At 59.5% G+C, this 114,592-nt stretch carries 104 protein-coding genes and 1 pseudogene (2 of these 105 running past the window's edge); 52 read left to right on the top strand and 53 right to left on the bottom strand.

Annotated features, from left to right (window positions below; translation table 11 throughout):
* The 3 genes from CAG47_RS04430 to glnK form a co-directional block, all read right to left on the bottom strand.
* Window positions 1-101, bottom strand: partial view of a secondary thiamine-phosphate synthase enzyme YjbQ gene (locus CAG47_RS04430; RefSeq protein WP_008015517.1) — the 5' end (the start) only. The gene continues 325 nt to the left of window position 1, outside the view; only the first 101 of its 426 coding nucleotides appear in the window; its start codon is at window positions 99-101; its stop codon lies off the left edge, out of view.
* A gap of 212 nt (window positions 102-313) precedes the next feature.
* Window positions 314-1,651 (bottom strand): ammonium transporter, encoded by a 1,338-nt coding sequence (locus tag CAG47_RS04425; RefSeq protein ID WP_085723705.1) that lies wholly within the window; start codon window positions 1,649-1,651, stop codon window positions 314-316.
* A 35-nt stretch (window positions 1,652-1,686) separates the two neighbouring features.
* Window positions 1,687-2,025 (bottom strand): P-II family nitrogen regulator, encoded by a 339-nt coding sequence (glnK, locus tag CAG47_RS04420; protein ID WP_002555808.1) that lies wholly within the window; start codon window positions 2,023-2,025, stop codon window positions 1,687-1,689.
* 419 nt (window positions 2,026-2,444) lie between these two features.
* On the opposite strand from glnK, the gene CAG47_RS04415 reads away from it, so the two are divergent.
* The gene (locus CAG47_RS04415; RefSeq protein WP_046038993.1) at window positions 2,445-2,705 is read left to right on the top strand and encodes an accessory factor UbiK family protein; all 261 of its coding nucleotides are present in this window, start codon (window positions 2,445-2,447) and stop codon (window positions 2,703-2,705) included.
* Between the two features lie 412 nt (window positions 2,706-3,117).
* Entirely contained in the window at window positions 3,118-3,642 is a 525-nt protein-coding gene (locus CAG47_RS04410; RefSeq protein ID WP_085723702.1) for a Bro-N domain-containing protein, read from the top strand.
* Between the two features lie 12 nt (window positions 3,643-3,654).
* Here the strand turns inward: CAG47_RS04410 and CAG47_RS04405 are convergent, their stop codons facing one another.
* The gene (locus CAG47_RS04405; RefSeq protein WP_085723701.1) at window positions 3,655-3,918 is read right to left on the bottom strand and encodes a HigA family addiction module antitoxin; all 264 of its coding nucleotides are present in this window, start codon (window positions 3,916-3,918) and stop codon (window positions 3,655-3,657) included.
* 762 nt (window positions 3,919-4,680) lie between these two features.
* Here CAG47_RS04405 and CAG47_RS28635 point away from each other — a divergent pair.
* Both CAG47_RS28635 and CAG47_RS04395 read left to right on the top strand, forming a co-directional pair.
* Complete coding sequence (locus CAG47_RS28635; protein ID WP_177408912.1) at window positions 4,681-4,851, top strand: hypothetical protein; 171 nt, start codon at window positions 4,681-4,683, stop codon at window positions 4,849-4,851.
* A gap of 173 nt (window positions 4,852-5,024) precedes the next feature.
* Window positions 5,025-6,518, top strand: coding sequence for a YifB family Mg chelatase-like AAA ATPase (locus CAG47_RS04395; protein WP_085723697.1), 1,494 nt, complete (start codon window positions 5,025-5,027; stop codon window positions 6,516-6,518).
* Window positions 6,519-6,615: 97 nt separating this feature from the next.
* On the opposite strand, the gene CAG47_RS04390 is transcribed toward CAG47_RS04395, so the two are convergent.
* Complete coding sequence (locus CAG47_RS04390; protein WP_085723695.1) at window positions 6,616-7,536, bottom strand: LysR substrate-binding domain-containing protein; 921 nt, start codon at window positions 7,534-7,536, stop codon at window positions 6,616-6,618.
* 158 nt (window positions 7,537-7,694) lie between these two features.
* Here CAG47_RS04390 and CAG47_RS04385 point away from each other — a divergent pair, with 158 nt between their 5' ends.
* Window positions 7,695-9,092: a NorM family multidrug efflux MATE transporter gene (locus CAG47_RS04385; protein WP_085723962.1), complete on the top strand. Its 1,398-nt coding sequence runs from the start codon at window positions 7,695-7,697 to the stop codon at window positions 9,090-9,092.
* A gap of 123 nt (window positions 9,093-9,215) precedes the next feature.
* Here the strand turns inward: CAG47_RS04385 and CAG47_RS04380 are convergent, their stop codons facing one another.
* A complete protein-coding gene (locus tag CAG47_RS04380; protein ID WP_085723693.1) occupies window positions 9,216-10,889 on the bottom strand; it encodes a bifunctional diguanylate cyclase/phosphodiesterase in 1,674 nt (557 codons plus the stop codon).
* Window positions 10,890-11,153: 264 nt separating this feature from the next.
* On the opposite strand from CAG47_RS04380, the gene rep reads away from it, so the two are divergent.
* Both rep and CAG47_RS04370 read left to right on the top strand, forming a co-directional pair.
* Entirely contained in the window at window positions 11,154-13,163 is a 2,010-nt protein-coding gene (gene rep, locus CAG47_RS04375; protein WP_085723692.1) for a DNA helicase Rep, read from the top strand.
* A 56-nt stretch (window positions 13,164-13,219) separates the two neighbouring features.
* Window positions 13,220-13,792: a xanthine phosphoribosyltransferase gene (locus tag CAG47_RS04370; protein ID WP_085723690.1), complete on the top strand. Its 573-nt coding sequence runs from the start codon at window positions 13,220-13,222 to the stop codon at window positions 13,790-13,792.
* 129 nt (window positions 13,793-13,921) lie between these two features.
* On the opposite strand, the gene CAG47_RS04365 is transcribed toward CAG47_RS04370, so the two are convergent.
* From CAG47_RS04365 to dadA, 6 genes are all read right to left on the bottom strand, one after another.
* Entirely contained in the window at window positions 13,922-15,844 is a 1,923-nt protein-coding gene (locus CAG47_RS04365; protein WP_085723689.1) for an acetyl-CoA hydrolase/transferase C-terminal domain-containing protein, read from the bottom strand.
* A gap of 259 nt (window positions 15,845-16,103) precedes the next feature.
* Window positions 16,104-16,526 carry a cytochrome c5 family protein gene (locus CAG47_RS04360; protein ID WP_085723687.1) on the bottom strand — a complete coding sequence of 141 codons (423 nt, stop codon included), beginning with the start codon at window positions 16,524-16,526 and terminating at the stop codon, window positions 16,104-16,106.
* Between the two features lie 182 nt (window positions 16,527-16,708).
* Window positions 16,709-17,257 (bottom strand): cupin domain-containing protein, encoded by a 549-nt coding sequence (locus CAG47_RS04355; RefSeq protein ID WP_007975150.1) that lies wholly within the window; start codon window positions 17,255-17,257, stop codon window positions 16,709-16,711.
* 142 nt (window positions 17,258-17,399) lie between these two features.
* Complete coding sequence (alr, locus tag CAG47_RS04350; RefSeq protein WP_085723685.1) at window positions 17,400-18,473, bottom strand: alanine racemase; 1,074 nt, start codon at window positions 18,471-18,473, stop codon at window positions 17,400-17,402.
* A gap of 98 nt (window positions 18,474-18,571) precedes the next feature.
* The gene (locus CAG47_RS04345) at window positions 18,572-18,925 is read right to left on the bottom strand and encodes a RidA family protein (protein WP_085723684.1); all 354 of its coding nucleotides are present in this window, start codon (window positions 18,923-18,925) and stop codon (window positions 18,572-18,574) included.
* Window positions 18,897-20,201 carry a D-amino acid dehydrogenase gene (dadA, locus tag CAG47_RS04340; protein WP_085723961.1) on the bottom strand — a complete coding sequence of 435 codons (1,305 nt, stop codon included), beginning with the start codon at window positions 20,199-20,201 and terminating at the stop codon, window positions 18,897-18,899. Before dadA ends, CAG47_RS04345 begins: the two co-directional genes overlap by 29 nt.
* Before the next feature lie 157 nt (window positions 20,202-20,358).
* Between dadA and CAG47_RS04335 the strand changes: the two genes are divergently transcribed.
* Window positions 20,359-20,847: an Lrp/AsnC ligand binding domain-containing protein gene (locus CAG47_RS04335; protein ID WP_007975155.1), complete on the top strand. Its 489-nt coding sequence runs from the start codon at window positions 20,359-20,361 to the stop codon at window positions 20,845-20,847.
* 100 nt (window positions 20,848-20,947) lie between these two features.
* Here the strand turns inward: CAG47_RS04335 and CAG47_RS04330 are convergent, their stop codons facing one another.
* Window positions 20,948-21,301, bottom strand: coding sequence for a YkgJ family cysteine cluster protein (locus CAG47_RS04330; protein ID WP_085723683.1), 354 nt, complete (start codon window positions 21,299-21,301; stop codon window positions 20,948-20,950).
* Window positions 21,302-21,447: 146 nt separating this feature from the next.
* Here CAG47_RS04330 and CAG47_RS04325 point away from each other — a divergent pair, with 146 nt between their 5' ends.
* Window positions 21,448-22,755: an FAD-binding oxidoreductase gene (locus tag CAG47_RS04325; RefSeq protein ID WP_085723681.1), complete on the top strand. Its 1,308-nt coding sequence runs from the start codon at window positions 21,448-21,450 to the stop codon at window positions 22,753-22,755.
* Between the two features lie 127 nt (window positions 22,756-22,882).
* On the opposite strand, the gene CAG47_RS04320 is transcribed toward CAG47_RS04325, so the two are convergent.
* Window positions 22,883-23,128 (bottom strand): DUF1127 domain-containing protein, encoded by a 246-nt coding sequence (locus tag CAG47_RS04320; RefSeq protein WP_085723679.1) that lies wholly within the window; start codon window positions 23,126-23,128, stop codon window positions 22,883-22,885.
* A gap of 179 nt (window positions 23,129-23,307) precedes the next feature.
* On the opposite strand from CAG47_RS04320, the gene CAG47_RS04315 reads away from it, so the two are divergent.
* Complete coding sequence (locus CAG47_RS04315) at window positions 23,308-24,741, top strand: PLP-dependent aminotransferase family protein (protein ID WP_085723677.1); 1,434 nt, start codon at window positions 23,308-23,310, stop codon at window positions 24,739-24,741.
* Between the two features lie 60 nt (window positions 24,742-24,801).
* Window positions 24,802-26,376 carry a phospholipase D family protein gene (locus CAG47_RS04310; protein ID WP_085723675.1) on the top strand — a complete coding sequence of 525 codons (1,575 nt, stop codon included), beginning with the start codon at window positions 24,802-24,804 and terminating at the stop codon, window positions 26,374-26,376.
* Here the strand turns inward: CAG47_RS04310 and CAG47_RS04305 are convergent.
* Both CAG47_RS04305 and CAG47_RS04300 read right to left on the bottom strand, forming a co-directional pair.
* Complete coding sequence (locus CAG47_RS04305; protein WP_085723673.1) at window positions 26,373-27,518, bottom strand: MFS transporter; 1,146 nt, start codon at window positions 27,516-27,518, stop codon at window positions 26,373-26,375. The genes CAG47_RS04310 and CAG47_RS04305 overlap by 4 nt on opposite strands.
* Window positions 27,519-27,778: 260 nt before the next feature.
* Window positions 27,779-29,272: an aldehyde dehydrogenase gene (locus CAG47_RS04300; RefSeq protein WP_085723671.1), complete on the bottom strand. Its 1,494-nt coding sequence runs from the start codon at window positions 29,270-29,272 to the stop codon at window positions 27,779-27,781.
* Between the two features lie 234 nt (window positions 29,273-29,506).
* Between CAG47_RS04300 and CAG47_RS04295 the strand changes: the two genes are divergently transcribed.
* A complete protein-coding gene (locus tag CAG47_RS04295; RefSeq protein ID WP_085723669.1) occupies window positions 29,507-29,869 on the top strand; it encodes a cupin domain-containing protein in 363 nt (120 codons plus the stop codon).
* A 134-nt stretch (window positions 29,870-30,003) separates the two neighbouring features.
* Here the strand turns inward: CAG47_RS04295 and rpmG are convergent, their stop codons facing one another.
* A complete protein-coding gene (rpmG, locus tag CAG47_RS04290; protein ID WP_003177274.1) occupies window positions 30,004-30,159 on the bottom strand; it encodes a 50S ribosomal protein L33 in 156 nt (51 codons plus the stop codon).
* An 11-nt stretch (window positions 30,160-30,170) separates the two neighbouring features.
* On the bottom strand, window positions 30,171-30,404 hold the full coding sequence (gene rpmB / locus CAG47_RS04285; RefSeq protein ID WP_003177273.1) for a 50S ribosomal protein L28: 234 nt from the start codon (window positions 30,402-30,404) through the stop codon (window positions 30,171-30,173).
* A 445-nt stretch (window positions 30,405-30,849) separates the two neighbouring features.
* Here rpmB and CAG47_RS04280 point away from each other — a divergent pair, with 445 nt between their 5' ends.
* Complete coding sequence (locus tag CAG47_RS04280; RefSeq protein ID WP_085723667.1) at window positions 30,850-32,436, top strand: ABC transporter substrate-binding protein; 1,587 nt, start codon at window positions 30,850-30,852, stop codon at window positions 32,434-32,436.
* Between the two features lie 107 nt (window positions 32,437-32,543).
* Here the strand turns inward: CAG47_RS04280 and radC are convergent, their stop codons facing one another.
* The gene (radC, locus tag CAG47_RS04275; RefSeq protein WP_085723665.1) at window positions 32,544-33,218 is read right to left on the bottom strand and encodes a DNA repair protein RadC; all 675 of its coding nucleotides are present in this window, start codon (window positions 33,216-33,218) and stop codon (window positions 32,544-32,546) included.
* 135 nt (window positions 33,219-33,353) lie between these two features.
* Here radC and coaBC point away from each other — a divergent pair, with 135 nt between their 5' ends.
* From coaBC to argB, 4 genes and pseudogenes are all read left to right on the top strand, one after another.
* Entirely contained in the window at window positions 33,354-34,562 is a 1,209-nt protein-coding gene (gene coaBC / locus CAG47_RS04270; RefSeq protein WP_085723663.1) for a bifunctional phosphopantothenoylcysteine decarboxylase/phosphopantothenate--cysteine ligase CoaBC, read from the top strand.
* A 5-nt stretch (window positions 34,563-34,567) separates the two neighbouring features.
* On the top strand, window positions 34,568-35,023 hold the full coding sequence (dut, locus tag CAG47_RS04265; RefSeq protein WP_007975171.1) for a dUTP diphosphatase: 456 nt from the start codon (window positions 34,568-34,570) through the stop codon (window positions 35,021-35,023).
* A gap of 265 nt (window positions 35,024-35,288) precedes the next feature.
* Window positions 35,289-36,665: pseudogene (locus tag CAG47_RS04260) on the top strand (phosphomannomutase/phosphoglucomutase); the annotation flags it as partial.
* A gap of 17 nt (window positions 36,666-36,682) precedes the next feature.
* The gene (gene argB, locus CAG47_RS04255) at window positions 36,683-37,588 is read left to right on the top strand and encodes an acetylglutamate kinase (RefSeq protein ID WP_085723659.1); all 906 of its coding nucleotides are present in this window, start codon (window positions 36,683-36,685) and stop codon (window positions 37,586-37,588) included.
* A 185-nt stretch (window positions 37,589-37,773) separates the two neighbouring features.
* Here argB and pyrE read toward each other — a convergent pair whose 3' ends face one another.
* Window positions 37,774-38,418, bottom strand: coding sequence for an orotate phosphoribosyltransferase (gene pyrE / locus CAG47_RS04250; protein WP_011336558.1), 645 nt, complete (start codon window positions 38,416-38,418; stop codon window positions 37,774-37,776).
* Window positions 38,419-38,498: 80 nt separating this feature from the next.
* Here pyrE and CAG47_RS04245 point away from each other — a divergent pair, with 80 nt between their 5' ends.
* The gene (locus CAG47_RS04245) at window positions 38,499-39,278 is read left to right on the top strand and encodes an exodeoxyribonuclease III (RefSeq protein ID WP_003176915.1); all 780 of its coding nucleotides are present in this window, start codon (window positions 38,499-38,501) and stop codon (window positions 39,276-39,278) included.
* A 120-nt stretch (window positions 39,279-39,398) separates the two neighbouring features.
* Here CAG47_RS04245 and CAG47_RS04240 read toward each other — a convergent pair whose 3' ends face one another.
* Both CAG47_RS04240 and rph read right to left on the bottom strand, forming a co-directional pair.
* Window positions 39,399-39,767 (bottom strand): DUF4870 domain-containing protein, encoded by a 369-nt coding sequence (locus CAG47_RS04240; RefSeq protein WP_085723657.1) that lies wholly within the window; start codon window positions 39,765-39,767, stop codon window positions 39,399-39,401.
* Window positions 39,768-39,795: 28 nt separating this feature from the next.
* Window positions 39,796-40,518 (bottom strand): ribonuclease PH, encoded by a 723-nt coding sequence (gene rph / locus CAG47_RS04235; RefSeq protein WP_085723655.1) that lies wholly within the window; start codon window positions 40,516-40,518, stop codon window positions 39,796-39,798.
* Between the two features lie 269 nt (window positions 40,519-40,787).
* On the opposite strand from rph, the gene CAG47_RS04230 reads away from it, so the two are divergent.
* The 6 genes from CAG47_RS04230 (at window position 40,788) to CAG47_RS04205 (ending at window position 46,090) form a co-directional block, all read left to right on the top strand.
* Window positions 40,788-41,651 carry a YicC/YloC family endoribonuclease gene (locus CAG47_RS04230; RefSeq protein WP_085723653.1) on the top strand — a complete coding sequence of 288 codons (864 nt, stop codon included), beginning with the start codon at window positions 40,788-40,790 and terminating at the stop codon, window positions 41,649-41,651.
* 12 nt (window positions 41,652-41,663) lie between these two features.
* Window positions 41,664-42,284: a guanylate kinase gene (gmk, locus tag CAG47_RS04225; RefSeq protein ID WP_085723651.1), complete on the top strand. Its 621-nt coding sequence runs from the start codon at window positions 41,664-41,666 to the stop codon at window positions 42,282-42,284.
* A gap of 167 nt (window positions 42,285-42,451) precedes the next feature.
* The gene (rpoZ, locus tag CAG47_RS04220) at window positions 42,452-42,715 is read left to right on the top strand and encodes a DNA-directed RNA polymerase subunit omega (RefSeq protein WP_007921129.1); all 264 of its coding nucleotides are present in this window, start codon (window positions 42,452-42,454) and stop codon (window positions 42,713-42,715) included.
* 57 nt (window positions 42,716-42,772) lie between these two features.
* Complete coding sequence (spoT, locus tag CAG47_RS04215; protein WP_085723649.1) at window positions 42,773-44,878, top strand: bifunctional GTP diphosphokinase/guanosine-3',5'-bis pyrophosphate 3'-pyrophosphohydrolase; 2,106 nt, start codon at window positions 42,773-42,775, stop codon at window positions 44,876-44,878.
* Window positions 44,879-44,901: 23 nt separating this feature from the next.
* Entirely contained in the window at window positions 44,902-45,282 is a 381-nt protein-coding gene (locus CAG47_RS04210; RefSeq protein ID WP_003229509.1) for a RidA family protein, read from the top strand.
* 67 nt (window positions 45,283-45,349) lie between these two features.
* Window positions 45,350-46,090, top strand: a complete 741-nt coding sequence (locus CAG47_RS04205; RefSeq protein ID WP_085723648.1) for a hypothetical protein — start codon at window positions 45,350-45,352, stop codon at window positions 46,088-46,090.
* A 127-nt stretch (window positions 46,091-46,217) separates the two neighbouring features.
* Here the strand turns inward: CAG47_RS04205 and CAG47_RS04200 are convergent, their stop codons facing one another.
* The gene (locus CAG47_RS04200; protein WP_085723647.1) at window positions 46,218-47,075 is read right to left on the bottom strand and encodes an SDR family oxidoreductase; all 858 of its coding nucleotides are present in this window, start codon (window positions 47,073-47,075) and stop codon (window positions 46,218-46,220) included.
* 188 nt (window positions 47,076-47,263) lie between these two features.
* Between CAG47_RS04200 and exbB the strand changes: the two genes are divergently transcribed.
* The 6 genes from exbB (at window position 47,264) to CAG47_RS04170 (ending at window position 54,162) form a co-directional block, all read left to right on the top strand.
* Entirely contained in the window at window positions 47,264-48,220 is a 957-nt protein-coding gene (exbB, locus tag CAG47_RS04195; RefSeq protein ID WP_085723646.1) for a tonB-system energizer ExbB, read from the top strand.
* Window positions 48,221-48,226: 6 nt separating this feature from the next.
* A complete protein-coding gene (gene exbD / locus CAG47_RS04190) occupies window positions 48,227-48,655 on the top strand; it encodes a TonB system transport protein ExbD (protein WP_085723645.1) in 429 nt (142 codons plus the stop codon).
* Complete coding sequence (locus CAG47_RS04185) at window positions 48,652-49,401, top strand: energy transducer TonB (RefSeq protein WP_085723644.1); 750 nt, start codon at window positions 48,652-48,654, stop codon at window positions 49,399-49,401. The genes exbD and CAG47_RS04185 overlap by 4 nt, the downstream gene beginning before the upstream one ends.
* A 264-nt stretch (window positions 49,402-49,665) precedes the next feature.
* Window positions 49,666-50,595 carry a hydrogen peroxide-inducible genes activator gene (locus CAG47_RS04180; protein ID WP_085723643.1) on the top strand — a complete coding sequence of 310 codons (930 nt, stop codon included), beginning with the start codon at window positions 49,666-49,668 and terminating at the stop codon, window positions 50,593-50,595.
* 9 nt (window positions 50,596-50,604) lie between these two features.
* Window positions 50,605-52,680, top strand: a complete 2,076-nt coding sequence (recG, locus tag CAG47_RS04175; protein ID WP_085723642.1) for an ATP-dependent DNA helicase RecG — start codon at window positions 50,605-50,607, stop codon at window positions 52,678-52,680.
* A 78-nt stretch (window positions 52,681-52,758) separates the two neighbouring features.
* Window positions 52,759-54,162 (top strand): aminoacyl-tRNA deacylase and HDOD domain-containing protein, encoded by a 1,404-nt coding sequence (locus tag CAG47_RS04170; protein ID WP_085723641.1) that lies wholly within the window; start codon window positions 52,759-52,761, stop codon window positions 54,160-54,162.
* Window positions 54,163-54,260: 98 nt separating this feature from the next.
* Here the strand turns inward: CAG47_RS04170 and CAG47_RS04165 are convergent, their stop codons facing one another.
* The 8 genes from CAG47_RS04165 to CAG47_RS04135 form a co-directional block, all read right to left on the bottom strand.
* Complete coding sequence (locus CAG47_RS04165; RefSeq protein WP_007975192.1) at window positions 54,261-54,644, bottom strand: hypothetical protein; 384 nt, start codon at window positions 54,642-54,644, stop codon at window positions 54,261-54,263.
* Window positions 54,645-54,967: 323 nt separating this feature from the next.
* Window positions 54,968-55,924 carry a hypothetical protein gene (locus tag CAG47_RS04160; RefSeq protein WP_085723640.1) on the bottom strand — a complete coding sequence of 319 codons (957 nt, stop codon included), beginning with the start codon at window positions 55,922-55,924 and terminating at the stop codon, window positions 54,968-54,970.
* A gap of 42 nt (window positions 55,925-55,966) precedes the next feature.
* A complete protein-coding gene (locus CAG47_RS04155; protein ID WP_218190670.1) occupies window positions 55,967-56,851 on the bottom strand; it encodes an amidohydrolase family protein in 885 nt (294 codons plus the stop codon).
* Window positions 56,848-57,150 carry a hypothetical protein gene (locus CAG47_RS28800; RefSeq protein ID WP_218190669.1) on the bottom strand — a complete coding sequence of 101 codons (303 nt, stop codon included), beginning with the start codon at window positions 57,148-57,150 and terminating at the stop codon, window positions 56,848-56,850. Before CAG47_RS28800 ends, CAG47_RS04155 begins: the two co-directional genes overlap by 4 nt.
* A 5-nt stretch (window positions 57,151-57,155) precedes the next feature.
* Window positions 57,156-58,286 carry a TauD/TfdA family dioxygenase gene (locus tag CAG47_RS04150; RefSeq protein WP_143515806.1) on the bottom strand — a complete coding sequence of 377 codons (1,131 nt, stop codon included), beginning with the start codon at window positions 58,284-58,286 and terminating at the stop codon, window positions 57,156-57,158.
* Window positions 58,287-59,147: 861 nt separating this feature from the next.
* Complete coding sequence (locus CAG47_RS04145; protein WP_003213368.1) at window positions 59,148-59,423, bottom strand: HU family DNA-binding protein; 276 nt, start codon at window positions 59,421-59,423, stop codon at window positions 59,148-59,150.
* 194 nt (window positions 59,424-59,617) lie between these two features.
* Entirely contained in the window at window positions 59,618-60,766 is a 1,149-nt protein-coding gene (locus CAG47_RS04140) for an NAD(P)/FAD-dependent oxidoreductase (RefSeq protein ID WP_085723638.1), read from the bottom strand.
* 18 nt (window positions 60,767-60,784) lie between these two features.
* Window positions 60,785-60,955 (bottom strand): rubredoxin, encoded by a 171-nt coding sequence (locus CAG47_RS04135; RefSeq protein ID WP_007975200.1) that lies wholly within the window; start codon window positions 60,953-60,955, stop codon window positions 60,785-60,787.
* A gap of 200 nt (window positions 60,956-61,155) precedes the next feature.
* Here CAG47_RS04135 and CAG47_RS04130 point away from each other — a divergent pair, with 200 nt between their 5' ends.
* Both CAG47_RS04130 and ubiA read left to right on the top strand, forming a co-directional pair.
* The gene (locus tag CAG47_RS04130; protein WP_085723637.1) at window positions 61,156-61,719 is read left to right on the top strand and encodes a chorismate lyase; all 564 of its coding nucleotides are present in this window, start codon (window positions 61,156-61,158) and stop codon (window positions 61,717-61,719) included.
* The gene (gene ubiA / locus CAG47_RS04125; RefSeq protein ID WP_085723636.1) at window positions 61,719-62,609 is read left to right on the top strand and encodes a 4-hydroxybenzoate octaprenyltransferase; all 891 of its coding nucleotides are present in this window, start codon (window positions 61,719-61,721) and stop codon (window positions 62,607-62,609) included. Before CAG47_RS04130 ends, ubiA begins: the two co-directional genes overlap by 1 nt.
* 78 nt (window positions 62,610-62,687) lie before the next feature.
* On the opposite strand, the gene CAG47_RS04120 is transcribed toward ubiA, so the two are convergent.
* On the bottom strand, window positions 62,688-63,071 hold the full coding sequence (locus CAG47_RS04120; protein ID WP_085723635.1) for a hypothetical protein: 384 nt from the start codon (window positions 63,069-63,071) through the stop codon (window positions 62,688-62,690).
* Between the two features lie 153 nt (window positions 63,072-63,224).
* On the opposite strand from CAG47_RS04120, the gene phoB reads away from it, so the two are divergent.
* The 3 genes from phoB (at window position 63,225) to CAG47_RS04105 (ending at window position 66,813) form a co-directional block, all read left to right on the top strand.
* Window positions 63,225-63,914 (top strand): phosphate regulon transcriptional regulator PhoB, encoded by a 690-nt coding sequence (phoB, locus tag CAG47_RS04115; RefSeq protein ID WP_085579082.1) that lies wholly within the window; start codon window positions 63,225-63,227, stop codon window positions 63,912-63,914.
* 148 nt (window positions 63,915-64,062) lie between these two features.
* Window positions 64,063-65,349, top strand: a complete 1,287-nt coding sequence (phoR, locus tag CAG47_RS04110) for a phosphate regulon sensor histidine kinase PhoR (RefSeq protein WP_256577372.1) — start codon at window positions 64,063-64,065, stop codon at window positions 65,347-65,349.
* A 123-nt stretch (window positions 65,350-65,472) separates the two neighbouring features.
* Window positions 65,473-66,813: a hemolysin family protein gene (locus CAG47_RS04105; RefSeq protein WP_085723633.1), complete on the top strand. Its 1,341-nt coding sequence runs from the start codon at window positions 65,473-65,475 to the stop codon at window positions 66,811-66,813.
* A 114-nt stretch (window positions 66,814-66,927) separates the two neighbouring features.
* Here the strand turns inward: CAG47_RS04105 and CAG47_RS04100 are convergent, their stop codons facing one another.
* From CAG47_RS04100 to CAG47_RS04070, 7 genes are all read right to left on the bottom strand, one after another.
* Window positions 66,928-67,824: a M23 family metallopeptidase gene (locus CAG47_RS04100; RefSeq protein WP_085723632.1), complete on the bottom strand. Its 897-nt coding sequence runs from the start codon at window positions 67,822-67,824 to the stop codon at window positions 66,928-66,930.
* Between the two features lie 221 nt (window positions 67,825-68,045).
* The gene (locus tag CAG47_RS04095) at window positions 68,046-68,948 is read right to left on the bottom strand and encodes a response regulator (protein WP_085723631.1); all 903 of its coding nucleotides are present in this window, start codon (window positions 68,946-68,948) and stop codon (window positions 68,046-68,048) included.
* 167 nt (window positions 68,949-69,115) lie between these two features.
* Window positions 69,116-69,877 (bottom strand): phosphate signaling complex protein PhoU, encoded by a 762-nt coding sequence (phoU, locus tag CAG47_RS04090; protein WP_085723630.1) that lies wholly within the window; start codon window positions 69,875-69,877, stop codon window positions 69,116-69,118.
* 121 nt (window positions 69,878-69,998) lie between these two features.
* Entirely contained in the window at window positions 69,999-70,832 is an 834-nt protein-coding gene (gene pstB / locus CAG47_RS04085; RefSeq protein WP_085723629.1) for a phosphate ABC transporter ATP-binding protein PstB, read from the bottom strand.
* A gap of 161 nt (window positions 70,833-70,993) precedes the next feature.
* Window positions 70,994-72,664, bottom strand: a complete 1,671-nt coding sequence (gene pstA, locus CAG47_RS04080) for a phosphate ABC transporter permease PstA (protein WP_085723628.1) — start codon at window positions 72,662-72,664, stop codon at window positions 70,994-70,996.
* 15 nt (window positions 72,665-72,679) lie between these two features.
* Window positions 72,680-74,962, bottom strand: a complete 2,283-nt coding sequence (locus tag CAG47_RS04075; protein ID WP_085723627.1) for an ABC transporter permease subunit — start codon at window positions 74,960-74,962, stop codon at window positions 72,680-72,682.
* A gap of 163 nt (window positions 74,963-75,125) precedes the next feature.
* Window positions 75,126-76,127 (bottom strand): phosphate ABC transporter substrate-binding protein PstS, encoded by a 1,002-nt coding sequence (locus CAG47_RS04070; protein ID WP_085723626.1) that lies wholly within the window; start codon window positions 76,125-76,127, stop codon window positions 75,126-75,128.
* A gap of 188 nt (window positions 76,128-76,315) precedes the next feature.
* Between CAG47_RS04070 and CAG47_RS04065 the strand changes: the two genes are divergently transcribed.
* The gene (locus tag CAG47_RS04065; RefSeq protein ID WP_085723625.1) at window positions 76,316-77,374 is read left to right on the top strand and encodes a helix-turn-helix domain-containing protein; all 1,059 of its coding nucleotides are present in this window, start codon (window positions 76,316-76,318) and stop codon (window positions 77,372-77,374) included.
* Window positions 77,371-77,736 carry a hypothetical protein gene (locus tag CAG47_RS04060; RefSeq protein ID WP_256577368.1) on the top strand — a complete coding sequence of 122 codons (366 nt, stop codon included), beginning with the start codon at window positions 77,371-77,373 and terminating at the stop codon, window positions 77,734-77,736. Before CAG47_RS04065 ends, CAG47_RS04060 begins: the two co-directional genes overlap by 4 nt.
* Window positions 77,737-77,868: 132 nt before the next feature.
* Here the strand turns inward: CAG47_RS04060 and CAG47_RS04055 are convergent, their stop codons facing one another.
* Window positions 77,869-79,167, bottom strand: a complete 1,299-nt coding sequence (locus CAG47_RS04055) for an MFS transporter (RefSeq protein WP_085723624.1) — start codon at window positions 79,165-79,167, stop codon at window positions 77,869-77,871.
* A gap of 365 nt (window positions 79,168-79,532) precedes the next feature.
* Here CAG47_RS04055 and CAG47_RS04050 point away from each other — a divergent pair, with 365 nt between their 5' ends.
* Together CAG47_RS04050 and CAG47_RS04045 are read left to right on the top strand one after the other, a co-directional pair.
* Window positions 79,533-79,937, top strand: coding sequence for an acyl-CoA thioesterase (locus CAG47_RS04050; protein ID WP_007942704.1), 405 nt, complete (start codon window positions 79,533-79,535; stop codon window positions 79,935-79,937).
* A 68-nt stretch (window positions 79,938-80,005) separates the two neighbouring features.
* Window positions 80,006-80,905: a D-hexose-6-phosphate mutarotase gene (locus tag CAG47_RS04045; protein WP_085723623.1), complete on the top strand. Its 900-nt coding sequence runs from the start codon at window positions 80,006-80,008 to the stop codon at window positions 80,903-80,905.
* Window positions 80,906-80,977: 72 nt separating this feature from the next.
* Here the strand turns inward: CAG47_RS04045 and CAG47_RS04040 are convergent, their stop codons facing one another.
* The 5 genes from CAG47_RS04040 to CAG47_RS04020 all read right to left on the bottom strand — a co-directional run bounded on the left by CAG47_RS04040 (window position 80,978) and on the right by CAG47_RS04020 (window position 84,709).
* Entirely contained in the window at window positions 80,978-81,514 is a 537-nt protein-coding gene (locus CAG47_RS04040; RefSeq protein ID WP_085723622.1) for a DUF3299 domain-containing protein, read from the bottom strand.
* 86 nt (window positions 81,515-81,600) lie between these two features.
* On the bottom strand, window positions 81,601-81,846 hold the full coding sequence (locus CAG47_RS04035) for a GlsB/YeaQ/YmgE family stress response membrane protein (protein WP_085723621.1): 246 nt from the start codon (window positions 81,844-81,846) through the stop codon (window positions 81,601-81,603).
* Between the two features lie 106 nt (window positions 81,847-81,952).
* Window positions 81,953-83,035 (bottom strand): 5-(carboxyamino)imidazole ribonucleotide synthase, encoded by a 1,083-nt coding sequence (locus CAG47_RS04030; RefSeq protein WP_085723620.1) that lies wholly within the window; start codon window positions 83,033-83,035, stop codon window positions 81,953-81,955.
* Window positions 83,036-83,046: 11 nt separating this feature from the next.
* Window positions 83,047-83,538: a 5-(carboxyamino)imidazole ribonucleotide mutase gene (purE, locus tag CAG47_RS04025; protein WP_046038893.1), complete on the bottom strand. Its 492-nt coding sequence runs from the start codon at window positions 83,536-83,538 to the stop codon at window positions 83,047-83,049.
* Window positions 83,539-83,791: 253 nt separating this feature from the next.
* Window positions 83,792-84,709, bottom strand: a complete 918-nt coding sequence (locus CAG47_RS04020) for a LysR substrate-binding domain-containing protein (RefSeq protein ID WP_085723619.1) — start codon at window positions 84,707-84,709, stop codon at window positions 83,792-83,794.
* A gap of 180 nt (window positions 84,710-84,889) precedes the next feature.
* Here CAG47_RS04020 and aspA point away from each other — a divergent pair, with 180 nt between their 5' ends.
* The 7 genes from aspA to CAG47_RS03985 all read left to right on the top strand — a co-directional run bounded on the left by aspA (window position 84,890) and on the right by CAG47_RS03985 (window position 97,512).
* A complete protein-coding gene (gene aspA, locus CAG47_RS04015; protein WP_085723618.1) occupies window positions 84,890-86,314 on the top strand; it encodes an aspartate ammonia-lyase in 1,425 nt (474 codons plus the stop codon).
* A 472-nt stretch (window positions 86,315-86,786) separates the two neighbouring features.
* Entirely contained in the window at window positions 86,787-88,235 is a 1,449-nt protein-coding gene (locus tag CAG47_RS04010) for a sodium:alanine symporter family protein (protein ID WP_085723617.1), read from the top strand.
* A 69-nt stretch (window positions 88,236-88,304) separates the two neighbouring features.
* Window positions 88,305-89,309 carry an asparaginase gene (locus CAG47_RS04005; protein ID WP_085723616.1) on the top strand — a complete coding sequence of 335 codons (1,005 nt, stop codon included), beginning with the start codon at window positions 88,305-88,307 and terminating at the stop codon, window positions 89,307-89,309.
* Window positions 89,310-89,470: 161 nt separating this feature from the next.
* Window positions 89,471-90,463, top strand: coding sequence for an AraC family transcriptional regulator (locus CAG47_RS04000; RefSeq protein ID WP_085723615.1), 993 nt, complete (start codon window positions 89,471-89,473; stop codon window positions 90,461-90,463).
* Between the two features lie 154 nt (window positions 90,464-90,617).
* The gene (locus CAG47_RS03995; RefSeq protein WP_085723614.1) at window positions 90,618-91,646 is read left to right on the top strand and encodes a histone deacetylase family protein; all 1,029 of its coding nucleotides are present in this window, start codon (window positions 90,618-90,620) and stop codon (window positions 91,644-91,646) included.
* Window positions 91,647-91,661: 15 nt separating this feature from the next.
* Window positions 91,662-92,762 (top strand): polyamine ABC transporter substrate-binding protein, encoded by a 1,101-nt coding sequence (locus tag CAG47_RS03990; RefSeq protein WP_085723613.1) that lies wholly within the window; start codon window positions 91,662-91,664, stop codon window positions 92,760-92,762.
* A 163-nt stretch (window positions 92,763-92,925) separates the two neighbouring features.
* Entirely contained in the window at window positions 92,926-97,512 is a 4,587-nt protein-coding gene (locus tag CAG47_RS03985) for a dermonecrotic toxin domain-containing protein (RefSeq protein WP_085723612.1), read from the top strand.
* Window positions 97,513-97,569: 57 nt separating this feature from the next.
* Here the strand turns inward: CAG47_RS03985 and CAG47_RS03980 are convergent, their stop codons facing one another.
* Entirely contained in the window at window positions 97,570-99,123 is a 1,554-nt protein-coding gene (locus CAG47_RS03980; RefSeq protein ID WP_085723611.1) for a PLP-dependent aminotransferase family protein, read from the bottom strand.
* A 92-nt stretch (window positions 99,124-99,215) separates the two neighbouring features.
* Between CAG47_RS03980 and CAG47_RS03975 the strand changes: the two genes are divergently transcribed.
* Genes CAG47_RS03975 through CAG47_RS03965 form a run of 3 tightly spaced genes read left to right on the top strand, consistent with a single transcriptional unit; the run spans window position 99,216 to window position 100,985 of the window.
* Window positions 99,216-99,839: an FMN-binding negative transcriptional regulator gene (locus CAG47_RS03975; protein ID WP_085723610.1), complete on the top strand. Its 624-nt coding sequence runs from the start codon at window positions 99,216-99,218 to the stop codon at window positions 99,837-99,839.
* 10 nt (window positions 99,840-99,849) lie between these two features.
* Window positions 99,850-100,296 (top strand): GNAT family N-acetyltransferase, encoded by a 447-nt coding sequence (locus tag CAG47_RS03970; RefSeq protein ID WP_085723609.1) that lies wholly within the window; start codon window positions 99,850-99,852, stop codon window positions 100,294-100,296.
* 17 nt (window positions 100,297-100,313) lie between these two features.
* The gene (locus CAG47_RS03965) at window positions 100,314-100,985 is read left to right on the top strand and encodes a GNAT family N-acetyltransferase (protein WP_085723608.1); all 672 of its coding nucleotides are present in this window, start codon (window positions 100,314-100,316) and stop codon (window positions 100,983-100,985) included.
* Between the two features lie 107 nt (window positions 100,986-101,092).
* Here CAG47_RS03965 and CAG47_RS03960 read toward each other — a convergent pair whose 3' ends face one another.
* The 4 genes from CAG47_RS03960 to CAG47_RS03945 all read right to left on the bottom strand — a co-directional run bounded on the left by CAG47_RS03960 (window position 101,093) and on the right by CAG47_RS03945 (window position 106,230).
* On the bottom strand, window positions 101,093-101,371 hold the full coding sequence (locus CAG47_RS03960) for a helix-turn-helix domain-containing protein (RefSeq protein WP_085723607.1): 279 nt from the start codon (window positions 101,369-101,371) through the stop codon (window positions 101,093-101,095).
* A complete protein-coding gene (locus tag CAG47_RS03955) occupies window positions 101,368-102,720 on the bottom strand; it encodes a HipA domain-containing protein (protein ID WP_085723960.1) in 1,353 nt (450 codons plus the stop codon). Before CAG47_RS03955 ends, CAG47_RS03960 begins: the two co-directional genes overlap by 4 nt.
* Window positions 102,721-102,994: 274 nt before the next feature.
* Window positions 102,995-104,803, bottom strand: a complete 1,809-nt coding sequence (oadA, locus tag CAG47_RS03950; RefSeq protein ID WP_085723606.1) for a sodium-extruding oxaloacetate decarboxylase subunit alpha — start codon at window positions 104,801-104,803, stop codon at window positions 102,995-102,997.
* 11 nt (window positions 104,804-104,814) lie between these two features.
* On the bottom strand, window positions 104,815-106,230 hold the full coding sequence (locus CAG47_RS03945) for an acetyl-CoA carboxylase biotin carboxylase subunit (RefSeq protein WP_085723605.1): 1,416 nt from the start codon (window positions 106,228-106,230) through the stop codon (window positions 104,815-104,817).
* Window positions 106,231-106,420: 190 nt separating this feature from the next.
* Between CAG47_RS03945 and CAG47_RS03940 the strand changes: the two genes are divergently transcribed.
* A complete protein-coding gene (locus CAG47_RS03940) occupies window positions 106,421-107,383 on the top strand; it encodes a LysR family transcriptional regulator (protein WP_085723604.1) in 963 nt (320 codons plus the stop codon).
* Here CAG47_RS03940 and CAG47_RS03935 read toward each other — a convergent pair.
* A complete protein-coding gene (locus CAG47_RS03935) occupies window positions 107,325-107,534 on the bottom strand; it encodes a PA3496 family putative envelope integrity protein (protein WP_085723603.1) in 210 nt (69 codons plus the stop codon). The genes CAG47_RS03940 and CAG47_RS03935 overlap by 59 nt on opposite strands.
* A gap of 202 nt (window positions 107,535-107,736) precedes the next feature.
* Complete coding sequence (hexR, locus tag CAG47_RS03930; RefSeq protein WP_085723602.1) at window positions 107,737-108,603, bottom strand: transcriptional regulator HexR; 867 nt, start codon at window positions 108,601-108,603, stop codon at window positions 107,737-107,739.
* Between the two features lie 345 nt (window positions 108,604-108,948).
* On the opposite strand from hexR, the gene CAG47_RS03925 reads away from it, so the two are divergent.
* Window positions 108,949-109,260: a hypothetical protein gene (locus CAG47_RS03925; protein ID WP_085723601.1), complete on the top strand. Its 312-nt coding sequence runs from the start codon at window positions 108,949-108,951 to the stop codon at window positions 109,258-109,260.
* 80 nt (window positions 109,261-109,340) lie between these two features.
* Here CAG47_RS03925 and CAG47_RS03920 read toward each other — a convergent pair whose 3' ends face one another.
* Window positions 109,341-112,211, bottom strand: a complete 2,871-nt coding sequence (locus CAG47_RS03920; protein WP_085723600.1) for a GGDEF domain-containing phosphodiesterase — start codon at window positions 112,209-112,211, stop codon at window positions 109,341-109,343.
* A 256-nt stretch (window positions 112,212-112,467) separates the two neighbouring features.
* Between CAG47_RS03920 and uvrD the strand changes: the two genes are divergently transcribed.
* On the top strand, window positions 112,468-114,592 hold the 5' portion of the coding sequence (gene uvrD, locus CAG47_RS03915) for a DNA helicase II (RefSeq protein ID WP_085723599.1). The gene runs 59 nt beyond the window's last position; 2,125 of the gene's 2,184 nt are visible here — the first part of the coding sequence; it begins with the start codon at window positions 112,468-112,470; its stop codon lies off the right edge, out of view.

Here is a 114,592-nt window from a genome sequence, read left to right as displayed (position 1 = left end):
CGACACGCCTTGAGTTCAGGCAGGCCGGCGAGTAACTCGTCCGTTACCAGATGAAAGCCCCGGGGTCTCGCCCGCAAGGTAATCAGAGTCTGTTGCCACATACAGTTCTCCGCACGTTCGGGGCGCATTCTAGCGCGCTCTGGGAAAAAACAAAGGCCCTAATATTCCTCGAGTCCTGTAAGCCTCCGACCGCACAAAAGCACCCGACGCAAACATCGTAAAACCTGTAGGAAAAAACCTTTCAGCTCAGCCCTCGATGACAAATTTCAGACAAAAAAATGCCCGGCAAGCCGGGCAATTTTTATGTGCTTGCTTACAAGTTGTAGCCGCGTTCGTTGTGAAGCGCCAGATCGATGCCTACCGCCTCTTCTTCCTCGTTGATACGCAGCCCCATGACCAGATCCAGCACCTTGAGGATGATGTAGGTGGCGATCGCGGTGTAGATCACCGTGAAGCCCACGCCTTTGCACTGAATCCATACTTGTGCGGCGATGTCGGTCACAGTGCCGAAGCCACCCAGGGACGGTGCGGCGAACACACCCGTCAGGATCGCGCCGAGGATACCGCCGACACCGTGCACGCCGAAGGCGTCCAGGGAGTCGTCATAGCCCATTTTGCGTTTCAGGGTGGTGGCGCAGAAGAAGCACACCACGCCTGCGGACAGTCCAATCACCAGTGCGCCCATCGGGCCAACGGTGCCGGCAGCCGGAGTGATGGCGACCAGACCGGCCACCACACCCGAAGCAATACCCAGTGCGCTTGGTTTGCCGTGGGTAATCCATTCGGCGAACATCCAGCCCAGTGCGGCAGCAGCGGTTGCGATCTGGGTCACCAGCATCGCCATGCCGGCAGTGCCGTTGGCTGCTGCAGCGGAGCCGGCGTTGAAGCCGAACCAACCGATCCACAGCATCGCGGCGCCCATCAAGGTGTAACCAAGGTTGTGCGGAGCCATCGGAGTGGTTGGGAAACCTTTGCGCTTGCCCAGTACCAGGCAAGCCACCAGACCGGCGATACCGGCGTTGATGTGCACTACGGTACCGCCGGCGAAATCCAGAACGCCCCAATCCCACATCAGGCCGCCGTTACCGGACCAGACCATGTGCGCAATCGGTGCGTAAACCAGGGTGAACCAGATGCCCATGAAGACCAGCATCGCGGAGAATTTCATCCGCTCGGCGAAGGCACCGACGATCAGCGCCGGAGTGATGATGGCGAAGGTCATCTGGAAGGTGATGAACACCGCTTCAGGGAACAGCGCCGCAGGGCCGGTCACGCTGGCTGGAGTGACACCGGCGAGAAAGGCCTTGCCCATGCCGCCGATGAAGGAATTGAAATTGACGACGCCCTGCTCCATGCCGGTGGTGTCGAACGCGATGCTGTAGCCATAAATGACCCACAGGACGCTGATCAAGCCGGTAATGGCAAAGCACTGCATCATCACGGAAAGAATGTTTTTCGACCGAACCATGCCGCCGTAGAACAGCGCAAGGCCGGGAATGGTCATGAACAGCACGAGGGCTGTCGAGGTCAGCATCCAGGCGGTATCGCCGGAATTGAGGACTGGGGCTGCCACTTCGTCTGCCGCCATGGCCAGGCCGGGCATTACGATAGACAGCAGGGCTCCTAGCCCTGCGAATTTACGCAGAGTCATATTGTTTTCTCCTGGGGCGTTGGGTTTGTGGCGGCTTAGATTGCGTCGGTATCGGTTTCGCCGGTACGGATGCGAATCGCCTGTTCCAGATTGACCACGAAGATCTTGCCGTCACCGATCTTGCCGGTGTTGGCAGCCTTGGTGATGGCCTCGATTACCCGATCCAGATCCTTGTCGTCGATCGCGACGTCGATCTTCACCTTGGGCAGGAAATCGACCACGTATTCCGCGCCGCGATACAGCTCGGTGTGACCCTTCTGCCGGCCAAAGCCTTTGACTTCAGTAACGGTAATGCCCTGCACGCCGATCTCGGACAGCGACTCGCGTACATCGTCCAGTTTGAACGGCTTGATGATGGCAGTGACTAGCTTCATGAAAACTCTCTCCCGAATTGGTGGACTTGCCCCAGGAAAACAAACCCGTCTCAAGTCTAAGCGCAGTGCCTGGCTTTGTAACGCATCGTCGGCCCTACCTGCCCGTCCGACGCCAGCTAACCGCTCCTGGCGAAACACTCCCCGCGTTTCGCCTGGCGCACTGCATTCGTCACAGCGACTGCATCAGTGCATGGGTTACCAGCGTCTAAGCAGAAAGCTTGCCATTTTCACAAAACTGACTATTTTCAAGCCTTTAACGGCGAATGGAGGATACTTCGCGACAACACCCGGCACGTTACGCACAACAACGGTGCGACACGGTCCGTCCCGATGCGCGAAAACCGTGCACCCCTTGCTCGCGCAAATGACTATAGACACTGCGTGATACACTGCCCGCCATTGCTTCCAGGACATTGCCCATGCTCGCGCCAAAAGACTTCCTCGACGCCTTGACCGGCACCGCCTCTCGCCTCTTCAGCGGCGATACGCCTCTGCCGAAAGCCGAAATCGAAAGCCAGTTCAAAATGTTGCTTCAAAGCGGCTTCAGCAAACTGGATCTGGTCAGTCGGGAAGAGTTCGACAGCCAGATGGTTGTATTGGCACGCACCCGGGCGCGACTGGAGAGCCTTGAGGCGAAGGTGGCTGAGCTTGAAGCGAAGCTGAATCCGCCGACCGAGTAACACCACGCCCCCTGTGGGAGCGGGCTTGCCCGCGATTGAAGGTCGGCACGACCTTCAGCTTCACCAGTAGGAACTGCCGCAAGCTGCGATCTTCTGATCTCAAGCCCCGCAAAAATCCCGGTAACGTCCTACAAACATCACACCGCCGTCCGATTGCGTCGCGAAGCATCCGGTCTCTAAGCTCATCCCCCTGCTGAATGTTCAGCACCGGGTTTGGCGACTCTGGAAGCTTAAGGCGTACGACGACTATCCTCAGGCGGGATTTCCGCCGCATCGAGTCATGGCGGTTGTGCGTGGGAGGCCTTTGGGTCTGCCGGGTTCCTTTTGCTCCGGTTCGCCAACCCGCGTAGAACTGCCACCCAATTGTTTGGCGACAATTGCCGGCAGCCCTTAAGCAAAAGGAGCTGTATCAATGAATCGAGATGACTCTTACCTAACCCCTCATGTTTTCACCCGCCACAAACTCCACCTCCACGCCCTTCTAATAGAAAACCAACCCTGGTTCAGCGCCCGCGACCTGGGCCGCCTCCTTCGCCTCTTTATCGACGAACGCACCATCCGAAAACTCGATCCAGACCAACACCAGATCGCCCAGGCATTCATCCACGGCCGCATCGAAAACACCCTGCTAATCAGCGAATCCGGCGTCTACGCTCTGTTGATTTATCACTATTGCCCCGAATACCGAAGCCTGCGCGAGTGGTTGACCCACGAAGTCGTCCCCGCCCTCAGAGACGCCAAGCTACCAATCTCAATCGAACGCCCGACCCTGAGCCAACTGAACTGGCCAGAAATGTCGTTGAGCTTGTTGCACTGGAACAACCAGCCATGGATTCGGTTGCAAGATGTGCCGCAGATGATGACAGAGCTGGAGCAGGCAAGACGCCCGGTAAAACCGTGGTGGAAGCGGGCTTCGCGTGTCTTGCAGTCGCTTTGAATATTTTAACGTTCAACCACACTCTATTTGAGCTGAGCGCAACTCGTAGGTCGATTGCAGATTCAGCCAGAAATCGGGTGTGGTGTTCAGGTGGATGGATAGCTTTTGCGCCAGACCAACACTGACACCGCTCCGCTGATTCACCACATCGCTTACTTCCGCCTCTGGCTCGTTCAGCGAGCGAGCCAGAGCATTGGTTGTAACGCTCAGTGGCCTCAAAAACTCCTCGCTGAGAATTTCGCCAGGATGAATCGGGTGCATCCCATTCCTGTTCATTCACGCCTCCCAAGGCTGCATTCAGCGAGATCATAAGCAGCAACCTTCATCCGGCAAGACCATCCACGCTCTTTCACCGACGTCCTTCATCTTTCTCGGCAGGGTCCTACAAAAAGCGGCGCTCCGGCCTGATTTATCAGTCCTCACCCTTTTCTTTACGCTTTTCGCCTTGTTACTCGATAGACGCTAGCAATGAGAAGAAAAGGAAAAGGCACCGAACTTCGAAATCAGACTTACAAATCAGATGCACGAAAGCTCGCATATAAAATGTTCGTCGATGACTGTAAATCTCGGGCTAGGGAACTCAACACCGAGGAGGTTAGGTTCGACCCAATAACTCCAGCTGCGATAACTGCCTGCCTTCCGTGGTTGGAAGCTGCACTCTTCCCATGGGAAAGCGTGTCGAACTGGAAGTGCAAAGATGCCAAGGGACTGGATTTGGCCATCTGGTACGAACAGAAACTATGTGGTCTGTGTTATGCCACTCCGCGTAAAAGCGCTATTTGCATAAAGATCATTCTTTTGCAGGGTCACCCAGACAGGTCTCATCCTCTTCGCGGCTTGATCGCCCCAATGGCACTGCTGGCTTCAGATACCTATGCTCGAATGCTGGGGTGCAAAGAAATAGAGATTCAGGATCCTGGTCCAAATGTCGTCCCCTACTACCAGAACCTCGGATTCAGCTTCGACCAGAACAATCGACTTGTCATTTACCTGGACGATTAATAGTATCGATCTCACTCCTAGGCACAGGAGGTGCCCATGATTCAAAGAAAGCGAAAAGCCAAGCTTTTACTCATCATTCAGTATCATGCTGAAGCACTTCGGCTGGGCGGCAAGATTTCAGCCAATCAACAACGATTTCTTGATGTCGCTGCAACTCACGGCAAAGACCTTGAACCTCCTGGCTTACTTGCCGGTAAAAGAGCCTGAAACTGTCTACCAAAGAACCGCCTGAATGGCGGTTTTTTTCTGCCCGCGCGTCCGGCGATGGCTCGCAACATCCTGCGAAAACTCACCTTCCCTGACACCACGCGAAATGCTCATCTCCTGACTACCCTTGAAAAACCGCAGGAAGCGGCTCCCCGTAATTTCAAGGAACGACCATGTCCCTCTCCATCGTCCACAGCCGTGCCCAGATTGGCGTGGATGCACCCGCCGTCACCGTAGAAGTTCATCTGGCCAACGGCCTGCCGTCCCTGACCATGGTCGGTCTGCCCGAAGCGGCAGTGAAGGAAAGCAAGGACCGGGTGCGCAGTGCGATCATCAATTCGGGCCTGCAATTTCCGGCGCGACGGATCACGCTGAATCTGGCGCCAGCGGATTTGCCCAAGGATGGCGGGCGGTTCGATCTGGCGATTGCCCTTGGGATTCTATCGGCCAGTGTGCAGGTGCCGACGTTGACGCTGGACGATGTGGAATGCCTGGGGGAACTGGCCCTGTCTGGCGCAGTACGCGCGGTGAAGGGTGTGTTGCCGGCCGCATTGGCCGCGCGCAAGGCCGGGCGCTCGCTCATGGTCCCGCGGGCAAATGCCGAGGAAGCATGCCTGGCGTCGGGGCTGACGGTGATTGCGGTGGATCATCTGCTGCAAGCCGTGGCGCATTTCAATGGCCATACGCCGGTCGAGCCCTATGTCTCCGATGGATTGATGCACGCCAGCAAGCCTTATCCCGATCTAAGCGAAGTACAGGGACAGCAAGCAGCCAAAAGGGCACTGCTGATTGCAGCGGCGGGTTCGCATAACCTGCTGTTCAGCGGCCCTCCTGGAACAGGGAAAACGCTATTGGCGAGTCGATTGCCAGGGCTGTTGCCGCCGCTGGCCGAGAGCGAAGCGCTGGAGGTGGCGGCCATTCAATCCGTCACCAGTTGTGTACCGCTGAGCCACTGGCCGCAGCGGCCGTTTCGCCAGCCACATCACTCCGCATCGGGTCCTGCACTGGTCGGTGGTGGCTCGAAACCGCAACCCGGCGAAATCACCCTTGCCCATCATGGCGTGCTGTTCCTCGATGAGCTGCCGGAGTTCGACCGCAAAGTGCTGGAGGTTCTAAGGGAGCCAATGGAGTCCGGGCATATCGTCATTTCCCGGGCGAAGGATCGCGTGCGCTTTCCGGCGCGATTTCAATTGGTGGCGGCAATGAATCCGTGTCCCTGTGGATATCTTGGCGAACCCACTGGCCGCTGCTCCTGCACGCCGGACATGGTGCAGCGTTACCGCAACAAACTCTCGGGGCCGTTGCTCGACCGCATCGACCTGCATCTGACCGTCTCTCGGGAAGCCACGGCATTGAATCCCACGCTCAAGCCTGGAGAGGACAGTGCCAGTGCCGCGGCGCTTGTCGCCGAGGCGCGAGATCGCCAGCAGAAGCGTCAGGGTTGCGCCAATGCCTTTCTCGATCTGCCTGGCCTGCGTCGGTACTGCAAGTTATCCACAGCCGATGAGCACTGGCTGGAATCCGCCTGTGAACGGCTGACCCTTTCACTGCGCTCGGCGCACCGTTTGCTCAAGGTGGCACGGACTCTGGCGGATCTGGAACAGATTGATGCGATCAGCCGCGAGCATCTGGCGGAGGCGCTGCAGTATCGGCCGGCAACGCAGTGAGTACCGACAGGAAGCGGTGATGAATATTCACCATGCAGCCTATCGAGATCCAATGGGGGAGATAGCCTGAAGCCGCCTTTGCCGCGCCTTCATCGTTTCAGTTCAAGTGCACGACATCCGGCAATTTCATGGACCGGACTTCGTTTTGCAGAAAGTCGCTGAGCCGGCGCATGCGCTCGCCGCCGGGCCGGGTTTTCGGCCAAACCAGGTAATAACACTCGCCACTGGCGACGGCGGTCGGCCACGGCAAACTCAAGCGTCCCTGGGCCACATCCTCCGCCACCATCAGCAGATCGCCCATGGACACGCCATAGCCTCGCGCAGCGGCGATCATGCCCAGCTCCAGGGTATCGAACACCTGACCGCCCTTGAGCGACACCTGATCGGCCAGCCCCATGCGCTCCAGCCAGTTACGCCAGTCACGCCTGTCTGGCGTCGGGTGCAACAACTCGGTATTGGTCAGCCGCTCGACATCCCAAGGCTGGTCGCCCCGCAGGTTCGGCGCACCGACCGGGATCAACTCCTCGGGGAACAGGTAACTCGCCTCCCAGTCCGGGGGGAAATGTCCATTGCTCAGCAACACCGCACAATCGAACGGTTCGTCGTTGAAATCCACCGAATCGACGTCCATCCACGCACTGGTCAATTGCACTTCATTGCCCGGCTGCAGGTGACGGAAGCGACTGAGGCGCGCCAGCAACCAGCGCATGGTCAGGGTCGACGGGGCTTTCATGCGCAGGATGTCGTCTTCGGCGCGCAGGGTATTGCAGGCGCGCTCCAGGGCGCTGAAGCCCTCGCGAATGCCCGGCAGCAGCAAGCGTGCCGACTCGGTCAGTTGCAGGTGGCGGCCACTGCGATGAAACAAGCGGCAGGCAAAATGCTCTTCGAGGGTACGAATATGCCGGCTCACCGCACTTTGGGTAATCGACAGCTCTTCGGCAGCGCGGGTAAAGGAGCTGTGCCTTGCTGCCGCTTCGAATGCGCGCAGGGCATACAAGGGAGGAAGACGACGGGACATTGGGAAAGCTCCTACTGCGGGGTTCGCCCACCCTAGCAGAAACTCTCCAGCATGAGTTTGAATCATGCTATCCATCCTTTTTATCCCTTTGTGCAAAGCGCGCAGAGCACCGAGAATCGGTGCTCTCCTGTTTCCCTTGATAATCGAGCGTGATGACCATGCAGCATCCAGCACGTACTGAACTCTGGGCCATCCTGCGGCTGGCGGGGCCGTTGATTGCCTCGCAGTTGGCGCACATGCTGATGGTCCTCACCGACACCCTGATGATGGCGCGCCTGAGTCCCGAGGCGCTGGCCGGTGGCGGGCTCGGCGCGGCGACTTATTCGTTCGTGTCGATTTTCTGCATCGGAGTGATCGCGGCGGTCGGCACCCTGGTGGCGATCCGTCATGGCGCCGGCGATATTGTCGGGGCTACCCGCCTGACCCAGGCCGGGTTGTGGCTGGCGTGGCTGATGGCACTGATCGCCGGTTTGCTGCTGTGGAACCTCAAACCGGTGCTGCTGCTGTTCGGCCAGACCGAAAGCAACGTCCAGATGGCCGGGCAGTTTCTGATCTTCCTGCCGTTCGCCCTGCCCGGCTACCTGAGCTTCATGGCCCTGCGCGGATTCACCAGCGCCATTGGCCGGGCGACGCCGGTGATGGTCATCAGCCTGGGCGGAACCGTGGCTAACTTCCTGCTCAACTATGCGCTGATTACCGGGATGTTCGGCCTGCCGAAACTGGGGCTGATGGGCATCGGGCTGGTCACGGCGATTGTCGCCAACCTCATGGCGCTTGCACTGGCGTGGCACATTCGGCGGCATCCGGCTTATGAGGCCTATCCGCTGCGTCAGGGCCTGTCGCGGCTGAACCGCCAGTACCTCAAGGAGCTGTGGCGCCTGGGCCTGCCGATCGGCGGCACCTATGCGGTGGAAGTCGGGCTGTTTGCCTTCGCCGCGCTGTGTATGGGCACGATGGGCAGCACGCAACTGGGCGCGCACCAGATCGCCCTGCAAATCGTTTCCGTGGCGTTCATGGTCCCGGCGGGTATTTCCTATGCCATCACCATGCGCATCGGTCAGCATTACGGCGCCGGGCAACTGCTGGATGCGCGGCTTGCCGGGCGGGTTGGCATTGCGTTCGGAGCGGCGGCGATGCTCTGTTTCGCCATGGTCTTCTGGCTGTTGCCAAACCAGTTGGTCGGCCTGTTTCTCGACCACAACGACCCGGCGTTTCGCGATGTCATCAATCTTGCCGTGAGCCTGCTGGCGGTGGCGGCATGGTTCGAGCTGTTCGACGGCACGCAAACCATCGCCATGGGCTGCATTCGCGGGCTCAAGGATGCCAAGACCACGTTCCTCGTTGGCCTGGGTTGCTATTGGCTGATTGGCGCACCGGCCGCGTGGTGGATGGCGTTCCACCTGGACTGGGGACCGACGGGCGTCTGGTGGGGTCTGGCACTGGGGCTGGCGTGCGCGGCGGTGAGCCTGACGCTGGGGTTTGAGTGGAAGATGAAGCGGATGATCAAGCGCGAAGCGACGCCAGAGCAGCGCTTCGAAATCGCTCAGCCTGACTGAAATCCCCTGTAGGAGCGAGCAAGCTCGCGATGAACCTGAGAGCGACGCGGGGTATCTGCCAACCAGCGTTAACGTTGACGACCATCGCGAGCATGCTCGCTCCTACAGGGCTCCGTGGCCAACTCAGCTCACGATTTCCAGTGCTGGCCGCTGATTGCAGCCGAACATCAGATACTCCACCAGCTCGGCCAACGGCAATGGCTTGCTGATCAAGTAACCCTGCACCTGATCGCATTCAAACCCTCGCAACAGATCCAGTTGCTCCGGCGTTTCCACGCCTTCGGCGACCACCTCGAGGTTGAGGTTGTGCGCCAGGTTGATCATCGCGTGGACCAGTTTGCGGTTTTCCTCCCGTTGCTCCATGCCGCCGACAAAGCTCTTGTCGATCTTCAGCAAGGTGATCGGCAGGCTGTTGAGGTGCACGAAAGACGAGAAGCCGGTACCGAAGTCGTCGAGGGAGAAGCGCACACCGAGACGACCGAGGGCGTCCATGGTCTGCTTGACCAGATCGCTGCGGCGCATCACGGCGGTTTCAGTCAGCTCGAACTCCAGCCACTGCGCCTCGACGCCGCGCTCGGCAATCAGGCGACTCAAGGTCGACAGCAACTGACTGTCCTGGAACTGCCGGAACGACAGGTTGATCGCCATGTGCAACGGCGGCAAACCCAGCTCAAGCAGCGCCTGCATGTCGCGCAAGGCCCGGGAAATCACCCAGTAGCCCAGCGGCACGATCAGACCGCTTTGCTCGGCGAGCGGCACGAATTCGCTCGGCGGCAACAAGCCACGCTCGGCATGCCGCCAGCGCACCAAAGCTTCGAGGCCAACGATCTGCCCGTCTTCGAGGTTCAGCCGTGGCTGGTAGTGCAACTCCAGCTCATCGCGGCGCAATGCCCGGCGCAGTTCGGTTTCGAGGTCGGCAATGCTGCGGGCATTGCGGTTGATGCGTTCGTTGAAAATGTGAAAGGTGCAGCCCTGGGTGCTTTTGGCCTGCTGCATGGCGATATGCGCGTGCCACATCAGCGGGTCCGCACCGGCCTGGGCCCGGGCGTGGGCGATGCCCAGGCTAGAGCCGATCAGCAGGCTTTCACCATCGACCCAATAAGGTTCGGCCAGCACTTCGCCGATACGTTCGGCCATCCATTCGGCACGCTGGGGAGCGCGGCGGGTGTCGATCAGCAGGGCGAATTCATCGCTGCCCAGGCGTGCCAGTTGATCGCCAGCCTCGAGTTGGCTCTTGAGCCGCGCCACCACTTGCAGGATCAGGCGGTCACCGGCCTGATGACCGAGGGCGTCGTTGGCGTAACGGAAATTGTCGAGGTCGAGATGACCGAGGGCCAGGCCACGACCGTCGTTTTCCGCCAGTCGCGCTGTCAAAAGCGTCTGGAAGCCCTGGCGATTGGCGATGCCGGTCAGAGGGTCTTGCTCGGCCAGGCGTTGCAGAGTGTTTTCCAGGATGCCTCGTTCGCGCACATGGCGCAGGCAACGGCGCAACATCCCGGGATCGAGCAGATCGCGCACCAGCCAGTCACTCACACCATCGGGCGGGATCAGCGGCTCATGGTCGAGCAGCAACACCGTCGGCAGGCTGCAACGGCCCGGCGCCGGTTGAAGTTGCGGGATGGTCAACAACACCGCACTGCGGTTGTCATCGAACAGGCTGCTGACCGACTCCCAACTCGGCGCGCTGATGAGCACGGCCGAGCTCCCCATAGGAGCCAGACACTCGCGCAACAACGCTGCCCACGCCGGCTCTTCGGCCAGTAGCAGCAAACGCAAGGGTTCGACAGGCGTAGACAAGCTAGCTCCCTAGACTCTGCAAAGATGTAGGCGACGGGCATTATGCCGTCCCGATAACTAATGACAATCACATCAGTTATCAAAACGAGCCCTTTGTATCTGGAATTACGAACCTTAGCCGCAAATTCGTTGCGCATCCTGCGTGAAAGTAACAAAACCGGCAATTACAGATAGCGTGGTACGTCACAAGTCGGACAGAGCAGCACAATTCGCTGAGCCTGTTAAAATGCCGGCCCATTTCGTGACTGACTCCTGAATTTACCTATGTCCCGACTCAATCCCCGGCAGCAAGAAGCCGTGAGCTACGTCGGCGGCCCTCTTTTGGTGCTCGCCGGTGCAGGCTCCGGCAAGACCAGCGTGATCACGCGCAAAATCGCGCACCTGATCCAGAGTTGCGGCATTCGCGCCCAGTACATCGTGGCCATGACCTTTACCAACAAGGCTGCCCGCGAGATGAAGGAACGGGTCGGCACCCTGCTGCGTGCCGGCGAAGGACGTGGCCTGACTGTGTGCACCTTCCACAACCTGGGCCTGAACATCATCCGCAAGGAACACGTGCGGCTGGGCTACAAACCGGGCTTCTCGATCTTCGACGAGACCGACGTCAAGGCCCTGATGACCGATATCATGCAGAAGGAATACTCGGGCGACGACGGTGTCGACGAGATCAAGAACATGATCGGCGCCTGGAAAAACGACCTGATCCTGCCGGCCCAGGCCCTGGAAAACGCGCGCAACCCCAAGGAACAGACCGCCGCCATCGTCTATACCCACTACCAACGCACACTCAAGGCGTTCAACGCGGTGGACTTCGATGACCTGATCCTGCTGCCGGTGAAGCTGTTCGAAGAGCACGCCGACATCCTGGAAAAGTGGCAGAACAAGGTGCGTTACCTGCTGGTCGACGAATACCAGGACACCAACGCCAGCCAATACCTGCTGGTGAAAATGCTCATCGGTAAACGCAACCAGTTCACCGTGGTGGGCGACGATGACCAATCGATCTACGCCTGGCGTGGCGCGCGCCCGGAAAACCTGATGCTGCTCAAGGAGGACTACCCGTCCTTGAAAGTGGTGATGCTGGAGCAGAACTACCGCTCCACCAGCCGCATCCTGCGCTGCGCCAACGTGCTGATCTCGAACAACCCCCACGAATTCGAAAAGCAGCTGTGGAGTGAAATGGGCCACGGCGACGAGATCCGCGTGATCCGTTGCCGCAACGAAGACGCCGAAGCCGAGCGCGTGGCCATGGAAATCCTCAGCCTGCACCTGCGTACCGACCGCCCGTACAGCGATTTCGCAATCCTCTATCGCGGTAACTACCAGGCCAAGCTGATCGAGCTGAAGTTGCAGCATCACCAGGTGCCGTATCGCCTGTCCGGCGGCAACAGCTTTTTCGGCCGCCAGGAAGTGAAAGACCTGATGGCCTACTTCCGTCTGATCGTGAACCCGGACGACGACAACGCCTTCCTGCGGGTAATCAACGTACCGCGCCGCGAGATCGGCTCGACCACGCTGGAGAAGCTCGGCAACTATGCGACCGAGCGCAAGATCTCGATGTACGCCGCCACCGACGAAATCGGCCTGGGCGAGCATCTGGACAGCCGCTTCACCGATCGTCTGTCGCGCTTCAAGCGTTTCATGGACAAGGTGCGCGAGCAGTGCGCCGGCGAAGACCCGATCTCGGCCCTGCGCAGCATGGTCATGGACATCGACTACGAGAACTGGCTGCGCACCAACAGCTCCAGCGACAAGGCTGCCGACTACCGCATGAGTAACGTCTGGTTCCTGATCGAGGCGCTGAAGAACACCCTGGAGAAAGATGAAGACGGCGAAATGACCGTCGAGGACGCCATCGGCAAACTCGTCCTGCGCGACATGCTCGAGCGTCAGCAGGAAGAGGAAGATGGCGCCGAAGGCGTGCAGATGATGACCCTGCATGCGTCCAAGGGCCTGGAATTCCCCTATGTGTTCATCATGGGCATGGAAGAGGAAATCCTCCCGCACCGCTCCAGCATCGAAGCCGACACCATCGAAGAAGAACGTCGCCTGGCCTACGTGGGCATTACCCGCGCACGCCAGACCCTGGCCTTCACCTTCGCCGCCAAGCGCAAGCAGTACGGCGAAATCATCGATTGCGCCCCGAGCCGCTTCCTCGATGAGCTGCCGCCGGACGATCTGGCCTGGGAAGGCAACGACGACACACCGACCGAAGTCAAAGCCGTGCGAGGCAACAACGCATTGGCGGATATACGCGCGATGTTAAAGCGCTAGAATTGACCACTTTTACTAGACCTTCGGCGCCAAAGGCGCCAATTGAGGACAGCTTCATGGAAGCCCTGCACAAGAAAATTCGCGAAGAAGGCATCGTGCTTTCCGATCAGGTACTGAAGGTCGACGCCTTTCTGAACCACCAGATCGATCCGGCCCTGATGAAGCTGATCGGCGACGAATTCGCCAAGCTGTTCAAGGACTCGGGCATCACCAAGATCGTCACCATCGAAGCCTCGGGCATTGCGCCAGCGATCATGACTGGCCTGAACCTCGGCGTGCCGGTGATATTCGCCCGCAAGCACCAGTCCCTGACCCTGACCGAAAACCTGCTGTCGGCGACCGTGTACTCGTTCACCAAGCAGACCGAAAGCACCGTGGCCATTTCCCCGCGCCACCTGACCAGCAGCGACCGTGTGCTGATCATCGATGACTTCCTGGCCAACGGTAAGGCGTCCCAGGCACTGATCTCGATCATCAAGCAGGCCGGCGCCACCGTGGCAGGCCTGGGCATCGTGATCGAGAAGTCGTTCCAGGGTGGCCGTGCAGAACTGGATTCGCAAGGTTATCGCGTAGAGTCCCTGGCTCGCGTGAAGTCGCTGGCCGATGGCGTCGTGACCTTCATCGAGTAAGCCGCGACACCGCAATACCCCTGTAGGAGCGAGCCTGCTCGCGATGGCGGCCTGACAGACAACTATGATGTTGAATGTGACGGCCTCATCGCGAACAGGCTCGCTCCTACAGTTGTTTTTGGTGGCTGGTCATTGCTCGGTGGCCTTCAGCCCCGTGAGCAACAAGCGCTGATACAAGTCCTCCTTCAGTCCCTCCGGGTTGGCCAGCTGCATCCGCTCCAGATGCTCGGAAAACAGCGCAGGCTCCGGCGCATCCAGCGCAGCCTTGCCCAGCTCCAGCACCTCGCTCAGCTTGAACTTGCTCTTGAGCCAGTTCAGCGCCCGCAACACATCCCGCTCGACCCCGGTGAAATCACAACCCAGCGGATACTCCGCAAACAGCTGCGGATGCCGCGCCTGAATCCCCTGCAACCGCTGCGGGCTGTTCTCGGTAAAGCGCGGATCAAGACGGAAATCCTTCGGCAATTTGCCGACCTTCTGCGCCTGCTCGATCAGCCCCTGTTGAAAGCGCGAGTCGCTGATATTGAGCAAGGCTTCAATCACCGCCGCATCGGTTTTACCGCGAAGATCGGCAATGCCGTATTCGGTGACCACGATGTCCCGCAGGTGTCGGGGGATTGTGCAGTGCCCGTACTCCCAGACGATGTTCGAACTGACGTCGCCTGCGGACTCGCGCCAGCTGCGCAGCAGCAACACCGAGCGCGCGCCTTGCAGCGCATGCCCCTGAACCACGAAGTTGTACTGCCCGCCGACACCGCTGAGCACACGCCCGTCTTCGAGCTGATCCGCCACGGCGGCACCGAGCAAGGTCACGGTGAACGCGGTGTTGATGAACCGCGCGTCAAGACGCTGCAAGCGCTTGAGTTCTTCCTGTCCATAAAGCTCGTTGATGTAGCTGATGCGGGTCATGTTGAATTCACACCGTTTGCGTTGCGGCAGCTCGCGCAGACGCTCATAGAAGCTGCGTGGCCCGAGAAAGAAACCACCATGCACCGAGATGCCGTCGGTTTGTGCGGCTTCGTCGAGGGTGCCTGCATTGGCCTGATGTTGGCTCGTCACGTCCGGGTAAACCTTGCGCCGCACGATTCCGGCATCCGCCAGTACCAGCAAGCCGTTGACGAACATTTCGCTGCAGCCATACAGGCCTTTGGCGAAAGGCTCGATGCCACCTTCGCGCTCGATCAGTTGTGCCCAGTGACTGAGGTTTACGTCTGCCAGCAAAGCCCTGTACCCGTCGCTGTCGGCCTGTCGCGCCAGCAGCGCCGCCGTCAGCGCATCGCCCATGGAACCGATGCCGATCTGCAACGTGCCGCCGTCACGCACCAGGGTGCTGGCATGCAGGCCGATGAAGTGGTCCTGACAACCCACCGGCATGTTCGGCGTGGAGAACAGCGTGGTGCTGTCCTTCTGGTCGATCAGCAGGTCGAAGGTGTCGATGCCCAGCTCCGCATCGCCGGGCATGTACGGCAAATCGTTGTGTACCTGGCCGACCATCAGGATGGTTTCTCCGGCCGCGCGGCGCTTGGCGATCATCGGCAATAGATCGAGGGTGATGTCCGGGTTGCAACTGAGGCTCAAGCGATCGGGATGTTCAACGTGACTGGCCACCAGTTGCGCCACCAGATTCAATCCGGCAGCGTTGATGTCCCGCGCCGCATGGCTGTAGTTGCTGCTGACGTAATCCTGTTGCGCCGTGGCACTGTTGAGCAGGCTGCCAGGCTGCATGAAGAACTGCTGGATGTGGATGTTGCCCGGCAGGTCATCGCGACGCAGGTCGGCGAGGAAATCCAGTTCTGGATAATCACCGAAAACCCGTTCGATGAAGGGTTCGAGGAAGCGCTTTTGCAACCCGTCACCCAAGGGCGGGCGCCCCAGGCACAGCGCGGTATAGATTGTCAGCTGGCGCTCGGGTAACTGTGCGATGCGCCGGTACAGCGCGTTGACGAAGTGGTTGGGTTTACCCAACCCCAGAGGCAGGCCCATGTGGATATGTGCCGGCAATTTCGCCAACACGTCATCGACCGCTTGCTCGATAGAACACTGCTGCACCATCAGGTCCTCCCTTACATTCCATGACGCGGGGTTGGACCGAGCTTGCCGGGGATTCGCTGCAATGAACAGCCTGTCGATGCCAATCGGCCGCCACAAAACCTGTAGGAGCGAGCATGCTCGCGATGAGGCCAGCACATCCAACATGGGTGCTGACTGACACGACGCCATCGCGAGCGTGCTCGCTCCTACAGGGGGCAGCGCGGAATTACAGGCACAAAAAAACCGTCCTTGGACGGTTTTTTGCGAACGATGCAGCGCCTTATTTCAGACCGGACATCTTCTGGATGGCGCCTTTGAGCTCGGCATCGGAGCAGTCGGCGCAGGTGCCTTTAGGTGGCATCGAATTGATACCGGTAATGGCTTTGGCCAGGATGCCGTCGAGGCCGCCCTGGTGATCGGCACGTTCTTTCCAGGCGGCGGCATCACCGATTTTCGGTGCGCCCAACAGGCCTGAACCATGGCAAGCGTTGCAGTGTTTTGCAATCACTTCATCCGGGGTTTTCGCACCACCACCGCCGCCAGCGGCAGAGGCCACTTCCATGCCCTTGCACTCTTTACCCTGAACACAAACCTGGCCGACTGGCTCAAGGCGTTTGGCGATATCGTCGTTGGTCGCAGCCTGAGCGCTGACACTGACAGCCCATAGGGCCAATACGGTTGCTGGTGCAGCCAGCATTTTCATAATTAGGTTCACGCGTTCACCCTCAATGGTGGCTAGTCACGCCTACGGCCACGGTTCGCAGGCGGGCGCAAGTATAGCGGTAAGCCCGTCGCACTGAAACAACCCCAAAGTCGCAAGGGTCTTGGGCGGCGGCGGAAAAACGACCCGGGCGCCTCTGCGATGCTGGCAGGACGCCTCTTTTCTTAGAAATTCGCCGGCGTGGCTGCGCTGATTAGTCGCGCAGGCGCATCGAACGGATTTCGGAAACGGTGTGGCTTGGTACTTTCAAAGTAGTAGCTATCGCCAGCTTCGAGGACAAAAGTTTCGAGACCGACCACCAATTCCAGTTTTCCTTCGACCAGGATGCCGGTTTCCTCGCCCTCATGGGTGAGCATCTCGTCACCGGTATCGGCACCTGGCGGATAGATTTCGTTGAGGAATGCGATAGCCCGGCTCGGATGCGCCCGACCGACCAGCTTCATGGTCACGGCGCCATCGGAAATATCGATCAGCTCGTTGGCCTTGTAGACGATCTGGGTCGGTTTTTCCTGCAGGATTTCTTCGGAAAAGAACTCGACCATGGACATGGGAATCCCGCCCAACACCTTGCGCAACGAACTGATCGAAGGGCTCACGCTGTTCTTTTCGATCATCGAAATGGTGCTGTTGGTGACACCCGCCCGTTTGGCGAGCTCACGCTGGGAAAGGCCTTTGAGCCTACGGATGGATTGCAGTCGTTCACCGACGTCCAAAGCTTGCGCCTCCAGGATTCAGGATTCAGGATTCAGGATTGTTGAAATAGTGAGCGTTATCATGGCGACAGCGTTCAGTATTTACAACACCTTGACCTGAATCCTGCTCAGCGAGGCGACTTCCGGTCTGGACCCGTGCGCACTAAGCCCCGGAATAGAGCATTGGCACCCGGCGCAGGTTGCAGAAAATCTGATAAGGAATCGTGCCAGCGGCTATGGCTACGTCACTGGCGAGGATGTTTTTGCCCCACAACTCGACGGTCGAACCGAGACCGGCCTGCGGTACATCGGTCAGGTCGATGCAGAGCATATCCATCGAGACCCGGCCGATCAGTTGGCTGCGCTGCCCGGCGACCAATACTGGCGTGCCGGTCGGCGCCAAACGCGGGTAGCCGTCGGCATAACCCATGGCCACCACGCCAATGCGCATCGGTTTAGGGGTGATGAATTTGGCGCCGTAACCGACGGGCTCGCCAGCCGGCAACTCGCGCACACTGATCACTTTCGATTCCAGAGTCATGACCGGTTGCAGGCGCGCGGCGACTTCATTGGCTTCTTCGAAGGGCGTGGCACCATAGAGCATGATGCCCGGACGCACCCAGTCACTCGGAATCTGCGGCCAACCGAGCACCGCTGGCGAGTTGCGCAGGCTGACCTCGGCGGACAAGCCCTTGCGCGCCGCTTCAAATACCGCCACCTGTTCGTTGCTTGCCTGTTCGTGCAGCTCATCGGCACGCGCAAAGTGGCTCATCAGCACCACTTTCGCGACCTTGCCGCTGGCCAGCAGCCGTTGATAGGCCGCCTGGTAATCCGCCGGATGCAGCCCCACGCGGTGCATGCCCGAATCGAGTTTCAGCCACACAGTGATGGGTTTGCTCAAGGAGGCTTTCTCGATGGCTTCGAGTTGCCACAGCGAATGCACTACGCACCAGAAATCATGCTCGACGATCAGCGCCAACTCGTCGGCTTCAAAAAAGCCTTCCAACAGCAGGATCGGCGCGCGGATGCCTGCCGCTCGCAGCTCCAGCGCCTCTTCGATACAGGCCACGGCAAACCCGTCCGCCTCGGCTTCCAGCGCCTGGGCGCAACGCACCGCGCCATGGCCATAGGCATCGGCCTTGATCACCGCAAGGGCTTTGGCCCCCGTGAGCTCACGGGCGACTCGATAGTTGTTGCGCAGGGCTTGAAGGTCGATAAGGGCACGGGCTGGACGCATGGCGGCAGACTTCTGGTCGGGTTATCGGGAAGAAAAACCGGCGCTGGCTGACGGCGTCAACCACCAACAGCGCCGGGAGAGGGATCTTTCTGACAGGCTTATGGCAGAGCGGCTACAACCGACAGCTCAACCAGGATTTCCGGTTCGCACAATTTCGATTCAACCGTGGCGCGGGCCGGGGCGACGCCTTTTGGCAGCCACTTGTCCCACACCGCGTTCATGCCTTCGAAATCCGCGTCGATGTCTTTCAGGTAAATCGTCACCGACAGCAGATGGTGCTTGTCGGTGCCCGCCAGATCGAGCAAACGCTCGATGTTGGCGAGAGATTCACGGGTCTGCTGTTCAATCCCGGCGTTCATGTCATCGCCCACCTGTCCGGCCAGGTAAACCGTGCCGTTATGGGTGACGATCTGACTCATGCGCTCATTGGTGAGCTGGCGCTGGACTGACATGCTTTGCAGACTCCTGGGATTTGTTGCCATAACGGGAAATATCGAGGCCTTCGGCGCTGATCTGCGGCTTTTTCTTCGCCATCAGGTCAGCCAGCAAGCGACCGGAGCCGCAGGCCATGGTCCAGCCGAGCGTGCCGTGACCGGTATTCAGGAACAGATTCTTGAACGGGGTGGCACCGACAATCGGGGTGCCGTCCGGGGTGGTCGGGCGCAGGCCGGTCCAGAAGCTGGCCTGGGCCAGATCGCCGCCCTGAGGATAAAGATCGTTGACGATCATCTCCAGGGTTTCGCGACGGCGCGGGTTCAACGACAGGTCAAAACCGGCGATTTCAGCCATGCCGCCAACGCGGATGCGGTTGTCGAAACGGGTGATCGCGACCTTGTAGGTCTCGTCGAGAATGGTCGAAGTCGGGGCCATCGCCGAGTTTGTGATCGGCACGGTCAGGGAGTAACCCTTGAGCGGATACACCGGAGCCTTGATGCCCAGCGGCTTGAGCAGTTGCGGCGAGTAGCTGCCCAGTGCCAGCACGTAGCGGTCGGCGGTTTCCAGCTTGCCGTCGATCCAGACGCCGTTGATGCGGTCACCTGCGAAATCGAGGCGCTGAATGTCCTCGCCGAAACGGAATTGCACGCCCAGTTTTGCTGCCATTTCTGCAAGCTTGGTGGTGAACATCTGGCAGTCGCCAGTCTGGTCGTTCGGCAGGCGCAGGGCACCGGCGAGGATGTCCGTGACGCTGGCCAGCGCCGGTTCAACGCGGGCAATGCCTTCGCGGTCGAGCAGTTCGAACGGCACACCGGACTCTTTCAGCACGGCGATGTCTTTCGCCGCGCCGTCCAGTTGCGCCTGGGTACGGAACAGTTGGGTGGTACCGAGGCTGCGGCCCTCATAGGCAATGCCGGTTTCGGCACGCAGTTCATCGAGGCAGTCGCGGCTGTACTCGGACAGACGGACCATGCGCTCCTTGTTGACCGCATAACGGCTGGCGGTGCAATTGCGCAGCATCTGTGCCATCCACAGGTACTGGTCGATGTCGGCAGTGGCCTTGATCGCCAGCGGTGCATGACGCTGCAACAGCCACTTGATGGCCTTGAGCGGCACACCCGGCGCGGCCCACGGAGAGGCATAACCCGGCGAGACTTGCCCGGCGTTGGCGAAACTGGTCTCCATGGCAGCAGCCGGCTGCCGGTCCACTACCACCACTTCAAACCCGGCACGGGCCAGATAATAAGCACTGGTGGTACCGATGACGCCGCTACCCAAGACCATGACGCGCATTTTCATATCCCTCATCGCGGCTAACCGCTGACGTTTGTTGTTCAGAGCTTCAGATGCGCGCAGTGTAAAAAAGATTTGCCAGTGCTTTTCACTATATAAACGCCTATATTTGGCGACAATTCTCGGCAAAAACCCTTTTCACGGAGGCGCATCCCCTATGCGTACCAACACTCAGACCAAACGCGAGCTGGACAAGATCGACCGCAACATCTTGCGGATCCTGCAGGCGGACGGGCGGATTTCCTTTACGGAGCTTGGAGAAAAGGTCGGGCTCTCGACCACGCCCTGCACTGAGCGGGTCCGGCGTCTGGAGCGCGAAGGGATCATCATGGGCTACAACGCCCGGCTCAATCCGCAGCATTTGAAGGGTAGTCTGCTGGTGTTCGTCGAGATCAGCCTGGACTACAAGTCCGGTGATACTTTCGAAGAGTTCCGACGTGCGGTGCTCAAATTGCCCCATGTGCTGGAATGCCACCTGGTGTCAGGGGATTTCGACTACCTGGTGAAGGCGCGGATTTCCGAGATGGCTTCGTACCGCAAATTGCTGGGCGACATCCTGCTCAAGCTGCCGCATGTGCGCGAGTCCAAGAGCTACATCGTGATGGAAGAGGTGAAAGAGAGCCTGACGTTGCCGATTCCGGATTGAAGATGGCGGCGCGCCTTTCGCGAGCAGGCTCGCTCCCACAGGTACGGCGGCGTCCTTGTGGGAGCGAGCCTGCTCGCGAATACAGGCGACTAGGTCTCTCTTAAACCAATACCTGGCGGTTCGAGGCCATATACTCGAACACCTGCTGCTCCACCCGCGGGTGAATCAGCTCCATCGGCCTACGCCCATTGGGGCATGGCAAGGTCTTGGTGGTACCGAACAATCGGCAGATCAGCGGCCGCTCGTCATACACCGTGCAACCATTGGGCCCCAGGTGCACACAGTTGAGTTCTTCCATGGCGGCATCCTGCTCGGCGCGGGTCTTGCGCGGCAAGCGCGACATTTCTTCCGGCGAGGTGGTCACCGGCCCGCAGCAGTCGTGGCAGCCGGGAACACACTCGAACGAAGGAATCTGCTGTCGCAATGTGCGGATTGTCTGGCTATTGCAGCTCATTGCAGCGGTGACCGATAGCGAAATGAAACGGGATTCTGACGCAAAAGCCCCGATCCAGACAGCGCCAGCCGACCAATGTTGCCCGTCCGGGAAGGTCCGGCTTATGCTCCGTCAAATTTTCTAAACATCAGACCAGGACCACGCACATGATTGCCCGTGCTCAACAGCCTGCTGCGGACCACACCGCTTCCTACTACGCCGCCAGCAGCCTGCCGCAGCCCGGACACCCCGCACTCAAGGGCGAAGTGCTGGCCGATGTCTGTGTGGTGGGTGGCGGTTTCTCGGGGTTGAACACGGCGCTTGAGCTGGCCGAACGCGGCCTGCGCGTGGTGTTGCTTGAAGCCCGTAAAATCGGCTGGGGAGCCAGTGGACGCAATGGCGGGCAGTTGATTCGCGGCGTTGGCCACGGTCTCGATCAATTTGCCGACGTCATCGGCGTCGAAGGCGTGCGACAGATGAAACTCATGGGCCTGGAAGCCGTGGAAATCGTCCGGCAACGGGTCGAGCGCTTCCAGATCCCCTGCGACCTGACATGGGGTTACTGCGACCTCGCCAACAAGCCCCGCGACCTTGAAGGTTTCGCCGAAGACGCCGATGAGCTGCGCAGTCTCGGTTATCGCTACGAGACCCGTTTGCTGCAAGCCAACGAGATGCACACCGTGGTCGGCTCCACGCGTTACGTCGGCGGCCTGATCGACATGGGCTCGGGGCACCTGCATCCACTGAACCTGGCCTTGGGCGAAGCAGCCGCCGCACAACGGCTGGGGGTCCAGTTGTTCGAGCAATCGGCCGTGACCCGCATCGACTATGGTCCCGAGGTCAAGGTCCATACCGCCGGGGGTTCGGTGCGCGCCAAAACCCTGGTACTGGGTTGCAATGCCTACCTCAATAACCTCAACCCGGAACTCAGCGGCAAAGTCCTGCCCGCCAGCAGTTACATCATCGCCACCGAGCCACTGAGCGAAGAACAGGCCCACGCCTTGTTGCCGCAGAACATGGCGGTCTGCGACCAGCGAGTGGCGCTGGACTACTACCGGCTCTCGGCGGACCGGCGCCTGCTGTTTGGCGGTGCCTGCCATTACTCGGGCCGCGACCCGAAAGACATCGCCGCGTACATGCGTCCGAAAATGCTGGAAGTCTTCCCGCAACTGTCCGGGGCGAAGATCGACTATCAATGGGGCGGCATGATCGGCATTGGCGCCAACCGCCTGCCACAGATCGGACGACTCAAGGACCAGCCGAACGTGTACTACGCCCAGGCCTACTCCGGTCATGGCGTGAATGCCACGCACCTGGCGGGCAAGCTGCTGGCCGAAGCCATCAGCGGCCAGCACAGCGGCGGATTTGATTTGTTCGCCAAGGTGCCGCACATCACATTCCCCGGCGGCAAGCATTTGCGTTCGCCGTTGCTGGCGCTGGGGATGTTGTGGCACCGGCTAAAAGAGTTGGTCTGAAGGTTTGGTTTGGTCTGTACCGGCTTCATCGCGAGCAGGCTCGCTCCCACAGTGGTTATGCGTTGTTCACAAATCCCCTGTGGGAGCGAGCCTGCTCGCGATGAGGCCCTGAAGAACACTGCAAAACTCAGATCCGCCAGAACGGCTTCAGCCCCTCCTCCAGCGCCTGCTCCCGTGTCAGCCCGATATCCTTGAGCTGATCGGCCGTCAGCGCCAGCAACGCCTTGCGCGTATGCAGCCGACACCAGAACAGATCCCAGCGACCCAGAGCGGATGACGCATTGCCCACAGGCGCGTTGCGTGCACTGTCCTTTTGCCCTGCCGCCAGTTCCTGACTGTGTAATGTCAGCCGCACATCGCTCAAACCGTTCATCTTGGATGCTCCTGTTTACTTGGGTAGCCAGAGGTTCCATGATGCGCGGGGACGCAAAAGCATTACAGATTCAAAGCATCTGTATTAAATCCATACAGATTTGCCGATTCCGCCACTGAATCCCGATTTTTTGCCCGATCTGTACTGGTTAACCGAATCATCCCTATCGAGGCTGCACCATGACCCTTTACGTCAACCTCGCCGAGCTGCTCGGCACACGTATCGAACAGGGCTTCTATCGCCCCGGTGACCGGCTGCCCTCGGTACGAGCTCTGAGTGTCGAGCACGGTGTCAGCCTGAGCACGGTGCAGCAGGCCTATCGGATGCTGGAAGACAGCGGGCTGGCCATGCCACGGCCCAAGTCGGGGTACTTTGTTCCCGCCAGTCGCGAATTGCCGGATTTACCAGCGGTCGGTCGCCCGGCGCAGCGACCGGTGGACATCTCTCAATGGGATCAGGTGCTGGAACTGATTCGCGCCGTACCGCGCAAAGATGTGGTGCAACTGGGCCGCGGCATGCCGGACATCACCAGCCCGACCATGAAGCCGCTGTTGCGTGACCTGGCGCGAATCAGCCGGCGTCAGGACATGCCCGGTCTGTATTACGACAACATCCACGGCAACCTCGAACTGCGCGAACAAATCGCTCGCCTGATGCTCGATTCCGGCTGCCAGTTGAGTGCCAGCGATCTGGTGGTCACCACCGGGTGCCATGAAGCGCTGTCCACCAGCGTGCGCGCGATTTGCGAGCCGGGGGACATTGTGGCGGTGGACTCGCCGAGCTTCCACGGCGCCATGCAGACTCTCAAGGGCCTGGGCATGAAAGCCCTGGAAATCCCCACCGATCCGCTGACCGGTATCAGCCTCGAAGCGCTGGAACTGGCCCTGGAGCAGTGGCCGATCAAGGTCATACAGTTGACCCCAAACTGCAACAACCCGCTGGGCTACATCATGCCGGAGTCGCGCAAGCGCGCTCTGTTGACGCTTGCACAGCGGTTTGACGTGGCGATCATCGAGGACGATGTGTATGGCGAGCTGGCCTATACCTATCCGCGCCCACGCACGATCAAGTCCTTCGACGAGGACGGTCGCGTCCTGTTGTGCAGTTCGTTTTCCAAGACCCTGGCGCCGGGTCTGCGCATCGGCTGGGTCGCGCCCGGCCGTTATCTGGAACGGGTGCTGCACATGAAATACATCAGCACCGGCTCCACCGCGCCACAACCGCAGATCGCCATCGCCGAGTTCCTCAAGGGCGGGCACTTCGAACCGCATTTGCGCCGAATGCGCACGCAATACCAGCGCAATCGCGACATCATGATCGATTGGGTAACCCGCTGGTTCCCGGCCGGCACCCGCGCCAGCCGTCCGCAAGGCAGCTTCATGCTGTGGGTCGAGCTGCCGGAAGGCTTCGATACCCTGAAACTAAATCGTGCCTTGCACGACCAGGGCGTACAGATTGCTGTCGGCAGCATCTTTTCCGCCTCAGGCAAATACCGCAATTGCCTGCGCATGAACTACGCTGCCAAGCCAACACCGCAAATCGAAGAAGCGGTGCGCAAGGTCGGCGCGGCAGCGATCAAGCTGCTGGCGGAGACCGATCAGCTCAGCGACTGACTTTTACTCGGGAATCAGCGTCCATATGCCTAACTGCGCCGCCAAACGGAACGATCCCACGTGAGAGTCAAACAGCCCCTGCTTGCTCTTCTGCTACTCACGACGCTCCTGGGCGGATGCTCCAGCTTCGACGTTCGGCGTGAACCGAGCCAGGCGCTGCCGGCCTCGGACTCCGCATTCGGCCGTTCGGTCCAGGCGCAAGCCGCACCTTACAACGGACAATCGGGCTTTCGCCTGCTATCGGACAGCACCGAGGCCTTCACCGCCCGCGCCGAACTGATCCGCAATGCCCAAAGCAGCCTCGACTTGCAGTACTACATCGTGCACGACGGCATCAGCACGCGCATGTTGATCGAAGAATTGCTCAAGGCCGCCGATCGGGGCGTAAGGGTGCGGGTTCTGCTCGACGATACCACCAGCGATGGCCTGGACCGGGTCATTGCCACCCTCGCCGCGCACCCGCACATCCAGATTCGCGTGTTCAACCCGCTGAATCTTGGCCGCAGCACCGGCGTGACGCGCACCATGGGCCGGCTGTTCAATCTGTCGCAGCAACATCGACGCATGCACAACAAGTTGTGGCTGGCGGACAACAGCATGGCCATCGTCGGCGGGCGCAATCTGGGGGACGAGTATTACGACGCCAAGCCCAACATGAACTTCACTGACATCGACCTGCTCGGTGTCGGTCCGGTTGCCGAGCAACTCGGGCATAGCTTCGATCAGTACTGGAACAGTGCCCTGAGCAAGCCGATCGACGAGTTCCTGTCGAGCAAACCCACGCCCCAGGACCTGGAAAAAACTCGAGCCCGACTGGAAGAGTCCCTGGCGCAAACGCGCAAACAGAATCACGCGCTCTACAAGCGCCTGATGACCTTCACCACGCACCCACGCCTGGACATCTGGCGCCGCGAGCTGATCTGGGCCTGGAACCAGGCATTGTGGGATGCGCCGAGCAAGGTACTGTCCAAGGGCGAACCCGATCCGCAGTTGCTGCTGACCACCCAACTCGCACCTGAACTCAAAAACGTCAGCAAAGAGCTGATCATGATCTCGGCCTACTTCGTGCCTGGCCAACCGGGGCTGGTGTACCTGACCGGGCGTGCCGATGCCGGCGTTTCCGTGAGCTTGCTGACCAACTCACTGGAAGCCACGGACGTTCCTGCCGTACACGGTGGTTACGCGCCCTATCGCAGGGCGCTGCTGGAGCACGGCGTTAAGCTCTACGAATTGCGTCGTCAGCCGGGTGAAGGTGGCGGCAGTGGTAGCGGACCGCATCTGTTTTCCAGCAGCACCTATAACGACTCTGATTCCAGCCTGCACAGCAAGGCGATGATTTTCGATCAGCAGAAATCCTTCATCGGCTCATTCAACTTCGATCCGCGCTCGGTACTGTGGAACACCGAAGTCGGCGTGCTGGTGGACAGCCCTGAATTGGCCGCACGAGTCCGCGAACTGGCCCTGCAGGGTATGGCCCCGGCCCTGAGCTATCAGGTAGAGCTGGAAAACGGCCAGATCGTCTGGACCACCGAAGACGACAAAAAAATGCACACCCTGACCAAGGAGCCAGGGAGTTGGTGGCGGCGCTTCAACGCCTGGCTGAGCAATTCGGTCGGGCTGGAGAAAATGCTCTAGGCCGGCTCGGCAAGCGCGCCGAACGCCCCTTGCCGCGACACCACGATCAACACGCCCAAGGCCCCCATGGCCATCAGCAACGGCAACGCATGGCCGCTGATCCACTGACTGCCGGCGCCCGCCAGCAACGGCCCGACCAGACAACCAATCCCCCACAGCTGTGCAATATGCGCGTTGGCGCGCACCAGTGCGTCGTCGCGATAACGCTCACCAATGAGGATCAGTGACAAGGTGAACAACCCGCCAGCGCTGGCGCCGAACAACACCCACAGCGGCCAGATCAGAAGCGTGTCGATCAGCATTGGAATCGCCAGGCTCGACAGCAGCAAGACAACTGCGCAGCCGGTAAACAACGCTCGGCGTGACAAGCGATCGGCCAACGCACCTATCGGCAATTGCAACACTGCGTCACCGACCACCACCGTACTGACCATCGCCAGGGCGATTTCCGTGGTGAAGCCCTGGCGCAGGCAATAGACCGGCAACAGCGTCAGAATCATGGCCTCGAACGCGGCGAACAGCGACACCGCCCAGGCAATCGCGGGCAGGCCACGACAGAACTCAAGCAAATCACGCAGGGTCACACTGCTGGCCTCGCTGCTCGGCGCCCCACTGCGCCCCAGCAACAAGAACGGAGCAGCCATCAGCAAGCCGACGCCAACCCAAAAGCCATAGTCGTGCTCGGTGCCAAGGAAACCCAGCAATACCGGCCCGGCCAGTTGGCTCAATGCGTAGCTGCTGCCATACAGCGCCACCAGCCGCCCACGCCACTCCTCGACCACCAGTTGATTGATCCAGCTTTCACCGATAATGAATACAAGGGTGAGGATCACCCCGATCATCAGCCGCAAGACCAACCAGATCGGATAGCTCGGCAACAGCGCCAGCAAACCGATCGAAACCGCCCCGCCCCACAGGCACAGGCGCATCAGATTGGCCGTGCCGAGTCGCGCCGCCAGGTGGCTGGAAATTTTCGCCCCCAACAGGACGCCGATGGCCGGCATCGCGGCCATCACACCAATGGCAAACGAGCCGTAGCCCCAGCTCTCCAGGCGAAACGACACCAGCGGCATACTGACACCCAGGGCCAGGCCGACACTCAAGACAGATGCCAAAACGGCAAAATAAGTCGCCCAACGCATGTTCCACGCTCCTGTGGATATTTTTATGTACGACACAAATCATTGTGGGAGCGAGCCTTTGTGGCGAGGGGGCTTGCCCCCGTTGGGTCGCGGAGCGGCCCCAAAACCTGCAATTGCGGCGTATCAATTACTCCGCATGCAATGGTTTTGCGCCTGCTCCGCAGCCGAACGGGGGCAAGCCCCCTCACCACAGGGCTCGCTCCCACAGGAGATCTGCGTCGTTCGGGAGGCCTGCTGCAAAGCAGGCCTCCCTTAACGACTTACAACTTGATCCAGGTCGCCTTCAGCTCGGTGTATTTGTCGAACGCATGCAGCGACTTGTCGCGGCCGTTGCCGGACTGCTTGAAGCCACCGAATGGAGCGGTCATGTCGCCGCCATCGTACTGGTTGACCCACACGCTACCGGCACGCAGTGCGCGGGCGGTGAGATGAGCCTTGGAGATGTCGGCAGTCCACACAGCCGCAGCCAGGCCATACGGCGTGTCGTTGGCGATCGCGATGGCTTCTTCGGCGCTGTCGAATGCGATGACCGACAGTACCGGACCGAAGATTTCTTCCTGGGCGATTTTCATCGCGTTACTCACACCGTCGAAAATCGTCGGCTCAACATAAGTGCCGCCAGTTTCCTGGAGCGTACGCTTGCCACCGGCCACCAGCCTGGCGCCGTCGGCATGACCGGACTCGATGTAGGACAGCACGGTGTTCATCTGCTGTGTATCGACCAGCGCGCCGACGTTGGTCGCCGGGTCCAGCGGGTTGCCCGGCTTCCAGGTTTTCAGTGCCTCGATCACCAGCGGCAGGAACTTGTCCTTGATCGAACGCTCCACCAGCAGGCGCGAACCGGCGGTGCAGACTTCGCCCTGGTTGAAGGCAATGGCCCCGGCAGCCGCTTCGGCAGCGTCCTGCAGGTTCGGCGCATCGGCGAACACGATGTTCGGGCTCTTGCCACCGGCTTCGAGCCAGACGCGCTTCATATTCGACTCGCCGGAGTAGATCAGCAGTTGCTTGGCGATCTTGGTCGAACCGGTGAACACCAGGGTGTCGACATCGTTGTGCAGGGCCAAGGCCTTGCCGACGGTGTGACCGTAACCCGGCAGTACGTTCAGCACACCTTTCGGAATGCCGGCCTGGACAGCCAGTTCGGCGATGCGGATGGCGGTCAGCGGGGATTTTTCGGACGGCTTGAGGATCACCGAGTTACCGGTGGACAGCGCCGGCCCCAGCTTCCAGCACGCCATCATCAGCGGGAAGTTCCATGGCACGATGGCGCCGACCACGCCCACCGGCTCACGAGTCACCAGGCCCAGTTGATCGTGCGGGGTTGCAGCGACTTCGTCGTAGATCTTGTCGATGGCCTCGCCGCTCCAGCTCAGGGCTTGCGCCGCGCCGGGGACGTCGATGTACAGGGAATCGCTGATCGGCTTGCCCATGTCCAGGGTTTCAAGCAGGGCCAGCTCTTCAGCATGCTGCTTGAGCAGGCCGGCGAAACGGATCATGGTGGATTTGCGCTTGGTCGGAGCCAGGCGCGACCAGACACCGGAATTGAAGGTGGCGCGAGCGTTTTCCACAGCGCGCTGGGCATCGGCGGCGTCACAGCTGGCAATCTTGCCCAGCAGACGGCCATCGACCGGGCTGATGCACTCGAAGGTCTCGCCGGAGACGGCGTCGGTGTATTCGCCATTGATATAGGCGCGACCTTCGATTTTCAGGTCGCGGGCACGTTGTTCCCAGTCGGCACGGGTCAGGGTGGTCATGCGAGTGTCCTCCTCTTATTGAATACGACACCCGCGTTCTTCGCGGGCGCTGTCAGGAATTCTGCCCGGCCAGCCTGCTTTTCGGCCCAAGGCAACCGTCACCCTAAACCAGCCGCCCCTAATGTTTCAATATATTTGACATAACGCCGGCAAACGGCCTTGCGATGTTCATTTTAATAAACATAGACTTTGGACTTTTCCACCACTGCGCCGTAATCACGAGAGATAACAACAATGAACATCCAGAACGTCGTCGACTTCAGCCAGGCCACCACCGCCGCCGAACGCTACCGTCCGGACCCGGCCAAAGTGCTCAAGGGCGACCCGGAGCAAGTCGTCTACAACCACTACAACAGCCCGTGCGGCCAGTTGAACGCTGGGGTGTGGGAAGGTGCAGTCGGTCAGTGGACAGTGAATTTCACCGAGCACGAATATTGCGAGATCCAGCAAGGGGTTTCCGTGCTGCGCGATCTGGATGGCAATGCCAAGACGCTGCGAGTGGGTGATCGCTTTGTGATCCCGGCAGGTTTCCGGGGTACCTGGGAAGTGCTGGAGCCTTGCCGCAAGATTTATGTGGCGTTTGAGCAGAAGGCCTGAAGCTTTGTGCTGAATCGGCCGGCCTCATCGCGGGCAAGCCCGCGATGAGGCCCTCAAAAGCAACACAAAATCCAGGCAACAAAAAAGGCCCGTATCTCGCGATACGGGCCTTTTTCGTAAGAGGGAAAAATCAATTACTTGATTTTGCCTTCTTTGTAGATCACGTGCTTGCGAACAACCGGATCATATTTCTTGATCTCGATTTTGTCCGGAGTAGTACGCTTGTTCTTGTCGGTAGTGTAGAAGTGACCAGTACCGGCGCTCGAAATCAAACGAATCAATTCACGCATGATTAGCTCCCTTAAACCTTGCCATCGCGACGAAGTTCGGCCAGCACGACACTGATGCCACGCTTGTCGATGATGCGCATGCCTTTGGCAGATACGCGCAGACGCACAAAACGTTTCTCTTCTTCAACCCAGAAGCGGTGATGCTGCAGGTTCGGCAGGAAACGACGACGGGTTTTGTTGTTTGCGTGGGAAATGTTGTTCCCAGTCACCGGACCCTTACCGGTAACTTGACATACTCTAGACATGCCTCAGCCCTCTAAAACCACATGCCCAACCCGGCATGGGTTGGCCGCTTAATCTCTAGTCATTGTGGCGCCAGGCGCCGCGATTCTTTAGAGGTCTTACCGGCTACACCTACAGTGAAGGAACCGGGCCCCTAGAAAAGAGCGCTGCTTTATACCAGAAAGACTGGAGAGCAACAACATTCGGTGTGCGTTGAATTCACAAAAAGCCCGTTTTCCGGGCTCCGAGCGCCTTGGACAAAGGCTATCGCCGATGCCGACCGCTCGTCGCAGAGAATCGATCGTCGAGCCAACCCGGAGTTTTGCCCGACCGCTGCACAGCAAAATCGCTCGCCAATGGTCCCCTCAAAATGAAAAAGGGGATAGTCATTTGCAAAAGAGCCCACTAGGGTAAGCCTTTTCCAGACTGCACTCGCAGATGGGCCTTCGATCTGTAAAGGAACCGACCATGCGCCTCGCTGCCCTACCGCTGTTGCTCGCCCCGCTTCTGCTGAGCCCACAGGCCTTTGCCGCCGCCCTGAGCGTCTGCACCGAGGCCAGCCCTGAAGGGTTCGACGTGGTGCAATACAACTCGCTGACCACCACCAACGCTTCGGCCGATGTGCTGATGAACCGCCTGGTGGACTTCGACACGGCCAGTGGCAAGGTGGTCGCCAGCCTCGCCGACAGCTGGGAAATCAGCCCCGACGGCCTGACCTACGTTTTCAGGCTGCACCCGGAGGTGAAATTCCATCGCACCGAGTACTTCACCCCAACGCGAGACCTGAATGCCGAAGACGTGATTTTCAGCTTCGACCGCATGCTCGATCCGGCCAATGCGTGGCACAGAGTCGCCCAGAGCGGCTTCCCGCATGCGCAATCGATGCAGTTGCCTGCGCTGATCAAGAAAATCGACGCTCTCGACCCGCTGACCGTGCGCTTCACCCTCGACCACCCGGATTCAACCTTCCTGGCGACCCTGAGCATGGGCTTCGCCTCGATCTATTCGGCCGAGTACGCCGATAAGCTGATGAAGGCCGGCACACCCGAGAAACTCAACAGCCAGCCGATCGGCACAGGGCCGTTCGTGTTCACCCGCTTCCAGAAGGACGCCTCGGTTCGCTACAAAGCCAACCCTGACTACTTCGGTGGCAAACCCTCCGTAGATCCGCTGATCTTCGCCATCACGCCGGACGCCAACGTACGCTTGCAGAAGTTGCGTCGCAATGAATGCCAGATCGCCCTGTCGCCCAAGCCCCTGGACGTACAGGAAGCGCTGAAGGAGCCGGCCCTGAAAGTCGAAAAGACTGACGCGTTCATGACCGCATTCGTCGGCATCAACAGCCAGCATCCGCCGCTGGACAAGCCAGAAGTGCGTCAGGCCATCAATCTCGCCTTCGACAAGGCCAATTACGTCAAAGCGGTGTTCGAAGACACCGCTGAAGCGGCCAACGGTCCGTATCCGCCGAACACCTGGAGCTATGCGAAGAACCTTCCGGGTTATCCCCATGACATCGCGAAGGCCAAGGCGTTGATGGCCAAGGCCGGGCTCAAGGACGGCTTCCAGACCACCATCTGGACCCGCCCATCCGGCAGCCTGCTCAACCCCAACCCGAGCCTCGGCGCTCAACTGCTGCAGTCCGATCTCGCGGAAATCGGTATTCAGGCCGAAATCCGCGTGATCGAATGGGGCGAGCTGATCCGCCGCGCCAAGGCTGGTGAACACGACTTGCTGTTCATGGGCTGGGCCGGCGACAACGGTGACCCGGACAACTTCCTCACGCCGCAATTTTCCTGCGCCGCGGTCAAGTCCGGGACCAACTTCGCCCGTTACTGCAACCAGGATCTGGACAGGCTGATCAGCGCCGGCAAAACCACCGGCGAGCAAGGTGTGCGCAGCAAACTCTACGAACAGGCCCAGACGCAGATCCAGCAACAGGCACTGTGGCTACCGCTGGCCCACCCGACGGCCTTCGCGTTGACGCGCAAGGATGTCGAGGGGTATTCGGTCAGCCCGTTTGGGCGTCAGGATTATTCGAAGGTCAATCTGAAATAACGACGCGCCCCCTGTAGGAGCGAGCATGCTCGCGATGGACTGAAGAACACCGCTGGGTATCAGGTGCCCAGCGTCATCGTTAACGACCATCGCGAGCATGCTCGCTCCTACATCCACCCATACTCGGCCATCGACAACGGATCGCCGTCGCCGATGATGAAATGGTCAAGCACCCGCACGTCAATCAGCTCCAACGCCTTTTGCAGGCGCTTGGTCAGCACTCGATCGGACTGACTGGGGTCGGTGTTTCCCGACGGGTGGTTGTGACAGAGGATCAATGCCGCTGCGTTATTGGCCAACGCGCGCTTGACCACCTCTCGCGGATGAACACTGGTGTTGTCGATGGAGCCGCGAAAAAGCGTCTCGAATGCCAGTACCTGATGCCTGGAATCGAGAAACAGACAGCCAAACACCTCATGCGGCTCATGGCGCAGCATCGACTTCAGGTACTCGCGAACAGCCTGTGGATTTTCCAGTGCCGACTTCTGGCGCGCCCGCTCAGCCAGATGACGCCTGCTCATTTCTTGAGCAGCCTGCAACTGCGCAAATTTCGCCGGCCCGAGCCCCAACTGCTTGCTGAACGTTTCCTGATCAGCCTCAAGCAACAATCGCAAACTGCCGAACTGGCTCAGCAGATGTCTCGCCAGATCGACGGCGCTTTTACCCACCACCCCTGTTCGCAGGAAAATCGCCAGCAACTCGGCATCCGACAGGCTTCCCGAGCCGTGTTCAAGCAACCTCTCCCGTGGCCGCTCCGCCGCCGGCCAATCGCGAATACTCATAGCACCTCCCTGTCTTTTGGCACCGCTGTTCCGTAGCGGTCGCTGTGATATCGTAGCCCATCTTTTTTGCGGGCGAATTCACCCTGGGGAGGGGGTTTCGCCACGTATGTCACCCACGAATTGAAAGGCAGGCCTATGCAGCGGCTGTATCGGAAACGCATTGTTCTGGGCGTCGGCGGCGGTATCGCTGCCTACAAGAGCGCCGACCTGGTTCGCCGCCTGATCGATCAGGGCGCCGAAGTGCGCGTGGTCATGACCCGAGGCGGCGCGGAATTCATCACCCCGCTGACCATGCAGGCTCTGTCCGGGCACCCGGTCCACATGGACCTGCTGGACCCGGCGGCCGAAGCGGCCATGGGCCACATCGAACTGGCCAAATGGGCCGACCTGGTACTGATCGCCCCGGCCACCGCCGACCTGATCGCACGCCTGGCCCAGGGTATCGCCAACGACCTGCTGACGACCCTGGTGCTGGCCACTGACGCCATAGTCGCCGTCGCCCCGGCCATGAACCAGGCCATGTGGCGCGACCCGGCAACCCAAGCCAACCTGCAGCTCCTTGAAAGCCGCGGCTTGAAGACCTTCGGCCCGGCCTCCGGCAGCCAGGCCTGTGGCGATGTCGGCATGGGCCGCATGCTCGAAGCCACCGACCTCGCCCAATGCGCCGCCGACTGCTTCCAGCGTCAGGCACTGACCGGCAAACACGTGCTGATCACCGCCGGCCCGACCCAGGAAAACATCGACCCGGTGCGCTACATCACAAACCATAGTTCCGGGAAAATGGGCTTTGCCCTGGCCGAAGCCGCCGTGGAAGCCGGTGCCCGCGTGACCCTGATCACCGGCCCCGTGCACCTGCCGACCCCGGATCGCGTCACCCGCATCGACGTGGTCAGCGCCCGAGACATGCTGGCCGCCTGCGAAGCAGCGATTCCTTGTGACCTGTTCATCGCCTCGGCAGCCGTCGCGGACTACCGCCCGGAGGTCGTTGCCCCACAGAAACTCAAGAAAGATCCTACGAATGGTGACGGCTTGTTACTGCAAATGGTGCGAAACCCGGACATCCTGGCCACCATCGCCACCCGTCCCGACCGCCCGTTCAGTGTCGGTTTCGCCGCCGAGACCGAGCACCTGCTCGACTACGCTGCACGCAAGTTGAAAGACAAGAACCTCGATTTGATCGTCGCCAACGACGTCGCCAACCCGAGCATTGGCTTCAACAGCGAAGAAAACGCCTGCAGCGTCATCGACCGTGAGCTTCACGCCACACTCTTCGCCCAGACCAGCAAGAGCAAGATTGCTCGCCAACTGATCACTTTTATCGCCGAACGTCTGAACCAGGTTTAATTTACATGCACGCTTTGCAAGCCAAGATCCTCGACCCCCGCATCGGTACCGAATTCCCGCTGCCGCAATACGCCACTCCGGGCTCCGCCGGCCTCGACCTGCGCGCCATGCTGGAACAGGACACCGTGATCAAGCCGGGTGAAACCGTGCTGATCCCCACCGGTCTGTCGGTTTACATCGGCGATCCGAACCTGGCGGCGCTGATACTGCCGCGTTCCGGGATGGGCCATAAGCACGGCATCGTGCTGGGCAATCTGGTGGGCTTGATCGACTCCGACTACCAAGGCCCATTGATGGTCTCCTGCTGGAACCGTGGCCAGACCGAATTCACCATGCCGGTCGGCGAGCGTTTGGCGCAGCTGGTGCTGGTGCCGGTGGTGCAGGCTCACTTCGAGATGGTTGAAGAGTTTGTTGAAACCGAGCGCGGCACTGGCGGTTTCGGCCATACCGGTACTCGTTGATTCGACAGGGATGCATTGTGGTAAGGGAGCTTGCTCCCTCACCACAAAATTCAAATTGTCATCTGCAAGGTTTAGCTCCGAAAATCAAGGCATTGCCCGGTCAAACCCTTGCCATCGGGGGCGTCATGGCCCTTTCACACCACGAACTCTCTGTGGAAAACGCCGTCATACCCTTCAGTTTGAGCCTGTCGCCGAATAAATCGGCGGCTTGTCCAGCCACTTTCGAGATGGAGCATTTCCACAGATGAACACACCGGCCAAAATCGCACCCAAGTTCCCTGACAGCATTTTTCGCGCCTATGACATCCGCGGTACAGTCCCGGAATTCCTGAACGCTGAAACCGCTTACTGGATCGGCCGCGCCGTCGGCTCCCAAAGCCTGGCCCAGGGCGAACCGAACGTATCCGTTGGTCGCGATGGCCGCTTGTCCGGCCCGGAACTGGTCGCGCAGTTGATCAAAGGCATCGCCGACAGCGGCTGCCACGTCAGCGATGTCGGCCTGGTCCCGACACCGGCGCTCTATTACGCCGCCAACGTACTCGCCGGCAAATCCGGCGTGATGCTCACCGGTAGCCACAACCCGTCGAACTACAACGGCTTCAAGATCGTCATCGCTGGCGACACCCTGGCCAATGAACAGATCCAGGCCCTGCACGACCGCCTCAAGACCAACGACCTGAGCAGCGGCCAGGGCAGCATCACCCAGGTCGAGATCCTCGACCGCTACACCACTGAAATCGTCCAGGACATCAAGCTGGCCCGTCGCCTGAAAGTGGTGGTCGACTGCGGCAACGGCGCGGCCGGCGTGATCGCCCCGCAACTGATCGAAGCGCTGAACTGCGAAGTCATCCCGCTGTTCTGCGAAGTGGACGGCAACTTCCCGAACCACCATCCGGACCCGGGCAAGCCTGAAAATCTCGAGGACCTGATCGCCAAGGTCAAGGAAACCAACGCTGACATCGGCCTGGCCTTCGACGGCGATGGCGACCGAGTGGGCGTGGTAACCAACACCGGCAGCATCGTCTACCCGGACCGCCTGCTGATGCTGTTCGCGCGTGACGTGGTAGCACGCAACCCCGGCGCCGAGATCATCTTCGACGTCAAATGCACCCGCCGCCTGATTCCGCTGATCAAGGAGTACGGCGGCCGGTCGTTAATGTGGAAGACCGGTCACTCGTTGATCAAAAAGAAAATGAAACAATCCGGCGCCCTGTTGGCCGGCGAAATGAGCGGGCACATCTTCTTCAAGGAGCGCTGGTTCGGTTTCGACGACGGCATCTACAGCGCCGCGCGGTTGCTGGAAATTCTCAGCAAGGAAAAATCCTCGGCCGAAGAGCTGTTCGCGACCTTCCCGAACGATATTTCTACGCCGGAAATCAATATCCATGTGACCGAAGAGAGCAAATTCAGCATCATTGATGCATTGCACGACGCGCAGTGGGGCGCAGGCGCCGACCTGACCACCATTGACGGCGTGCGAGTCGACTACGCCAAAGGCTGGGGCCTGGTACGCGCATCCAACACCACACCGGTGCTGGTGCTGCGTTTCGAGGCCGATGACGAGGCTGAATTGCAGCGCATCAAGGACGTATTCAAAGTCCAGTTGAAGCGTGTTGCACCTGATCTCCAACTACCGTTCTGATTCACCCGGAGCCCTGAATGACCCTCGAACGCGAAGCCGCCGCCAACACCGCCAAGGTCCTGTCCGAAGCGCTGCCTTACATCCGCCGATATGTCGGCAAGACTCTGGTGATCAAATACGGCGGCAACGCGATGGAAAGCGAGGAGCTGAAAACCGGCTTTGCCCGCGACATCGTGCTGATGAAGGCCGTGGGCATCAACCCGGTGGTGGTTCACGGTGGCGGCCCGCAAATCGGTGACCTGCTCAAGCGCCTGTCGATCGAAAGCCATTTCGTCGACGGCATGCGCGTCACCGACGCCGCGACCATGGACGTGGTGGAAATGGTCCTGGGTGGCCAGGTCAACAAGGACATCGTCAACCTGATCAACCGACATGGCGGCAGCGCCATCGGCCTGACCGGTAAAGACGCCGAGCTGATTCGCGCGAAGAAACTCACCGTTACTCGCCAGACCCCGGATATGACCCAGCCTGAAATCATCGACATCGGTCACGTTGGCGAAGTGGTCGGGATCAACACCGATCTGCTGAACCTGCTGGTCAAAGGTGATTTCATCCCGGTGATCGCGCCGATCGGCGTTGGCGAAAACGGCGAGTCGTACAACATCAACGCTGACCTGGTGGCCGGTAAAGTCGCCGAGGCGCTGAAAGCCGAGAAGCTGATGCTGCTGACCAACATCGCCGGCCTGATGGACAAGTCGGGCAAGGTGCTGACTGGCCTGAGCACTCAGCAAGTTGACGATCTGATTGCCGACGGCACCATCTACGGCGGCATGCTGCCGAAGATCCGTTGCGCACTGGAAGCGGTCCAGGGCGGAGTGGGCAGCTCGCTGATCATCGACGGTCGCGTGCCGAACGCGATCCTGCTGGAAATCTTCACCGATACCGGCGTGGGCACCCTGATCAGCAATCGCAAGCGTCACTAAGCGATAGCGCATACAAAAAGACCCCGCTCAGCCTGGCTGAGCGGGGTCTTTTTCATTCACCGAAACTGTCCCTGTAGGAGCGAGCACGCTCGCGATGGACGTAAACGATGACGCGGGCATCCTGCTAACCCACGGTGCTTATGCGCTCATCGCGAGCGTGCTCTCTCCTACAGGAGAGTGGTGCGTTATACGCCGAACTGGGCGCGGTACGCTTCCACGGCAGGCAGGTGCTGCTTGAGCTGAGGATCGTCAGCCAGGAATTCCAGTACCTGGTTCAGCGAAACGATGCTGATCACCGGAATGCCGAAATCACGCTCCACTTCCTGGATCGCCGACAGCTCACCGTTGCCGCGCTCCTGACGGTTCAGGGCGATCAGCACGCCGGCGGCCTTGGCGCCGTCCTGGGAAGCGATGATTTGCATTACCTCGCGGATCGCGGTACCGGCGGTGATCACATCGTCGATGATCAGGACGTCGCCGGTCAGCGGTGCGCCGACCAGGCTGCCGCCTTCGCCATGGGCCTTGGCTTCCTTGCGGTTGAAGCACCATGGCAGGTCACGGTTGTGATGCTCGGCCAGGGCCACGGCGGTGGTCGCCGCCAACGGAATACCCTTGTAGGCCGGGCCAAACAGCACGTCGAAAGGAATGCCGCTCTCGGCAATGGCGGCGGCGTAGAAACGACCCAGCTGCGCCAGGGCCGAACCCGAGTTGAACAGGCCGGCATTGAAGAAGTAAGGACTGGTGCGCCCGGACTTCAGGGTGAACTCACCGAAGCGCAAAACGCCGCGATCGATGGCAAAACGGATGAAATCGCGCTGATACGCTTGCATGAAAAACCCCAAATACCACGGATTTAGCTAATTAGCTTGACGCCGTGTATCATACACGCACGCGATTTTTGGGGCCATTTATGCGGATCATCAGTGTGAACGTCAATGGTATTCAGGCTGCAGTCGAGCGTGGTTTGCTCAGTTGGCTGCAAGCACAGAATGCCGACGTCATCTGCCTGCAGGACACCCGCGCCTCCGCCTTTGAACTGGACGATCCAGCCTTCCAACTGGATGGATACTTCCTTTATGCCTGCGATGCCGAAGTCCCTGCCCAAGGTGGCGTGGCTTTGTATTCGCGGCTGCAACCGAAGGCGGTCATCAGCGGTCTCGGTTTCGAGACGGCCGACCGCTACGGGCGCTACCTGCAAGCCGATTTCGACAAGGTCAGCATCGCGACCTTGCTGCTCCCTTCGGGGCAGAACGGCGATGAAGACTTGAACCAGAAGTTCAAGCTAATGGACGACTTCGCCCGTTACCTGGATAAACAGCGGCGCAAACGTCGCGAGTACATTTATTGTGGCTCGCTTTACGTGGCGCAACAGAAGCTGGATATCAAGAACTGGCGCGACAGCCAGCAATCTCCAGGCTTCCTGGCACCTGAGCGTGCCTGGATGGACGAGATTGTCGGCAACATGGGTTATGTCGACGCCCTGCGGGAAGTCAGTCGGGAAGGCGACCAGTACAGCTGGTGGCCGGATAACGAACAGGCGGAGATGCTCAACCTCGGTTGGCGCTTCGACTATCAACTGCTGACCCCGGGCCTGCGCCGCTTTGTACGCAGCGCACGCCTGCCACGCCAGCCGCGGTTCTCGCAACACGCGCCGCTGATCGTGGACTACGACTGGACGCTGACCATTTAAGCGTCGATTCGCAGACACAAAAAAGCCGACAGCAATGTCGGCTTTTTTGTTGGCAATTGCTTTCCTGTAGGAGCGGGTGCCCGCTTGCGGCATGCTCCTACAGGGGGGGGCAGATGATCGTTATTTGATCAACCGCCAAGTGAACGGATACCGATAAGGCTGGCCTTCATTGGCCTTCACCCCGGCAATGATCGTCAGCACCAGCGCACCGATCGCGATCAGGCCAAACAGGAAGAATCCGATGATCACCACCATCAGCAGGAAGCTGATGGCGGAAGCGATGGCGACGGTGATCTGAAAATTCAGCGCTTCCTTGCCCTGGGCATCGATGAACGGATCCATCTCGCGCTTCATCTGCCAGAGAATCAGCGGGCCAATGATCGTACCGAACGGAATCCAGATCCCCAGCAAGGCGGACAAGTGGCAGAACATCGCCCACTGACGCACCTCTTGGCTCGGCGTGGGCAGCGGCAGTTGCTCGTCACTCATGGTGTCCTCCTTGCCTGGAGCAGTCCGGTCAGTCGGCCAATGCGGCCTTTTGCAGTTCGAAGATCTCGTTCATGCCTTTCTTCGCCAGCTCCAGCATGGCGTTCAGCTCTTCAGGCTGGAACGGCGCGCCTTCGGCAGTGCCCTGGACCTCGATGAAACCGCCAGCGCTGGTCATCACCACGTTCAGGTCGGTCTCGGCGGCCGAGTCTTCCAGGTAGTCGAGGTCGAGTACAGGCTCACCCTTGTACATGCCCACGGAAACCGCGCCGATCATCTGTTTGACCGGGTCGCCGCCCTTCAGGCCGCCACGCTTCTTGATGACTTTCAAGGCATCGATCAGCGCAACCATGGAGCCGGTAATCGAAGCAGTGCGGGTGCCGCCATCGGCCTGGATCACATCGCAGTCGACGTACAGGGTGACGTCGCCCAGTTTGGACATGTCCAGCGCAGCGCGCAGGGAGCGACCGATCAGACGCTGGATTTCCAGGGTGCGACCGCCTTGCTTGCCACGACTGGCTTCACGCTGGTTACGCTCGCCGGTGGCGCGCGGCAGCATGCCGTACTCGGCGGTCAGCCAACCCTGGCCCTGGCCTTTCAGGAAACGCGGTACGCCCGGTTCAACGCTGACGGTGCAGATGACCTTGGTATCGCCGAACTCGACCAGCACAGAACCCTCGGCGTGTTTGGTGTAGTTGCGGGTGATGCGGATCGAGCGGAGCTGATCGGCAGCGCGACCACTTGGACGTATCATAGGGAGTACCTGTACTGGGGACGGAAAACTGCGGAGCATTATAGAGCCGCCGGCCGCCGCTGGGCACTTCTAAAAAAAATCCGCCGACGACCGAGGGCTCTGCAACACACGCCGGGACAGGCCTGCCGCTCTTTGTCACACCGTGTGTTTGGGCGCATCCGCACCACTGCGCTACAATCCTGCGCCTTTGCTGCCAGTCGGCTTTAATTCATTGATATCGGACTCCCGGAACCTCGGTTCTGCGCCGATCTGCCTTGCGAGGTACCGCCATGGTGCACAGCATGACCGCCTTCGCCCGCGTCGAAAAAGTCGGCGTCCAGGGCACCCTGAGCTGGGAACTGCGGTCGGTCAACAGCCGCTACCTGGAGCCCCACCTGCGCCTGCCGGAGGCCTTTCGCGACCTCGAGGGCGCCGTGCGTGAAGCCCTGCGCCAGGGCGTATCGCGGGGCAAACTCGAATGCACCCTGCGCTTCACCGAAGAAAACACCGGCAAAGCACTGCAAGTCGATCGGGAGCGCGCCGCGCAATTGGTCGCAGCAGCCGAGACCATCGCCAGCCTGATCAAAAACCCGGCAGCGCTGAACCCTCTGGAAGTCCTGGCCTGGCCCGGCGTACTGGTAGGCGACGCCACCGACCCGCAAGCCCTGAACGCCGAAGCGCTGGCACTGTTCAATCAGGGCCTCAAGGAACTGAAGGCCGGCCGCGAGCGCGAAGGCGCTGAGCTGGCGCGGCTGATCAACGAGCGCCTGAGCTCCATCGAAGAAGACGTGGTGATCCTGCGCGAACTGGTCCCGCAAATGCTCGCCACCCAGCGCCAGAAAGTCCTCGACCGCTTCGCCGACATGAAGGCCGAGATGGATCCGCAGCGCCTGGAGCAGGAAATGGTCATGCTCGCGCAAAAAAGCGACGTCGCCGAAGAACTGGATCGCCTGAGCACCCACATCATCGAAGTTCGCCGGGTACTCAAGTCCGGTGGCGCTGCCGGCAGACGCCTGGACTTCCTGATGCAGGAACTCAACCGCGAAGCCAACACACTGGGCTCCAAAGCCTTCGACCCGCGCAGCACCCAGGCTGCGGTCAACCTCAAGGTGTTGATCGAGCAGATGCGCGAACAAGTGCAGAACATAGAGTAAGGCAACCCCGACATGACCCACAGCACTGGCACCCTGTACATCATTTCCGCCCCTTCGGGCGCGGGCAAGAGCAGCCTGGTCAAGGCGTTGACTGACGCCAACCCGGAAATTCGCGTTTCGGTTTCCCACACCACCCGCGCCATGCGCCCGGGTGAAGTGGACGGCGTGAACTATCACTTCGTCTCGCGAGAAGCCTTTGTGAAGATGGGCGAACACGGAGACTTCCTGGAGCGCGCCGAAGTGTTCGGCAACCTCTACGGCACCTCGCAAAGCCACCTGCAGCAGACCCTGGATGCCGGCCATGACCTGATCCTGGAGATCGACTGGCAGGGCGCCGAGCAAGTGCGCAAGCTGATGCCTCAGGCCCGCTCGGTCTTCATTCTGCCGCCGTCATTGCAGGCCCTGCACCAGCGCCTGACCAATCGCGGCCAGGACAGCGACGAGATCATCGACGGTCGCATGCGCGAAGCCGTCAGCGAGATGAGCCACTACGTCGACTACGACTACCTGATCATCAACGACGATTTCGCCCACGCGCTGCACGATCTGAAGGCGATTTTCCGCGCCAATCAGCTGATCCAGAAGCGTCAGCAGCAACGTCACGGCAAATTGCTTGCTGAATTGCTCGGCTAATCAGCTCTTCCCAAAACCGCTGCAAGGGCTTTACATTGGCACTTGCAGCGCGTTGAAGGGCTTGGTCAAAAAATCAGCGCTTCCCTAATCGCTGGTGATTTTTTAAACTGTTGAGTCCGCTCGCCCATCCGGGCAGCGCGCATATTGCATTTGCTACGAGGAAGACCATGGCCCGCGTAACCGTTGAAGACTGCCTAGAACACGTGGATAACCGCTTTGAGCTGGTCATGCTCTCTACCAAGCGTGCCCGTCAACTGGCCACTGGCGGCAAAGAGCCGAAAGTAGCATGGGAAAACGACAAGCCTACCGTTGTCGCCCTGCGCGAAATCGCTGAAGGCCTGATCGACTACGCAGCTATCGCCGAAGCCGAAATCGTTGAAGATGAACCGCTTTTTGCTGCATTCGAGGACGAGTCCAACGAGGCCGTCTAAGCCTATGCCTGGTCGACGTAGCACGGCGCGGGATAATAGCTTGCGGCAGGAGATATCATGCCGAGCATAGACGCCCTCGCCGATCGCTTATCGGCCTACCTCGGCAAGGACCAGGTCAACCTGGTCCGCCGAGCGTATTTCTACGCCGAACAAGCCCACGACGGCCAACGTCGCCGTAGCGGCGAGGCGTATGTCACGCACCCACTTGCGGTGGCGAACATTCTTGCCGACATGCACATGGACCATCAGAGCCTGATGGCCGCGATGCTGCATGACGTGATCGAAGACACCGGGATTGCCAAAGAAGCGCTGCAAGCGCAGTTCGGCGAGACCGTGGCCGAACTGGTCGACGGGGTCAGCAAACTGACCCAGATGAATTTCGAGACCAAGGCCGAAGCCCAGGCTGAAAACTTCCAGAAAATGGCCATGGCCATGGCACGCGATATTCGTGTGATCCTGGTCAAGCTGGCCGACCGCCTGCACAACATGCGCACCCTGGAAGTGCTGTCCGGCGAAAAACGCCGCCGCATCGCCAAGGAAACCCTGGAGATCTATGCCCCCATCGCCAACCGATTGGGTATGCACGCCATCCGCATAGAATTCGAAGACCTCGGCTTCAAGGCCATGCACCCGATGCGTTCCGCGCGGATCTACCAGGCCGTCAAGCGCGCCCGGGGCAATCGCAAGGAAATCGTCAACAAGATCGAAGAATCCTTGAGCCACTGCCTGGCCATCGACGGCATCCAGGGCGAGGTCAGCGGCCGCCAGAAACACCTCTACGGCATCTACAAGAAAATGCGCGGCAAGCGTCGGGCCTTCAACGAGATCATGGACGTCTATGCGTTCCGGATCATCGTCGACAAGGTCGATACCTGCTACCGCGTGCTGGGCGCTGTACATAATTTGTACAAACCATTGCCGGGACGCTTCAAGGATTACATCGCGATCCCCAAGGCCAACGGCTATCAATCGCTGCACACCACGCTGTTCGGCATGCACGGTGTACCGATCGAGATCCAGATCCGTACCCGCGAAATGGAAGAAATGGCCAACAACGGCATCGCCGCCCATTGGCTCTACAAATCCAGCGGTGACGAACAGCCCAAAGGCACCCATGCCCGCGCCCGCCAGTGGGTCAAGGGCGTGCTCGAGATGCAGCAACGCGCCGGCAACTCGCTGGAATTCATCGAAAGCGTGAAGATCGACCTGTTCCCGGACGAGGTCTACGTGTTCACGCCAAAAGGCCGGATCATGGAGCTGCCCAAGGGCTCCACGGCGGTCGATTTCGCTTACGCGGTGCACACCGACGTGGGCAACAGCTGCATTGCCTGCCGGATCAATCGTCGACTCGCGCCGCTGTCCGAGCCACTGCAAAGCGGCTCCACGGTCGAGATCGTCAGCGCCCCCGGCGCGCGGCCGAACCCGGCCTGGCTCAACTTCGTGGTCACCGGCAAGGCGCGCACGCACATTCGCCATGCACTGAAACTGCAGCGCCGCTCCGAATCCATCAGCCTCGGCGAGCGCCTGCTGAACAAGGTCCTCAACGGTTTCGACAGCGCGCTGGAGAAAATTCCGGCCGAGCGCGTCAAGGCCATGCTCGTCGAGTACCGCCTGGAATTGATCGAAGACCTGCTGGAAGACATCGGCCTGGGCAATCGCATGGCCTATGTGGTGGCCCGCCGGTTGCTGGGCGAAGGCGAACAGCTGCCAAGCCCTGAAGGCCCCCTGGCGATTCGCGGCACCGAAGGCCTGGTGCTCAGCTACGCCAAGTGTTGCACGCCGATCCCGGGCGACCCGATTGTCGGCCACCTGTCCGCTGGCAAAGGCATGGTCGTGCACCTGGACAACTGCCGCAATATCAGCGAAATCCGCCACAACCCGGAAAAATGCATCCAGCTCTCGTGGGCCAAGGATGTCACCGGCGAATTCAATGTCGAGCTACGCGTCGAGCTGGAACACCAGCGTGGCTTGATCGCCCTGCTGGCCAGCAGCGTCAACGCCGCCGACGGCAACATCGAGAAAATCAGCATGGACGAACGCGATGGTCGCATCAGCGTGGTCCAGTTGGTGGTCAGCGTGCACGACCGCGTGCACCTGGCCCGCGTGATCAAGAAACTGCGCGCCTTGACCGGGGTGATTCGCATCACCCGCATGCGCGCCTAAGTCCTCATTACAAGGAGCCCTACATGACCAAGACTGTTATCACCAGCGACAAGGCCCCGGCCGCCATCGGTACTTACTCCCAGGCGATCAAGGCTGGCAACACCGTTTACATGTCGGGCCAGATTCCCCTGGACCCGAAAACCATGGAACTGGTTGAAGGCTTCGAAGCCCAGACCGTCCAGGTGTTCGAGAACCTCAAGGCCGTGGCAGAAGCCGCCGGCGGTTCGTTCAAGGACATCGTCAAGCTGAACATCTTCCTCACCGATCTGAGCCACTTCGCCAAGGTCAACGAGATCATGGGCAAGTACTTCGACCAGCCTTACCCTGCCCGCGCCGCCATCGGCGTAGCAGCCCTGCCAAAGGGTTCGCAGGTCGAAATGGATGCCATCCTGGTCATCGAGTAATGCGTGCGGCGCAGCCCCGGGCTGCGCCGACTGCTCTGCTGTAAAGAAAGCTTGAAAGGATTCCACCATGCGCAACGCGCTTGCTCTCTCGCTGCTCGCCCTGCTCCTGGGCGGATGTGCCAGCAACCCTGCCGACCGTGATATCAGCGGCACCTGGATCAACCAGGTGGCGATCGATGCGGCCGCCAAAGGCGTCCCCCTGCGCGAAGCGCTCCAGGCCTATGGCCCGAACCTGGAATGGGACATCAACACCAAGGCCGGTCAGGCCCGCTACACCAACGGTTTTGAAAATGTCGAAGGCAAGCTGCTGGGCGAAGAATCCGGCAACTGGAAAGTCGACTTTTATGGCAGCTCCGCCAGTGAGCTGAAGCGCGACGGCAAGCAACTGAGCCAGTCCGCCAGCGACAACGAGCCCGAACAGGTCTTCGACCGCGCTCAGATCCCGGTCCCGGAGGGCGCTCCGATCGGCGCCAGTTTCGAGCGTGCACTGTATTCAGCCTACCTGGGCGGCGGCTGGACAATCGTCAGCGGCTCCGGCGAAGGCAGCACGGTTCAATTCCAGGCCGACGGCCAGGTGACCGGCCTGCCGGGCAGCGATCGCTATGCGCTGTGCCTGGCGGGCGATTGCGCATCCATGAGCGGCGGCAACGACAACATGTGGCTGCAACTCAACGGCCAGGGCAACGCCTGGATCTTTGCGCGCAAGGGCAAGGAGCTGGAGATTTTCCAGGCCGTGAACACCGCGCAGGCGGACGAGATGCCTCAGTACACGCCGGGTGAGCGCAAGTGGTTGCTCGAAAAGCAATAAGCAACGCATCCCCCCTGTAGGAGCGAGCCTGCTCGCGATGAGGCCATAACATCCAACATCATCGTTGACTGTTACGCCGCCATCGCGAGCAGGCTCGCTCCTACAGTTATTTCAGAGTGCCTGAACGTCAGCAGCGCCCTTCAATGATCGCCGCATACCCCTCGCGAAAACTCGGGTATTTCGGCGTCCAGCCCAAAGCCTTCACCCGCGCATTGCTGCAGCGCTTGCTGCCAGTGCGACGCACGCTGGCGTCGTCGTCCCATTCGGTTACACCCAGATACCCGCGCAACCAGTCCACCACATCCGCCAGCGCTGCCGGCTCGTCATCGACGCCGATGTAAACGTCATCCAGCGCCACGCCACGTCGATCCGCCTCAAGCAGGCACGCCATCAACCCGGCGGCATCGTCCGCATGAATCCGGTTGGCATACAACGGCGGCTCGACCGCCACGCGATAACCCCGGCGCACCTGCGTCAGCAGCCATTCACGGCCTGGGCCGTAGATGCCGGTCAAACGCACAACACTGGCCGGGATACTGCTCTTGAGTGCGAGCTGCTCGGCTTCGAGCATCACACGTCCGGAATAACCCGCCGCAATCGTCGGCGAAGCTTCGTCGACCCACTCGCCTTCCTGCTGCCCATAAACACTGCTGCTGGACACGAACAGCAGGCGACTGGGTACCTGCCCATAGTCGTCAAGCCACTCCAGCACGTGCTCCAGGCCCTCGACATAGGCAGCACGATAACCGGCTTCGTCGTGATCGGTGGCCGCCGCGCAATACACCAGGTAGTCCACCGCGCCGATTGGCCAGGTGGCCGGACAGTCTTTGTCGAACAAATCACCGGCAACCCCGATGACGCCCTTCGGCAGGCGAGAAACATCGCGCCGCAGACCATGAACCTCCCATCCCGCCGCCAGCAATTGTGTGGCAAGGCGGCTGCCGACATCACCGCAGCCGGCGATCAAAACAGTAGGCGCAGACATCAGAAAACTCCCATCGCAAAGTCACAGACTAGCGCCAGCAATAGACAGGCTGCTAGCAATGCAAGAAAAAAAGAGACTCTATTACTTCTGTTAACAAGAATTACTTGCAATAATACGCGCCACTTTTGTTCTCGGCCCTTCGAGGCCTGGAAGAACATCACCCGTTTATTCTCTCAGGTCCGGCCAGCATGACACGCAATCAATTTCCCGCTTCGCCAACCAAACGACCTCGCGCCTGGAGCGCAGTGGCCGCCCTGCTCCTCAGCCTGATGCTGGCGCCAGTCGCCGCTTTCGCCGATGCCCAGGCGCCAGCTACTCCGGCCGCCGCCGCGGCACCGGCCCCGACTGTTGCTCCGGCCGCGACCGACCCTGTCCAGGCAGCGCCGACAGAAACCCTGGGTGAAGACGTTCCTGAAGTCCTCGAAGCCGATAACACTCTGGGCATGGCCCATGACCTGTCGCCGTGGGGCATGTACAAGAATGCCGACATCATCGTGAAAATCGTGATGATCGGCCTGGCCATCGCCTCGATCATCACCTGGACCATCTGGATCGCCAAGGGTCTTGAGCTGATGGGCGCCAAGCGTCGTCTGCGTAGTGAAATCGCTCAACTGAAAAAATCCGCCTCCCTCAAGGAAGCCAGCGCCACCGCGGCAAAGGAAGGCACCCTGGCCAATCTGCTGGTACATGACGCCCTTGAAGAGATGCGCCTGTCTGTCAACAGCCGAGAGAAAGAAGGCATCAAGGAACGCGTCAGCTTCCGCCTTGAGCGCCTGGTCGCGGCATGCGGTCGCAACATGAGCAGCGGCACCGGTGTACTGGCGACCATTGGTTCCACCGCGCCGTTCGTTGGTCTGTTCGGCACCGTGTGGGGCATCATGAACAGCTTCATCGGTATCGCCAAAACCCAGACCACCAACCTCGCCGTCGTGGCTCCCGGCATTGCCGAAGCCCTGCTGGCTACCGCCCTGGGCCTGGTTGCAGCGATTCCTGCAGTCGTGATCTACAACGTCTTTGCCCGCTCCATCGCCGGTTACAAGGCCCAGGTGTCTGACGCGTCGGCCCAGGTCCTGCTGCTGGTCAGCCGCGACCTCGACCACCAGCCTGAGCGCAGCTCGCAACCGCACATGGTGAAAGTGGGGTAATCGGCCATGGGCCTGCATTTGAAAGAAGGGGCAGACGACGATCTGTCCGAAAACCACGAAATCAACGTCACGCCGTTCATTGACGTGATGCTGGTGCTGCTGATCATCTTCATGGTGGCGGCCCCTCTGGCCACCGTGGACATCAAGGTCGACCTGCCCGCCTCCACCGCCAAACCGGCGCCGCGGCCAGAGAAACCGGTATTCCTCAGCGTCAAGGCTGATCAACGCCTGTTCCTCGGCGATGACGAAGTGAAGGCCGAAGCACTCGGCGCCACGCTCGACGCCAGGACTCAGGGCAAGAAAGACACGACGATCTTCTTCCAGGCCGACAAGGGCGTGGATTACGGTGACCTGATGAGCGTGATGGATAACCTGCGCTCTGCCGGCTACCTGAAAGTGGGTCTTGTCGGTCTCGAGTCGGCAGTCAAGAAATGATCACGACGCGCCATAAGCTGACGCGTTACAGCGGTAGCCTGGCCGTGGTGCTGGGCGTTCACGCGCTGGCCATCGCGCTGGCGCTGAACTGGTCCGCCCGCCCGCCCATCGAATTGCCTCCCCAGGCAATGCTGGTCGAACTGGCACCGATTCCTGCCCCGCCACCGCCTGCTCCGCCGAAGGTCGTCACCCCGCCGCAGCCACCGACCCCGGTTGAAGAACTGCCGATACCCAAGCTCGCTGAAGCGCCCAAAGCCGAAATTGCCGTACCCAAGCCGGTCAAACCCAAGCCGAAGCCGCAGCCGCCCAAGCCGGTAGAGAAGAAACCTGATCCGCCGAAGGAAAAACCGGCCGAAGAGAAACCTGCCGAAACGCAGCAGACTCAGGCGCCAGCGGAGAAATCCGCCCAGCCTGCACCAGGCCCTTCGCCGGCTCAACTGGCGGCCAAGGCCAGCTGGCAAGGCACACTGCTGGCGCACCTGCAGAAGTACAAGAAGTACCCGGCCAGTGCACAGGCGCGGGGCAAGGAAGGCATGAACCGCTTGCGTTTCGTCGTGGACGCCGAAGGCAATGTGCTGTCGTTCGAGCTGGTAGGCGCCTCGGGCACTGCCGATCTGGACCGGGCCACCCTGGAAATGATCCGCCGTGCTCAACCGCTGCCCAAGCCACCGGCCGACATGCTGACCAATGGCTCCATCGAAATCGTTGCACCGTTTGTTTACTCGCTGGAAAAGCGTCGCCGCTGATAACACCAGCCCCCTGTAGGAGCGAGCATGCTCGCGATGGCGGCATCACCTTCAACACAAGTGTCGACTGTCAGATCGCTATCGCGAGCAGGCTCGCTCCTACAGGTTCGTAACTCCAGCCAAAAAGGCACCGAAAGGTGCCTTTTACATATCTGCCCGCGGCAATCCGGTATTGCCCGGTGTCATACGACACACTCAGTCTGATAACGTGCGTCTATCGATTGCAGGCGGTATGCTTGGCCCGCAACTTCATGGACGCTTGCTATGACTCTCACAGAATTACGCTACATCGTTACCCTCGCCCAAGAGCAGCACTTCGGCCACGCGGCCGAGCGTTGCCACGTCAGTCAGCCGACCCTTTCGGTGGGCGTGAAAAAGCTTGAAGACGAACTCGGTGTACTGATTTTCGAGCGCAGCAAAAGCGCCGTGCGCCTGACCCCGGTCGGCGAAGGCATCGTCGCCCAGGCCCAAAAGGTATTGGAACAAGCCCAGGGCATCCGCGAACTGGCCCAGGCCGGCAAGAACCAGTTGACCGCCCCACTCAAAGTCGGCGCGATCTACACCGTCGGGCCGTACCTGTTCCCGCACCTGATTCCACAACTGCACCGGGTCGCCCCGCAGATGCCGTTGTACATCGAAGAAAACTTCACCCACGTGCTGCGCGACAAACTGCGCAACGGCGAACTCGACGCGATCATCATCGCCCTGCCGTTCAGTGAAGCCGACGTACTGACCCTGCAACTCTATGACGAGCCGTTCTACGTCCTGATGCCGGCCCAGCACCCGTGGACGCAAAAGGAGTCCATCGACGCCAACCTGCTCAACGACAAGAGTCTGCTACTGCTCGGCGAAGGTCATTGCTTCCGCGACCAGGTACTGGAAGCCTGCCCGACCCTGACCAAAGGCAACGACGGCGCCAAGCACACCACGGTGGAATCCAGCTCCCTTGAAACCATTCGCCACATGGTCGCCTCTGGCCTGGGTGTTTCGATCCTGCCATTGTCGGCAGTCGACAGCCATCACTACGCCCCTGGCGTAATTGAAGTGCGCCCACTCTCGGCACCCGCACCTTTCCGCACCGTGGCCATTGCCTGGCGAGCCAGTTTCCCGCGTCCGAAGGCGATTGAAATCCTCGCTGACTCCATTCGCCTGTGCTCGGTGGCCAAGCCCGCGGCACAGGTCGCTGCGGGCTAAGCAACGGGCATGAGCGAGTTGTCGCAAGTGTCGGTGACGGCGCTCAAGGGTGTCGGCGAAGCCATGACCGAGAAACTGGCCAAGGTCGGTCTGGAGAATCTCCAGGACGTGCTGTTTCACCTGCCACTGCGTTACCAGGACCGTACCCGCGTGGTCCCGATTGGCGCACTGCGGCCCGGACAGGACGCGGTCATCGAAGGCACCGTCAGCGGTGCCGATGTGGTCATGGGGCGTCGGCGCAGCCTCGTGGTGCGCTTGCAGGACGGTACCGGCGGACTCAGCTTGCGCTTCTACCATTTCAGCAACGCGCAGAAGGAAGGCCTCAAGCGCGGCACGCGAATTCGCTGCTACGGCGAGGCCCGGCCGGGTGCTTCGGGGCTTGAGATCTACCACCCGGAATACCGCGCCATCACCGGCGACGAACCGCCGCCGGTGGATGCAACCCTGACCCCGGTGTACCCGCTCACCGAAGGCCTGACCCAACAGCGTTTGCGCCAGCTGTGCATGCAGACCCTCACCCTGCTCGGCCCCAGCAGCCTGCCCGACTGGCTGCCGAACGAACTGGCCCGGGACTACCAACTGGCGCCGCTGGCCGATGCGATCCGCTATTTGCACAACCCGCCCGCCGATGCCGACGTCGATGAGCTGGCCCTCGGTCACCACTGGGCGCAGCACCGCCTGGCCTTCGAAGAACTGCTGACCCATCAACTGTCACAACAACGCCTGCGCGAAAGCATGCGCTCTCTGCGCGCACCGGCAATGCCCAAAGCCTCGAAGCTGCCGGCCAAGTACCTGGCCAACCTCGGCTTCAATCCGACCGGCGCTCAACAACGGGTCGGCAACGAAATCGCTTATGACCTCAGCCAGCACGAACCGATGTTGCGACTGATCCAGGGTGACGTCGGCGCCGGCAAAACCGTGGTCGCCGCCCTTGCCGCACTGCAAGCGTTGGAGGCCGGTTATCAAGTCGCCCTGATGGCGCCTACCGAGATCCTCGCCGAGCAGCATTTCATCACCTTCAAGCGCTGGCTCGAACCGCTGGGCATCGAGGTTGCGTGGCTGGCCGGCAAGCTCAAGGGCAAGAACCGAACCGCCGCGCTGGAGCAAATCGCCAGCGGCATACCGATGGTGGTCGGCACCCACGCGCTGTTCCAGGATGAAGTGCAATTCAACAACCTGGCGCTGGTGATCATCGACGAACAGCACCGCTTCGGCGTGCAGCAGCGCCTGGCCTTGCGGCAGAAAGGCGTTGGCGGGCGCATGTGCCCGCATCAGTTGATCATGACCGCCACACCGATTCCGCGAACGCTGGCCATGAGCGCCTACGCCGATCTCGACACTTCGATCCTCGACGAATTGCCCCCCGGCCGAACCCCGGTCAACACCGTGCTGATCACCGACACCCGGCGGGTCGAAGTCATTGAGCGAGTGCGCAGTGCCTGCGCCGAAGGGCGTCAGGCCTATTGGGTGTGCACGCTGATCGAAGAGTCGGAAGAGCTGACCTGCCAGGCCGCCGAAACCACCTTTGAAGACCTCACGGCCGCCCTCGGCGAATTGAAGGTCGGGCTGATCCACGGCCGCATGAAACCTGCGGAAAAAGCCGCGGTGATGGCCGAATTCAAGGCAGGAAACCTGCAACTGCTGGTCGCGACCACGGTGATCGAAGTGGGCGTGGACGTGCCCAACGCCAGCCTGATGATCATTGAAAACCCCGAGCGCCTGGGCCTGGCGCAACTGCACCAGTTGCGTGGCCGGGTCGGCCGGGGCAGCGCCGTCAGCCATTGCGTGCTGCTCTATCATCCGCCGCTGTCGCAGATCGGCCGTCAGCGCCTGGGCATCATGCGCGAAACCAACGATGGCTTCGTCATCGCCGAAAAGGATCTGGAACTGCGCGGTCCCGGTGAGATGCTCGGTACCCGGCAAACCGGCCTGCTTCAATTCAAGGTCGCCGACCTGATGCGCGATGCCGATCTGCTGCCCGCCGTACGGGATGCCGCCCAGGCATTGCTCGAACGCTGGCCGACTCATGTCAGCCCGCTGCTCGACCGTTGGCTGCGTCATGGCCAACAATACGGCCAAGTGTGACAACCGTCACAGTTTCTGAGGCGTTGCCCCAAACAAGCTGGTTATACTCCTGCAATTGTTCAAGTACGGATACAGACCATGACCGAAGCTGCCTTGGCACCCGACACCCCGCACGCTCCGTCGGTTATTCGGCTGATGCTGGGCAAGCTGGGCATCGCCTACGAAGAAGTGCTGGAGCATCACGGCCTCAATGCCGCGCGCAAAGTGCAGGCCGTTCTGCTGGATGACAGCGTGGGCGCGTTGATGGTGCTGTTCCCGCAGAGCCAATTGCTGGACCTCAATCGCCTCACTGAACTCACCGGTCGCCGCCTCACCGCCGTACCGACCGAACGCCTGGCAAAAATGCTCGGCAAGCACAATCTCGGCTTGTTGCCGGGCCTGCCGGCGCTGACCAGCTCACCCTGCCTGTACGACGAAAGCCTGCTGCGCGAGGCGAAGTTGCTGATCAACTCTGGTGAGCCGGGCGTGCTGCTGGAAATCTCCAGCGAAGACTTCAAGACGACCATGCTGGCCAAGGCCAGTGCCGCCAATTTCGGCGAAAACCTGAGCAGCATTCGTCCGAACCTCGATCGCCCCGACGATGACCGCCAGGAAATCACCCAGGCCGTTCAAGCATTCACCGCACGACGGATCCAGCAACGACTGGAAGCGACCATCGAAATTCCGCCGCTGGCTGAAACCGCACAGAAAATCATCAAGCTGCGTGTCGACCCCAACGCCACCATCGACGACATCACCGGCGTGGTCGAAACCGACCCGGCGCTGGCCGCACAAGTGGTGAGCTGGGCGGCGTCGCCGTACTACGCCTCGCCGGGCAAGATCCGTTCAGTGGAAGACGCCATCGTCCGCGTGCTGGGCTTCGACCTGGTGATCAACCTGGCACTGGGCCTGGCCCTGGGTAAAACCCTGAGCCTGCCCAAGGACCACCCGCAACATTCCACGCCGTACTGGCAGCAATCGATCTACACCGCCGCCGTCATCGAAGGCCTGACCCGCGCCATGCCGCGCGCCCAGCGCCCGGAAGCCGGCCTGACCTATCTGGCCGGCCTGCTGCACAATTTCGGCTACCTGCTGCTGGCCCACGTGTTCCCGCCGCACTTCTCGCTGATCTGCCGCCACCTGGAGGTCAACCCGCACCTGTGCCACAGCTTTGTCGAACAGCACCTGCTGGGCATCAGCCGCGAACAGATCGGATCGTGGCTGATGCGCTACTGGGACATGCCCGAAGAGCTGGCCACCGCCCTGCGCTTCCAGCACGACCCGGCCTACGACGGCGCCTACTCCGAATACCCGAACCTGGTGTGCCTCTCGGTGCGCCTGCTGCGCAGCCGCGGCATCGGCTCCGGCCCGGACGAAGACATCCCTGACGAACTGCTGGAACGCCTCGGCCTGAGCCGCGAAAAAGCCAACGACGTGGTCAGCAAGGTCCTGGAAGCGGAAGTGCTGCTGCGCGAACTGGCCTCGCAATTCACTCAAGGCTGAAATCATCGCGGGCAAGCCACGCTCCCACAGGGATCACCAATACCCTGTGGGAGCGTGGCTTGCCCGCGATGAATATCACTCGGTCTACCTGAAAGACCTCAAGCCTTGGGCTTGGCCTTCTTCGGCTTCAAATACTTGGTCAGCCCCTGGAACCAGATCACCAGCGCCGGGTTGCCCTTGATCTGAATCGACTTGTCCTGAATCCCGGTCATGAATGCCAACTGCTTGTTCTTCGCCTGCATCGTGGCAAAGCCATAAGCGGCGTCCTTGAAGGCAATCGCAAACGCAGGCTCGGCATGCACACCCGATTGACTGGTGATGCGCTGGTCCTTCACACGGAATTGCCGCGCCACTTTCCCGTCCAGGGTCTGCAGTTGAAACACCAGGTCCTTGTCACCCAACTGCTGCTGAAACGCCGGATTGGTCCGGCTGGCCTTACCCATCAACAAACCCAGCATCCACAGCAGAAAACGAAATTTCATGTGCACAGCCTCGAAAGGAAAATGAACGGCTGGGGCAGTGTAACGACTTCGAACAAGAACACCACTATTGCGTAGCTTTAGAAGAAGATGGGACATTTTTTGACGCTGATGACTGCCAAGTCATTGAATAAACATCACTCCGCAACCTCTTTCGGAAGCTAGGTTTTCTGATCTTTATCTAGGGAATGGGCAAAGCCTCCTAGTCCTGCGACAAGCCTCCGATTCACCTACAGGTCTTGGACACCAGCGATGAGAGCTCCGCGATCTGCGTGGCATATTCTTGTGTTAGCGTAATTTTGTATGAAATTCCAGACGGTAATAGCTCAAGTTTGATTTTTACTTATAGCTAGCTTACTCAAAAAGCTCTCAATCTTAGGCAAAACAAACTGCAGTATCTTCGGCATTGTGTGGATAGGCAGTTGGCAGCATGCGAAAAACAACGCCATGGTAGGGGACAGGCTGACGCTAAGTGCAGACCATAATAGTCCAACATTTCTGTTACCACCGTTAAGTGCCATGGTGAATTTCGATGTCAATGATCCGGGGTACAGACAGCCCATGATCAGTTGTAGGCAAACATTTACGCAGTAGGCGATAGCTATCATTGAAATGGCCAGCGAGGGTTTATCTAGAATTATCAGTTGCATGCCTGCCATCGTCCCTATTGCAAAAAGGAAAAGAGCAATCACGACAACACCATCGATTGCCAAGCCATGTGTTGAAACGAACGTTTGCGAAAGGCGACGTATCAATATCGCTGCCCCTTCGGCGCCTCCTATCAATATTGCCAGTCTGACGGCCAAATCAATAGGGTCTATGAAGAGTGAAAGTCCATCAGCGAAAACATGGAGTATCAGCGGAGCGGTAATAGGGATAATTGCCATTGAGCAGAGAGCGGTCACCAACGACATGGTGGGGTCAAGTCCGAGCATTCTCGCTACTGCAGCATTTCCGCTGGCCGGCGGGGCTGCAACGGCGATGGCGATAGCAAGAGACAACTCCTGATTACCACTGAAATAGAACGAAGCCACTCCGAAAAGGTAAGGGCAAACAAAAACCATCAATACTGGAAATATCAGCGATATCTTAATATTTCTTGCCGCTCTTATTACTTCAGAGTTGTTAATGCGCAGGAGTGTACCTAATACAAATATGAACACCATGACGGACAGCAATGGTCTCGCCAAATCGGCAAGATAAGGGATAGCCAATCCAATCGCGCAACCGGAGGCCAAGACTGTAGGCCCTCTGCGGGTGATTTCGGGTAGGATTCTATACATACAAATGCTCTCAAGCCGGCATCCCTCACAGGGCGCCTCTATTTAGGTGCGGAGTGTTATTTCAGGTGTGACGGATGGCGGTGGTGAGTTCTTGGATTGCCTCACTACCAGGCGCCCATCAATCAGAATCGAGGTGATGCTCGGTAGGTCGCCGCTGCTGAAACTGCCCAATACGCTGGGCTCTGCGCCACCCAAAGGGCCGCATGCGATCAGAATGTCGGCTTCTCTTCCGATTTTCAGAATTCCGCGGTTCAACTTTCGCACCTTTGCAGTATTGCCCGTTGCAAAGCAGACGGCCTTTTCCGGAGGTACGTCGCCGAAACTACTGAGCAAGGCAATAGCTCTGAGCATGCCGAGCGCGGGAACCCCGCAGCCAGCGGGCGAATCTGTTCCAATTACTATGCGGTCGAGTTGGTTCATTTCTCGTGCGTAGTTCAAGGTGGTCACCGCCGCGAACTCGTTCCCGTTATGTACGATTTCCAAGGCACCCAGACAGCCCTCACAAAGACACCGAATTTGGTTTGGCGCCAATGCGGTATAACCGCCATTGATATGCCCGATAATATCCGGCGCAATTTCAAGGATCTGTTCTGCGCCCATCCTCTGAGAGGTGGAGATCGAAGGACCGCCGGTGTGGGTAATAGACGTCATACCGTGCTTGCGAGCTATCTTGACCAACTCAGCTGCGCGGCTTACGGATTTGACGGGGCCTATGCCGACCTCTCCCAGTTGGTTGATGCCTAGGGCAACCATTTCGGCAAAGTCTTGATCCGTAAACTCATCATTAAGCAGTGGTGCACCTGCTTCCATTTTTATTCCGGAAGGGCGGTCGTTGGAGAAGGAGCGCTGGGCGGCAATTGCCATTGCGATAGTGCCGATTCTGTCAGTGGGTAGCCCTGGTACGTGCACTTCCCCGGCAGAAATCATGGTCGTGACTCCGCCCTGCAGTGAATGCCAGATCCAATTATGGTTGCCGGAACGTGGGCTATATTCACCAGAGTCGGGTGAGTATGATTGTCGATCAAGCCAGGCATGACGGTGCTTTGTTTTGCGTCGATCAGCAGATTTGCATTTGAAAAATCTACATCTTCAATGCGACCTACATACGTAATCATGCCATCAACACTGACTAGTGTGTCTGCATCAATGAGCGGCATGTCGAGATCGCCCGATAGGAACGTGCCTATATTATGGATTATTGACGTGTAGCGTTTCGCATCGGACATTTAATTCACCTCTTGAAATCAGTAGGCAGGGGTTCAAAAATTCGAGCACCGGTCTTTTTGAATACTCGAAAGTTCCATAAATTATTGGTGAGAAACACGCGCTGGACCCAACGATACGCGTGACCTTTCGGGTCGAAGCTAGGTATGAACTTGTCACGGGAATGCAGCGTAAATCGATTGTTTATGTACACTAATTTTCCAGGCTGGATATCTACTGCGTGAGCGACTTGCTTGAGAGCTTCGTAAAATTTCGAATAGGCATTTTTTGCCGCTTCATCAACGGCGACAACCATATCTGGATAAAACGCAGCGGTGACTCGAGGATGAGATATCGGCCCGGTCAATATGGGATACAAGCGGGTTTCGCCAGATTGAATACCGCTGTTTCTCCAACGATAAGGCTGCCGGATTATGAAATGCTTGCCGTATAACAGTTGAATATCCATTTCGCTCAGTTTATTGAGCGCTTCCCTTGCATCGACAACCCAAGTTTTCGGGCCTGATGCGTATGGGTCGCTGCGAACCCCAAGTAGCATTAGAGCTAATGGCGATGTGTCGCCACGGGCGTCGTAAGTCTGGAACGCATTTTCAGTGTGCAAGTCCAACTCCACCTCCGACCCGTTACCGGTGTATTCGGCTGCCGCCTCAGGGTGCGGAACAAGGTCATTTACCAGTTTCGGTCCCTCGTGCCCGATGGAGTAAGGCTCTGCAATCAAACTACCTAACGCTACTAATACGTTTTCGGACAAATACCCATTTTTGAAATCAAAACTGTCTGCGTCTCGTTGTGGACTACCGAACGCATCATCCACTGGAAGATTTTCGAACACACAGTAAGACGCATCGTCGCTTTTCAGCGACTCGAGCTTTTCAATCAAACGCTCCGGAAACATCCGATATGCAGTCGCACGAATCTTCTGAATGTAATTGCGACCCCCTGTCGGTTCGTAGCAAACATCCACCAGTGCGTCGCGAACACCCTCTTTTTCAATATCTGTCAGACGGAAAATATTGGCATCTCCACATGACTCACCCATGCAATCACCATCACAATAGAGTTTTGTATAAACGGTTATGGCTATGTTGCCTTTGCCCAACTCGCATTCCAGCGTTTCATACTCTTTTGCAGAGTGCACGCCATCGCCCGCGAAATTTTCTTTGGAAACAAGGACCTAGCGATTTCAATATAATAATCGGAAGTTTGCTTGAGCAAGACATCCATGGCCGCTTTTAAGAATCAAGCTAATTCACCTATTGGAGTGCCAGTGACATCTGCCCCTGCACCAGAAGCCACCAAAGCATGGCAAAAATAGAGAACAAAATATGTAGGACGCTTCTGAAAATGCAAAAAAATGAGAACAGCCAGCTAAAGTGCCGCGCCACCTCTATGTAATTTTATCGATTATCAAGCGATGTCTCACAATGCATCTTTATTGGCGTGCACAGAATTTAAAGTCTATGCGACAAGCTTAAGAAGTTTCTTTATCAGGTCTGATACATCATTCTGAAATAGAGGAAGTTTCTGACCATGGCAATAGAAGCGTCCCACATCAACCCTTCCAATGCCTTGTTAGCGTATTGAGGCAATTTACGCAGGCCAAGTGCGCAATAAAAATCGATGGTTGCCTTCAAGTGTTGTTTGTTTGCCCTACTCACACTCGTAGTTGACGGCTCTGTTCGGGCTATAGGCTACAACGGTTTTGCGTGCCTATTAAACGATGGCTCCCTTGCTCTTGGCCAACGCCCTGGAAAGCCCGCTGTCCATCAGCGCCATTACTGCCGATACCGCCGACGATGTGCGTGATGGGCATGCTCACCCAATGTTTGACTTTGTGACTGCTGCGCAGCCGAACGCCGGCTTCTCTAGCTGCTACGGGTCACGTCATGGCTTAACTAATCGGTATTACTTTCTACTCCCACAAAAAATGGGCACCCACCCTTGGTTGGCGTGCCCATTTTTTATTCCACTCCCCCGCTGCGCGGGAGGTGACAACGGATTACGGATTAACGCTGTCTTTCAACGACTTACCCGGCTTGAACGCAACAGTGTTGCTGGCCTTGATTTTGACAGGTTCACCGGTTTGCGGGTTTTTGCCGGTGCGGGCACCGCGGTGGCGTTGCAGGAAGGTGCCGAAGCCTACCAGCGTCACGCTGTCTTTGCGGTGCAGGGCACCGGTGATTTCTTCGAGAACGGCGTTGAGAACGCGGTTGGCTTGTTCTTTGGTGAGGTCTGCTTTTTCAGCAATGGCTGCAGCGAGTTCTGGTTTACGCATGTGATTGAAGCCCCTTTGACGGTTTGTTGTTGTTATGTCCGTGCTGCTCTCTGCGGAGCAGCGCCAAAAGCGCCGCAGGTGCTCTAATCTGCGGCAGACGGGAGTGAGGATGGCACGCAGTGAGGCCTTGCGCCAGTATCGGCGCGGCCTTTGTTAGGTCAAAAGGGGGGTGATTCCGACAGAACGACCGGTATTTATGCCAGCAGGGCCGGAAGTTCTTTGTTCAGGGCCAGTTTTTCCATCACGGCGGCACCGGTGAGGGCATAGCCGAGCAGTTTGCCTGCGGCATCACGGCACAGGACCTTGATGTCGGCGCCCTGCCCTTCGACGGTCCAGATGCCCTCTGCGCCTCGTGGCGGCGGGGAGACCACCAACGGGCAGACCGGGGTTTTGACGGTGATTGGCATCGGCCCATAGGTGACGGCGGTCGGGTTGCCGGCCAGGGTTTGCGCCAGCGCTCGCGCGCAGCTCATCAGGGGCATTACGTACAGCAGATTCAGCCCGTCGACTTCGGCACAGTCGCCAAGGGCGTAGATGTTGGCGTGAGAGGTTTTCAGGTGCCGGTCGACCATGATGCCGCGATTGACCTGCAGACCGGCCGCCGCCGCGAGGTCAACGCGTGGGCGCAGGCCAATGGCCGAGACCACCACATCGCACGGGATCACCTGACCATCGGACAGGTGCGCTTCGAGGCCATCAGCCACGCGCTGCAGGCGATTGAGCACCGGCCCGAGGTGGAATCGAGCACCGAGGCTTTCAAGGCCGGCCTGCACCGCCGCCGCTGCCGCCGGGTGCAGCAGGGTCGGCATGACTTGTTCGCACGGTGCGACCAGTTGCACTTCATAGCCGCCCAGGGTCAGGTCGTTGGCGAATTCGCAACCGATCAAGCCGGCGCCGAGCAACAGCACGCGGCGCTTGCCAGCGGCTGCCGCGCGAAAACGTGCGTAGTCTTCCAGGTCGTTGATGGGGAACACGCAATCCGCCGCGTCGCCTTCAATGGGCACGCGCACGGTTTCGGCGCCCCAGGCCAGGATCAGATCGCGATAGACCACCGCTTCTTCGCCGATCCACAAGCGTTTGTGGCCAGGATCGATGCCACTGATGCGAGTATGTGTGCGTATTTCGGCCTTGAGCTGTTCGGCCATGGCGCCGGGTTCGGCCATGCTCAGGCCATCGGCATCCTTGTTTTTACCGAAACCGGTAGAGAGCATCGGCTTGGAGTAGGAGCGCCCGTCATCGGCGGTAATCAGCAGCAGCGGGGTTTCGCTGTCGAGTTTGCGAAACTCGCGGGCGACGTTGTAGCCGGCCAGCCCGGTCCCCACGATGACCACAGGTGCGTTCATTCCTGACTCCTCAGTTATTCAGGCAGCGATTTCAATCATTTCAAAATCCATTTTGCCCACACCGCAGTCCGGGCACAGCCAGTCTTCCGGCACGTCTTCCCAACGGGTGCCCGGCGCAATGCCATCATCCGGCCAACCGTCGGCTTCGTTGTAGATCAGGCCGCAGACGATACATTGCCACTTCTTCATCAGATACTTCCTCAGGGTTCAGGCGTTTTGCCGATTGGACGGTCGATGGTTGCAGCACTGCCGTCCAACTCAGCGGGTTTTGTACTGATCGGGAGCGCCAGATGCAAGCCTGCTCGGCGCAACGGCGGGATCAACTCAATCAATATCGGTGGCTGACATGTTAAGCTCGCCGCCTCATTTGCTGCCAATAATGACTCATTGTGCATCACACAGAATCCCCCTCCCCAGCGCCACTCTGGCTTTCGCGCAGCGAACTGGCGCCCCTCCCCGATGCTTCTGCCCTGGACTGGCTGTTCGATGAAGGCTCGCTGACCAGGCGTCTGATTCATCTGTCGAATGATGCCTTCAGCGTCTCGCCGATGTTCGAAGGCTGGCAAACCCTGCGCGCCGACGAATGCGCAGCGCTGGACCTGGCCGATGGCAGCGAGGGCTGGGTGCGTGAGGTATATCTGCGCGGTTATGGCGAAGCCTGGGTGTTCGCCCGCAGCGTCGCGGCACGCAGTGCATTGCAAGGCGACGGCTTGCACATGGACGAACTGGGCAGCCGTTCGCTGGGCGAATTGCTGTTTTGCGATCAGGCCTTTCAGCGCCGGGCCATCGAGGTGTGTCATTACCCTCAGGCGTGGCTGCCGAGCGAGGTACGGGCGCCGCAACTGTGGGGCCGCCGTTCGCGCTTTGACCGTGGCACGCTGAGCGTGCTGGTCGCCGAAATTTTCCTGCCTTCCCTGTGGGACGCTGCCTGCGTCCAATCGGAGAACCGCTGATGTACCTGACTCTGCTCAAGTCTTTGAACCGCTTGAACCCTCGGGCCTGGGACTTCATTCAGTTGACCCGCATGGACAAGCCGATCGGCATTTACCTTCTGCTGTGGCCGACGCTGTGGGCGCTGTGGATTGCCGGCAAGGGTTCACCGTCCTTGGCCAATATCGTGATTTTCGTCCTCGGCGTGGTGCTGACTCGCGCTGGCGGTTGCGTGATCAATGACTGGGCGGACCGCAAGGTCGATGGGCATGTGAAACGTACCGAGCAGCGACCATTGGTCAGCGGCAAGGTCAGTTCCAAAGAGGCCCTGGTGTTCTTCGCGCTGCTGATGGGCGTGAGTTTCCTGCTGGTGCTGTGCACCAATGCCGCGACGATCTGGCTGTCATTGGGTGGCCTGGCGCTGGCGTTCAGCTATCCCTTCATGAAGCGCTACACCTATTACCCGCAAGTGGTACTGGGCGCCGCGTTTTCATGGGGGATGCCGATGGCATTCACCGCAGAAACCGGTGAGTTGCCGGCTGCCGCTTGGCTGCTGTGGATCGCCAACCTGATGTGGACCGTGGGTTACGACACGTATTACGCGATGACCGACCGCGATGACGATCTGAAGATCGGCGTCAAATCCACAGCAATCCTGTTCGGCGACGCGGATCGGGTGATCATCCTGACCCTGCAAGGGCTGTCGCTGGGTTGCCTGTTGTTGGCGGGTTCGAAGTTCGACCTTGGCGGCTGGTTCCACCTCGGTTTACTGGTGGCGGCGGGCTGCTTTGCGTGGGAGTTCTGGTACACCCAAGGCAAGGACCGCATGCGCTGCTTCAAGGCGTTCCTGCACAATCACTGGGCGGGGTTGGCCATATTTGTCGGGATTGTGCTGGATTACGCGCTGCGCTGAAGATTTGAAAGGATCGCGGCCTTCAGCAACTCCTGCGGAGCAACGAAGGCCGCGATCCTGTACGGCTGGCAACCTCCGTTACATATGCTCGCGAACGACGTGCCAAACGTCTTTTTTCTTGTCACCCGTCATGTCTCCGGGTTTTTTGTCGTCCTCGTAGTAGTACAGCGGCTTGCCGCCATAGGCCCATTGCATCGAGCCATCGTCACGCTTGACGACTGACCATTTGCCTTCGGCCTTGGCACCCGCTGGCGCCATCATTGGCGGCCAGTATTTGGCGCAGTCGCCGTTGCACATCGACTTGCCGCCCGAGTCCTTGTCGAAGGTATACAGGGTCATCCCCTTGTGGTCGGTCATCATGCCGTCTTTCATCATGCCCGGTTCGGCGGCGAAAGCCATCGAAGGCAGCGCCAGGGCCGCGGCCAGCAGCAAAGCCTTGAAGGAGTGCGAGTGTCGATTCATTTGAAGCCTTCCTTTGTGGTTGTCAGGATTCGGACTTAAAGCTTAGCCCAGGATCCAGCCAATCGCCGGCCGACTAAAATACTGTCACACGACTGCAATAATTCCGTTATCTAATGCGGCGCAAGACAGTTAAATGACAAGAGGACTAAGGGCATGGTTGGCAGGAACATTCTGATCGTCGACGACGAAGCGCCTATTCGCGAAATGATCGCCGTTGCATTGGAAATGGCCGGCTATGACTGCCTGGAGGCGGAAAACTCCCAGCAGGCCCACGCCATTATCGTCGACCGCAAGCCCGACCTGATCCTGCTCGACTGGATGCTGCCCGGCACGTCCGGCATCGAGCTGGCCCGTCGCCTCAAGCGCGATGAACTGACCGGGGATATCCCGATCATCATGCTCACCGCCAAGGGTGAAGAGGACAACAAGATCCAGGGCCTGGAAGTCGGCGCCGACGACTACATCACCAAGCCGTTTTCCCCCCGTGAGCTGGTGGCACGCCTGAAGGCCGTGCTGCGCCGCGCAGGTCCGACCGATGGCGAAGCGCCTATCGAAGTCGGCGGCCTGCTGCTGGACCCGATCAGCCACCGCGTGACCATCGATGGCCGTCCTGCCGAGATGGGCCCGACCGAATACCGTCTGCTGCAGTTCTTCATGACCCACCAGGAGCGCGCCTACACGCGCGGCCAGTTGCTGGATCAGGTCTGGGGCGGCAACGTCTATGTCGAGGAGCGCACCGTCGACGTACACATTCGACGCCTGCGCAAAGCCCTCGGCGATGCATACGAAAATCTGGTACAAACCGTGCGCGGCACCGGTTACCGCTTTTCTACCAAGGCTTGACGGCAGCTACGAGCGTCAAGCTTCAAGCGGCAAGCTAAAAACCAAGCCGCTTCAAACTTGTAGCTTGGGGCTTGAAGCTAGAAGCTGATTTTCTTTCAAGGACGCGCGTCAAGTGAACCAAAACTGGCATGGCACCCTGATTCGCCACATGCTGCTACTGGTCACCGCCTGCCTGGTGATCGGCCTGATCACCGGCTACTACGGCTGGAGCCTCGCCGCGGGACTGGCTCTTTATCTGGCCTGGACCCTCAAGCAATTGCTGCGTCTGCACCAATGGCTACGCCTGCACAAACCCGATGAAGCACCACCCGACGGCTACGGCCTGTGGGGCGAGGTGTTCGACAGCATCTACCACCTGCAACGCCGCGACCAACGAGTACGCGGGCGCCTGCAGGCAGTGATCGACCGGGTCCAGGAGTCCACCGCCGCGCTCAAAGACGCGGTGATCATGCTCGACAGCGACGGCAACCTGGAATGGTGGAACCGTGCCGCCGAAACCCTGCTGGGCCTCAAGACGCCACAGGACAGCGGCCAACCGGTGACCAACCTGGTGCGTCATCCGCGCTTCAAGGAATACTTCGAGCAAGACAGTTACGCCGAGCCACTGGAAATCCCTTCGCCGACCAATGACCGTGTACGCATCCAGCTGTACATCACTCGCTATGGCAACAACGAACATTTGATGCTGGTGCGCGATGTGACGCGCATCCATCAACTGGAGCAGATGCGCAAGGATTTCATCGCCAACGTTTCCCATGAACTGCGCACACCGCTGACGGTGATCTGCGGCTACCTGGAAACCCTGCTCGATAACGTCGACGAGGTGAACCCGCGCTGGAGCCGGGCCTTGCAGCAGATGCAGCAACAAGGCGGACGCATGCAAACCTTGCTCAACGACCTGTTGCTGCTGGCCAAGCTGGAAGCCACCGATTATCCGTCGGACAACCAGCCGGTGCCGATCGACGGCTTGCTGCAATCGATCAAGAGCGATGCGCAGCAGTTGTCCGGACAGAAAAACCAGCGCATCACCCTGGAGGCCGACCCGACGATTCTGCTCAAGGGCAGCGAGGCGGAGTTGCGCAGCGCGTTTTCCAACCTGGTGTTCAACGCGGTGAAATACACCCCGGCCGAAGGCAACATCCGCATTCGCTGGTGGGGTGATGACCAGGGGGCGCACCTGAGCGTGCAGGACTCAGGAATCGGTATCGATAACAAACACCTGCCGCGCCTGACCGAACGCTTCTATCGCGTCGACTCCAGCCGCAACTCCAACACCGGGGGCACCGGCCTGGGGCTCGCGATCGTCAAACACGTTTTGTTACGGCATCGGGCACGAATGGAAATCAGCAGCGTACCGGGCCACGGCAGCACCTTTACCTGCCACTTTGCCCAGGCTCAGGTCACCAAATCCCGGGTTATCAGCACCGCCGACTGATACCGGCCAGCATGCGCCACTAGGCAATCGCTCAGTCAGCCGCTACATTGGCTGACTTGCGCCTGCCTTTCAGGTGCGGACTTTTCTTCCCTTTCGAATACACGGAACCCGCAAAACTCCATCATGGACCCTTCCCCTGGCTTGACCCTCGCTACAATTTTCGCCGACTTCGGCATGATTCTTTTTGCTCTGATCCTGGTTTTGCTCAACGGATTTTTCGTTGCGGCGGAATTTGCCATGGTCAAACTGCGCTCGACCCGGGTCGAAGCCATCGCCGACAAAAACGGCTGGCGCGGACACATCCTGCGCACCGTGCACAGTCAGCTCGATGCTTACCTGTCGGCCTGCCAATTGGGTATCACCCTCGCCTCCCTGGGCCTGGGTTGGGTCGGTGAACCCGCGTTCGCCCACATTCTCGAGCCGGTATTGAGCGCGGTCGGCGTCCAGTCGGCCGAAGTGGTCAAGGCCATCTCGTTCTTCACCGCCTTCTTCATCATTTCGTACCTGCACATCGTGGTCGGCGAACTGGCCCCCAAGTCCTGGGCAATTCGCAAACCCGAACTGCTGTCGCTGTGGACCGCCGTACCGCTGTACCTGTTCTATTGGGCCATGTACCCGGCCATCTACCTGCTCAATGCCAGTGCCAACACCATCCTGCGCATTGCGGGACAAGGTGAGCCCGGCCCGCATCACGAGCATCACTACAGCCGTGAAGAGCTGAAACTGATCCTGCACTCCAGCCGCGGCCAGGACCCGAGCGACCAAGGCATGCGTGTATTGGCCTCGGCAGTGGAAATGGGCGAACTGGAAGTGGTCGACTGGGCCAACTCCCGCGAAGACCTGGTGACCCTGGAGTTCAACGCGCCGCTCAAGCAGATCCTGGCGATGTTCCGTCGCCATAAGTTCAGCCGCTACCCGGTGTACGACAGTGAACGCCAGGAGTTCGTCGGCCTGCTGCACATCAAGGATCTGCTGCTGGAACTGGCGGCGCTGGACCATATTCCCGAGTCGTTCAACCTGGCCGAACTGACCCGCCCGCTGGAGCGCGTGTCGCGGCACATGCCGCTGTCGCAGCTGCTGGAGCAGTTCCGCAAGGGCGGCTCGCACTTCGCCGTGGTCGAGGAGGCCGACGGCAACATCATCGGCTACCTGACCATGGAAGATGTGCTGGAAGTGCTGGTAGGCGACATTCAGGACGAACACCGCAAGGCCGAACGCGGGATCCTCGCGTATCAGCCGGGCAAGCTGCTGGTTCGAGGCGATACGCCACTGTTCAAGGTCGAGCGCCTGCTGGGCATCGACCTCGACCACGTCGAAGCCGAAACCCTGGCCGGGCTGGTCTACGAAAGCCTCAAGCGCGTTCCGGAAGAGGAAGAAGTGCTTGAAGTCGAAGGGTTGCGGATCATCATCAAGAAGATGAAAGGCCCGAAGATTGTTCTGGCCAAGGTGTTGATGCTGGATTGATGGACTGATCCGGAATCGAGTCAGTCCCTTCGCGAGCAGGCTCGCTCCCACAAGGACCTGCTTTGTACCTGTGGGAGCGAGCCTGCTCGCGAAGGCGTCAAAACGGATAACGCATCACTGCTTGCCCAACGCAAAGTTGGGCAACGCGCCCACCGGCTGGTTGAACTGGTACGGAATCGACACCAACCCCAGCCCGGTATTGCGCTGCACCACGAAGTGCAAATGCGGCCCGGTGCTGTTGCCGGTGTTGCCGGACAACGCCAATGCACTGCCGACCTTCACCCGTTGACCTTCCCGAACGCAGACCGAACCTTTCTTCAGGTGCAGATAAACGCCCATGGTCCCGTCATCGTGCAGCACCCGCACGAAATTGCCGGATGCATCGGTGCCGCGCCCGCTCTGGCGATTTTCGGTTTTCACCACCACACCATCCCGTGCGGCAATGATCGGCGTACCTTCAGGCATCGCAATGTCGATGGCGTAGCGGCTCTTGGGGCCGAAGTGACTGTAGGGCCCATTGGCGCCCTGACTGATCCGGAACGGTCCGCCACGCCAGGGCAACGGGTAGCGATAGCCCATTGTGGGCCCTGAGGGGTCGCCCAGGGAGTATTTGAACTTCGGCACGTAGGCGAGCGGCCGTCCGGCGCTGGTTGCCTTGAACTGCGCCACGCGAACGCTGCTGCGTAGCGGAATCACCCGTCGAATCGTCCGTCCCGGCGCTCCGCTGGCGTTCTTCACCCCGGCAAAACTCAATTCGATCTCGACCGGCGCATAAAGGTCATTGCGCACGTACACGCTGTGCACGCCTTTCTTCTTCATGATGATCAGACGCACCTGGCGCTCAAGGTGCTCGACCATGCCATCGCGAAAAACGAACACGTGGGCGCCTTTGCTGGGGCGGTCGCTGTAGGAAACCACTCCATTGGCGTCTTTGGACTTGTAGATGGTCATGGCCACGGCCGGGGTGGCAACCATGAACAGGCCACATAAAAACAGCAGGCGCGTGAGCATGAGCAAGGATTCTGTCGAGTGAGACCTGGGAATGAGCCTAGCAGCTGCAATGGACCCGGCTAGTCGGCAGATGTTTCAGAATGGGTGTTCAGCAGACGTGTGGTTGCAGGGATTGCCCCTTCGCGAGCAGGCTCGCTCCCACAAGAAAACGTATTCCTGTGTGGGAGCGACGGTGCGGCGATCCGACCTGCTCGCGAAGGCGGACTGTCAGCCGACGCGCCTCAAGCCCCGGGAATGAAGTGCTTCTGCGCCGTACCCCGCGCAATCAGGCGCGAGATGTAATCGAGCTTCTGTGCATCCTGATCGACAAAACGGAAGGTCAGTTGCAGCCAGTCGCTGTCGGGTTTCGGCTCGTGGGCCACGACGGCGTGCAGATAGCCGTTGAGACGAGCGATTTCAGCGTTGTCGCCCTGCTCCAGATCCAGCACGGCGCTGTCGAGGATCTGCGGCAGGGTTTCGCTGCGCTTGACCACCAGCAGGGCTTCCTTGAGGCTCAAGGCCTTGATCACGCATTGCTGGATGCCGTTCGGCAAGCGCAGTTGCCCCTGGCCTCGACCACTGGCGGGCGCCGAAGAGGCCGCAGGCGCCTTGACCGGCGGGCTGTTGAGCAAGCCCTTGGACGGCGCGGGAGCGGCTGTCGGTGTGACGACGGGTGCCTTGCCGCCAGTCAGTGCGCTCAAGGAGTCATTGGCAAATGCCGGACTGGTTTTGGTCGCCGCTACGTTGATCAGGACGTCGAGTTTGCCGACCTTGTGCAGCGCCTGCTTGACCTTGGTAATCAGTTGCTCGTTAGTGAACGGCTTGCTGACGTAACCGGATACCCCGGCCTGGATCGCCTGGACGACGTTCTCCTTGTCGCCACGGCTGGTCACCATCACGAAAGGCATGGCCTTGAGGCTGTCTTGCTCACGACACCAGGTCAGCAGTTCCAGGCCGGACATTTCCGGCATTTCCCAGTCGCACAGCACCAGGTCGAAGGCTTCCTTGGCCAGCATGGCCTGAGCCTTTCTGCCGTTGATCGCATCTTCGATCCGCATGCCCGGGAAATAATTGCGCAGGCACTTTTTCACCAAGTCGCGGATGAACGACGCGTCGTCCACGACCAACACACTGACCTTACTCATCCACCACCCCTTTTAAAAATCCCGGCCAGCATACCGCCTGGCTGATGGCACATTGCCAAAAACCTTCAGTCACGCCGGACTTTTCGTTCGCGGGTGCTGCCTTTCGAATTCGTCAGCCGCAAACAAAAACGCCCGGCCAACAGGCCGGGCGCTTTACTTGGGCAACCTTACTTATCGTCAGTTTTGCCCGGAACATTAGCGGTTTCACCACTGGTGCCTTCAACTTCTTCCTTCATGCGTTTCAGGCCAAGGTGCCGCACGTCGGTACCGCGTACCAGATAAATCACCAGCTCCGAGATGTTGCGAGCGTGGTCGCCGATACGCTCCAGCGAACGCAGTACCCAGATAATGCTCAGAACCCGCGAGATAGAACGCGGGTCTTCCATCATGTAGGTGGCCAGCTCACGCAGGGCGGTCTTGTATTCACGGTCGATAATCTTGTCGTACTGCGCCACCGACAAGGCCAGCTCCGCGTCGAAGCGGGCGAAAGCGTCCAGTGCGTCGCGGACCATGTTGCGCACCTGGTCACCGATGTGGCGCACTTCGACATAACCGCGTGGCGCTTCGCCTTCTTCGCAAAGCTGGATGGCACGACGGGCGATCTTGGTCGCTTCGTCGCCGATGCGCTCCAGGTCGATCACCGATTTGGAGATGCTGATGATCAGACGCAGGTCGGACGCTGCAGGCTGACGACGGGCGAGAATGCGCAGGCATTCTTCGTCGATGTTGCGTTCCATCTGGTTGATCTGGTCGTCGATCTCGCGCACCTGCTGGGCCAGGCCGGAGTCGGCCTCGATCAGCGCGGTCACCGCGTCGTTGACTTGCTTTTCCACCAGCCCGCCCATGGCCAGGAGGTGGCTGCGCACTTCCTCAAGCTCGGCGTTGAATTGCGCGGAAATGTGGTGGGTAAGGCCTTCTTTGCTAATCATCTTTTTCGCTCCGCGAAAGTTGCAAGCTTCAAGCTGCAAGCTTCAAGCAGTTATGTACAAGTCCTGGAATCGCACCGCTTCTTTCTTGCCGCTTGCAGCTTGTAGCTCGCGGCGACCTCAACTAGCCATACCGGCCCGTGATGTAGTCTTCGGTCTGCTTTTTCGCCGGATTGGTGAACAGGGTATCGGTGTCGCCAAATTCCACCAGCTTGCCCATGTACATGAACGCCGTGTAGTCGGAAACCCGCGCCGCCTGTTGCATGTTGTGGGTCACGATGACGATGGTGAACTTGGATTTGAGTTCGTAGATCAGCTCTTCGACTTTCAGCGTGGAGATCGGGTCGAGTGCCGAGCACGGTTCGTCGAGCAACAACACTTCCGGTTCGACAGCGATGGTGCGGGCAATCACCAGACGCTGCTGCTGACCACCGGACAGGCCCAGTGCCGAGTCGTGCAGACGGTCTTTGACTTCGTCCCACAATGCCGCGCCTTTCAATGCCCACTCGACGGCTTCATCGAGTACACGCTTTTTGTTGATGCCCTGGATACGCAGACCGTAGACCACGTTCTCATAGATGGTTTTCGGGAACGGGTTCGGCTTCTGGAACACCATGCCGACGCGACGACGCAGTTCGGCCACATCCTCGCCCTTGCGGTAGATGTTGTTGCCGTAGAGGTTGATCTCGCCTTCAACGCGGCAGCCGTCAACCAGGTCGTTCATGCGGTTGAAGGTACGCAGCAGCGTGGACTTGCCGCAGCCGGACGGGCCGATGAAGGCGGTCACGCGCTGTTTCGGGATGTTCATGCTGACGTCGTACAGCGCTTGTTTTTCGCCGTAGAACAGGCTCAGGCCCGGCACTTCGATGGCCACGGTTTCCTGTTCGAGGTTCAGGCTCTGTTTGTCGCGACCCAGGGCCGACATGTTGATGCCGTGGGTATGTGCTTCGTGCTGCATGGGAGGCTCCCTGTGCTAACAAATTCGGTTTGGTTAGCCGCATGGTGCGGCTGTACTCAATCTAGGGTGGGAGCGGGCTTGCTCGCGAAGAGGTCGGCACATTCAACATCAATGTCGCCTGACCCACCGCTTTCGCGAGCAAGCCCGCTCCCACAGGGATATCAGCTGTCCAAAGCCTTGTACTTCTCGCGCAGGTGGTTACGAATCCACACTGCCGACAGGTTCAGTACCGCGATCACCAGCACCAGCAGCAGCGCGGTGGCGTACACCAGCGGTCGTGCGGCTTCGACGTTCGGGCTCTGGAAGCCGACGTCATAGATGTGGAAGCCCAGGTGCATGATCTTCTGGTCCAGGTGCAGGTACGGGTAGTTACCGTCCACCGGCAGCGACGGCGCCAGTTTCACCACACCCACCAGCATCAACGGCGCCACTTCACCGGCGGCACGGGCCACGGCGAGGATCATGCCGGTCATCATGGCCGGGCTGGCCATCGGCAGCACGATCTTCCACAGGGTCTCAGCCTTGGTCGCGCCGAGGGCCAACGAGCCTTCACGCACGGTGCGAGGAATTCGCGCCAGCCCTTCTTCGGTGGCCACGATCACTACCGGCACAGCCAGCAGAGCCAGGGTCAGCGAGGCCCACAGCAGGCCCGGGGTACCGAAGGTCGGCGCCGGCAAGGCTTCCGGGAAGAACAGGCGGTCAAGCGAGCCACCCAGCACGTAGACGAAGAAGCCCAGGCCGAACACGCCGTAAACGATGGCCGGAACACCTGCCAGGTTGTTCACCGCGATGCGGATCACCCGGGTCAGGGTGTTCTGCTTGGCGTATTCACGCAGGTACACCGCCGCCAGCACGCCGAACGGGGTCACGATCATCGCCATGATCAAGGTCATCATCACGGTGCCGAAGATGGCCGGGAAAATCCCGCCTTCGGTGTTCGCTTCGCGCGGGTCGTCGCTCAGGAACTCCCAGACCTTGCTGAAATAGAAACCAATCTTGGTCATGGTGCTCATGGCGTTCGGCTGGTAGGCGTGAACCACTTTGCCGAGGCTGATTTCGATTTCTTTGCCGTTGGCATCGCGAGCCGTCAGAGCATCGCGGTTGAACTGCGCGTGCAGGTCGGCCAGTCGTGCTTCAACGTCCTGATAACGGGCGTTCAGTTCGGCGCGCTCGGACTCCATGTCTGCTTGTGCGGCCGCGTCGAGCTTGCCCTCCAGCTCCAGCTTGCGACCATGCAGGCGGATGCGCTCGAGTCCGGAGTTGATCGCACCGATGTCGGTCTTTTCCAGAGTCTTGAGTTGCGCGGCGAGCTTGTTCACGCGATCGATCCGCGCTTGCAGCTCAGGCCATGCGGCCTCGCCTTCGGCAATCACCTTGCCGTCCTGTTTGACGTTGACCAGGTAACCGTAGAAGTTGCCCCACTCGCGACGCTCGATGGCCATCAACTCTGGCGGCGTGGTCTGATTGGTCAGCCATTCGCCGACGATCCAGGTGAAGTCGTTGCCGTTCAGGTCGCGGTTGCCGACCTTGATCAGCTCGCGGGTCATGAACTCCGGACCTTCGTCCGGCACAGGCAAGCCAGCACTTTTCAGACGTGCGCGCGGTACTTCTTCCTTCTGTACCACTTCACCGACGACCAGGTGATTGCCCTGGCCCGGCACGTCGTAGCTGGCTTGCACCAGATCCGCCGGCCAGAAGTGACCCAGACCGCGCACGGCAATCACTGCCAGCAGGCCAATGGTCATGATGACCGCGATGGACACCGCGCCACCGCTGATCCAGACGCCGGGGGCGCCGCTCTTGAACCATCCTTTCAAGGAGTTCTGTTTCACAGACTTCTACCTTTCTTAAAGCGACGAGTATTTCTTGCGCAGACGCTGACGAATCAGTTCTGCGAGGGTGTTCATGACGAAGGTGAACAACAGCAGCACCAGCGCCGAGAGGAACAGCACGCGGTAGTGGCTGCCGCCGACTTCCGATTCGGGCATTTCCACCGCGACGTTGGCGGCCAGGGTGCGCAGGCCTTCGAACAGGTTCATTTCCATGACCGGGGTGTTACCGGTGGCCATCAGCACGATCATGGTTTCACCGACCGCACGGCCCATGCCGATCATCAGCGCCGAGAAGATGCCCGGACTCGCGGTGAGGATTACCACGCGGGTCATGGTCTGCCATGGCGTGGCACCGAGGGCCAGAGAGCCCAGGGTCAGGCCCCGAGGCACGCTGAACACGGCGTCTTCAGCGATCGAGTAGATGTTCGGAATGACCGCGAAGCCCATGGCCAGGCCGACCACCAGGGCGTTGCGCTGGTCGTAGGTGATGCCCAGGTCGTGGGAGATCCACATGCGCATGTCGCCGCCAAAGAACCAGTTCTCCATGAACGGGCTCATGTACAGCGACAGCCAGCCCACAAACAGGATCACCGGAATCAGCAGCGCACTTTCCCAGCCATCCGGGACTTTCAGGCGGATCGACTCAGGCAGACGACTGAAGGTGAACCCGGCCACCAGGATGCCGATCGGCAGCAACATCAGCAGGCTGAAGATGCCGGGCAGATGCCCTTCCACATAGGGCGCGAGGAACAGACCGGCGAAGAAACCGAGGATCACCGTCGGCATCGCTTCCATCAGCTCGATCACCGGCTTGACCTTGCGGCGCATGCCCGGCGCCATGAAATACGCGGTGTAGATCGCAGCGGCAACGGCCAGTGGAGCGGCCAGCAGCATGGCGTAGAACGCGGCCTTCAGGGTACCGAAGGTCAGTGGAGACAGACTCAGCTTGGGTTCGAAGTCGGTGTTGGCGGCGGTCGATTGCCAGACGTATTTGGGTTCGTCGTAGTTCTCGTACCAGACCTTGCTCCACAGCGCGCTCCACGAGACTTCCGGGTGCGGGTTGTCGAGCAGCAGCGGTTGCAGCTTGCCGCCGGCTTCGACGATCACGCGGTTGGCACGAGGCGACAGACCGAAAATGCCCTGGCCTTCAGCGACCGGCTCAACCAGCAAGGTGCGGTGGGCGGTGCTGTGGAATACGCCAAGCTTGCCGGAAGCGTCCAGGGCGACGAAGCCCTTGCGACGTTCTTCAGCAGAGATTTCCACGATAGGCGTGGTGCCCATCTGGAACGTACGGATCTGCTTCAAACGCTGCTCGCCATCCGGATCGCGAGCCATGAACCACTGGGCCAGGCCACCTTTGGAGTCACCGATGATCAAAGAAATGCCGCCCACCAGCTGAGTGCTGGCGGTGACTTGCGCTTCACCGTCTTCAAGCAGTTTGTAGCGACCATTGAGACTCTTGTCGCGCAGGCTGAACACGTCGGCCTGGGCACGCCCGTTAACCACGTACAGCCACTGCTGGCGCGGGTCGACGAAGATGTTCTTCACCGGCTCGGTCATCTGCGGCAGGTCGATGCGCTTCTGCTCGTTGGTGACTTCGCCGGTCATCATGTTCTCTTCGCTGGTCAGCGACAGAACGTTGAGTTGCGAACCGGTGGCGCCGACCAGCATCAGGGTCGAGTCGTTGGCGTTGAGGCTGACATGTTCCAGCGCGCCGCCGGCTTCGTTCACCGCGATTGGCGCTTCGCCATACGGGTACTCGACGGCCGGAGTGATGGTTTTCTTGCCTTCCGGGTAGCTGACTTTATAGGTGTGACGGAACACCAGTGCCTGGCCGTTGGACAGGCCCACGGCCATCAGCGGATGACCTGGCTGGTCTTCGCCGATGGAAGTGACGGTGGTGCCGGCCGGAACAGGCAAATCGACGCGCTTGAGCTCGGCGCCACTGTCGATATCGAAAAACAATGCCTGGCCCTTGTCGGAAACCCGCATCGCCACCTGGTTTTGCTCTTCGAGCGAGATCACCAGTGGCTTGCCGGCATCCTGCATCCAGGCTGGGGTGAGCGCATCTTTCGCCGTCAGGCTGGCACCCTGGAACAAGGGCGCGACCACGTAGGCGAGAAAGAAGAAGATCAGTGTGATGGCTGCCAGCACCGCCAGGCCGCCGATGAGGACGTACCAGCGGGTGAAGCGATCCTTGAGCGCGCGAATGCGACGCTTGCGTTGTAGCTCAGGCGTATTGAAGTCAATTCGCTTGGGGGGATTAGTAGTCATTGTGGAATTGGCCAGATCATTCATTCGCACACCCTAGCGATCCTGTATGACAGAAAGATGACAGTGCAGTGACGCAACAAATCCGCCGCTAGCGGTAACCAGCAGTGGATAGAGAATTTGAAGTAGATGGGGGCGGCTCCTGCCGCCCCCATGTGAATCCGAGGGGGTTCACCTCGGACTCAATTTGTTACTTTTTTGCGACTTCAGTGCCGCCTTCCACCAGGCCCAGGTCAGCCAGAGCTTTGGCAGCTACTTTGGCCGGCAGTGGGATGTAGCCATCTTTCACTACAACTTCCTGGCCCTGTTTCGACAGAACCAGCTTCACGAACTCGGCTTCCAGCGGGGCCAGAGGCTTGTTCGGGGCCTTGTTGACGTACACGTACAGGAAGCGCGACAGCGGGTACTTGCCGTTCAGGGCGTTTTCTTCGGTGTCTTCGATGAAGTCCTGGCTGCCTTTCTTGGCCAGGGCCACAGTCTTCACGCTGGCGGTCTTGTAACCGATGCCCGAGTAACCGATGCCGTTCAGCGAGGAACTGATCGACTGCACGACCGAAGCCGAACCTGGTTGCTCGTTCACGTTAGGCTTGTAGTCGCCTTTGCACAGGGCTTCTTCCTTGAAGTAGCCGTAGGTGCCCGATACCGAGTTACGACCGAACAATTGGACCGGCTTGTTGGCCAGGTCGCCGGTCACGCCCAGGTCGCCCCAGGTTTTCACGTCGGCTTTAGCGCCGCACAGACGAGTGGACGAGAAGATCGCGTCGACCTGCTCCATGGTCAGGTGCTGGATCGGGTTGTCCTTGTGTACGAATACAGCCAGGGCGTCCACGGCAACCGGGATAGCGGTTGGCTTGTAGCCGTACTTCTGCTCGAAGGCAGCCAGTTCGGTGTCCTTCATCTTGCGGCTCATCGGGCCCAGGTTGGAGGTGCCTTCAGTCAGCGCAGGTGGCGCAGTGGCGGAGCCAGCGGCCTGAATCTGGATGTTTACGTTCGGGTATTCTTTTTTGTAGTTCTCAGCCCAGAGGGTCATGAGGTTGGCCAGGGTGTCGGAACCAACGCTGGACAGGTTGCCCGACACACCAGTGGTCTTGGTGTAGCTCGGGATAGCAGGGTCAACAGCGGCAACCGCGTTGGCAGTCGCAACGCCAGCAGCGACAAAAGTCATTGCCGCCATCAAACGCTTCAGTTTCATGCCTTACTCCTAGCAGATAGGGTGTGTTAAGTCGGGGCCAAGTATCAGCAGGCCGTGTGAACACTCTATGGCTGAAATATGACAATTGGATGAAAGGCCAGTATTGAGCAGGCAAATGTATCGAGGCTCTGCAGAGAGGTTGACAAAAAGAAACTAAAATATAGCCTTGTCAACCAAGAGAGGAACACATGATCAACGACCGAATCCGCCGCGCCCGCCTTTTGCGGGGCATATCTCTGGAGACTCTGGCGCTCCAACTTGGCGACATCACCAAGCAAGCTCTTAACAAATATGAAAAGGGGTTAAGCACTCCGAATTCGACTCGCCTATTGCAAATGGCCAAGGTGCTGCAGGTCAATCCTGAGTATTTCTTCCGTGCGGATGCCGTTCCACTTGCTCCGCTTGAGTTTCGCAAATTGGCGAAAATGCCGAAATATCGTCAGGTTCAAGTCGAAGAACAGATCCGGGAACATCTCGAGCGCTACATTGCTCTAGAGGAGTGCTTTGACCCAGAAGACATTCGAACTCCAGAAACCCCAGCGCAAATGTTGCCCGTATCATCTTTCGAAGAAGCCGAGCATGCCGCCGAACTGCTCAGGGATTACTGGGGAATTGGTAGTGATCCTATTTCCAATCTGACCGAACAACTGGAAGAGCACAGCATCAAGGTCGCGATGCTAACGGGGCCGGATGACTTTGACGGGGCCTGTGCCGCTACTAGTGATGGTCGCCACGTATTGATTGCGCTCAATGCCTATCGTCCAGGCGAGCGTATACGCTTCACTGCCGCCCATGAACTTGGTCACTGGGTCATGCAACTGCCCGAAAATATGCCTGAACGCGACAAGGAAAACTGCTGCCATCGTTTCGCAGGTGCTTTCCTCTACCCCGCTAAAGGGGTAACCAGCGACTTCGGCAGCCATCCGCGCTCACGAGTCCATCCTCGTGAACTGCTGATTGCCAAACGCCAATACGGAATCTCGATGCAAGCAGCGTTGCGGCGCCTGAAGGATCTGAACCTACTTAGCGACAATGGATATAAATCCCTCACTATCCAATTCGGTGCAAATGGATGGCGCAAGGCTGAACCCGAACCCTTGCCTTGCAAGCCACCGCAACGTTTCGAGTCATTAGTGTTCTGGGGACTCGCGGAAGGGTTGATCACCAAATCCCGCGCAGCCGAACTTTTACGCAAACCAGTGAGCACCCTTGATCCCAATTTTCTGGGCTCGCTGGAGAGTGCATGAGTCTGATTTATATCAGCGATACGAATATCTGGATCGATTTCAGAAATGCCGGACTGCTGGAACAGATGTTCAGCCTTCCTTTCACTCTTTGCTGTACCGATTTCGTGCTGAGTGAACTCGAAGATTTTCCCCAAGACGAGTTACTTGGCCGCGGACTGCAGGTTGAGTCCTTCGACGAATCAGGGGTTTCCAGACTGTTTGGACTCAAAATAGAGCACAACAACAGTTCATTGGCTGATGTGTCTTGCTATCTGCTTGCACAGCAAACCGGTCGCCCACTACTGACTGCGATGGAAGACTCAGGCGTCAGGCCAAACGCGATGGACTACAAGTGCATGGCGCCCTTTGGCTATTGGATTTGATGGTAGAGCATCAAGTGATTGCCCCCATACAGGCTGCCAGTGCGCTTAGCGACATGCTTGAACGTGGTGCGCGTCTGCCTTCGAACGAATGTGATACAAGGCTTACGCATTGGCGAAAGCCTTGACCCCCCTTTACCGGCCCCTCTTCCAGAGCCAGGCCCCCACCAGAATCCCCACGCCACAGAGCACCGCCACGTAATAGGCAGGCCCCATCGCGCTCTCCTTGAGCAACAGACTGACGATCATCGGCGTCAGGCCACCGAAAATCGCGTAGGCGACGTTGTACGAGAACGACAGGCCGCTGAAACGCACCACCGGCGGGAAAGCCTTGACCATCACGTAGGGCACCGCGCCGATGGTGCCGACCAGCAGGCCGGTCAGCGCATACATCGGGAACAGCCAGTCGGGATGGTCAGCCAGGCTGTGATAGAAGGTCCAGGAGCTGGCCAACAGCGCGGTACAGCCGATCACGAAGACTCGCCCCGCACCGAAGCGATCGGCCAGTGCGCCGGCGATGATGCAGCCAACGCTCAGGAACACGATCGCCACGCTGTTCGCCTGCAGGGACGTGGTTGGCGAGAAGTGATAGACCGTCTGCAACACCGTCGGGGTCATCAGGATCAGCACCACGATGGCGGCCGACAGCAGCCAGGTCAGCAGCATCGAAATGGTTATCGCGCCACGATGGTCACGCAGCACCGCCCGCAGCGGCACTTCCTCGGCCAGGGCCTTGCGCAGTTGCAGTTCGGCGAACACGGGGGTTTCGTGCAGCCAGCGACGCAGGTACACCGAGAACAAACCGAACACGCCACCCAGCAGGAACGGGATCCGCCAGGCGTAGTCCGCAACTTCATCCGGGGTGTAAAGGCTGTTGATCGCCGTGGCGACCAGAGAGCCCAAGAGGATGCCCGCTGTCAGGCCGCTGGTCAGGGTGCCACAGGCATAGCCGACATGCCGTTGCGGTACGTGCTCGGAAACAAAGACCCACGCCCCCGGTACTTCACCGCCAATGGCCGCGCCCTGGATCACCCGCATCAACAGCAACAGGATCGGCGCCCACATGCCGATCTGCGCATAGGTCGGCAGCAAACCCATGATCAGGGTCGGCACCGCCATCATGAAAATGCTCAGGGTGAACATTTTCTTGCGTCCCAGCAGGTCGCCGAAGTGCGCCATCACGATGCCGCCCAGCGGACGAGCGAGGTAGCCGGCGGCGAAGATGCCGAAGGTCTGCATCAGACGCAGCCATTCAGGCATCTCCGCCGGGAAAAACAGCTTGCCCACCACCGTGGCGAAGAACACGAAGATGATGAAATCGTAGAACTCCAGCGCGCCGCCCAGGGCAGACAGCGAAAGAGTCTTGTAGTCGTTGCGGGTCAGCGGACGTGCGGGCTGGTCTGATTGCGCGATGCTCGAGGGCGCTGTGGTCATGGCAAGGGCTTCTCTTATAGTCGGATCTGCAACCTCGACAACGCTGGCAGAGGTTTGGGCAGGTCCGGCACGATAGCAAATTGTTCGAAAAAGCACATAGAGGTGCATTTTTGACGGTCAAAATGAGAACCGGACGGTCGTCGCGGAGTCTATCGACCGATATACTCGCAGTCTTGCTCCGGTTTTTTCAGGGGTTGCTGTGCGAAAACGCCTGTCAGGTTCATAGGCGATTTCGCAGAGTTTCCCTTTAGGCGCCTGATGGAAAACGTGACGAACGTAGTATGTTCGGTGCTGAATCGTTTTTCCCGAAGACGGCTACCACCAGCAATACCAACGAAGAGTCACGGGTCAGAGGCACCCCCGGCATGATAGAGCTCGAACAAGAAGATCCGATCCCGCAAGGCGACCTGGCCCTGCAAATCACCGCGCTCCCTCGCGAAACCAACGGCTTCGGCGATATTTTCGGCGGCTGGCTGGTAGCGCAGATGGACTTGGCAGGCACCGCGATGGCCAGCAAGGTCGCCGGCGGGCGCGTTGCCACCGTTGCGATCGACCGCATGGCATTTCTGGTTCCAGTGGCGGTCGGCGCTCAGCTTTCCTTTTATACCCAGGCCCTGGAAATTGGCCGCAGCTCGATCAAGATGATGGTCGAGGTCTGGAGCGACGATCCACTGTCCAGCGAATGGCGTAAAGTAACCGAAGCGGTCTTTGTGTTCGTTGCCATCGACGGCAGCGGCCGCACGCGCTCGGTTCCGCCCAGGGCTCGATAAAGAACTTGTAAACCTGATAGCCGTTTTGCGGTCGATAGTCGTCCACGTTACTGATCGAGAGCTGTCCCATGAGCACCCCCAATGTTGAAGCCGTAAAACTGGATGAACTGAACTGCTGGCGCATCCGCCACGGTCAGGCCGAATTACTGGTGGCCCAGCAAGGCGCGCATATCCTCAGCTATCAATTGGCAGGCCAGCCGCCGCTGATCTGGCTCAACGACGAGGCCGTCTTCAAGACCGGCAAGAGCATCCGTGCCGGCGTGCCGGTGTGCTGGCCGTGGTTCGGCATATTTGACCGCAATCCGCAAAGCGTTCAGGCGATGCGCGCCAGCAAGGAAGCGCCGTCGGCGCACGGCTTTGTGCGAACGATGGATTGGGAGCTGGGCGGCATCGAAGCCGAAGGCGAAGGCCTGAAGGTTGAATTCCTCCTGCCCTGTCCCGAAGGCGGCTTTCCCGGTTGGCCGCACCAGGTGGATTTGAAGCTGAGCATTCGCCTCGACGAGCAATTGCACATCCACCTGACCAGCCACAACCAGGGTGCCGATGCCGTCAGCATCAGCCAGGCACTGCACAGTTACTTTGCTGTCAGCGATGTGTGCGACGTCCACGTCGAAGGCGTGGACGGCCTCAACTACATCGAGACCCTGGACAACTGGAAAACCGTCGCCCAGACCGGTGACCTGCGTTTTACCGGCGAGACCGATCGCATCTACCTTGATGTCCCGCCACAGCTGAGCATCGTCGATCCGGCCTGGGAACGGCGCATTGTACTGACCAGCAATGGATCGCGTACGGCAGTGATCTGGAACCCGTGGATCGACCGCGCCGCTGCCCTCAGCGACATGGCCGACGACGGCTGGCAGCGCATGCTGTGCATCGAGACGGCGAACGTGATGGGTGATGTGGTGAACCTGGCACCGGGTGCCAGCCATACGCTGGGCGTGAGCGTCGGTAGCAAATCCCTTTAACACTGCAAAACCAATGTGGGACCGCCGCATCGCAGCTCCCACATTGGGTTTATGCCTGGCTTGAGTGGCGAGTTACAGATCCGATTCCTTCACCACCCGCACCTTCTGCGCATCCAGCGCATACGCCGCATCGGCCAGGTCGTTGCTGACCTTTTCGATTTTCAGCGTGCCGGTAACCCACAGCGGCGTGTAGATATCGTTCAGCTTCAAACCTTGCGGATAGCGCACCAGCACCAGTTGGTTGGGCGGCGGGGGCGGCACGTGGATGCAGGCGCCCGGGTAAGGCACCAGGAAGAACAAGGTACTGCGGCCCTTGGCGTCGGACTCCAGCGGAACCGGGTAACCGCCAATGCGAATATTCCTGTCGTTCATCGACGCAACGGTCTTGGTCGAGTACATCACCGCCGGCAAGCCCTTGGCCTGCTTCATCCCACCCTTGTCGGTGAAAGTGCCATTGGCTTCAGGGGAGTTGTGGTCGATTTCAGGCATGGCCTCGAGGGCCTTCTGGTCCGACTTGGGCATCAATTCGAGCCAGTCGGTTTCCGGCAGCTCGCCGGCATGGGCAATGCCCGAACCCAGTAAAACAAGAGTCAACAGAAGACGGCGCATGAAGGTGCTCGGTAAAGGGAAGTACAGAAAACGCCGAGCATTCTAGCCCTCTCGCCGCTTTGGCGCAGAGGGCTTTGTCGTCTGGATCAGTTCTTTTTGATCAGTCCGTAGATCACCAGCAATACAATCGCGCCCACCAGCGCGCCGATGAAGCCCGCACCTTGACCGGCCTGATAGATACCCAGTGCCTGACCGCCATAGGTAGCTGCCATCGAACCGCCGATACCAAGCAGGATCGTCATGATCCAGCCCATGCTGTCATCGCCCGGTTTCAGGAACCGCGCCAGCAGGCCGACGATCAAGCCGATAAAGATGGTTCCGATAATTCCCATGGCATTCTCCTCTCAATGAAGTAGCTATTTGAAAGCCTAGTCAGACTTTCGCAACCTGCCATGAGAGAACGGCGCAACCCGAAGGTTCCGCCGCTGCCAGATAAAACTATTCGGCGATCAGTGCTTCAACCTTGAGAATCTGGGCCGCCAGGGTCTCGCGGTCCGCACAACGAAGGTTGGCATGACCGACCTTGCGGCCGACCTTGAACGCCTTGCCATAGTGATGCAGGTGGCAATCGGCGATGTTCAGGACCTTTTCGGCGTCCGGCACTTTACCGATGAAATTGAGCATCGCGCTTTCGCCGACCTTGGCCGTCGAACCCAACGGCAGACCGGCAACCGCCCGCAGGTGGTTTTCGAACTGGCTGCACTCGGCGCCTTCGGTGGTCCAGTGTCCCGAGTTATGCACACGCGGGGCAATTTCGTTGGCCTTGAGGCCACCGTCGACTTCAAAGAACTCGAACGCCATCACGCCGACGTAATCCAGCTGCTTGAGCACACGGCTGGAGTAGTCCTCTGCCAGAGCTTGCAACGGGTGATCGGTGCTTGCCACAGACAATTTGAGGATGCCGCTGTCGTGGGTGTTGTGCACCAGCGGGTAGAAGCGGGTTTCACCGTCGCGTGCACGTACGGCAATCAGCGAGACTTCACCGGTGAACGGCACGAAGCCTTCCAGCAGGCAGGCCACGCTGCCCAGCTCGGCGAAGGTGCCGACCACGTCGTCAGGGGTGCGCAGGACTTTCTGGCCCTTGCCGTCGTAGCCCAGGGTACGGGTCTTGAGCACAGCCGGCAGGCCAATGGAAGCCACGGCGGCATCCAGGTCGGCCTGGGACTGGATATCGGCGAATGCCGGCGTAGGAATCCCCAGGTCCTTGAACATGCTCTTCTCGAACCAGCGATCGCGGGCGATGCGCAGCGCTTCGGCGCTCGGGTAGACCGGAACGAATTGCGACAGGAACGCGACGGTTTCCGCCGGAACGCTTTCGAACTCGAAGGTCACCAGATCGACTTCATCGGCCAGTTGACGCAGGTGATCCTGATCGCCGTAATCGGCTCGCAGGTGTTCGCCCAACGCGGCTGCGCAAGCATCCGGTGCAGGGTCCAGGAAAGCGAAGTTCATGCCCAGCGGAGTGCCCGCCAGCGCCAACATGCGACCCAGTTGGCCGCCACCGATTACACCGATCTTCATCGTCAACAACCTCAGGCGATGCGTGGGTCTGGATTGTCCAGGACGCTGTCTGTCTGCTCGGCACGGAAGGTTTTCAGCACCGCGTGGAATTGTGGGTGCTTGGCGCCAAGGATACTTGCCGACAGCAGCGCTGCGTTGATCGCGCCGGCCTTGCCGATGGCCAGCGTGGCAACCGGAATGCCTGCTGGCATCTGCACAATGGAGAGCAGCGAATCAACGCCCGACAGCATTGCCGACTGAACCGGTACGCCCAGCACCGGCAGGTGGGTCTTGGCCGCACACATGCCAGGCAAGTGGGCTGCGCCGCCGGCACCGGCGATGATCACCTCGATGCCACGCGCCTCCGCTTCTTCAGCATACTGGAACAGCAGGTCCGGGGTGCGGTGGGCAGAAACCACCTTCACCTCGTAAGGGATGCCGAGCTTTTCCAGCATATCGGCGGTGTGGCTAAGGGTGGACCAATCGGACTTGGAGCCCATGATCACGCCAACCAATGCACTCATCGTCGTGCCTCTTCTCTCTGGGCGCCCGCAGGCGCATCAAAAAACAACAAGCCACGCAGGATGCGTGGCTTGATTGTACGAATTATGGCCGGTCGTAACCGGCCGAAGGCCGCGCAGTATACCTCAAAGAAGAGGATAAACAGCCCCTGTGACGACCATCTGTCATACGGCGCAAAGCACCGGTTTTATTGACCTCAAGGTCAGCGTGCAGGCACCGCCCGAGAGCCAGCTCCCACAGGGTTTTCCATTGGTCTCAGGAACCGGCTGCGCCCTGTGCCGCCCCTCCTTCCAATTTGCGCCACAACAGCCGCACATTCGCTTTGCGTACCAGAGCGCAGCGATACAGGCGAATCTCCAGCGGCACATGCCATTGCGGCCCACCACAGACCACCAACTCGCCGCGCGCCAATTCGGCACGCACGCTCAGTTGCGGCACCCAGGCGATGCCCAGCCCTTCCAGGGCCATGCTTTTCAGGCTGTCGGCCATGGCGGTTTCGTAGATCGTGGTGAAGCGCAGCGCCCGTTGGCGCAACAGCATGTTCACCGACCGACCGAGAAAGGCTCCCGCGCTGTAGGCCAGCAAGGGCACGCTGCCTTCGCCTTCCAGGTCGAACAACGGTTTGCCCTCGGCATCGGCGGCACACACCGGCAGCATCTCGGTGTGCCCCAGGTGCAGCGAAGGAAAAATTTCCGGGTCCATCTGCATCGCGGCATCCGGATCGTAGAACGCGAGCATCAGATCGCAGCCGCCTTCACGCAGCGCATGCACCGCGTCACCGACGTTGGTCGCCACCAGACGGGTGGCGATGTTCAAGCCTTCGTTGCGCAACTGCGCGATCCACCGCGGAAAGAAACCCAGCGCCAGGGAGTGCGCGGCAGCGACCTGCATCACTTCGCCCTGCCCGCCTTCCAGATGATGCAGATGGCGCAACACTTCGCCGAGCTGCTCGACCACGGTGCGTGCGGTGACCAGAAACAATTGTCCCGCCGCCGTCAGTTCGATCGGCGTGCGCGAGCGGTTGACCAGCGTCAGCCCCAGTGCCGCCTCCAGGCTGCGGATTCGCCGGCTGAACGCCGGCTGCGTCACAAAACGTCGTTCCGCTGCCTGGGAGAAGCTGCGGGTGGCGGCCAGGGCACTGAAGTCCTCCAGCCATTTGCTTTCCAGATTCATCACGTCCTCCCGGAGACGCACCAATTTAGGTCACACGTTTGCCGCCAAGCCGGCGTCACACGGGCATTATGCCGAATGTGCATAGCCTAGTGTTTAACAGCATTGGCCCAAAATCCTGCACAAGCCTAGCATTCACAACGTTCCGGCACAGACCGGGTCCATATTGAGATGATTTCTATCATGTCCTCCGCTGCATCATTCCGTACAGAAACTGACCTGCTTGGCGCCCTCGAAGTACCCGCTCAAGCGTATTACGGTATCCAGACCCTGCGAGCGGTGAATAACTTCCGCCTTTCGGGCGTTCCGATTTCGCACTACCCGAAACTGGTCGTCGGCCTGGCCATGGTCAAACAGGCCGCTGCTGACGCCAACCGTGAGTTGGGTCACCTGAGCGAAGCCAAGCACGCGGCCATCAGCGAAGCCTGTGCACGCTTGATCCGCGGCGACTTCCACGAAGAGTTCGTGGTGGACATGATTCAAGGCGGCGCTGGCACTTCGACCAACATGAATGCCAACGAAGTCATCGCCAACATTGCACTGGAGGCCATGGGTCACCAGAAAGGCGAATACCAGTACCTGCACCCGAACGACGACGTGAACATGGCGCAGTCGACCAACGACGCCTACCCGACGGCGATCCGTCTGGGCCTGTTGCTCGGTCACGACGCCTTGCTCGCCAGCCTCGACAGCCTGATTCAGGCATTCGCGGCAAAGGGTGAAGAATTCAACCACGTCCTGAAGATGGGTCGGACCCAACTGCAAGACGCCGTACCGATGACCCTGGGTCAAGAGTTCCGTGCCTTCGCCACCACCATGGGCGAAGACCTGGCCCGCCTGAAGACCCTGGCCCCGGAAGTATTGACCGAAGTGAACCTGGGCGGCACCGCGATCGGTACCGGCATCAACGCCGACCCGCGCTACCAGGCCCTGGCCGTACAGCGTCTGGCCGTGATCAGCGGCCAACCGGTGGTACCCGCAGCCGACCTGATCGAAGCGACCTCCGACATGGGCGCCTTCGTACTGTTCTCCGGCATGCTCAAGCGTACCGCGGTCAAACTGTCGAAGATCTGCAACGACCTGCGCCTGCTGTCCAGCGGCCCGCGCACCGGCATCAACGAGATCAACCTGCCAGCGCGTCAGCCAGGCAGCTCGATCATGCCAGGCAAGGTCAACCCGGTGATCCCGGAAGCCGTGAACCAGGTTGCATTCCAGGTCATCGGTAACGATCTGGCCCTGACCATGGCGGCCGAAGGCGGCCAGCTGCAACTGAACGTGATGGAGCCGCTGATCGCCTTCAAGATCCTCGACTCGATCCGTCTGCTGCAACGCGCCATGGACATGCTGCGCGAACACTGCATCGTCGGCATCACCGCCAACGAAGCACGCTGCCGTGAACTGGTCGAGCACTCGATCGGCCTGGTCACCGCGCTGAACCCGTACATCGGCTACAAAAACGCCACCCGCATCGCCCGTATCGCTCTGGAAAGCGGCCGTGGCGTGCTGGAACTGGTGCGCGAAGAAGGTCTGCTCGACGAAGCCATGCTCGCCGACATCCTGCGCCCGGAAAACATGATTGCTCCGCGCCTGGTGCCTCTGAAGGCATAACCCGACGCGTTACTTGTAGCACCGCTCACCAGGTCGAGGGACTAGACACCTCTCACCTTTTGAGGGCTTGGGGATTTAGTCCCCAGGCCCTTTTTTTTAACTGTTTGCCAGCGAAAAACGTATGCCTGGGGACTGACCAATGTGGGAGCGGCGATGCGGCGATCCCACAGAAAAGCAATCTCCACATAAGCCCGACGCCATTAGTGTCGGGTGTTTCAAAGGCTCGCTTCATCGAACGCACCACAACCGTGCAGACGGACGGCACTGTCATCGGTATAGTGCCGCCCCTCTTCGCATGGGAGGTCGTCGGTAGCGAGGCCACAACCCATGCGAAACCCGAACTAATAACAAACCCGCGATATGAAACCGGGACGAACTTCGTACCGCCCATGGTGCCGCGCGCCAAGGGGTGTAACTCGATGTGTCTGCCCGGCCAGCATTTGCCTACATAAAAAACAGCGAGGAATAATCCATGCTCGAAGTCATTAACGACTTCCTCTCAGGGAAAGTACTGATCGTGCTCATTGTCGGGCTCGGTAGCTACTTCACGATCCGCTCGCGTTTCGTTCAGTTGCGTCATTTCTTCCACATGTTCGCGGTGTTCCGGGACAGCCTCAAAAGCAGCGCCGGGCAACTCAGTTCGTTCCAGGCCCTGATGCTCAGCCTCGCCGGCCGCGTCGGTGCGGGCAACATCGCCGGCGTCGGCATTGCCGTGACGCTTGGCGGCCCCGGTGCCGTGTTCTGGATGTGGGTGACCGCACTGGTCGGCATGTCCAGCAGCTTCTTCGAATGCTCCCTCGGCCAACTCTACAAACGCACCGACTCCGACGGCACCTTCCGCGGCGGCCCGTCCTATTACATCCAGCACGGCCTGCAAAAACGCTGGCTGGGCATGTTGATGGCGTTCCTGTTGCTGGTGACCTTCGGCTTCGCCTTCAATGGCCTGCAGGCCCACGCCGTGACACACTCACTGAACAACGCGTTCGGCCTCGACACCACGTACACCGGCCTGGGCCTGGCCGTACTGCTCGGCCTGGTGTTCATCGGCGGGATCAAGCGTATCGCCAAGGTCGCCGACCTGTTGGTACCGGTCAAAACCCTGGTGTACATCGGCGTGACCCTCTACGTGATCGTGCTGCAATTCGATCACGTGCCGGGCATGCTGATGACCATCGTCAAGAGCGCCTTCGGCCTGGACCAGGCCTTCGGTGGCCTGATCGGCAGCGCCATTGTCATGGGCGTGAAACGTGGCGTGTTCGCCAACGAAGCAGGCCTGGGCAGTGCGCCGAACGTGGCGGCCGTAGCGTCGGTCGAGCACCCGGTGGCACAAGGTGTGGTTCAGGCGTTCAGCGTGTTTCTCGACACTTTCGTGATCTGCACCTGCACCGCGCTGCTGATCCTGCTCTCCGGTTTCTACACCCCGGGCTTCGAAGGCGACGGCATTGCCCTGACCCAGAACTCTCTGGCCGCCGTGGTCGGTGACTGGGGCCGGATGTTCATCTCCGTGGCCCTTGCGTTGTTCGTTTTCACCTCGATCCTCTACAACTACTACCTGGGCGAGAGCAACCTGCGCTTTTTGATCGGAGAAAACCGCAAGGTGCTGATGGGCTATCGCACGCTGGTGCTGGCGCTGATTTTCTGGGGCGCCATCGAAAACCTCAGCACCGTATTTGCCTTCGCCGACATCACCATGACCATGCTCGCGTTCGTCAACCTGATCGCGCTGTTCCTGCTGTTCAAAGTCGGCATGCGCATCCTGCGTGACTACGATGATCAACGTGCCGCGGGCATCACCACACCAGTATTCGATTCGAGCAAATTCCCGGATCTGGATCTGGATCCCCAGGCATGGCCGGCCAATCCGCCTGCCGCCGTACGGGTGCAAGCCGAGCCGCAAGGCGTGACCGCAGCGCAAAGCTGATCGGTTAAAGTGCGGCAATCCGCTGTGGGAGCTCGCTCCCACAGGAACCCATACATCCGGAGAATCGCCATGAATTCCTCGACCTACCCTGCAGCCCAGCACGTCATGGTGCTCTACACCGGCGGCACCATCGGCATGCAGGCCAGCGCCCATGGCCTGGCCCCGGCGTCCGGTTTCGAAGCGCGGATGCGTGAGTATCTGCACAGCCAACCCGAGTTGGTGGTGCCGCAGTGGCGCTTTCGCGAGATGTCGCCGCTGATCGACAGCGCCAACATGACCCCGGCGTACTGGCAGCAACTGCGTGAAGCCGTCGTTGATGCGGTTGAAGTGCAAGGTTGCGACAGTGTGCTGATCCTGCACGGCACCGACACGCTGGCCTACAGCGCCGCGGCCATGAGCTTTCAACTGTTGGGGTTGCATGCCCGCGTGTGCTTCACCGGTTCCATGCTGCCGGCCGGCGTGACCGATAGCGATGCCTGGGAAAACCTTGGAGGCGCGCTGGTTGCCCTTGGCCAAGGCCTGGCGCCAGGCGTGCATTTGTACTTCCACGGCGAACTGCTCGACCCGACCCGTTGCGCGAAAGTACGCAGTTTTGGTCGGCATCCGTTCAAGCGCCTGGAGCGTCAGGGCGGTGGCGTGAAAGCGGCGTCGATTCCAACGCAATTGAATTACAACCAACCCAGACAATTGGCGAATGTCGCTGTGTTGCCACTGTTTCCTGGCATCAGCGCCGGGATCCTCGACGGCCTGCTCGACAGTGGAATTGAGGGCCTGGTGTTGGAGTGTTACGGCAGCGGCACCGGCCCGAGCGACAACCCTGAGTTTCTCGCCAGCCTCGGCCGTGCGCGGGATAACGGTGTTGTAGTGGTGGCGGTGACGCAGTGCCACGAAGGCGGGGTTGAACTGGACGTCTATGAAGCCGGCAGTCGCTTGCGCGCTGTGGGCGTGTTGTCCGGTGGCGGCATGACCCGTGAAGCGGCGTTCGGCAAATTGCATGGGTTGTTGGGTGCAGGGCTTGAGGCCGTAGAGGTCCGTCGGCTTGTCGAACTCGATCTCTGCGGTGAACTGAGCTGACACCACATTTTTCCTGTAGGAGCGAGCAAGCTCGCGATAGCGGCCTGCCATTCACATTGATGTAACTGACCCGCCGTCATCGCGAGCAGGCTCGCTCCTACAGGGACTTCACCCGGCATGCAACTTGCTGCGCTCCAGCCATCCCAAGGCTGGAAGTCCCTATGCTCCACTCCCACCTCACCACGCTCAACGCCGTCTCCCTGATACTCAACGCCTTCAAGGCCGACGGTTTGCCCAGCGAAGCGCTATTGGCCGGCAGTGGCATCAGCGCGGCGGACCTGAGCCGCGCCGATACGAGAATCACCACCAACCAGGAGATGCAGGTTTGCGCCAACGCCGTCGCACTCAAGCATGACATCGGTCTGGAACTGGGTCGGCGGATGCACGTTTCCTGCTACGGCATTCTCGGTTACGCACTGCTCACCAGTGCCACCTTCGGTGACGCTTTGCGGCTGGCGATGCGTTATCCGGCGCTGCTGGGAACGCTTTTCGAACTGAGCCTGGAGGACGACGGCGAGCGCGTCTGGTTCGTTGCCGCCGACTACCGCGAGAGTCCGGCCATGGCGGTGTTCAACGCCGAGTTCTGCCTGGTGTCACTGAAAGTCACCTGTGACGATTTGCTCGGCCATCCCCTGCCCCTGGTTGCCGCTCGCCTGGAACATGCCGCTCCCGACTACGAGGCGAGCTACGCTCAGCACTTCGACTGCCCGCTGCGCTTTGGCGCACCGAACAATGCCTTCGCCTTCGACAAGCGCTGGCTGGATCAACCTTTGCCGCTCGCTGACGCGATTACCCATCAAGCCATGGCCGAGCGTTGCCGCAAGCAGAACCTTGAGTTCACCGGGCGCCAGGCCTGGCTGGGTCGAATTCGGCAATTGCTCAGCGCGCAATTGAACGCAGCGCCCGGACTGGAAGGTCTGGCCGAACAGATGAATTGCTCGGCGCGCACACTTCGCCGGCACCTCAAGGACATGGGCTGCAGCTACCAGGAGTTGCTCGACGAACTGCGCTTCGAACAGGCCAAGCAAATGCTCCGTGAAGATCAACTGCCGATCTATCAGATTGCAGAGGCGCTGGGCTTCAGCGAGACCGCGAGTTTTCGCCATGCGTTTGTGCGCTGGAGTGGTGTGGCGCCGAGTCAGTTTCGACCTTAGGACATGCAGTGGCCGGAACACCGTACCTTCAAAGGGCGAATTCCGGTCATATGTTTTGGCCATATCAATCCCCTTTTGGCCTTTCCTGCCGTTCTCCAAATCCATCCGCACCGCAAGACTGTGTTCAACCGAATCAGCCTGCGGAGAACAAGAAATGCTGACGATCTACTCGGACGATCACCACCTGCACCACGGCCGTTGCGAATTGATAGACGGGCAACTCAAGCCCTGCTTCGAAATGCCTTCGCGTGCCGACCACGTACTTTCACGGGTGCAAAAACAGAACCTCGGCCCTGTCGAAGCGCCGAAGGATTTCGGCCTCGGACCAATCGAGCGCATCCACAGCCGCGACTATCTCGACTTCTTCAAAGGCGCCTGGGCCCGTTGGACCGAGTTCAACACCGACGGAGACTTGCTCCCCTACACCTGGCCGGCTCGCACCCTGCGCCGCATCAAACCCACCAGCCTGCACGGCCAGCTCGGCTACTACAGTTTCGACGGCGGCGCCCCGATCACCGCCGGCACCTGGCAGGCCGCGTACAGCGCAGCACAAGTTGCGTTGACCGCCCAAGCTGAAATCCAGCGCGGTGCCCGCAGTGCATTCGCCCTATGCCGTCCACCGGGACACCATGCCGCCAGCGACTTGATGGGCGGTTATTGCTACCTCAACAACGCCGCCATCGCCGCCCAGGCGTTCCTCGACCAGGGCCACAAAAAGGTCGCGATCCTCGACGTCGACTACCACCACGGCAACGGCACCCAATCGATTTTCTACGAGCGCAGCGACGTGCTGTTCACCTCGATCCACGGTCATCCGGAAGCCGAGTTCCCGTTCTTCCTCGGCTACGAAGATGAGTTGGGCGAAGGCGACGGCGAAGGCTTCAACTTCAACTATCCGTTGGCCGCCGGTTCAGGCTGGGACACCTGGAGTGCAGCGCTGGAACAGGCCTGCAAAGAAATCGAAAGCTACGGTGCCGACGTCGTCGTCGTGTCGTTGGGCGTCGACACCTTCAAGGACGATCCGATCTCGCAATTCAAACTCGACAGCCCGGATTACCTGGCCATGGGCAAGCGCATCGCCGGCCTCGGCGTGCCGACGCTGTTCGTCATGGAAGGTGGTTACGCGGTCGAAGAAATCGGCATCAATGCGGTGAACGTTCTCGAAGGTTTCGAAAGCGCTTGATGAGGAAGCACAAGCATGAAAAGTCTTAAGCGTTTAGTCGTGCCTGCGCTGTGCGCCACGGCGCTCAGCAGCGTTGCACACGCCGAAGAACGCACGTTGCGCGTCTACAACTGGTTCGACTACATCACCCCCAAAGCCCTGGAAGACTTCAAGGCGCAGAACACCCAGACCAAACTGGTGTACGACATCTTCGATACCAACGAAGCCCTGGAGGCCAAGTTGTTGACCGGTAACTCCGGCTACGACGTCGTGGTGCCGTCCAACGTATTCCTCGCCAAGCAGATCGAAGCCGGGGTGTTCCAACCCCTGGATCGCAGCAAGTTGCCGAACTGGAATCACCTTGACCCCAAGCTGATGAAGCTGATCGAGGCCAACGATCCGGGTAACAAATTCGCCGTGCCCTACATGTATGGCACCATCCTGATCGGCTTCAACCCGGACAAGGTCAAGGCCGCCCTCGGCGAAAACGCGCCAGTGGACAGCTGGGACCTGATCTTCAAGGAAGAGAACATCAGCAAGCTCAAGCAGTGCGGCGTCGCCCTGCTCGACTCGCCGTCGGAGATCCTGCCGCTGGCCCTGCAACACCTCGGCCTGGACCCCAACAGCAAGAAGCCTGCGGACTACGACAAGGCTGAAGCATTGTTGATGAAGATCCGCCCGTACGTGACCTATTTCCATTCGTCGAAGTACATGGCCGACATCGCCAACGGTGACATCTGCGTCGCGGTCGGTTATTCCGGCAGCTTCTCGCAAGCCGCCAATCGCGCCAAAGAAGCGAAGAACGGTGTGATCGTCGACATGCGCTTGCCCAAGGAAGGCGCACCGATCTGGTTCGACATGCTCGCCATTCCGAAGGGCGCGAAGAACCCGGAAGACGCCTACACCTTCATCAACTACTTGCTGCAACCCCAGGTGATCGCACCGGTCAGTGATTTCGTCGGCTACCCGAACCCGAACAAGGACGCCACGGAAATGGTCGACCCGGCGATTCGCAACAACCCGAACCTGTACCCGACCGATACGGCGATGAGCACGCTCTACACTCTGCAACCGTTGCCACGTGATGCCGAACGCGCACGGACCCGGGCCTGGACCAAGATCAAGTCAGGCACCTGATACACCTCGCGATCCAGTGGACAAAAAAGATCTGCGCCAATGCAGATCTTTTTTTGCCCGCGAGATTTATATACCGCCAACATCACGCTACCCGTCACTAACCTGCAGTGGATCGCGCACCGACTATTCAACGGTACCTGCCCCCTTCACAAAGGATGTGACCATGCCAGACGCAACGGACTCTGCCTCAACCAACCTTCCCGCCGATCAAGAAGCCCTGCTCACCCAATTGGTGGCAGGGCCCTCGATCAGGGAAGTCGCCACGCAAGCGCTGATACCCGCGCTGAAAGCGCTGTACACGAACCTGCCAATCGATCCACGCCTTGCCATGGTGGTGACGCCGACCTGGATCTTTCACGACCAACACGTCGTCCCCGGACCACGACATTTCGAATCGCTGACCGACGCCCTGGTACGCCATGGTGTAACAAAAACGCCAGTGGTCTATCTCGATGGCGAGCATTTCCTCACGTTGCAACCTCAAGAACCGACGCCGACGCAACTGCCTGTCAGCATCGATGCCATCGGGCGTCTGCTCAACGAACTGGCACCGTTACTGTTTGTCGCCTTTCAAGAGCAACAGGTCGATTACTGGAACCAGTTCACCGGTCCTTCGACCCCCCGCTGGCAAGGCCTGTCCAAATCGTTGCGTGAGTTCTGGAATTTGGAAACCAGCCCCGATTGGGACAGCGACCAGATCGCCATGGCCCGCCACCTGTTCGCCCATCCGGACAAAAGCACACGCTCAGTTGACGACCGCTTTGCTTCGCGCGCCTGCCTGATCGACCTTGACTACGTGAGCGATAATGTCTCGACCCACATCAATACCCTCGACGTCGCTGTTCTGATCGGAACCCTGGCTGGTCGCACGTTGATCCTCAGTCACACCATCACCCGTGGTTTCCAGGCATGCAATTCCTTGCAGGAACTGGGGGAGTCCTTGCAGACGTATGTCGACGGGGAGTCCGCCGGCAAGACCTTGCAATGGCGGCTGATCGAGCCCGAGGGCAATTTTTTCGACCACGTGGCATGCAACCTGATTGCCCTGCAAGCGGACGCCATTGGCGCCCTGGGAGACAACGACAGTGCTGTGGCGAACACCAACCTGGCGCCCCACATCAGCCGCACGACCAACGAACTCGACCCGACCGACAAACAGTCATCTACGCGGTTCAAGCAGGTCGAACAAGCGCTGCCAGACTGGATGGCTGGCGCTTCATCCCGCGACCTTACCGCTTACAGCCGACATTTGATGGATTTGGCAACGGTACGCAATCGGAACGCCGGGCAGTCCTTTCAGGACGGGATCAAACCGATCCGCGAATTCGCATTGGAGCAGCTGCGCGAAACCATGCTCAAACAGCACGCCGATGCCGCGCAAATCAACCTGGCCGACATCGAGATCGAGGTCGATAGCCTGGTGGTCTGGGGCAGCTTTATACCGCTGGTGGAACCTGAGCGCACCACCCTGAGCCTGGTCGACCTTGCATTGCAAAACCTGATTGCCTTGCCGCGGGGTAACAAGTCCGTGCGCAGCTCCAGTGCCGCCGCGTTGCCAGCATGGATGACGGTGAGCTATCTGGAGGCGTTGATCGTCAGCGTCGACATCGGCAAGAACTACCCGGCACTGATAAAAAGCAAGCTGCTTGACGATCCCCTCGATAGCCTGCGTCGGCAGAACCTGTTCACCAGCCATTTACGCGTCGAACTGCCCCTGCTGGCCCTGCAACAAAAGATTCGCGCGCAGAACGGGATCGACGAATTGGGCTATCGCTATGTCGCTGCCGTGGTGCAGGTTCTGGATTCAAATCGTTGGGTGGATGGCCAGGAGATTGTCATCCGTCCTCTGGCGTTCAGTCCGGGTTGGCGCGTGGGGGGCTCCACGGACGAGGTAACCAACATGTTTGTGATCGGGCCTCGGCAGATGGATAAGGGACCTTGCCTGCTCTACCGGCCATTACTCGATCAGCCATTAAGCCAATACCCGACCCCGGCCAACCTGATCTATGCCATCAAGCATTCCCCGACATTGCGCCAATCGGTGCTCGCCTGGCTGCCGGAGGGGGCGCGCGCCAATTATGCCAACTACATGTTCACCGGCGACCGGCCTTCGGTCTGGTCCGTGTCGCAACTGCTGGCCGATCCACTGACTTCCCTGCAGATGAACGGGCCGCTGTCCCTTGGCACTCAGGTTATCGCCACGGATTACCTGGCCACTTTGTATAAGGCCAACGTCAATGCAATGGTCGGGATGGCCCAACGACAATCTGTATCCAATGCACAAAATCGTTGGGATACCTTCAAGCACGCAGCCTGGATGATCCTCAATGCGGCGCTTCCCTTTCTCGGTAAAACTGTCGGAACAGCCGCCTGGGTCTGGCAGGTATTGGATGACCTGCAAAACACGCTGGATGCAGGTGAAACAGGCGACCGCGAACAACAGAAAACAGCAATGACGGACCTGTTGCTGACCCTGGCCATGGTCCTTGCTCACCACGCCAGCACACGCAGCCCGACTGGTCGCAGAATCGAGGAAGAGAAGCCGGCCACCGTGGCGACCGAGCGCCAGGAAAACCCGGCAGGCCCTGTAACCTTTTCTCAGAACCCCGAAATCGTCGGTGAGCAGCCCGCGCAACATCGTATTTCAGTCTTGACCGACACCGCTCTGAGCCTGACCAAAACCCTGGATCGCTTCAGCATTACCCGGCCCGGACAGCTCACCCCACCCGACAGCGAAAGCGGTATCCATCGCTACCTCTATCAACACGCGGGCAAGTATTACGCGCCTGTGGGTGAACGCTGGTTCGAGGTGACCGTCGAGGACTCGGGTGAAGTCTCGATCATCGATACCCGACAACAACCGCTGCAAAGCGGTCCTGCGCTCATCAGCAATAACCGCGGCGAGTGGTTCGTCGATACACGCCTTCGGTTGCGTGGTGGCGGTTTGTCGAGCCGGCGCAAAGCGCTGCAACAGCAAAACCGTGCACGCATCGCCGAGCTGAAAAAGCAATTGGTCGAATTTGATAACGAGCGCGAACGGGCACGCGAAGAGCTGACGGACGCCCACAACGCCATGAAAAACACGGTCGGCGACGAAGCATTGCTGGCCGCACAAGGGCAGTTTCTTGAGAAGCTCGAGCGCCGCACCCAGGATTACGCCATCCCCATCGAACAACTGAAATCGCTGAACCTGCTCGATACGGTTCACAACTACCGAACCACCATGGTCGAAATGCTCGGCACCCAGTTGTTCTTCAACCAGACATGGCTTGATCAACGCGCCCCAACTTTCGCTCAAACCCTGAGGGAAACCCTGGCGCTACTGGAAGCTGAAGAAACGGCAGAGGGTACCGGCGACCGCGCGACCTACAAAAAGATGGTCGATCTGACCGAGGGCATGATTGGCAAGATCGAGTTTGCCCAATCGCGCTTCCAGGAGTTGAGCCGACTCGGTCGAAGTGCAGCGGAAGTGGCCAGCACTTACCGGACAAAACTGCCCGCGTTCAGCCTTAACGATCTCAAAGGCCTTCAGGTTTCGTTGGCCCGTGAGGTCTGCCTGAAAGAAGGCAACAGTGTTGCGCTCACCCAGGCACGCAGTGAATTCATGTCCCTGCTCGATACCTCCAACCTGATCATCCAGACATCGCAGGAGCTGATGGTGGAAGGAGGCACCTGGAAAGTGAACGAACGTGTTGAAGGCCTCAGTGGCTTGGTTGAGCAGTTTGCTACCATCGATCAGTCCTTCGAAGACTTTGCCCTCAACCATAAGGATGCCGTGCTGGAGCAACCGTTCAAACACTTGCGCAGTCGAATCAGCGGCTTCCAGCAGGCAGCCGAGAACTTCCTGGCGCAGTTGCTGCGAGAGCAACAACCGCTGGAGCCTCGCCCCGCCCCCTCAAGATCCGGACCGGCATCGCGAAAACGGGTCATCAAAACACGCTTCAAGGGTACGGTAGTGGGCGAAGTGCGCCCTTCGGCACCGGGAGAAGCCATTCTGCTCGATGTGAAGTCGCCCATGACGGGCAAGGTGATTGCCACCTTTCATGAAAAAACACCGGGCGTCTGGCTTGAACGAGTAAAAGTCAGACCCCGTCGCCCGACGGCTCCAGTAGCTGACCTCGACACGCAAATCACTCAAAGTCGCACGCTACTCGATGGGGTGGAAAGCTTCATCCGGCAAACCGAAGCCAGCGCAAAAAAGCCCGGCCGCATCCCAGTAGAGATCGAGGAGCTGTTCCAAAACAAAGCTGAGCAGCTCGATAAAAGTGCCAAGGCGCTGGAACAAGCCCCGACCCACTCGAACTCAACCGACTCCACGACAACACTGGTTGCAGAGCTGGGCAGCGCACGCGATCGACTCTACGCCGAGGGTCACCGCATTCGGGTTGAGATGATCAAGCAACAGCCGCCCACGGCTGCCCGCGTCGAATGGTTATCGAGCAAAAACGAAATCGATATCTCGCCAAGTGGCGGCCGACGCCGACTCAAAGGCCCGCGTAAGGATTACCTGCAGGAGTACGAGATTCGCGAGCGTGGCACCGGGCAAACGTTGTGGTACGCACATTTTCATTACGCCGCTGCCGACAGCCCTGTCGAAGCGTTTACAGCCGCTCACTTGAAATTGCATGAGCAACGGGTGTTGGCCGGGGCATACGACTTGCGTTCGGCCTCCAGCAGCGAGGTGATCGCCATCTATCGCAGTGCAATCAGCCCGCAACTGGCGAGTTCGCTGTTTTTTCGTAAGCCGTGAACGTCAGAAAGGAAAATGGTGATGACTGAGTACGGGCGGGCTGATCAGCCGCCCGTTTCAGCGTGCGCACCACACCGTACGCAATCGCTCCAGCGCCGCCTCGATCGATTTTTCGGGTACCGCGACAAACCCCAGCACCAACCCCGCACGTAGATCGATCGGGGTGGTGGATTGCGGCAACCAATAGCTGCTCAAACCGTTGATCTCGACATCGACGCCCGTCGCCAATTCAATCAGTTCTTGCTCACGCGCCACGCTATCGACCGGCACTGTCATGTGCAGTCCCGCAGCGACTGAGGGTAACGGACCAACACCGGGCAAATCCAACGGCCAACCACTGAGCAGCGCATTGCGCCGACTCAACGCCGCGCGCCGCATACGGCGGATGTGTCGCTGGAAGTGCCCGGCCGCCATGAACTCGGCCATCACCGCTTGGGTGCTGACCTCCGAATGCCTGACGTCTACCGCACGCCGTTGCGCAAACGCCTGCACCAGCCCCGGTGGCAATACCAGGTAACCCAGGCGCAACGCTGGAAACGCCACTTTGCCGAACGTGCCCACGTAAAGCACCCGGCCTTGCCGATCCAGCGCCGCCAAAGGCGCCAGCGGTGCACCGCTGTAGCGGTACTCGCCGTCGTAATCGTCCTCGACGATCCAACCCTGGGTGCGCTCTGCCCAGGCCAGCAACTCCAGGCGTCGCGCCAGACTCATGACTACGCCGGTGGGATATTGGTGTGACGGCGTGACATAGGTCAGCCGACAATCACTGATCTTTGCCAGTTCACTGCAATCGATGCCCTCGCTGTCCACCGCCACCCCATGCAGCCGTGCACCCGCCACGGCGAACGCATGACCCGCCGCCCGATACCCGGGATTTTCAATCGCCACCCCATCGCCAGGTTCCACCAGCAGTTGTGCACAAAGGCTGATCCCCTGCTGCGCGCCACTGGTGATCACAATTTGCTCAGCCGTGCATTGCATGCCTCGAGAACTGCGCAAATACGCGGCGATCATCCCGCGCAAGCGCGCATCGCCGGCCGGGTCGCCATAGCACAGCTGCTGCAATTCCGGTTTGCGCCAGAAGGCCGCATTCAGCTTGGCCCAGACCTCGAATGGAAACAGGTCGAACGCCGGAACCCCCACCCGAAATGCCCGGGGCGGTCCGCTCGGCGGGCTGGGTAAATGGTTGTTTTTGACCCGTGCCAACGGCTCGCTGTGGATAACTTCGCTGGATGAATCCACAGGTAAATCGAGCAAATTTGTGGATAAGGTTGTGGGTAACCCTGTTGAAAAGCCTGTGGATATTTTTGTGGATAGTTTTTTTGCCGGTAACGCCGCCTGAGGCAGTTGCGCGACATAAGTGCCATCCCCGACGCGCCCCTCGATGAAGCCTTCGGCATACAGCTGATCATAGGCGCGCACCACGCTGTTACGGGAAATCGCCAGTGCCGCGGCCAGGTCACGACTGGCCGGCAGCCGTGTACCGCTGGTCAATCGTCCATCGAGGACGCGCAGGCGCAAAGCCTGATAGAGCTGGCGGCTCAGTCCCTGGCGACGGTCAAGCTCGATACCGGCCGGGTTGAACGACAAGGAAAGCGGCACATCCGTCATGGCAATGGACCTATGAAATTGCTCGTTAATGGCTCTTACAACAGACCAATAGCCTGCCTAGGATGCAGATATTCGCCAAGGAAAATATCTCCATGTACACGCCGCGCGCTTTTGCCATCGAAGAGTTGTCCCAACTGCATGAACTGATCCTCGCCACCCGTCTCGCCATATTGGTGACCCACGGCGAAAGTGGCCTGCAAGCCAGTCATGTGCCGGTGCTGCTGCATCGCGAACAAGGCTTGAACGGTACGTTGTACGGGCATCTGGCCAAAGCCAATCCACAGTGGAAGGACCTGCGCGACGGTGCCGAAGCCCTCCTGATTTTTGCTGGTGCCGACGCCTACGTCAGCCCCGGCTTCTACCCGAGCAAGGCCGAACACGGCAAAGTCGTGCCGACCTGGAACTACGTCGCCGTACACGCCTATGGTCGAGCCGAAACCTTTAGTGATGGCGGGCGGCTGCTCGACATCGTCAGCACCCTCACCGACCGTCATGAAGCTGGCCGCGCCCAACCGTGGTCAGTGGCCGACGCCCCCGCCGATTACATCGACGGCATGCTCAAGGCCATCGTCGGTTTTGCCATTCCCATCGACCGTCTGGAAGGCAAGCGCAAGCTCAGCCAGAACCGTAGCCCCGCCGACATCGCCGGCGTACGCGAAGGCCTGGCCGCCAGCCCCGACGTCAACGACCAGACCCTCGCCCAATTGATGCGCTAAGGAAATCACCATGAGTCAGATCGAGATCCGCCAGGTCAACGCCGACGACCACGCCGCGTGGTTGCCGCTGTGGCAAGCCTACTTGCGCTTCTACAACACCGAGCTGCCCGAGGCGGTCAGTCAGAGCACCTGGCAGCGCATGCTCGATCCAAGCGAACCGACCCACGCAGCCCTCGCCTGGGCCGACGGCAAAGCGGTGGGCATGGTGCATTTCATCTACCATCGCTCCAACTGGAGCATCGAAAACTCGTGCTACCTGCAAGACTTGCTGGTGGCGCCAGAAACCCGTGGTACCGGCGTCGGACGCAAGCTGATCGAATATGTCTACACCACCGCAAAGGCCGACGGTTGCTGCAAGGTCCATTGGCTGACCCACGAGACCAATGCCACCGCGATCCAGCTCTACGAGCGCATCGCCGAACGCCCCGGTTTCATCCAGTTTCGCAAAGCCATCTAAGGTTCAAGGAGAACGACATGTCGAATTCACTCGCCGAATGGAAAGGCGTCCCGGCGCCTTCAGTACAAACTATCGAAGGTCGTTTCATCCGCCTGGAAAAACTCGACCCGGCGCGCCATGGCGACGACTTGTTCCGAGCCCTGCAAGGCCCCGGCGCCGACCCGAAACTCTGGGACTACTTGCCGTATGGCCCCTTCCCCGAGCGCAGCGCATTCAACGATTGGCTGAACAACCATGCGGCCAATAGCGATCCGTATTTCTTCAGCGTGGTCGATCGCGCCAGCGGCGAGGTGCAAGGCATCCTCAGCCTGATGTCCATCGTCCCGGCCCAGGGCCGTATCGAGATCGGCCACGTCACCTTCGGCGCCCCGATGCAGCGCTCGCCGAAAAGCACCGAGGCGGTTTACCTGTTGGCCAAGGAATCCTTTGCCCTGGGTTACCGTCGCCTGGAATGGAAATGCAACAACGCCAACGCCCGCTCCAAATATGCGGCCGAACGATTGGGCTTCAGTTTTGAAGGGGTGTTCCGCCAGCACATGGTCGTCAAAGGCCAGAACCGCGATACGGCGTGGTACTCGATTCTGGACTCGGAATGGCCAGCGATTGGTGCCGGGTTCGAGAAGTGGCTGGGTGACGAAAACCAGACGGCTTCGGGGCAAATGAAAAGCCTGGCTGAATGTCGCGGCTAACAGCCTGAAAGCAAAAGATCGCAGCCTGCGGCAGTTCCTGCAGGATGAACACAAATCCCGTGCAGGAGCTGCCGCAGGCAGCGATCTTTTAACCATCAACGCGCGATTCAGCCGACATCCCGTCGAATCCGCACCACCCCCATCTTCAATCCAAACGGCCGGAATACCGCGTTCAACGACTTCAACGTCTGGTTCCCTTCCCCATGCTCGATATGCACCAGAGTGCGAACCGAGACTTTGCACATTTTGGCGAATTGAGTCTGGTGCAGGCCGGTGACCTCTACACGCAGGCGTCGTACAGCTTCAGCGATCTCAATCGAACCCTGGGCGAGTCCTTCTTGAATGTCTTCTATGAGCTGCGTGCGCTCGGCAACAGTCATACTCATTTCAGATCCCACTCTTTCAACCGTTGCTCCAGATTTTTCAAAGCGATGCGCGGGTGATTCATCGTCACGTCGGGCAATCCGCTGTCCGTCAAAATGTCCGGAAGTGCCATCAAGTGATGGGCATCTTCGCGCAGGCGTTCGAAACAAATCGACCAATCGCTCAACGCTGCCAGAGGATCATTCGGGGCAGCCAGCTCGGCCAAGGCCTGGCACACACCACGCCAATTGACATCCCCGGCCCTTTCCAAGGCCTTTGGCCACTTGGTGGTCCTCGTGACGCCTTCGTCGTCCATGACCATCGGCGCCAAGTCATAGATCGGCGCCAAGCGGAACGAGGCCGTGTCACGAATGATTGCTGTGTTGCGTCCGTGGTTATCGGAATTGCCGAGGATTTTGTTGAGCAGATCCCGGCGCAGATATTCCGCAACAAGATCAGGGATCCGATCCCCCTGCCCCGCATCACGCCACAGTCCAGCAAGCATGCGAATCACTTCAATGTGGTCCATCGCACTACCGGGCGTCGTAATTTGCGCCAACGAGTAGATCGACTCCACGGCAAAACGCTCGACCCCCTGAGGGGTCACCTGACGGTCAAAACGTTGCATCCACAAACTGGGTTTGGTCGCTTCTTCCAACGCAAGCCCCTGCGCTGCCACCGTTTCGATGCCTAGCGCTTGCAGCGCCTTGTAGTAGTGATACTCGCTTCTGAGGATGTCCTGATCGTTCTTGGTCCCTTTGTTGCGAGAGAACTTCACAAACCAGTGCTGAATGACGTCTGCGTCGTTTAGTACTGCATCGGGGTAGAAGTCAGCATCCTTACCCTGAGCCAGTAAAAGCTTCGGCGCCTCTCCGCCGGCCCCTGTCGCCCCTCCGATTGCAGCGCCTTGTTCATAGGCGTACTCGAGAAACCGGTTATCACGGCTGATCACATCCTGACGCTTGAATCCTATTGGCTCACGCTGATCAACAGTCTCGGCAGACTCTTTTATGCGCATGTTACCGATCGGCGCGGGTGTCCTTCTGGCCAACAGGTAAAGATCGGCACTGATGTCAGCAGGCTTGTCACGACCCAAGTGTGCCAGGAGAAATCTTTTCGCCGCGCCAGCAGGTGCAATGTCATATACAAAGGCCGGTGTGTTGGATCGTCGACCATCCCACTCCAGAGGAAACCTGGCACTCACAGCCGCAGCATAGGGTGAGCCAATGTCCTCATGGTTCTCGAATAGATAAGTCTGTGCGTAACCAAAGCTGCATCGGCTTTCGAAGCCCTGTTCAGGGCTGTCGAAGCTCAGAGTCATAGCGTCATGCCATTTCCCATTCGTATAAATCTGTAGGGTCAGGTTGAACATATCCTCATCACCTGCAATTAAATGCATTGCATTGAAACTAGCTCATTGCAAATACGCAATATAGTGCATATTGATCTTCAACGAAGTCCCTATACACGCAATAAAATGCAGATTTGGCCCTGTTCCATTCAACTGAAACTGCAAAATAATGCACCACAGGCCAGCAGCGAGCGACCTTCTGACCCCACTTGAACGTCAGGGCACAAACTCCAGACGAAAAAAAGGGGAGCACATGCCCCCCCGAGGTATAAAGCGTTGTATCGAGACTGTTAACTCAGCCTTCGATCTCGATCAGGATTTCGCCCGGGTTCACCCGGTCGCCCTTGGCCACGTGAATGGCGGTGACTTTGCCAGCGATGGCCGCCTGGACTTCGGTTTCCATCTTCATCGCTTCGGTGATCAGCACAGCCTGACCAGCCTTGACGGTGTCGCCCTCCTTGACCAGTACATCGACGATGTTGCCCGGCATGGTGGTGCTGACGTGACCCGGTGCAGAGGCTTGCTTGCGCTTGCTGCTGCCGCCGCCGACGAATTCGTTGAGCGGTTCGAACACCACTTCTTCCGGCATGCCGTCGATGGACAGGTAGAAGTGACGCTTGCCTTCGGCCTTGACGCCCACACCGGTGATGTCGACGCGGTAGGTTTCGCCGTGGACGTCGATGACGAACTCGGTCGGCACGCCTTCGCCACCCGCCGAGGCCACTTTGCCGGCTTCCGGAATCGGCAGCAGCACTTCAGGTGTCAGGGTGCCGGCAGCGCGCTCTTCGAGGAACTTGCGACCGATGTCCGGGAACATGGCGTAGGTCAGCACGTCTTCTTCAGACTTGGCCAGCGCACCGATGTCTTCACGCAGCTTGGCCATTTCCGGCTTGAGCAGGTCGGCCGGGCGCACATCGATCACTTCTTCGCTACCGATAGCCTGGCGACGCAGTTGCTCGTTCACCGGGGCTGGCGCCTTGCCGTAGCCGCCTTGCAGGTACAGCTTCACTTCGTTGGTGATGGTCTTGTAGCGCTCGCCGGCCAGCACGTTGAAGAACGCCTGGGTGCCAACGATCTGCGAGGTCGGGGTCACCAACGGCGGGAAGCCGAGGTCTTCACGAACCCGCGGGATTTCGGCCAGCACTTCGCCCATACGGTTCAGCGCGCCTTGCTCTTTGAGCTGGTTGGCCAGGTTGGAAATCATCCCGCCTGGAACCTGGTTGACCTGCACGCGAGTATCGACCGCGGTGAATTCGCTTTCGAACTGGTGGTACTTCTTGCGCACGGCGTAGAAGTACAGACCGATTTCCTGCAGCAATTCCAGATTCAGGCCGGTGTCGAATTCGGTGCCTTTAAGGGCTGCCACCATCGACTCGGTGCCAGGGTGACTGGTGCCCGAGGCGAAGCTGGAGATTGCAGTGTCGATGTGGTCGGCACCGTTTTCGATGGCCTTGAGTTGGCACATCGCGGCCAGACCCGCTGTGTCATGGGAGTGAATGAACACGGGCAGCGACTGCTCGGCCTTCAGCGCCTTGACCAGTTCACCGGTGGCGTACGGGGTCAGCAGGCCAGCCATGTCCTTGATCGCCACCGAGTCGCAACCCATGGCTTCCATTTGCTTGGCTTGAGCCACGAACGCATCGATGGTGTGCACTGGACTGGTGGTGTAGGCGATGGTGCCTTGGGCATGCTTGCCCGCCGCTTTCACTGCTTCGATGGCCACGCGCAGGTTACGCACGTCGTTCATCGCGTCGAAGATGCGGAACACGTCGATGCCATTGACCGCTGCCTTGGCGACGAATGCCTTGACCACGTCGTCGCTGTAGTGGCGGTAGCCCAGCAGGTTCTGGCCGCGCAACAGCATTTGCAGGCGGGTGTTAGGCAACGCGGCGCGCAGTTGGCGCAGACGCTCCCACGGGTCTTCTTTCAGGAAGCGTACGCAGGCGTCGAACGTCGCACCGCCCCAGCATTCCAGCGACCAGTAGCCGACTTTGTCGAGCTTGTCGCAGATCGGCAGCATGTCTTCGGTGCGCATGCGGGTGGCGAGCAACGATTGGTGGGCGTCGCGCAGGATTGTGTCGGTAACGTGGATTTTCTTGCTCATTGTTCTATTCCTCACAGGCCTGCGTGGGCGGCGATGGCGGCGGCGATGGCCAGGGCCAGCTCTTCGGGTTTGCGCTTGATCGAGTAGTTGGTCAGTTCAGGGTGGCTTTCAACGAAGCTGGTGTTGAACTGGCCGCTACGGAATTCCGGGTTACGGAGGATTTCCTGGTAATACGCGGCGGTGGTCTTGACCCCTTGCACACGCATGTCGTCGAGGGCACGCAAGCCACGGTCCATCGCCTCTTCCCAGGTCAGCGCCCACACCACCAGTTTCAGGCACATGGAATCGTAGAACGGCGGAATGGTGTAACCGGTGTAGATCGCCGTATCGGTACGTACGCCGGGACCGCCGGGCGCGTAATAACGGGTGATCTTGCCGAAGCTCGGCAGGAAATTGTTTTTCGGGTCTTCGGCGTTGATCCGGAATTGCAGGGCGAAACCACGGTGGTGGATGTCTTCCTGTTTCACCGAAAGCGGCAGGCCGGAAGCGATGCGGATCTGCTCGCGGACAATGTCGATGCCGGTGATTTCTTCGGTGATGGTGTGTTCCACCTGCACCCGGGTGTTCATCTCCATGAAGTACACCTCGCCCTCGGCGAGCAGGAACTCCACGGTGCCGGCGTTCTCGTAACCCACGGCTTTGGCTGCGCGCACCGACAGGTCGCCGATGTAGGCGCGCTGTTCCGGGGTCAGTTGCGGGCTTGGGGCGATCTCGATCAGCTTCTGGTTACGGCGTTGGATCGAGCAGTCACGCTCGAACAGGTGCACCACGTTGCCAAAGCTGTCGCCGAGAATCTGCGCTTCGATGTGTTTCGGGTTGACGATGCATTTTTCCAGGAACACTTCCGCCGAACCGAAGGCCTTGGTGGCCTCGGAAATCACGCGCGGGAAAGCCTGTTCGAGTTCTTCACGACTGTTGCAACGACGGATACCGCGACCGCCACCACCGGAAGTGGCCTTGAGCATCACCGGGTAACCGATGCGATCACCTTCGCTCAGGGCTTCTTCGATGCCCGACACGTTGCCTTCGGTGCCCGGGGTCACCGGCACGCCTGCCTTGATCATGCTGCGGCGGGCTTCGGTCTTGTCGCCCATGCGGCGAATGACTTCTGCCGCCGGGCCGATGAATTTGATTCCGCGTTCGGCGCAGATGTCCGCCAACTCGGCGTTTTCCGAGAGGAAACCGTAGCCGGGGTGCAACGCATCGCAACCGGTTTCCACAGCCAGGTTAACCAGCTTGCGCGGGTTCAGGTAACCAGCCAGGGGCTCGGCACCAATGCTGTGGGCCTCATCCGCACGCTTGACATGCAAGGCATGGCGGTCGGCGTCGGAATAGATCGCGACCGAGCGGATGCCCATCTCGGCGCAGGCACGCACGATTCGTACGGCAATCTCACCACGGTTGGCGATCAGGATCTTTTTTATCACTTGGAGGTTCCCTTGAGCCGGTGGTACCCACGACCTGCTAGACCAGGTCGACGCGTGACCAAATGTTTCAATTCAGTCGCAGGCCCACACTAGCGCCCACAAGGGATTAACAAAAATGAATAAAAATTGGGTCGCGCATAAGTAAAGACTTATAGTTAATGCATCAGCCCGCGACGAGAGCACCCAGATAATGCGTAAGTCATTGATGCGTATGACTTTGCGGCAATTGCAGATTTTCAACGAGGTCTGTGATTTGCGCTCCTACAGCCGCGCAGCCGACGAAATGTCGCTCACACAACCGGCCGTCAGCCTGCAGATTCGTCAACTTGAGGAGCTGATTGGCCAGCCTTTGTTCGATTACGTCGGTAAAAAGCTCTACATGACCGAAGCGGCTGAAGCGTTACAGCGAGCCAGCCGGGACATTTTCGGACGCCTGGAAAACCTCGACATGCAGCTGTCGGACATGCAGGGCTCGTTGCAGGGGCAACTGAAACTGGCGATTGAATCCAGCGCCAAGTATTTCGTGCCGCATCTGTTTGCCGCCTTCAAACGCCAGCATCCGGAAGTGAACCTGCAACTGACGGTGGTCAATCGCGGCCAGGTGATCCGGCGCCTGTCGGACAACCGCGACGACCTGGTGATCATGTCCATGGTTCCGCAAGACATGGGCCTGGAGTTCCTGCCATTCCTGAACAACCCGATCGTCGCCGTGGCGCCACCGGATCACCCACTGTGTCATATGGGGCCGCTGCGCCTGCAGGACCTCGAGCCCTACACATTGCTGCTGCGCGAGCCGGGCTCCGGGACGCGGCTTGCCTGCGAAGAATACTTCAAAGAGAAGCGCGTGCACTTCAACCAGACTCAGGAAGTCTCATCCGCAGAGGCTCAGCGAGAATGTGTGCTGGCAGGCCTGGGCGTTGCGCTGCTGACGCGTCACGCCCTGAACCTTGAGTTGGCGACCGGCGGGCTGATCGAATTGCCGGTCGAAGAGCTGCCGCTGTTCCGTAGCTGGTGCCTGGTGCAGGCCAAGGCAAAGCGCCTGTCACCGGTGGCTCACGCCTTCCTGGCGTTTATCCGTAGCGAACGGATTCAGATCAGCGCGCTGGTTGAGCGTTTCGACGGGAAGCTACGGGAGACGTCTGCCAGAAGTTGAGTTCCAGTTCTGGGAAATCGCCAATCTCGGCCAGAAGCTGACGACGTTCGCAGCGATCTTCAATGGCGCGACGGAATTCCATGCGGCGTTGATCTTCTTGCTGGCGACGGGTTTTGACAGCGCTGTTGCGTTCTTCGTAGGGCATGGCCATTTCGAGTCTCCCAAGGCGAGTACGGGAGTTTCAAGATAGGCGCGAGGGATGACGGTTTGGCGGCTCGGGCGTTACAGACTGATGAATGTTGTATCGAATTCAAGGACATCTTCGCGAGCAGGCTCGCTCCCACATATGCAATACATTCCAGTGTGGGAGCGAGCCTGCTCGCGAATAAGGTCGGAACGACCTTACGACGACATCAGTCGTCCAGCGCCTTCACCGACTTGGGCGACAAGCGCAAGCTGCGCAGGCTGCGCTTGACGCTCTTGAGGTGATTGACCAGGCTCGGGCCACGCGCCATGGCCACGCCCATCGCCAGCACATCGATCACCACCAGGTGGGCGATACGCGAAGTCAGCGGCGTGTAGATTTCAGTGTCTTCATGCACATCGATCGCCAGATTGACCGTAGACAGCTCGGCCAATGGTGTCTGACTCGGGCACAGGGTGATCAACGAGGCGCCGCTTTCGCGCACCAGGTTGGCGGTGATCAGCAGGTCCTTGGAGCGACCCGACTGGGAAATGCAGATGGCCACGTCAGTTGGCTTCAATGTCACTGCTGACATCGCCTGCATGTGCGGGTCGGAGTACGCGGCTGCGGTGAGCAGCAAGCGGAAGAATTTGTGTTGCGCGTCCGCCGCGACCGCACCCGAGGCGCCGAAGCCGTAGAACTCGACTCGCTGGGCCTGGGACATCAGCGTCACCGCCCGCTGCAGCTCCTGCGGGTCGAGTTTCTCGCGAACCTCCATCAGCGTATGCAGGGTGGTGTCGAAGATTTTCAGGCTGTAGTCGGCGACCGAATCATCCTCATGGATCGCAAACTGGCCGAAACTCGCACCTGCCGCCAGGCTCTGGGCCAGCTTCAGCTTCAGGTCCTGAAAGCCGGAACAGCCGATGGCACGGCAAAAACGCACGATGGTCGGCTCACTGATGCCCACGCTGTGGGCCAGGTCGGCCATGGAGCTGTGCATCACGACCGCAGGATCGAGCAGCACGTGGTCGGCGACCTTGAGCTCCGACTTGCGTAACAGGTGGCGAGACTGGGCGATGTGTTGCAGCAGGTTCAAGGGGCTGGACTCTTTGTTATTGGCAGGCGCCGGGGATGTAGCACGCTTGTAGTTATACTACATGAATCGTTTTTTTTCCTGCTCAATGCGTTACCGGACCCCTCGGTTTTCAGGTATGAGCACCTCATGTAGCCCTCATCGACAGATGCAAACCGGCAATCGATCAAGTCCACAGGAAAACGATAGCTTCCGCTCCAGCCACTGAAAGTTCAGGCAACCATCAATTAACAAAAATAAAAATACAAACTTACATAATCAACCGATAGATATCGTCTACGACAGAGCTGAACTTGCTACATTAATTCCTCAGGAGCAAAGCAACTTAACCAAAGGGAATAAAATACAATGAGCATTCAAACGAAAAACTGGACGGTGCAAATAGACCGCATGCCAGGCGCCACTTCTTTCAGAGTGTCTGGCACAATAACTGTTGCCAACTCCGGCATTACGCCAAGGCTGGTGCCAAGCCAGGTACAAGACACTCCCTTCTTGCCTCTGGAGCTGGTTCTTGAAGCTGCCGATGGTGTTTCACTGCCAGCTTTAAAAGACAAAGTTGTAGAATATAAAATACCTGGAAACCACGACATAACCAGCGTTGGCATTTTTTACAACGGCGGATTATTGCACTACATTGATGAAATTCTAATAACCGATTAATAACTTGTAATCCTTACGTATTACCGGACCTCCCGACGGGCAACTATTACCGTCGGGAGGCACGACATTGCGATAACGATTCATTCGACGTCCTGCTCTCTTAGCAGACCTGCCAAGCCTTGTGCCTCCACCGGCCGACTGATCAGGTAGCCCTGAACCTCATCGCAATGTTCATTCTTGAGAAACTCAAGTTGCTCGCTTCGCTCCACACCTTCAGCCACTACCTTCAATGACAAACCATGAGCCATGGCGATGATAGCCCGCGTGATCGCCGCATCCTCGGTGCCTTCCCCCAATCCTCGGATAAAAGCCTGGTCGATCTTCACGTAGTCCACCGGGATGCGCTTGAGGTAGCTCAGGGACGAGTAGCCAGTACCGAAATCATCAATGGCCAGTTTCACCCCAAGATCACGCAACTGCTGGAAGGTCGTGATGATGTGCTCAACGCTGTCCAGCAACTGACTTTCAGTAAGCTCAAGCTCCAGGTAGCGTGGCGCCAGCCCGGTTTCCTCCAGCACTTGGCGCACCAGACTGACGAGTTTGCCCTGGCGCAATTGATGCACCGACAGATTGACCGATACCCGAATTGCTTCGAGCCCCTGTCGTTGCCACTCACAGGCTTGCCAGCAGGCCTGGCGCAGCACGAACTCACCGATCGGGCCGATCAATCCGGTTTCTTCGGCCAGACCGATGAAATCCCCCGGCGGCACGCGCCCCATGGTCGGATGATCCCAGCGCACCAGCGCTTCGGCAGCATTCAGCTTGCCCGTGGCGAGGCACAACTTGGGTTGGTAGAACACCTTCAACTGCTGCTCTTCGATGGCTTTGCGCAGTTGGTTTTCCAGGTGTAAACGCTCCAGTGTGCTGGCTTGCAGGCTGTCGGTGTAGAACTGGAAGTTGTTGCCACCCAAATGTTTGGCGTGCTGCATGGCCATGTTCGATTGACTGACCAACGCGGAAATTTCCCGCGCGCTATCCGGCAACAAGCTGATGCCCATCGACGCACTGACCACCAACTCATGCCCGTCTATGGTCACCGGCAAACGCAACTTGCCTGCCAGACGAGTCGCCACCCGGGCCAGGCTCGAAAGGTTGCCATAGGCGTTGAACAGCACGGCAAACTCATCACCGGAAAGGCGCGCAATGGTGTCTGCTTCAGGCAATGCATTGACCAGTCGCCGGGCCATTTTCTGCAACAACTGGTCGGCGACTTCATGCCCCAGGCTGTCGTTGAGTTGCTTGAACCGATCGAGATTGATGTGCAGCAATGCCAGGCTGCGATACCCGCCTTGTCGCACTCGCTGATGAGCCTCGCTGAGGCGTTCGCGAAACATCGCCCGGTTGGCCAGGCCGGTAAGCTCGTCGTGATGGGTCAGGTAGCGCATGCGCTCTTCGGACTCTCGACGAGCTGACAGATCAGCGAAGAAGCCCACAATATGGCTTACATTTCCTCGATTATCGCGCACAGCATTCAGTTGCAGCCATTGTGGATACATCTCCCCGTTCTTGCGGGTCTCCACCAATTCGCCCTGCCAACTGCCTTCCTGCTCCAGCGCCTGATGTATTGCAGCGTAATGCCGACGCGCATCACGACTGCATGGCAGCTCGACGACATTGCGTCCGATCATGTCCTCGATGTCATAACCGGTCACCCGGCTGAAGGCTTGATTGATCGCGAGCAGGGCGTAGTTCGGATCGAAAATCACGATCCCTTCACTGGCCGCCTCGAACACGGTCGCCGCCAGTTGCCGCTGCTCCTCCAGGCCTTTGCTGACGCTGATGTCGCGGCGAGTGCCAACCATGCGCATCACCCGGCCGTTTTCGGCACGCTCGACCGCACGCCCACGGTCCTCGATCCAAACCCAGTGGCCGTCGCCATGGCGCACGCGATACTCGATTTGATAGTCCTCGGTGCGGCCCTTCAAATGCTCGACCAGGGCCCTTTTCAGCGCAGGAAGATCCTCGGGGTGAAGGCGCGGCTTGAGATGACGCAGAATTCCCGTGACCTGCTCCGGCTCCAGACCGAACAATTCCTGAATCTGCGTGTGATGGACTTCGTCGGTTTGCAGATTCCAGTCCCACAAGCCCAGCTCACTGGCCTTCAATGCCAGCGCCAGGCGTGCCTCGCTCTTGCTCAGCGCCTGGTTGGCGGCGTCCAGTTCGAGGCTGCGTTGAGCAACACGGTTTTCCAGGTCGACCTGTATCTCTCGCAAATCGTTTTCGGCACGCCGGCGCTGTTCAATCTCCTTGGCCAGCTTTTGATTGAGCTGATCACTGCGGTTTTGCGCCTGCTGCAAATGCTCGATCAGTGCCTGGTTCTGGAAGCGACGCAACAAGCCCCGATCGATCAGTCGGTTGACCTGCCAGGCAACCACGCTCAATGCACCGAGCAGGATCAGCCCGAACCAGCCCCAACCGTGCTGCTGTTCGTCTCCTCCCCAAAACATATAGGCAATGGCCGGCAGCAGGCAGGGCAAGGTAAACGACAGAAAGGCCGGCAAACTGACCGCATAAGCCACGCTGGCCGAGAGCGCCGCGGCACCGATGAGGCCGAAGACCCAGGCTTGCTGGATGAAGTTGTCGGCGGGAGACAGGGCGATGCCGGCACCGGCCAGGGTCAGACCGGTGAGGCCCGAGCCCAGCCAGAACATCCGCCGCCAAACGGGATGGGCCTGACGATTGGGAATGGCCGAATCGAAGGCTGCGACCTGAATCACCCGCAACGCCACCAAAGACAACAACCACACCAGCCAGACGCTGACCAGGAAATAGCGCTGCGGGCTCCAGAGCAAACCGGCACAGACCAGGCCATTGATCAGCATGAACAACGTGGGCAGCAGCGAGCCTTGATACAACAGGCGCGTGCGTTCGACCGCCATTTCCATGGCGTACTGTTTACGGATCACCCGTGGCTCCACAGTGGGGCCCGACAGGTCGAAGCTGAGGGTCATAGGCGATGTTCTTGTTCTTATAATGATGAGCATGTGCCCGAAACTGCTCGGAGCATACACAAGCAATTGCCCGGACCAAACTGCTGCTGATCAATAAATCGCCATATTTTTCAGCCGCCGACACCACTGAAAATGCTGCAGGCAAGCCCCGCCAACGCCTGCGGTCGGTGACTGACCGGTCGTCCTTCGCATAACTTTCATCGGTTAAAGCGAAGCGGGGTTTGCCCGGTGTGTCGCGGCCCCCTAGAATGCCCCGATGCGCGATGATCTCTCCCTTCTGCTGAACTCTCTCAACGATGCCCAACGCCAGGCCGTAGCGGCCCCCGTGGGTCGTCAGTTGGTCCTGGCCGGTGCTGGTTCCGGTAAAACCCGAGTGCTGGTGCACCGTATCGCCTGGCTGATCCAGGTCGAAAACGCCTCGCCCCACTCCATCCTGTCGGTGACTTTCACCAACAAGGCAGCTGCCGAGATGCGCCAGCGCATCGAGCAGTTGATGGGTATCAATCCGGCCGGCATGTGGGTCGGCACCTTCCACGGCCTGGCGCACCGCTTGTTGCGGGCGCACTGGCAGGAAGCGGGCTTGAGCCAGACCTTCCAGATTCTCGACAGCGATGACCAGCAACGGTTGGTCAAGCGAGTGATCCGCGAGCTCGGCCTGGACGAACAGCGCTGGCCGGCCCGTCAGGCCCAATGGTTCATCAATGGCCAGAAAGACGAAGGCCTGCGTCCACAACACATTCAAGCCAGCGGTGACCTGTTCCTGGCGACCATGCGCGGCATTTATGAGGCCTACGAGGCCGCCTGCTTGCGCGCCGGCGTCATCGATTTTTCCGAATTGCTGTTGCGCGCCCTCGATTTGTGGCGCGATCACCCCGGCCTGCTTGCTCACTATCAGAAACGCTTCCGGCACATTCTGGTGGACGAGTTCCAGGACACCAACGCCGTGCAGTACGCCTGGTTGCGCCTCTTGGCCAAGGGCGGGGACAGCCTGATGGTGGTGGGCGACGATGACCAGTCGATCTACGGCTGGCGTGGCGCGAAAATCGAGAATATCTACCAGTACTCCGAAGACTTCCCGGACGCCGAAACCATTCGCCTGGAGCAAAACTATCGCTCTACCGCCGGCATCCTGAAGGCTGCCAATGCCTTGATCGCCAACAACACCGGGCGCTTGGGCAAAGAGCTGTGGACAGACGGCGGCGACGGCGAAGTAATCAACCTGTACGCCGCTTTCAACGAACACGACGAAGCACGCTACGTGGTGGAAACCATCGAAAGTGTGCTGAAAACCGGCTTGTCTCGCAGCGATATCGCGATTTTGTATCGCTCCAACGCCCAATCGCGGGTATTGGAAGAAGCCTTGTTGCGCGAGCGCATTCCATACCGTATCTATGGCGGCCAGCGCTTCTTCGAACGCGCCGAAATCAAGAACGCCATGGCTTACCTGCGGTTGCTCGAAGGTCGCGGCAACGATGCTGCGCTGGAACGGGTCATCAACGTACCGGCCCGTGGCATCGGCGAGAAAACCGTTGAAGCGATCCGCGACCATGCCCGCCACAGCGATGTGTCGATGTGGGAAGCGATGCGCCAACTGGTGGCCAACAAAGGCCTGACCGGCCGTGCAGCCGGCGCCTTGGGCGCGTTTATCGAGCTGATCGAGAATCTTGCCGCCAAGTGCATGGAAATGCCGCTGCACCTGATGACCCAGACCGTCATCGAGCAGTCGGGGCTGATCGCCTATCACGAAGCGGAAAAAGGCGAGAAAGGCCAGGCCCGGGTGGAAAACCTTGAGGAACTGGTCAGCGCTGCGCGCAACTTCGAAAACAGCGAAGAAGACGAGGACCTGACGCCATTGGCAGCGTTCCTCGGTCACGCGTCGCTGGAAGCCGGCGATACCCAGGCCGACGAGCACGAAGACAGCATCCAACTGATGACCCTGCACAGCGCCAAGGGCCTGGAATTCCCTTACGTGTTCCTGGTGGGCATGGAGGAAGGACTGTTCCCGCACAAGATGAGCCTGGAAGAACCCGGCCGCCTTGAGGAAGAACGTCGCCTGGCCTACGTCGGCATCACCCGGGCCATGCAAAATCTGGTGATGACCTATGCCGAAACCCGACGCCTGTATGGCAGCGAGACCTACAACAAGGTGTCGCGTTTCGTACGTGAAGTGCCGAAAGGCCTGATTCAGGAAGTGCGGTTGTCCAACAGCGTCAGCCGTCCATTTGGTGGCAACCAGTCGATGAGTGGCGGCAGCCTGTTCAGCGGCAGCGCGATTCCGGAAACCGGCTTCAGCCTGGGCCAGACCGTGCGCCACTCGATCTTCGGTGACGGCGTGATCCTCAACTTCGAAGGCGCCGGCGCTCAAGCCCGGGTGCAGGTGA

Source organism: Pseudomonas sp. R37(2017), from assembly GCF_002113375.1.
GTDB lineage: Bacteria > Pseudomonadota > Gammaproteobacteria > Pseudomonadales > Pseudomonadaceae > Aquipseudomonas.
Note: the sequence above shows the minus strand (reverse complement) of the source record. Positions and strands in the feature narration are given on the sequence as shown.

Excerpts from the sequence above, each read along its gene's own strand:
- CAG47_RS04425 (WP_085723705.1), bottom strand. The coding sequence starts at position 1,651 with ATGACTCTGCGTAAATTCGCAGGGCTAGGAGCCCTGCTGTCTATCGTA.
- glnK (WP_002555808.1), bottom strand. The coding sequence starts at position 2,025 with ATGAAGCTAGTCACTGCCATCATCAAGCCGTTCAAACTGGACGATGTA.
- CAG47_RS04415 (WP_046038993.1), top strand. The coding sequence starts at position 2,445 with ATGCTCGCGCCAAAAGACTTCCTCGACGCCTTGACCGGCACCGCCTCT.
- CAG47_RS04410 (WP_085723702.1), top strand. The coding sequence starts at position 3,118 with ATGAATCGAGATGACTCTTACCTAACCCCTCATGTTTTCACCCGCCAC.
- CAG47_RS04405 (WP_085723701.1), bottom strand. The coding sequence starts at position 3,918 with ATGAACAGGAATGGGATGCACCCGATTCATCCTGGCGAAATTCTCAGC.
- CAG47_RS28635 (WP_177408912.1), top strand. The coding sequence starts at position 4,681 with ATGATTCAAAGAAAGCGAAAAGCCAAGCTTTTACTCATCATTCAGTAT.
- CAG47_RS04395 (WP_085723697.1), top strand. The coding sequence starts at position 5,025 with ATGTCCCTCTCCATCGTCCACAGCCGTGCCCAGATTGGCGTGGATGCA.
- CAG47_RS04390 (WP_085723695.1), bottom strand. The coding sequence starts at position 7,536 with ATGTCCCGTCGTCTTCCTCCCTTGTATGCCCTGCGCGCATTCGAAGCG.
- CAG47_RS04385 (WP_085723962.1), top strand. The coding sequence starts at position 7,695 with ATGCAGCATCCAGCACGTACTGAACTCTGGGCCATCCTGCGGCTGGCG.
- rep (WP_085723692.1), top strand. The coding sequence starts at position 11,154 with ATGTCCCGACTCAATCCCCGGCAGCAAGAAGCCGTGAGCTACGTCGGC.
- CAG47_RS04370 (WP_085723690.1), top strand. The coding sequence starts at position 13,220 with ATGGAAGCCCTGCACAAGAAAATTCGCGAAGAAGGCATCGTGCTTTCC.
- CAG47_RS04365 (WP_085723689.1), bottom strand. The coding sequence starts at position 15,844 with ATGGTGCAGCAGTGTTCTATCGAGCAAGCGGTCGATGACGTGTTGGCG.
- CAG47_RS04360 (WP_085723687.1), bottom strand. The coding sequence starts at position 16,526 with ATGAAAATGCTGGCTGCACCAGCAACCGTATTGGCCCTATGGGCTGTC.
- alr (WP_085723685.1), bottom strand. The coding sequence starts at position 18,473 with ATGCGTCCAGCCCGTGCCCTTATCGACCTTCAAGCCCTGCGCAACAAC.
- CAG47_RS04345 (WP_085723684.1), bottom strand. The coding sequence starts at position 18,925 with ATGTCAGTCCAGCGCCAGCTCACCAATGAGCGCATGAGTCAGATCGTC.
- dadA (WP_085723961.1), bottom strand. The coding sequence starts at position 20,201 with ATGCGCGTCATGGTCTTGGGTAGCGGCGTCATCGGTACCACCAGTGCT.
- CAG47_RS04335 (WP_007975155.1), top strand. The coding sequence starts at position 20,359 with ATGCGTACCAACACTCAGACCAAACGCGAGCTGGACAAGATCGACCGC.
- CAG47_RS04330 (WP_085723683.1), bottom strand. The coding sequence starts at position 21,301 with ATGAGCTGCAATAGCCAGACAATCCGCACATTGCGACAGCAGATTCCT.
- CAG47_RS04325 (WP_085723681.1), top strand. The coding sequence starts at position 21,448 with ATGATTGCCCGTGCTCAACAGCCTGCTGCGGACCACACCGCTTCCTAC.
- CAG47_RS04320 (WP_085723679.1), bottom strand. The coding sequence starts at position 23,128 with ATGAACGGTTTGAGCGATGTGCGGCTGACATTACACAGTCAGGAACTG.
- CAG47_RS04315 (WP_085723677.1), top strand. The coding sequence starts at position 23,308 with ATGACCCTTTACGTCAACCTCGCCGAGCTGCTCGGCACACGTATCGAA.
- CAG47_RS04305 (WP_085723673.1), bottom strand. The coding sequence starts at position 27,518 with ATGCGTTGGGCGACTTATTTTGCCGTTTTGGCATCTGTCTTGAGTGTC.
- CAG47_RS04300 (WP_085723671.1), bottom strand. The coding sequence starts at position 29,272 with ATGACCACCCTGACCCGTGCCGACTGGGAACAACGTGCCCGCGACCTG.
- CAG47_RS04295 (WP_085723669.1), top strand. The coding sequence starts at position 29,507 with ATGAACATCCAGAACGTCGTCGACTTCAGCCAGGCCACCACCGCCGCC.
- rpmG (WP_003177274.1), bottom strand. The coding sequence starts at position 30,159 with ATGCGTGAATTGATTCGTTTGATTTCGAGCGCCGGTACTGGTCACTTC.
- rpmB (WP_003177273.1), bottom strand. The coding sequence starts at position 30,404 with ATGTCTAGAGTATGTCAAGTTACCGGTAAGGGTCCGGTGACTGGGAAC.
- CAG47_RS04280 (WP_085723667.1), top strand. The coding sequence starts at position 30,850 with ATGCGCCTCGCTGCCCTACCGCTGTTGCTCGCCCCGCTTCTGCTGAGC.
- radC (WP_085723665.1), bottom strand. The coding sequence starts at position 33,218 with ATGAGTATTCGCGATTGGCCGGCGGCGGAGCGGCCACGGGAGAGGTTG.
- coaBC (WP_085723663.1), top strand. The coding sequence starts at position 33,354 with ATGCAGCGGCTGTATCGGAAACGCATTGTTCTGGGCGTCGGCGGCGGT.
- dut (WP_007975171.1), top strand. The coding sequence starts at position 34,568 with ATGCACGCTTTGCAAGCCAAGATCCTCGACCCCCGCATCGGTACCGAA.
- argB (WP_085723659.1), top strand. The coding sequence starts at position 36,683 with ATGACCCTCGAACGCGAAGCCGCCGCCAACACCGCCAAGGTCCTGTCC.
- pyrE (WP_011336558.1), bottom strand. The coding sequence starts at position 38,418 with ATGCAAGCGTATCAGCGCGATTTCATCCGTTTTGCCATCGATCGCGGC.
- CAG47_RS04245 (WP_003176915.1), top strand. The coding sequence starts at position 38,499 with ATGCGGATCATCAGTGTGAACGTCAATGGTATTCAGGCTGCAGTCGAG.
- CAG47_RS04240 (WP_085723657.1), bottom strand. The coding sequence starts at position 39,767 with ATGAGTGACGAGCAACTGCCGCTGCCCACGCCGAGCCAAGAGGTGCGT.
- rph (WP_085723655.1), bottom strand. The coding sequence starts at position 40,518 with ATGATACGTCCAAGTGGTCGCGCTGCCGATCAGCTCCGCTCGATCCGC.
- CAG47_RS04230 (WP_085723653.1), top strand. The coding sequence starts at position 40,788 with ATGGTGCACAGCATGACCGCCTTCGCCCGCGTCGAAAAAGTCGGCGTC.
- gmk (WP_085723651.1), top strand. The coding sequence starts at position 41,664 with ATGACCCACAGCACTGGCACCCTGTACATCATTTCCGCCCCTTCGGGC.
- rpoZ (WP_007921129.1), top strand. The coding sequence starts at position 42,452 with ATGGCCCGCGTAACCGTTGAAGACTGCCTAGAACACGTGGATAACCGC.
- spoT (WP_085723649.1), top strand. The coding sequence starts at position 42,773 with ATGCCGAGCATAGACGCCCTCGCCGATCGCTTATCGGCCTACCTCGGC.
- CAG47_RS04210 (WP_003229509.1), top strand. The coding sequence starts at position 44,902 with ATGACCAAGACTGTTATCACCAGCGACAAGGCCCCGGCCGCCATCGGT.
- CAG47_RS04205 (WP_085723648.1), top strand. The coding sequence starts at position 45,350 with ATGCGCAACGCGCTTGCTCTCTCGCTGCTCGCCCTGCTCCTGGGCGGA.
- CAG47_RS04200 (WP_085723647.1), bottom strand. The coding sequence starts at position 47,075 with ATGTCTGCGCCTACTGTTTTGATCGCCGGCTGCGGTGATGTCGGCAGC.
- exbB (WP_085723646.1), top strand. The coding sequence starts at position 47,264 with ATGACACGCAATCAATTTCCCGCTTCGCCAACCAAACGACCTCGCGCC.
- exbD (WP_085723645.1), top strand. The coding sequence starts at position 48,227 with ATGGGCCTGCATTTGAAAGAAGGGGCAGACGACGATCTGTCCGAAAAC.
- CAG47_RS04185 (WP_085723644.1), top strand. The coding sequence starts at position 48,652 with ATGATCACGACGCGCCATAAGCTGACGCGTTACAGCGGTAGCCTGGCC.
- CAG47_RS04180 (WP_085723643.1), top strand. The coding sequence starts at position 49,666 with ATGACTCTCACAGAATTACGCTACATCGTTACCCTCGCCCAAGAGCAG.
- recG (WP_085723642.1), top strand. The coding sequence starts at position 50,605 with ATGAGCGAGTTGTCGCAAGTGTCGGTGACGGCGCTCAAGGGTGTCGGC.
- CAG47_RS04170 (WP_085723641.1), top strand. The coding sequence starts at position 52,759 with ATGACCGAAGCTGCCTTGGCACCCGACACCCCGCACGCTCCGTCGGTT.
- CAG47_RS04165 (WP_007975192.1), bottom strand. The coding sequence starts at position 54,644 with ATGAAATTTCGTTTTCTGCTGTGGATGCTGGGTTTGTTGATGGGTAAG.
- CAG47_RS04160 (WP_085723640.1), bottom strand. The coding sequence starts at position 55,924 with ATGTATAGAATCCTACCCGAAATCACCCGCAGAGGGCCTACAGTCTTG.
- CAG47_RS04155 (WP_218190670.1), bottom strand. The coding sequence starts at position 56,851 with ATGATTTCTGCCGGGGAAGTGCACGTACCAGGGCTACCCACTGACAGA.
- CAG47_RS28800 (WP_218190669.1), bottom strand. The coding sequence starts at position 57,150 with ATGTCCGATGCGAAACGCTACACGTCAATAATCCATAATATAGGCACG.
- CAG47_RS04145 (WP_003213368.1), bottom strand. The coding sequence starts at position 59,423 with ATGCGTAAACCAGAACTCGCTGCAGCCATTGCTGAAAAAGCAGACCTC.
- CAG47_RS04140 (WP_085723638.1), bottom strand. The coding sequence starts at position 60,766 with ATGAACGCACCTGTGGTCATCGTGGGGACCGGGCTGGCCGGCTACAAC.
- CAG47_RS04135 (WP_007975200.1), bottom strand. The coding sequence starts at position 60,955 with ATGAAGAAGTGGCAATGTATCGTCTGCGGCCTGATCTACAACGAAGCC.
- ubiA (WP_085723636.1), top strand. The coding sequence starts at position 61,719 with ATGTACCTGACTCTGCTCAAGTCTTTGAACCGCTTGAACCCTCGGGCC.
- CAG47_RS04120 (WP_085723635.1), bottom strand. The coding sequence starts at position 63,071 with ATGAATCGACACTCGCACTCCTTCAAGGCTTTGCTGCTGGCCGCGGCC.
- phoB (WP_085579082.1), top strand. The coding sequence starts at position 63,225 with ATGGTTGGCAGGAACATTCTGATCGTCGACGACGAAGCGCCTATTCGC.
- phoR (WP_256577372.1), top strand. The coding sequence starts at position 64,063 with ATGCTGCTACTGGTCACCGCCTGCCTGGTGATCGGCCTGATCACCGGC.
- CAG47_RS04105 (WP_085723633.1), top strand. The coding sequence starts at position 65,473 with ATGGACCCTTCCCCTGGCTTGACCCTCGCTACAATTTTCGCCGACTTC.
- CAG47_RS04100 (WP_085723632.1), bottom strand. The coding sequence starts at position 67,824 with ATGCTCACGCGCCTGCTGTTTTTATGTGGCCTGTTCATGGTTGCCACC.
- CAG47_RS04095 (WP_085723631.1), bottom strand. The coding sequence starts at position 68,948 with ATGAGTAAGGTCAGTGTGTTGGTCGTGGACGACGCGTCGTTCATCCGC.
- phoU (WP_085723630.1), bottom strand. The coding sequence starts at position 69,877 with ATGATTAGCAAAGAAGGCCTTACCCACCACATTTCCGCGCAATTCAAC.
- pstB (WP_085723629.1), bottom strand. The coding sequence starts at position 70,832 with ATGCAGCACGAAGCACATACCCACGGCATCAACATGTCGGCCCTGGGT.
- CAG47_RS04075 (WP_085723627.1), bottom strand. The coding sequence starts at position 74,962 with ATGAATGATCTGGCCAATTCCACAATGACTACTAATCCCCCCAAGCGA.
- CAG47_RS04070 (WP_085723626.1), bottom strand. The coding sequence starts at position 76,127 with ATGAAACTGAAGCGTTTGATGGCGGCAATGACTTTTGTCGCTGCTGGC.
- CAG47_RS04065 (WP_085723625.1), top strand. The coding sequence starts at position 76,316 with ATGATCAACGACCGAATCCGCCGCGCCCGCCTTTTGCGGGGCATATCT.
- CAG47_RS04060 (WP_256577368.1), top strand. The coding sequence starts at position 77,371 with ATGAGTCTGATTTATATCAGCGATACGAATATCTGGATCGATTTCAGA.
- CAG47_RS04055 (WP_085723624.1), bottom strand. The coding sequence starts at position 79,167 with ATGACCACAGCGCCCTCGAGCATCGCGCAATCAGACCAGCCCGCACGT.
- CAG47_RS04050 (WP_007942704.1), top strand. The coding sequence starts at position 79,533 with ATGATAGAGCTCGAACAAGAAGATCCGATCCCGCAAGGCGACCTGGCC.
- CAG47_RS04045 (WP_085723623.1), top strand. The coding sequence starts at position 80,006 with ATGAGCACCCCCAATGTTGAAGCCGTAAAACTGGATGAACTGAACTGC.
- CAG47_RS04040 (WP_085723622.1), bottom strand. The coding sequence starts at position 81,514 with ATGCGCCGTCTTCTGTTGACTCTTGTTTTACTGGGTTCGGGCATTGCC.
- CAG47_RS04035 (WP_085723621.1), bottom strand. The coding sequence starts at position 81,846 with ATGGGAATTATCGGAACCATCTTTATCGGCTTGATCGTCGGCCTGCTG.
- CAG47_RS04030 (WP_085723620.1), bottom strand. The coding sequence starts at position 83,035 with ATGAAGATCGGTGTAATCGGTGGCGGCCAACTGGGTCGCATGTTGGCG.
- purE (WP_046038893.1), bottom strand. The coding sequence starts at position 83,538 with ATGAGTGCATTGGTTGGCGTGATCATGGGCTCCAAGTCCGATTGGTCC.
- CAG47_RS04020 (WP_085723619.1), bottom strand. The coding sequence starts at position 84,709 with ATGAATCTGGAAAGCAAATGGCTGGAGGACTTCAGTGCCCTGGCCGCC.
- aspA (WP_085723618.1), top strand. The coding sequence starts at position 84,890 with ATGTCCTCCGCTGCATCATTCCGTACAGAAACTGACCTGCTTGGCGCC.
- CAG47_RS04010 (WP_085723617.1), top strand. The coding sequence starts at position 86,787 with ATGCTCGAAGTCATTAACGACTTCCTCTCAGGGAAAGTACTGATCGTG.
- CAG47_RS04005 (WP_085723616.1), top strand. The coding sequence starts at position 88,305 with ATGAATTCCTCGACCTACCCTGCAGCCCAGCACGTCATGGTGCTCTAC.
- CAG47_RS04000 (WP_085723615.1), top strand. The coding sequence starts at position 89,471 with ATGCTCCACTCCCACCTCACCACGCTCAACGCCGTCTCCCTGATACTC.
- CAG47_RS03995 (WP_085723614.1), top strand. The coding sequence starts at position 90,618 with ATGCTGACGATCTACTCGGACGATCACCACCTGCACCACGGCCGTTGC.
- CAG47_RS03990 (WP_085723613.1), top strand. The coding sequence starts at position 91,662 with ATGAAAAGTCTTAAGCGTTTAGTCGTGCCTGCGCTGTGCGCCACGGCG.
- CAG47_RS03985 (WP_085723612.1), top strand. The coding sequence starts at position 92,926 with ATGCCAGACGCAACGGACTCTGCCTCAACCAACCTTCCCGCCGATCAA.
- CAG47_RS03980 (WP_085723611.1), bottom strand. The coding sequence starts at position 99,123 with ATGACGGATGTGCCGCTTTCCTTGTCGTTCAACCCGGCCGGTATCGAG.
- CAG47_RS03975 (WP_085723610.1), top strand. The coding sequence starts at position 99,216 with ATGTACACGCCGCGCGCTTTTGCCATCGAAGAGTTGTCCCAACTGCAT.
- CAG47_RS03970 (WP_085723609.1), top strand. The coding sequence starts at position 99,850 with ATGAGTCAGATCGAGATCCGCCAGGTCAACGCCGACGACCACGCCGCG.
- CAG47_RS03965 (WP_085723608.1), top strand. The coding sequence starts at position 100,314 with ATGTCGAATTCACTCGCCGAATGGAAAGGCGTCCCGGCGCCTTCAGTA.
- CAG47_RS03960 (WP_085723607.1), bottom strand. The coding sequence starts at position 101,371 with ATGAGTATGACTGTTGCCGAGCGCACGCAGCTCATAGAAGACATTCAA.
- CAG47_RS03955 (WP_085723960.1), bottom strand. The coding sequence starts at position 102,720 with ATGTTCAACCTGACCCTACAGATTTATACGAATGGGAAATGGCATGAC.
- oadA (WP_085723606.1), bottom strand. The coding sequence starts at position 104,803 with ATGAGCAAGAAAATCCACGTTACCGACACAATCCTGCGCGACGCCCAC.
- CAG47_RS03940 (WP_085723604.1), top strand. The coding sequence starts at position 106,421 with ATGCGTAAGTCATTGATGCGTATGACTTTGCGGCAATTGCAGATTTTC.
- CAG47_RS03935 (WP_085723603.1), bottom strand. The coding sequence starts at position 107,534 with ATGGCCATGCCCTACGAAGAACGCAACAGCGCTGTCAAAACCCGTCGC.
- CAG47_RS03925 (WP_085723601.1), top strand. The coding sequence starts at position 108,949 with ATGAGCATTCAAACGAAAAACTGGACGGTGCAAATAGACCGCATGCCA.
- CAG47_RS03920 (WP_085723600.1), bottom strand. The coding sequence starts at position 112,211 with ATGACCCTCAGCTTCGACCTGTCGGGCCCCACTGTGGAGCCACGGGTG.